This window comes from Streptomyces sp. NPDC002306 (assembly GCF_053593435.1).
The window spans coordinates 1-88,862 of the sequence record NZ_JBSFCK010000025.1 but is presented as its reverse complement, the minus strand read 5'-3'; the positions used below and the strand labels follow the sequence as shown (position 1 = coordinate 88,862).

At 70.6% G+C, this 88,862-nt stretch carries 79 protein-coding genes, 1 tRNA gene and 3 pseudogenes; 44 read left to right on the top strand and 39 right to left on the bottom strand.

Annotated features, from left to right (window positions below):
- Positions 1-309, top strand: a pseudogene (locus ACWCQK_RS32220) (ABC transporter); the annotation flags it as partial.
- Positions 306-1,091, top strand: coding sequence for an ABC transporter permease (locus ACWCQK_RS32215; protein WP_451161034.1), 786 nt, complete (start codon positions 306-308; stop codon positions 1,089-1,091). The pseudogene ACWCQK_RS32220 and the gene ACWCQK_RS32215, both read left to right, overlap by 4 nt.
- 90 nt (positions 1,092-1,181) lie before the next feature.
- On the opposite strand, the gene ACWCQK_RS32210 is transcribed toward ACWCQK_RS32215, so the two are convergent.
- Positions 1,182-2,315, bottom strand: a complete 1,134-nt coding sequence (locus ACWCQK_RS32210; RefSeq protein WP_451161032.1) for an FAD-dependent oxidoreductase — start codon at positions 2,313-2,315, stop codon at positions 1,182-1,184.
- 152 nt (positions 2,316-2,467) lie between these two features.
- Between ACWCQK_RS32210 and ACWCQK_RS32205 the strand changes: the two genes are divergently transcribed.
- Positions 2,468-3,175 carry a TetR/AcrR family transcriptional regulator gene (locus ACWCQK_RS32205; protein ID WP_451161030.1) on the top strand — a complete coding sequence of 236 codons (708 nt, stop codon included), beginning with the start codon at positions 2,468-2,470 and terminating at the stop codon, positions 3,173-3,175.
- A gap of 42 nt (positions 3,176-3,217) precedes the next feature.
- Here the strand turns inward: ACWCQK_RS32205 and ACWCQK_RS32200 are convergent, their stop codons facing one another.
- Positions 3,218-3,787, bottom strand: coding sequence for a TetR/AcrR family transcriptional regulator (locus tag ACWCQK_RS32200; protein ID WP_451161028.1), 570 nt, complete (start codon positions 3,785-3,787; stop codon positions 3,218-3,220).
- Between the two features lie 89 nt (positions 3,788-3,876).
- Between ACWCQK_RS32200 and ACWCQK_RS32195 the strand changes: the two genes are divergently transcribed.
- Complete coding sequence (locus ACWCQK_RS32195; RefSeq protein ID WP_451161026.1) at positions 3,877-5,394, top strand: MFS transporter; 1,518 nt, start codon at positions 3,877-3,879, stop codon at positions 5,392-5,394.
- A gap of 87 nt (positions 5,395-5,481) precedes the next feature.
- Here ACWCQK_RS32195 and ACWCQK_RS32190 read toward each other — a convergent pair whose 3' ends face one another.
- Positions 5,482-6,294 carry a TetR/AcrR family transcriptional regulator gene (locus tag ACWCQK_RS32190; protein ID WP_451161024.1) on the bottom strand — a complete coding sequence of 271 codons (813 nt, stop codon included), beginning with the start codon at positions 6,292-6,294 and terminating at the stop codon, positions 5,482-5,484.
- Between the two features lie 383 nt (positions 6,295-6,677).
- Here ACWCQK_RS32190 and ACWCQK_RS32185 point away from each other — a divergent pair, with 383 nt between their 5' ends.
- The 3 genes from ACWCQK_RS32185 (at position 6,678) to ACWCQK_RS32175 (ending at position 10,663) form a co-directional block, all read left to right on the top strand.
- On the top strand, positions 6,678-8,390 hold the full coding sequence (locus ACWCQK_RS32185) for an MFS transporter (protein WP_451161022.1): 1,713 nt from the start codon (positions 6,678-6,680) through the stop codon (positions 8,388-8,390).
- 288 nt (positions 8,391-8,678) lie between these two features.
- Positions 8,679-9,587, top strand: coding sequence for a helix-turn-helix domain-containing protein (locus tag ACWCQK_RS32180; RefSeq protein ID WP_451161020.1), 909 nt, complete (start codon positions 8,679-8,681; stop codon positions 9,585-9,587).
- A gap of 179 nt (positions 9,588-9,766) precedes the next feature.
- Positions 9,767-10,663, top strand: a complete 897-nt coding sequence (locus tag ACWCQK_RS32175) for an MBL fold metallo-hydrolase (protein WP_451161018.1) — start codon at positions 9,767-9,769, stop codon at positions 10,661-10,663.
- Positions 10,664-10,869: 206 nt separating this feature from the next.
- Here the strand turns inward: ACWCQK_RS32175 and ACWCQK_RS32170 are convergent, their stop codons facing one another.
- Both ACWCQK_RS32170 and ACWCQK_RS32165 read right to left on the bottom strand, forming a co-directional pair.
- Positions 10,870-11,205 (bottom strand): deoxyxylulose-5-phosphate synthase, encoded by a 336-nt coding sequence (locus ACWCQK_RS32170; RefSeq protein WP_451161016.1) that lies wholly within the window; start codon positions 11,203-11,205, stop codon positions 10,870-10,872.
- 98 nt (positions 11,206-11,303) lie between these two features.
- Entirely contained in the window at positions 11,304-11,921 is a 618-nt protein-coding gene (locus ACWCQK_RS32165) for a dihydrofolate reductase family protein (protein WP_451161014.1), read from the bottom strand.
- A gap of 112 nt (positions 11,922-12,033) precedes the next feature.
- Between ACWCQK_RS32165 and ACWCQK_RS32160 the strand changes: the two genes are divergently transcribed.
- On the top strand, positions 12,034-12,720 hold the full coding sequence (locus tag ACWCQK_RS32160) for a hypothetical protein (protein ID WP_451161012.1): 687 nt from the start codon (positions 12,034-12,036) through the stop codon (positions 12,718-12,720).
- A gap of 158 nt (positions 12,721-12,878) precedes the next feature.
- Here the strand turns inward: ACWCQK_RS32160 and ACWCQK_RS32155 are convergent, their stop codons facing one another.
- A complete protein-coding gene (locus ACWCQK_RS32155; RefSeq protein ID WP_451161010.1) occupies positions 12,879-14,276 on the bottom strand; it encodes a PP2C family protein-serine/threonine phosphatase in 1,398 nt (465 codons plus the stop codon).
- A 100-nt stretch (positions 14,277-14,376) separates the two neighbouring features.
- Here ACWCQK_RS32155 and ACWCQK_RS32150 point away from each other — a divergent pair, with 100 nt between their 5' ends.
- Positions 14,377-15,213: an SAM-dependent methyltransferase gene (locus ACWCQK_RS32150; RefSeq protein ID WP_451161008.1), complete on the top strand. Its 837-nt coding sequence runs from the start codon at positions 14,377-14,379 to the stop codon at positions 15,211-15,213.
- Between the two features lie 66 nt (positions 15,214-15,279).
- On the opposite strand, the gene ACWCQK_RS32145 is transcribed toward ACWCQK_RS32150, so the two are convergent.
- The 3 genes from ACWCQK_RS32145 to ACWCQK_RS32135 all read right to left on the bottom strand — a co-directional run bounded on the left by ACWCQK_RS32145 (position 15,280) and on the right by ACWCQK_RS32135 (position 18,709).
- Complete coding sequence (locus ACWCQK_RS32145; protein ID WP_451161007.1) at positions 15,280-15,954, bottom strand: RNA polymerase sigma factor; 675 nt, start codon at positions 15,952-15,954, stop codon at positions 15,280-15,282.
- Positions 15,954-16,103, bottom strand: a complete 150-nt coding sequence (locus tag ACWCQK_RS32140) for a hypothetical protein (RefSeq protein ID WP_451161005.1) — start codon at positions 16,101-16,103, stop codon at positions 15,954-15,956. Before ACWCQK_RS32140 ends, ACWCQK_RS32145 begins: the two co-directional genes overlap by 1 nt.
- 110 nt (positions 16,104-16,213) lie before the next feature.
- Positions 16,214-18,709 (bottom strand): M48 family metalloprotease, encoded by a 2,496-nt coding sequence (locus ACWCQK_RS32135; protein WP_451161003.1) that lies wholly within the window; start codon positions 18,707-18,709, stop codon positions 16,214-16,216.
- A 461-nt stretch (positions 18,710-19,170) separates the two neighbouring features.
- On the opposite strand from ACWCQK_RS32135, the gene ACWCQK_RS32130 reads away from it, so the two are divergent.
- From ACWCQK_RS32130 to ACWCQK_RS32100, 7 genes are all read left to right on the top strand, one after another.
- Positions 19,171-20,397, top strand: a complete 1,227-nt coding sequence (locus tag ACWCQK_RS32130) for an acyl-CoA dehydrogenase family protein (protein ID WP_451161001.1) — start codon at positions 19,171-19,173, stop codon at positions 20,395-20,397.
- A 5-nt stretch (positions 20,398-20,402) separates the two neighbouring features.
- Positions 20,403-21,632, top strand: a complete 1,230-nt coding sequence (locus tag ACWCQK_RS32125) for a CaiB/BaiF CoA transferase family protein (RefSeq protein WP_451161000.1) — start codon at positions 20,403-20,405, stop codon at positions 21,630-21,632.
- The gene (locus ACWCQK_RS32120) at positions 21,629-22,408 is read left to right on the top strand and encodes a crotonase/enoyl-CoA hydratase family protein (RefSeq protein ID WP_451160998.1); all 780 of its coding nucleotides are present in this window, start codon (positions 21,629-21,631) and stop codon (positions 22,406-22,408) included. Before ACWCQK_RS32125 ends, ACWCQK_RS32120 begins: the two co-directional genes overlap by 4 nt.
- The gene (locus tag ACWCQK_RS32115) at positions 22,383-22,544 is read left to right on the top strand and encodes a hypothetical protein (protein ID WP_451160996.1); all 162 of its coding nucleotides are present in this window, start codon (positions 22,383-22,385) and stop codon (positions 22,542-22,544) included. The genes ACWCQK_RS32120 and ACWCQK_RS32115 overlap by 26 nt, the downstream gene beginning before the upstream one ends.
- Positions 22,545-22,549: 5 nt before the next feature.
- Positions 22,550-23,533, top strand: a complete 984-nt coding sequence (locus ACWCQK_RS32110) for a 3-hydroxyacyl-CoA dehydrogenase NAD-binding domain-containing protein (RefSeq protein WP_451160994.1) — start codon at positions 22,550-22,552, stop codon at positions 23,531-23,533.
- The gene (locus tag ACWCQK_RS32105) at positions 23,530-24,423 is read left to right on the top strand and encodes a 3-hydroxyacyl-CoA dehydrogenase (RefSeq protein WP_451160992.1); all 894 of its coding nucleotides are present in this window, start codon (positions 23,530-23,532) and stop codon (positions 24,421-24,423) included. Before ACWCQK_RS32110 ends, ACWCQK_RS32105 begins: the two co-directional genes overlap by 4 nt.
- 143 nt (positions 24,424-24,566) lie before the next feature.
- The gene (locus ACWCQK_RS32100) at positions 24,567-25,046 is read left to right on the top strand and encodes a MarR family winged helix-turn-helix transcriptional regulator (protein ID WP_451160990.1); all 480 of its coding nucleotides are present in this window, start codon (positions 24,567-24,569) and stop codon (positions 25,044-25,046) included.
- A gap of 74 nt (positions 25,047-25,120) precedes the next feature.
- Here the strand turns inward: ACWCQK_RS32100 and ACWCQK_RS32095 are convergent, their stop codons facing one another.
- The 4 genes and pseudogenes from ACWCQK_RS32095 to ACWCQK_RS32080 form a co-directional block, all read right to left on the bottom strand.
- A complete protein-coding gene (locus ACWCQK_RS32095; protein ID WP_451160988.1) occupies positions 25,121-26,443 on the bottom strand; it encodes an epoxide hydrolase family protein in 1,323 nt (440 codons plus the stop codon).
- Between the two features lie 318 nt (positions 26,444-26,761).
- Positions 26,762-27,208, bottom strand: a pseudogene (locus tag ACWCQK_RS32090) (MmyB family transcriptional regulator); the annotation flags it as partial.
- A gap of 169 nt (positions 27,209-27,377) precedes the next feature.
- Positions 27,378-28,259, bottom strand: a complete 882-nt coding sequence (locus ACWCQK_RS32085) for a diacylglycerol/lipid kinase family protein (protein ID WP_451160986.1) — start codon at positions 28,257-28,259, stop codon at positions 27,378-27,380.
- Positions 28,260-28,388: 129 nt separating this feature from the next.
- Positions 28,389-29,981: an FAD-binding oxidoreductase gene (locus ACWCQK_RS32080; RefSeq protein WP_451160984.1), complete on the bottom strand. Its 1,593-nt coding sequence runs from the start codon at positions 29,979-29,981 to the stop codon at positions 28,389-28,391.
- Positions 29,982-30,057: 76 nt separating this feature from the next.
- On the opposite strand from ACWCQK_RS32080, the gene ACWCQK_RS32075 reads away from it, so the two are divergent.
- The 4 genes from ACWCQK_RS32075 to ACWCQK_RS32060 all read left to right on the top strand — a co-directional run bounded on the left by ACWCQK_RS32075 (position 30,058) and on the right by ACWCQK_RS32060 (position 35,839).
- The gene (locus tag ACWCQK_RS32075; RefSeq protein ID WP_451160982.1) at positions 30,058-30,657 is read left to right on the top strand and encodes a TetR/AcrR family transcriptional regulator; all 600 of its coding nucleotides are present in this window, start codon (positions 30,058-30,060) and stop codon (positions 30,655-30,657) included.
- Entirely contained in the window at positions 30,654-32,252 is a 1,599-nt protein-coding gene (locus ACWCQK_RS32070) for a glycerol-3-phosphate dehydrogenase/oxidase (protein ID WP_451160980.1), read from the top strand. The genes ACWCQK_RS32075 and ACWCQK_RS32070 overlap by 4 nt, the downstream gene beginning before the upstream one ends.
- Before the next feature lie 238 nt (positions 32,253-32,490).
- The gene (locus ACWCQK_RS32065) at positions 32,491-34,179 is read left to right on the top strand and encodes a hypothetical protein (protein WP_451160978.1); all 1,689 of its coding nucleotides are present in this window, start codon (positions 32,491-32,493) and stop codon (positions 34,177-34,179) included.
- The gene (locus tag ACWCQK_RS32060; RefSeq protein WP_451160977.1) at positions 34,169-35,839 is read left to right on the top strand and encodes a hypothetical protein; all 1,671 of its coding nucleotides are present in this window, start codon (positions 34,169-34,171) and stop codon (positions 35,837-35,839) included. Before ACWCQK_RS32065 ends, ACWCQK_RS32060 begins: the two co-directional genes overlap by 11 nt.
- An 80-nt stretch (positions 35,840-35,919) precedes the next feature.
- Here ACWCQK_RS32060 and ACWCQK_RS32055 read toward each other — a convergent pair whose 3' ends face one another.
- Together ACWCQK_RS32055 and ACWCQK_RS32050 are read right to left on the bottom strand one after the other, a co-directional pair.
- On the bottom strand, positions 35,920-36,468 hold the full coding sequence (locus ACWCQK_RS32055; protein WP_451160975.1) for a DUF1062 domain-containing protein: 549 nt from the start codon (positions 36,466-36,468) through the stop codon (positions 35,920-35,922).
- A gap of 219 nt (positions 36,469-36,687) precedes the next feature.
- Positions 36,688-36,870, bottom strand: a complete 183-nt coding sequence (locus tag ACWCQK_RS32050; RefSeq protein ID WP_451160974.1) for a hypothetical protein — start codon at positions 36,868-36,870, stop codon at positions 36,688-36,690.
- A gap of 101 nt (positions 36,871-36,971) precedes the next feature.
- Here ACWCQK_RS32050 and ACWCQK_RS32045 point away from each other — a divergent pair, with 101 nt between their 5' ends.
- Complete coding sequence (locus ACWCQK_RS32045) at positions 36,972-37,475, top strand: hypothetical protein (RefSeq protein WP_451160973.1); 504 nt, start codon at positions 36,972-36,974, stop codon at positions 37,473-37,475.
- 81 nt (positions 37,476-37,556) lie between these two features.
- Here the strand turns inward: ACWCQK_RS32045 and ACWCQK_RS32040 are convergent, their stop codons facing one another.
- Positions 37,557-37,742, bottom strand: a complete 186-nt coding sequence (locus ACWCQK_RS32040) for a hypothetical protein (RefSeq protein ID WP_451160972.1) — start codon at positions 37,740-37,742, stop codon at positions 37,557-37,559.
- 334 nt (positions 37,743-38,076) lie between these two features.
- Between ACWCQK_RS32040 and ACWCQK_RS32035 the strand changes: the two genes are divergently transcribed.
- A complete protein-coding gene (locus tag ACWCQK_RS32035; RefSeq protein ID WP_451160970.1) occupies positions 38,077-40,530 on the top strand; it encodes a SpoIIE family protein phosphatase in 2,454 nt (817 codons plus the stop codon).
- Positions 40,531-40,937: 407 nt separating this feature from the next.
- On the opposite strand, the gene ACWCQK_RS32030 is transcribed toward ACWCQK_RS32035, so the two are convergent.
- Positions 40,938-41,011 (bottom strand) — tRNA-Met (locus ACWCQK_RS32030).
- 425 nt (positions 41,012-41,436) lie between these two features.
- On the opposite strand from ACWCQK_RS32030, the gene ACWCQK_RS32025 reads away from it, so the two are divergent.
- A complete protein-coding gene (locus tag ACWCQK_RS32025) occupies positions 41,437-42,171 on the top strand; it encodes a hypothetical protein (protein WP_451160969.1) in 735 nt (244 codons plus the stop codon).
- Positions 42,172-42,306: 135 nt separating this feature from the next.
- Here ACWCQK_RS32025 and ACWCQK_RS32020 read toward each other — a convergent pair whose 3' ends face one another.
- The 3 genes from ACWCQK_RS32020 to ACWCQK_RS32010 form a co-directional block, all read right to left on the bottom strand.
- On the bottom strand, positions 42,307-43,812 hold the full coding sequence (locus ACWCQK_RS32020; RefSeq protein ID WP_451160967.1) for an FAD-binding oxidoreductase: 1,506 nt from the start codon (positions 43,810-43,812) through the stop codon (positions 42,307-42,309).
- Between the two features lie 238 nt (positions 43,813-44,050).
- Positions 44,051-44,461, bottom strand: coding sequence for an arsenate reductase ArsC (locus tag ACWCQK_RS32015; protein ID WP_451160966.1), 411 nt, complete (start codon positions 44,459-44,461; stop codon positions 44,051-44,053).
- Between the two features lie 14 nt (positions 44,462-44,475).
- Positions 44,476-44,604 carry a hypothetical protein gene (locus ACWCQK_RS32010; RefSeq protein WP_451160965.1) on the bottom strand — a complete coding sequence of 43 codons (129 nt, stop codon included), beginning with the start codon at positions 44,602-44,604 and terminating at the stop codon, positions 44,476-44,478.
- Between the two features lie 109 nt (positions 44,605-44,713).
- Here ACWCQK_RS32010 and ACWCQK_RS32005 point away from each other — a divergent pair, with 109 nt between their 5' ends.
- From ACWCQK_RS32005 to ACWCQK_RS31990, 4 genes and pseudogenes are all read left to right on the top strand, one after another.
- The gene (locus ACWCQK_RS32005; protein WP_451160963.1) at positions 44,714-45,028 is read left to right on the top strand and encodes an ArsR/SmtB family transcription factor; all 315 of its coding nucleotides are present in this window, start codon (positions 44,714-44,716) and stop codon (positions 45,026-45,028) included.
- Positions 45,029-45,075: 47 nt separating this feature from the next.
- Positions 45,076-45,873: an aquaporin gene (locus tag ACWCQK_RS32000; RefSeq protein ID WP_451161036.1), complete on the top strand. Its 798-nt coding sequence runs from the start codon at positions 45,076-45,078 to the stop codon at positions 45,871-45,873.
- Positions 45,870-46,671 (top strand): annotated as a pseudogene (locus ACWCQK_RS31995) (FAD-dependent oxidoreductase). Before ACWCQK_RS32000 ends, ACWCQK_RS31995 begins: the two are co-directional and overlap by 4 nt.
- 174 nt (positions 46,672-46,845) lie before the next feature.
- On the top strand, positions 46,846-47,151 hold the full coding sequence (locus ACWCQK_RS31990; protein WP_451160961.1) for a hypothetical protein: 306 nt from the start codon (positions 46,846-46,848) through the stop codon (positions 47,149-47,151).
- A gap of 64 nt (positions 47,152-47,215) precedes the next feature.
- On the opposite strand, the gene ACWCQK_RS31985 is transcribed toward ACWCQK_RS31990, so the two are convergent.
- Positions 47,216-47,587: an ArsR/SmtB family transcription factor gene (locus ACWCQK_RS31985; protein WP_451160959.1), complete on the bottom strand. Its 372-nt coding sequence runs from the start codon at positions 47,585-47,587 to the stop codon at positions 47,216-47,218.
- 183 nt (positions 47,588-47,770) lie between these two features.
- On the opposite strand from ACWCQK_RS31985, the gene ACWCQK_RS31980 reads away from it, so the two are divergent.
- Positions 47,771-49,162 carry an NAD(P)-binding domain-containing protein gene (locus ACWCQK_RS31980; protein WP_451160957.1) on the top strand — a complete coding sequence of 464 codons (1,392 nt, stop codon included), beginning with the start codon at positions 47,771-47,773 and terminating at the stop codon, positions 49,160-49,162.
- 69 nt (positions 49,163-49,231) lie between these two features.
- On the opposite strand, the gene ACWCQK_RS31975 is transcribed toward ACWCQK_RS31980, so the two are convergent.
- The 3 genes from ACWCQK_RS31975 to ACWCQK_RS31965 form a co-directional block, all read right to left on the bottom strand.
- Entirely contained in the window at positions 49,232-50,359 is a 1,128-nt protein-coding gene (locus ACWCQK_RS31975; protein ID WP_451160955.1) for a catalase family protein, read from the bottom strand.
- 52 nt (positions 50,360-50,411) lie between these two features.
- Positions 50,412-51,761, bottom strand: coding sequence for a Dyp-type peroxidase (locus tag ACWCQK_RS31970; protein WP_451160953.1), 1,350 nt, complete (start codon positions 51,759-51,761; stop codon positions 50,412-50,414).
- Between the two features lie 119 nt (positions 51,762-51,880).
- Positions 51,881-52,471 carry a hypothetical protein gene (locus ACWCQK_RS31965; protein WP_451160951.1) on the bottom strand — a complete coding sequence of 197 codons (591 nt, stop codon included), beginning with the start codon at positions 52,469-52,471 and terminating at the stop codon, positions 51,881-51,883.
- Positions 52,472-52,799: 328 nt separating this feature from the next.
- Between ACWCQK_RS31965 and ACWCQK_RS31960 the strand changes: the two genes are divergently transcribed.
- The gene (locus tag ACWCQK_RS31960; protein WP_451160949.1) at positions 52,800-53,477 is read left to right on the top strand and encodes a GAP family protein; all 678 of its coding nucleotides are present in this window, start codon (positions 52,800-52,802) and stop codon (positions 53,475-53,477) included.
- A gap of 86 nt (positions 53,478-53,563) precedes the next feature.
- On the opposite strand, the gene ACWCQK_RS31955 is transcribed toward ACWCQK_RS31960, so the two are convergent.
- From ACWCQK_RS31955 to ACWCQK_RS31930, 6 genes are all read right to left on the bottom strand, one after another.
- The gene (locus ACWCQK_RS31955) at positions 53,564-53,965 is read right to left on the bottom strand and encodes a tautomerase family protein (RefSeq protein WP_451160947.1); all 402 of its coding nucleotides are present in this window, start codon (positions 53,963-53,965) and stop codon (positions 53,564-53,566) included.
- 97 nt (positions 53,966-54,062) lie between these two features.
- Entirely contained in the window at positions 54,063-54,824 is a 762-nt protein-coding gene (locus tag ACWCQK_RS31950; protein ID WP_451160945.1) for an SDR family oxidoreductase, read from the bottom strand.
- A gap of 117 nt (positions 54,825-54,941) precedes the next feature.
- Positions 54,942-56,561 carry a benzoylformate decarboxylase gene (gene mdlC / locus ACWCQK_RS31945; RefSeq protein ID WP_451160943.1) on the bottom strand — a complete coding sequence of 540 codons (1,620 nt, stop codon included), beginning with the start codon at positions 56,559-56,561 and terminating at the stop codon, positions 54,942-54,944.
- A gap of 361 nt (positions 56,562-56,922) precedes the next feature.
- On the bottom strand, positions 56,923-57,831 hold the full coding sequence (locus tag ACWCQK_RS31940) for a hypothetical protein (RefSeq protein ID WP_451160941.1): 909 nt from the start codon (positions 57,829-57,831) through the stop codon (positions 56,923-56,925).
- Positions 57,828-58,745: an ABC transporter ATP-binding protein gene (locus ACWCQK_RS31935; RefSeq protein ID WP_451160939.1), complete on the bottom strand. Its 918-nt coding sequence runs from the start codon at positions 58,743-58,745 to the stop codon at positions 57,828-57,830. Before ACWCQK_RS31935 ends, ACWCQK_RS31940 begins: the two co-directional genes overlap by 4 nt.
- Complete coding sequence (locus ACWCQK_RS31930; protein WP_451160937.1) at positions 58,720-59,133, bottom strand: GntR family transcriptional regulator; 414 nt, start codon at positions 59,131-59,133, stop codon at positions 58,720-58,722. The genes ACWCQK_RS31935 and ACWCQK_RS31930 overlap by 26 nt, the downstream gene beginning before the upstream one ends.
- A 238-nt stretch (positions 59,134-59,371) precedes the next feature.
- Between ACWCQK_RS31930 and ACWCQK_RS31925 the strand changes: the two genes are divergently transcribed.
- The 3 genes from ACWCQK_RS31925 (at position 59,372) to ACWCQK_RS31915 (ending at position 64,616) form a co-directional block, all read left to right on the top strand.
- Entirely contained in the window at positions 59,372-61,273 is a 1,902-nt protein-coding gene (locus tag ACWCQK_RS31925; protein ID WP_451160935.1) for an alkyl/aryl-sulfatase, read from the top strand.
- 188 nt (positions 61,274-61,461) lie between these two features.
- Positions 61,462-63,777 (top strand): helix-turn-helix domain-containing protein, encoded by a 2,316-nt coding sequence (locus ACWCQK_RS31920; protein ID WP_451160933.1) that lies wholly within the window; start codon positions 61,462-61,464, stop codon positions 63,775-63,777.
- Between the two features lie 140 nt (positions 63,778-63,917).
- Positions 63,918-64,616, top strand: coding sequence for an alpha/beta fold hydrolase (locus ACWCQK_RS31915; protein ID WP_451160931.1), 699 nt, complete (start codon positions 63,918-63,920; stop codon positions 64,614-64,616).
- A gap of 143 nt (positions 64,617-64,759) precedes the next feature.
- Here the strand turns inward: ACWCQK_RS31915 and ACWCQK_RS31910 are convergent, their stop codons facing one another.
- Positions 64,760-65,293 carry an RICIN domain-containing protein gene (locus ACWCQK_RS31910; protein ID WP_451160929.1) on the bottom strand — a complete coding sequence of 178 codons (534 nt, stop codon included), beginning with the start codon at positions 65,291-65,293 and terminating at the stop codon, positions 64,760-64,762.
- A 505-nt stretch (positions 65,294-65,798) separates the two neighbouring features.
- On the opposite strand from ACWCQK_RS31910, the gene ACWCQK_RS31905 reads away from it, so the two are divergent.
- The gene (locus tag ACWCQK_RS31905) at positions 65,799-66,800 is read left to right on the top strand and encodes an acyl-CoA desaturase (RefSeq protein ID WP_451160927.1); all 1,002 of its coding nucleotides are present in this window, start codon (positions 65,799-65,801) and stop codon (positions 66,798-66,800) included.
- Positions 66,801-66,902: 102 nt separating this feature from the next.
- On the opposite strand, the gene ACWCQK_RS31900 is transcribed toward ACWCQK_RS31905, so the two are convergent.
- The 3 genes from ACWCQK_RS31900 to ACWCQK_RS31890 form a co-directional block, all read right to left on the bottom strand.
- The gene (locus ACWCQK_RS31900) at positions 66,903-67,760 is read right to left on the bottom strand and encodes an MBL fold metallo-hydrolase (RefSeq protein WP_451160925.1); all 858 of its coding nucleotides are present in this window, start codon (positions 67,758-67,760) and stop codon (positions 66,903-66,905) included.
- A gap of 423 nt (positions 67,761-68,183) precedes the next feature.
- Entirely contained in the window at positions 68,184-68,789 is a 606-nt protein-coding gene (locus ACWCQK_RS31895) for a CGNR zinc finger domain-containing protein (protein WP_451160923.1), read from the bottom strand.
- Between the two features lie 294 nt (positions 68,790-69,083).
- The gene (locus tag ACWCQK_RS31890) at positions 69,084-69,551 is read right to left on the bottom strand and encodes a winged helix-turn-helix transcriptional regulator (protein ID WP_451160921.1); all 468 of its coding nucleotides are present in this window, start codon (positions 69,549-69,551) and stop codon (positions 69,084-69,086) included.
- A 192-nt stretch (positions 69,552-69,743) separates the two neighbouring features.
- On the opposite strand from ACWCQK_RS31890, the gene ACWCQK_RS31885 reads away from it, so the two are divergent.
- From ACWCQK_RS31885 to ACWCQK_RS31875, 3 genes are all read left to right on the top strand, one after another.
- A complete protein-coding gene (locus ACWCQK_RS31885) occupies positions 69,744-70,169 on the top strand; it encodes a nuclear transport factor 2 family protein (protein WP_451160919.1) in 426 nt (141 codons plus the stop codon).
- A gap of 87 nt (positions 70,170-70,256) precedes the next feature.
- Positions 70,257-71,465 carry an alpha/beta fold hydrolase gene (locus ACWCQK_RS31880; RefSeq protein ID WP_451160917.1) on the top strand — a complete coding sequence of 403 codons (1,209 nt, stop codon included), beginning with the start codon at positions 70,257-70,259 and terminating at the stop codon, positions 71,463-71,465.
- A 307-nt stretch (positions 71,466-71,772) separates the two neighbouring features.
- On the top strand, positions 71,773-73,236 hold the full coding sequence (locus ACWCQK_RS31875; RefSeq protein ID WP_451160915.1) for an aldehyde dehydrogenase family protein: 1,464 nt from the start codon (positions 71,773-71,775) through the stop codon (positions 73,234-73,236).
- Positions 73,237-73,613: 377 nt separating this feature from the next.
- On the opposite strand, the gene ACWCQK_RS31870 is transcribed toward ACWCQK_RS31875, so the two are convergent.
- Positions 73,614-74,669 carry a DMT family transporter gene (locus ACWCQK_RS31870; RefSeq protein WP_451160914.1) on the bottom strand — a complete coding sequence of 352 codons (1,056 nt, stop codon included), beginning with the start codon at positions 74,667-74,669 and terminating at the stop codon, positions 73,614-73,616.
- 31 nt (positions 74,670-74,700) lie between these two features.
- Here ACWCQK_RS31870 and ACWCQK_RS31865 point away from each other — a divergent pair, with 31 nt between their 5' ends.
- Together ACWCQK_RS31865 and ACWCQK_RS31860 are read left to right on the top strand one after the other, a co-directional pair.
- The gene (locus ACWCQK_RS31865) at positions 74,701-75,234 is read left to right on the top strand and encodes a MarR family winged helix-turn-helix transcriptional regulator (protein ID WP_451160912.1); all 534 of its coding nucleotides are present in this window, start codon (positions 74,701-74,703) and stop codon (positions 75,232-75,234) included.
- A gap of 276 nt (positions 75,235-75,510) precedes the next feature.
- On the top strand, positions 75,511-76,353 hold the full coding sequence (locus ACWCQK_RS31860; protein ID WP_451160910.1) for a PhzF family phenazine biosynthesis protein: 843 nt from the start codon (positions 75,511-75,513) through the stop codon (positions 76,351-76,353).
- Positions 76,354-76,487: 134 nt separating this feature from the next.
- Here ACWCQK_RS31860 and ACWCQK_RS31855 read toward each other — a convergent pair whose 3' ends face one another.
- Entirely contained in the window at positions 76,488-76,931 is a 444-nt protein-coding gene (locus ACWCQK_RS31855) for an Lrp/AsnC family transcriptional regulator (protein ID WP_451160908.1), read from the bottom strand.
- Between the two features lie 155 nt (positions 76,932-77,086).
- Here ACWCQK_RS31855 and ACWCQK_RS31850 point away from each other — a divergent pair, with 155 nt between their 5' ends.
- Together ACWCQK_RS31850 and ACWCQK_RS31845 are read left to right on the top strand one after the other, a co-directional pair.
- Positions 77,087-78,271 (top strand): trans-sulfuration enzyme family protein, encoded by a 1,185-nt coding sequence (locus ACWCQK_RS31850; RefSeq protein WP_451160906.1) that lies wholly within the window; start codon positions 77,087-77,089, stop codon positions 78,269-78,271.
- A gap of 151 nt (positions 78,272-78,422) precedes the next feature.
- Positions 78,423-79,721, top strand: a complete 1,299-nt coding sequence (locus tag ACWCQK_RS31845) for an amidohydrolase family protein (RefSeq protein ID WP_451160904.1) — start codon at positions 78,423-78,425, stop codon at positions 79,719-79,721.
- A 193-nt stretch (positions 79,722-79,914) separates the two neighbouring features.
- Here ACWCQK_RS31845 and ACWCQK_RS31840 read toward each other — a convergent pair whose 3' ends face one another.
- Both ACWCQK_RS31840 and ACWCQK_RS31835 read right to left on the bottom strand, forming a co-directional pair.
- A complete protein-coding gene (locus tag ACWCQK_RS31840) occupies positions 79,915-80,691 on the bottom strand; it encodes a GNAT family N-acetyltransferase (RefSeq protein WP_451160903.1) in 777 nt (258 codons plus the stop codon).
- 188 nt (positions 80,692-80,879) lie between these two features.
- Positions 80,880-81,692: an SDR family NAD(P)-dependent oxidoreductase gene (locus ACWCQK_RS31835; RefSeq protein WP_451160901.1), complete on the bottom strand. Its 813-nt coding sequence runs from the start codon at positions 81,690-81,692 to the stop codon at positions 80,880-80,882.
- 669 nt (positions 81,693-82,361) lie between these two features.
- Between ACWCQK_RS31835 and ACWCQK_RS31830 the strand changes: the two genes are divergently transcribed.
- Positions 82,362-83,774 carry a hypothetical protein gene (locus tag ACWCQK_RS31830; RefSeq protein WP_451160899.1) on the top strand — a complete coding sequence of 471 codons (1,413 nt, stop codon included), beginning with the start codon at positions 82,362-82,364 and terminating at the stop codon, positions 83,772-83,774.
- 55 nt (positions 83,775-83,829) lie between these two features.
- Here ACWCQK_RS31830 and ACWCQK_RS31825 read toward each other — a convergent pair whose 3' ends face one another.
- Positions 83,830-85,422: a Na+/H+ antiporter gene (locus tag ACWCQK_RS31825; RefSeq protein WP_451160897.1), complete on the bottom strand. Its 1,593-nt coding sequence runs from the start codon at positions 85,420-85,422 to the stop codon at positions 83,830-83,832.
- Between the two features lie 258 nt (positions 85,423-85,680).
- Here ACWCQK_RS31825 and ACWCQK_RS31820 point away from each other — a divergent pair, with 258 nt between their 5' ends.
- From ACWCQK_RS31820 to ACWCQK_RS31810, 3 genes are all read left to right on the top strand, one after another.
- Positions 85,681-88,239, top strand: coding sequence for an ATP-binding protein (locus ACWCQK_RS31820; RefSeq protein ID WP_451160895.1), 2,559 nt, complete (start codon positions 85,681-85,683; stop codon positions 88,237-88,239).
- Positions 88,240-88,515: 276 nt separating this feature from the next.
- The gene (gene kdpF / locus ACWCQK_RS31815) at positions 88,516-88,605 is read left to right on the top strand and encodes a K(+)-transporting ATPase subunit F (RefSeq protein ID WP_451160893.1); all 90 of its coding nucleotides are present in this window, start codon (positions 88,516-88,518) and stop codon (positions 88,603-88,605) included.
- 8 nt (positions 88,606-88,613) lie between these two features.
- Positions 88,614-88,862, top strand: a 249-nt coding sequence (locus tag ACWCQK_RS31810; protein ID WP_451160891.1) for a potassium-transporting ATPase subunit KdpA, incomplete at its 3' end; no start/stop codon positions are given.

Sequence of the window (88,862 nt, the reverse complement as noted above, 5' to 3'; positions counted from 1 at the left end):
CTCATCCCCGGCGGACACGTCCGCCTGCGCTTCACCGACCCCACCGCCCACCACACCGCCGCCGACGCCCTGCCCGACGCCACCCGCGACGACGAGGCACTGACCCTGCAACTCCTCAGCGACGGCAGCCAGCGCGAACTACGTTCTCTCCTCGACCGGTTGGACTCGGCCGGCATCGAAGCGGACGAACTCACCGTCCACACCCCCGACCTCGACGACGTCTTCTTCGCCCTCACCGACACCACCGGCATCCCCACCCAGCCCGCCCCGTCGCAGCAGACCAACCCGTCCAAGGAGACCGTCCGATGAGTTCCCTCTCCCTCGCCGTGCGCGACTCCTCCACCATGCTGCGCCGCAACCTGCTGCACGCCCGCCGCTACCCGTCACTCACCCTGAACCTGCTGCTCACGCCGGTCATGCTGTTGCTGCTGTTCGTCTACATCTTCGGCGACACCATGAGCGCCGGCATCGGCGGCGCGAACCGTTCCGCCTACATCGCCTACATCGTCCCCGGCATCCTGCTCATGACCGTCGGCTCCACCGTCGTCGGCACCGCCGTCTCCGTCGCCACCGACATGAACGAGGGCATCATCGCCCGCTTCCGCACCATGGCGATCCATCGTGGGTCGGTGATCGTCGGACATGTCGTCGGCAGCGTGCTCCAGTCGCTTCTCAGCGTCGTCTTCGTGGGTGCCGTCGGCGTCGCCATGGGCTTCCGCTCCACCGATGCCACCGTCCTGGAATGGCTCGCCGCCTTCGGACTGCTGGCACTGTTCGCCTTGGCGCTCACCTGGATCGCGGTCGGCATGGGCCTGATCAGCCCGAACGCCGAGGCCGCCAGCAACAACGCGCTGCCGCTGATCCTGCTGCCGCTCCTGTCGAGTGCCTTCGTCCCCCTGCACACGATGCCCGGCTGGTTCCAGCCCATCGCCGAATACCAGCCCTTCACCCCCGCCATCGAAACCCTCCGGGGACTCCTCCTCGGCACCGAGATCGGCAACAACGCATGGATCGCCCTCGCCTGGTGCCTCGGCCTGGCGGTGCTCGGTTACCGCTGGTCGACCTCCAAGTTCAACGAGGACCCGAAGTAGGGGCAGCGGCCGGTGTCGCTTCGAGGCGGCGTACTCCGACACCACGTCGGCGTACGCCGCCCTCTCGGCGTTCGCTGTCCTCGCGCTCGTTCACCCGGTCTGTTCGTATCCGGTGAACATGCCGATCAGGCTGTGGGGTGTGTCGTCGCCGAACATGAGCTGGTGAAGGCGTACGGCTTCGATGGCTTCCGCGCTGCTGCGGGGGAACAGAGCCCGCTCGTACTCGGTGAGTGCGGCCTCGGTGTCGTCCGGGTGCGCGGCGAGGGCGTTGCCGAGTTCGGCACCGTCGTACATGGCCAGGTTGGCGCCTTCGCCGGACGGGATCATGAGGTGGGCGGCGTCACCGAGCAGGGTCACCCCCGGCACCCGGTCCCACCGGTGGCCCGTCGGCAGGGTGTTGAGGGTGCGCAGGACCGGTGCTGTCTCGCCGTCGGTGATCAGCGCGGTGAGTTCCGGTGCCCAGCCGTCGAACTCCCTCGCGACCCGGGCGGTTGCCGCTGCCGCGTCGGTGAAGTCGATGCCGGCGAGCCAGTCCTGCGGCTTGGAGAGCGCTACGTACGTGTGGAGGGTCCCGCCGCTCTCCCGGTGGGCCTGGATCCCCTTCCCCGGCGCGAGCGCCAACAGCGCCCCGCCGCCGACCGCCTTCGCGGTGGCCGGGTGGCGGGTGTCGGCGTCGAACAGGTAGGTCTCGACGAGTGACGTACCGACGTACTCGGGTACCGCGTCGGACAGCAGCGGCCGGACCCGCGACCACGCGCCGTCCGCGCCGACCAGCAGGCTCGTGGTGACGGTGGCGCCATCGGCGAAGATCACCTCGTGACGGCTGTCGCCGAGGGCGCGGACACCGCTGGCCTTGTGCCCCCACCGGACGGTGCCCGTCGGGAGTGAGTCGAGCAGCAGCTGCCGAAGTTCGCCGCGTTGCACCTCGGGGCGTCCGCCCGTGCCGTCGTCGGGATCGTCCAGCAGAACGGTCCCGTCCGGGGCGAGGACTCGTAGCGCCTCGCGGCCTTCCAGGATGAGGCCGCGGAACTCGTCCATCAGACCCGCCGCCCGCAGAGCCCGCTGGCCGTTGTGGTCGTGGATGTCGAGCATTCCGCCCTGTGCGCGGGCCGTCGGGGAGGACTCGGCCTCGTAGACCGTCGCCGGGATGCCATGGACGTGGAGGACGCGGGCGAGCGTCAGCCCTCCGAGCCCCGCGCCGATGATCGTGACCTCAGTGGTCATCGAGTTTCCCTCCTGATCGTGGAGCGCTGGGCGGACACCCGGCGGTTCTTGCGTGGAACGCCGTTCCAGTCGGCGAACCGCTGCCAGGGTGGAACGGTGTTCCATGCGTTGTCAAGCTGGAACGGTGTTCCACGGTCGTCTAGGGTGGGGTCATGGCAACCAGGACGCGTCGTCCGGAACGACGGCAGGAACCGCTCTCCCGCGAGCGCATCGTGGCCGCTGCCGTCGAACTCCTCGACACGGTGGGTGAGAGCGGCCTCACGTTCCGCGCGCTGGCCGAGCGCCTCGCGACCGGCCCCGGGGCCATCTACTGGCATATCGCGGGCAAGGCCGAACTCCTCGCTGCCGCCGCCGACGCTGTCGTCACCGCCGCCGTCACCGGCGACGACGACGGCTCGACTCCGCGGGAAGCGGTTCGCGCGCTGGCTCTCGGCGTGTTCGACGCGATCGAGGCCCACCCGTGGGTCGGCACGCATCTCGCCGGCACGCCCGAAGAGTCTCCGATGCTGCGGATCTTCGAAGGCATCGGGCGCCAGGTCCAGGCGCTCCGGGTGCCCGAGGCCGCCCAGTTCACCGCGGCGTCCGCGCTGCTGAACTACATTCTCGGAGTGGCGGGCCAGAACGCCGCCAACATCCGGACGATCCAAGCGGGCACAAACCGGACCGAGTACCTCGACGCCTTGGCGAGCGTGTGGGCGGAGCTCGACCCCGAGCGGTACGCGTTCACCCGTAACGTCGCCGGACAGCTGCGCGAGCACGACGACCGGGCCGAGTTCGTCGCCGGTATCGACCTCATCCTCGCCGGAATCGCCGGAACGACTGGAGCCGCGGGAACCGCGGGAATCACCGCTGGGCAGTGACCGATTGGCCGGCCGTCAGCGCGAGCGGTCAAGGTGGAGCGGTCAGTGCACCAGGGGGAGGAACACCGTGTCGACGATCTCCTCGAGGACGTGGTCGGGCACGGGGGCGAAGGTCGTGAGGATCTCGTGGCGCAGCAGGTCGAAGGGGAGTGACTTGATGCGTTCGGTGAGGACCTCCGGTTTGACCTCGCCGCGCTCGACGGCGCGACCGAAGAGCACGTCCAGAGCCTTCTTGCGCCCCGTGGCGAGAGGGTCGCGCAGGTCACCGGGGCTGGTGCCGGTCTCCTGGTGGTAGCCGGCCAGGTACACGTTCATGACGGTGATGAGTTGGACGCGAGTGGCGTTGATCTCCCGCATGAGGGTCAGGACGTCCTCCCTCAGGCTTCCCGTGTCGGGAGTGTCGAGGCGGCGCTCCGCCAGGATGTGCGTGATGACGGCACGGACGAGTTCGTCGCGGTCGGACCAGCGGCGATAGAGGACGGAGGGGCTGGTCCCCGCGCGCTGAACGACGGCGTCCATGGTGAACCTGGCGTAGCCGTTGTCGGTGAGTTCTCCCCAGGCCGCGTCGAGGAGCGCCTTCTCCAGTGCCGCTCCGCGGCGTCGCTCAGGCATCCGTGTCCCCTTAGATAGAGTTGCCTATCTTAGTTTAGCGCCCTACTCTGCCCTCCGTAAGATAGAACTCTGTATCTTAGGTGGTGTTCATGAGTACTCCCCATGAGACCGGAACCGCGACCGAGACCGGAATCGTGTCCGCGGCCGTCGTGCCCGACTCGCCCCGGTCGTTGCGTGAGGCGTGGGTGGCCTTGGCCGGACTGGCGTCAGTGTTTCTGTTCGAGATGCTGGACAACTCGATCCTGAATGTCGCGTTGCCCTCGATCGGCCGCGAGTTGCACGCCTCGACGATCGCGTTGCAGTGGGTGACGGGTGCGTACGCGGTCGTCTTCGGCGGGTTGATGCTGGCGTTCGGCGCGCTCGCCGACCGGTTCGGCAGGCGACGGGTCATGGTCGCCGGACTGGTCCTGCTCGGCGTGGCGAGCCTCGCGACCGCTTTCGTCACCACCGCGGAGCAACTGATCGCCGTCCGCGTGGCGATGGGGGTCGCGGCCGCCATGACGACTCCCGGATCGATGGCGCTGGCCTTCCGGCTGTTCGACGAGGACGCCCTGCGTGTTCGTGCCACAACCCTCATCACGACCGTGGGACTGGTCGGGCTCGCGATCGGCCCGACGGCGGGTGGTTTCATCCTCGCGATCGCGCCCTGGCAGGTACTGCTGCTGGTGAACGTGCCGATCGCCGTACTCGCGATCATCGGCGTGAGGGGAGGCATCCCCGGGGATGCCGCGGCCGACCTCCACCGTGATCCGGTGGACAGCGCGGGTGCGGTGCTGGCCACCGCGACGATCGTGCTCGCGCTCCTCGCGCCGACGCTGTTCGTGAACGACGGCGCCGGATCGTGGGCTCCGTGGGCCACCGTGACCGCCGCGGTCGTGACGGCGATTCTCTTCTTCCTCCGCGAACGTGCGGCGCGCCACCCGGTCCTCGATCTCCGACTCGTCGCTCACCCGCTCGTTTCGAGCGGTCTGGCGTTCAAGGCCGCGTCCGGGCTGGCGACCGCCGGCCTCGGTTACCTGGTGACCCTGCAACTGCAGCTCGACTGGGGGTGGTCGCCCGCACGCGCCGCCCTCGGCATGCTGCCGCAGGTCGTCGTCCTCATCGCGGGTGGCGCGGTCATCGGTCCGTTCGTACGACGGGTCGGTCTCGAGCGGGCCGCCTGGCTCAGTGCCTCGGCGGTCGTGCTCGGACTCGCCGTCTACGCTCTGCTGGGCAGGTTCGGATACGTGTGGGTCGCGGCCGCGCTGGTTCTCGTGGCGGCCGGGATGCGGGTGGTCGGCGTTGTCGCCGGGGTCAACGTGTTGCGTGGCCTGCCCGAGAATCGGACCACGATCGGCGCGGCCCTCGTCGACACCGCCACCGAGGTCACCTCCGGCGTCGGCGTCGCCGTCGGCGGCACCATCCTCGCGGCACTCTTCACCGGAAGCATCGCCACATCGAACTGGAGCACGCGACAGACCGCGCAGTTCCAGGAAGCGGTCACGCTCGCGGGCCTCGTACTCACGCTGGTGGCCGCCGCGCTCGTCGGCTGGGCGATCCTGCGCCTACGGAGCACCGTGGACGGCCGAGTGAGGAGCGCGCCCGGCGCCGAAGAGGTCGACGCGTAGGCCGGGATGCGCAGACCCGGTTCGGCGATGACTGCCCCGCGAGTGGCGGGGTCGGGAAAGGGGCAGGGGCGGACCGGGTGTCGTTCCTCAGGCGTCGCCCGCGCCGCGGTGGCCGTCCGGTGCGGGTCGGGTCTGTCCGTCGGGCAGGTAACTGGCCAGGCCTCGCAGGATGATCTCCAGGCCGATGTCGAACCTCTCGTCGGAGGAGTCCGTCACCATCAGCTCGGCCAGGGCCCTCAAGTGAGGGAAGTCCTCGGCGGGCAGGGAGGCGAAGTAGTTCTGCATCTCGCCGGCCATCTCGCGCCAGTCGGGGCGGGCCAGGGAGGAGCCCCCGCCGCTGTGCTCGACGGCCCGGTCCTGCCACATCCCCTCCTCCAGGACGAAGCCGTCGATGTAGGTGGAGATGAGGTCGCCGGCCTCCGCCGCGATACGGTCGGGCAGCCCGGCCGTCCGGAAGACGGCGAGCAACGCCTCCACGTGCGGCAGCAGTTCGGCGGTGAACGGCACGTGGGCCATGGAGATTCTGGCCATGTCCCGGTGGGTCAGCAGGCGTCGGCGTCCGGAGCGGGCGTAGTCGCGCACCTGTTCCTGCCACCGCTCCGGGTCGGGTTCGGGCATCGTGAAGCCGTCGAAGAGCCGGGTGTACATCAGCTCCAGCAGGTCGTCCTTGGAGCTGACGTGGGCGTAGAGGGCGGAGACCGTGACCCCCAGTTCGGCCGCCACCTGACGCATCGACAGCCCGTCGAGCCCCTGGCGGTCCAGTACGGCGAAGGCGGCCTCGACGACCCGTTCGCGTGACAGCGGTGTGCGTGCGGGGGAGACGCGGGTGCGGGCGGGGCGCTCGCGTTCCCAGGGGGACGGCGGAGGGGGTGCGGGGGTGCCGGCGGCCGCGTCGGTCATGAGGACAGTCTAGGCATCGGCCAGAACAGTGTTCACCTTGGCGAGCGCTGCCCCCACGCGACGGCAGACGCGATATATCTTGTCCGGGCGTCGAAGTTACGCTATATCTTAATGAACGCTGTTCTCTTGGTGAGCGGTGTTCTGCTAACGTGAACACTGTTCTCCTGGATGTCGGGGCGCCCGCCTCCCAGGTCCTTCGGGTCTTCCAGGGGCGGGTCGCCCGCGTCCTCCCGCGTCCTTCCGGCCGACAGGGCGGTCCCGTCCGTCCCTACCTCCGTCTGCCTGCCCGTTCGTCTGCCTCCCCGTTCATCTCTCTGCCTGTTCATCCGTTTTGCCGCGCCCGTGGGACACCTGCGCGCACGGCCGTTTCGCGAGGAGTTCTGATGTCCACCACCGGTGTCGCGTCCACCGAGACGCCCGCCGACTCGCCAGCGCCCTACCGGTGGCGCTGGGCTGCGCTCTTCGTGATCCTCGCGGCCGAGGTGATGGATCTCCTCGACGCCGTCGTCACGAACGTCGCCGGCCCCTCCATGCGGGCCGACCTCGGAGGCGGCGCCTCCACGCTCCAGTGGCTCGCCGCCGCCTACACCCTCTCGATGGCCGTCGGCCTCGTCACCGGAGGACGGCTCGGAGACATCCACGGACGCCGCCGGATGTTCCTCGTGGGGGCCGCCGGCTTCACGGTGGGCTCCCTGCTGTGCGCGGTGTCCGTGTCCCCCGAGATGCTGATCGCCTCGCGCGTCGTCCAGGGGCTGTTCGGCGCGGTGATGCTGCCTCAGGGCCTCGGCATGATCAAGGAGATGTTCCCGCCCAAGGAGTCGCAGAAGGCCTTCGGCATGTTCGGCCCCGTCATGGGACTGTCCGCCGTGTGCGGCCCGATCCTCGCGGGCTGGCTCGTGGACGCCGACTACTTCGGCACCGGCTGGCGGATGATCTTCCTGATCAACCTCCCGCTGGGCGCCGCCGCGCTCCTCGGCGCGGTGCGCTACCTGCCCAAGGGCCGGTCCGCGAGCAAGCCGCGCCTGGACATCCCCGGCATGCTCCTGGTCTCGCTGGCCGCGCTGCTCATCATCTTCCCGCTGGTCCAGGGCCGTGAGTACGACTGGCCCGTGTGGACCTTCGTGATGATGGCCGCCTCCGTCGCCGCCTTCGTCGCCTTCGCCGTCTACGAATCACGCCGAAGCAAGGCCGGCCGCGATCCACTGGTCGTCCCCAGCCTCTTCCGCAAGCGTGGCTTCAGCGGCGGTATGACCCTCGGACTGGTCTTCTTCTCGACCATGCAGGGCTTCATGCTGGTCTTCAACCTCTACACCCAGATCGGCCTCGGCTACTCGCCGCTCAAGGCCGGCCTGGTGATGGTTCCCTGGTCCGGAGGCATGATCGTCGGTTTCGGGATAGCCCAGGGCGTCGTCCGCTTCGGGCGGGCCGTCCTGCAGGCGGGCGCGCTGGTCATGGCGCTCGGTGTGTTCGGTGTGTGGCTGACCCTCGACATGGCCGGGGACGGCGTCGGCCCCTGGCAGCTCCTGCCGGCCCTGCTCGTCACCGGCATCGGAATGGGCCTGCTCATGGCGCCGTTCTTCGACATCGTGCTCGCCAGTGTCGAGGAGCACGAGACGGGCTCGGCCTCCGGCACCATGACCGCGGTCCAGCAACTGGGCGGCGCCTTCGGCGTGGCCATCCTCGGCACCGTGTTCTTCGGCCTGCTCGGTGGCGGCATCGCCACCGCCGTCGACCACCGTTCCGACGACCTGCGGAGCAGGCTGGCCGCCGCTGATGTCGCCCCTGCCGCCCAGCAGCGCATCGTGGCGGACCTGCGCACCTGCGCCGCCGACCGCGCCGTCGCCAAGGACCCGGCCGCCACTCCCGCATCCTGCGCCCGCCTGGAGAAGGACAGTCGCGCCGCGGTGACGTCGCCGCAGGCCGGCGCCCGCATACCCGCCATGCTGCGGGACACCGCGTCGTCGGCCTTCCGCGGCGGATTCGGCTCCGTCATGAAGACGCTGCTGTGGGTCGTCGACGGCATGCTCGCCCTGACCTTCCTGCTCGCCTTCCTCCTGCCGCGCCACGCCCGCCCCGGCGAGCCCGCCGGGCACTGATTCCCTTCCCTGCGCCGACGGCACCGGAGAACGGGCCGGCCCGGTCACCCGTGAACAGGGTGACCGGGCCGGCCCGTTCGTCCTCCACCCCCGTCGTCCTGGCCGCCCGACGACTCGGCGGCTGCACTGGGCGGCGTCATGCACCCACGACAGCAAGGAAGTTCGACGCCGTCGGCCACACGTCCCCGCTGACGGGACCTCATCAGCACGCGAGGAACCGGGCAGGTCACGGTGGCTGACACTGGCAGGGTGTGGTCGGGTGTCGAACGGCTGCCAATACTTGGGGCCATGGACAGAGGACGACAGCTGGGCGAGTTCCTGCAGACCCGCCGCGCGCAACTGCGACCGGAGGACGTCGGCCTGCGGGCGTTCGGCGAGCAGCGCCGGGTGCCGGGACTGCGGCGTGAGGAACTGGCACTGCTGGCCGGGGTCAGCGCCTCGTACTACTCCCGGCTGGAGCAGGGCCTGTCGTCCAACGCCTCCCCACAGGTACTGGACGCGCTCGCCCGGGCCCTGCGTCTGAACGATGCCGAGCGCCGGCACCTGCACGCCCTGGCCGACGGCGCGAAGGCGCGGCCGACCGGACGCCGACCCGCGCCGGAAAGGGCGAGCCAGGCGGTACGGCAGCTGATGGACACCTTGGCGGACGTGCCGGCCGTCGTCCTCGGCCTGCACAGCGATGTCCTGGCCTGGAACCGCGCCGGACACACGCTGTTCGCCGGACACCTGGACTTCGACGGCCCCGACCGCCGTGGGCGGCGGCCCAACATGGCTCGCCTGGTGTTCCTGGACGGACACACCCGCGAGTTGTACGAGGACTGGCCGGTCAAGGCGCGGGCCGTGGTCGGGACGCTGCGCCTGGCCTCAGGACGGTTCCCCGCCGACCCGGCGCTGGCCTCGCTGGTCGGCGAACTGTCGCTGAACAGCGCCGAGTTCGCGGCCCTGTGGGCCGACCACCGGGTCAAGGCCGACGACACGGCGGTCTACCGGATGCGCCACCCGCTGGTCGGTTCCATGACGGTCACCCAGCAGGCCCTGCGCACCGAACAGGACCAGCACGTCGTCATCGCGACCACCGAGGCCGGCTCGCCGTCGCGGGCGGCGGTGACACTCCTGGTCCACGCCATGGCCGACACCCGGGACCGCACCGAGCAGGCCGTCGAACAGGAATCCCGCGCCGTGCCGCTGTCCGAGTAGCGGCTCCGGCGACTCCCGCGACTCACGGCACCTGCGCCGCGCCCTTCTCCGACTTCCTGTTCCCCGTTCTTCCTGTTCCCGCCCCCCTTGTTCCCGCCCCCCGTTTCACCCGACCCCTGTTTTCCCAGCCCACGGCACGCGCGTCTTTCGCGTGCCCAAAAACAGATCAGGAATCGCTCATGAACGAGATCAAGCTCGGCGACGTCACCATCACCCGCGTCGAGGAGACACACGGCCCGATCATGCCTCCTGGGCAGTTCTTCCCGGACCTGCCCGAGCACGCCTGGGCCGATCACCAAGAGATGCTGGTGCCCGACCACTTGGGTGCCGACGACGGACTGGTCCGCACCGCCTTCCAGACCTGGCTGCTGCGCAGCGAAGGCAGGGTGATCCTGATCGACACCGGGATCGGCAACGACAAGACCCGCCCCGGTGCCACCTTCTGGGACCACCTGCGGCTGGGCTATCTCGACAACCTCGCGGCCGCCGGAGTACGGCCCGAGGACGTCGACCTCGTGGTCAACACCCACCTGCACGTCGACCACGTCGGCTGGAACACCCGCCTGACCGACGGCGTTTGGGTCCCGACCTTCCCGAACGCCACCTACCTCATGCCCAAGGCCGACTTCGAGCACTTCGACCCGGCGAACAACCCGGACATCGCCGGCAGCGTCAACGAGAACGTCTTCGAGGACAGCATCACCCCCGTGCACGCCGCGGGCCAGGTGAAACTGTGGGAGACGAGCCACGACATCGATACCCACCTGCGCCTGGAGGCCGCCCCCGGTCACACCCCCGGATCCAGCGTGATCAAGCTGACCTCCGGCAGCGACCGGGCCCTGTTCGCCGGTGACATCCTGCACACCCCGCTCCAGCTCGCCCACCCCGACCACAGCAGCTGCTTCTGCCAGGACCCCGACCAGGCCCGCGTCACGCGCCGCCGACTGCTCGGCTGGGCCGCCGACTCCCACGCCCTCGTCCTGCCCGCCCACTTCAGTGGCCACAGCGCCCTGGAGATCGAGGACACCGGCAGCACGTTCGCCATCAAGGGCTGGGCGCCGATCTCCCGGTACTGACGCCGCGACCTCAAGTCCCGCCGCCCCGGGCCACGGCCTTCGGGGCGGCGGCGTTCGCCCCCACGCCCCCGCCGGTCAGCTGACGCTTCACGGACGGTGGCACAGGCAGAGCCACATCCGGTTCACTGACGGTGGCCCAAGCAGAGCCACACCGCTTCACTGACGATGGCTCAAGCAGGGCACGCGTCCGCCTCACGGACGGCGGCTCATGCGGCGCTCACGTCACGTACGACGAGCGCCTCGGCGAACGGCTTGCCACTGCGCTGTGCGTGGGTCATCCGCTCACGCACCTCGCGCACCGTCCGGGGCCGGTACCCGGGTCCACCGCAGCAGCTCTTGTGGAAACCCACACCAGCGTTCAGCAGCACGGTGAGGGTCCGCCAGGCGGCCACGTCCCGTCGACGGGGTGTGGCGAACGCCGAACCCGCGTGCAGCATCGGCCGCGCACAGCGCGGACAGATCCGCTGCCTCGTCCGGTCGTACGGCTGCTTGTACGAGACTCGGCAGGGCAGACAGACGTAGGAGGTCTTGGCGTGGGCCATACGCCCAGCCTAGAGGTCACTTCGAAGCCGGCCAACGGTATTCCTGCTGCCAGAGGGCGGCAGGTCCGGGTGCGGGATGGCCTCTTCCGCCGGCGCGCTCAGTGGAGGACGTCGTAGGTCAGGTGCGTCGCTGTCGATGTCGGGATCACGTCCCGTCGTACCAGCGTGCGCGGCACTCCGCCGATGAACAGTGGGGTCCCGGCGCCCAGTACGACGGGCGCGAGGTGCAGTGTCAGCGTGTCGACCAGCCCGGCGTCGAGCGCCGAGCCGATCGTGGCACCGCCGCCCATGAGGACGACGTCGAGGTCCCTGCCGCTGTCCGACGACGCCGCCTCGGCGCGCCGGCGTGCGACGGTGACGGCGTCGGCGAGGCCGGTGGTGATGAACGTCCAGTCGAGGCCGGTCAGCCGCACCGACTTCGGCGGTGAGCTCGTCACGACGATGAACGCGGGCTTGCCGACCTCGCCCGCGCCGTAACCGGTGCTGTCGTCCCAGCCGTTGGGGCCGTCGACGATGTCGAAGAGACGGCGTCCGAGGACGACGGCGCCGGAGCGGACGGTCGCCTCGCGCAGGATCCGGCGGTCGTCGGGGTCGTCGGAGAACGCCCAGGTGTGCAGGGCCTTGCCGCCGGTGCCCAGACCGCTGTCCAGGCCGGGGCCGGGCCCGGTGACGAAGCCGTCGAGGGAGAGCGAGATGTCAGCGATGATTCGGGTCATGCCAGGGCAGACCCGATCCGCCGCCGAAACTCGTCGCTCGCGCGGGAAGGGCCCCCGGGCGTGAACCGACAGCACCGCGACGAGTGACGTGGGCATCCGCTTGAATGCGCACGTGACTGTCTACGACGTGGCCCTTCGGCTCCCCGCCATCGACGACCTGCGGAACCTGTGCCGTGCACTGGCGATGCTCGACGCGATCCTCAGCCCGGACTGGGAAGACCGGTACTACTCCATGAACGCCCGCTGGGCCGACGGCGAGGAGATGGCCTCGATGCGCGACGGGTCGGGAAACGCGTACTCCATCGTGTTCTCGGCAGCCGGAGCGTATGTGCGCGGCTTCGACCACGAATCGCCGATGAGTCCGTACGGCAACGAGCACGAGCCCTGGCCGGGAGTGGTCGACGAGGTCCCCGAGCTCTTCAGGTCCTTCGTCGAGGAGCCGGCGTTCACCGACGAGGACGGGGTACCGGTCGTGACGGCCTGCCTGTGGCGGGGAGCGACGGACGATCGGTGGCACCACGGGACGATCGAGTTCCCCGATCGCGCTGTCGATCCCGATGGGGCGGCGAGACTGTTCGAGCTGCTGGTCGACCGTTCGCCGGAAGCGTTCCAGCGCTTCGCCGAGGACTATTACGAGGTCCCCGTGAACCTGGAGGCGGTGAGACAGGTGTATGCCCTGCGGCCGTTGAGCCAGGAGCTCGTGTCATCGCTGAACCCCGAGGTCGGTCCGACCGAGCTGGCACGTGACATGTCCGAGATCGGCTATCCGCAACCGGAACTGGACGCCGAGTCGACCTGAACGCCGGTGGCGACCGGGGTGAAGCTGCCCCGGTGCCACCAGAACACCGAGCGGCTCAGCGGGCCCGGTGACTGCTCGAAGCCCGCGACGGCGAAGCGCGCCACGGCGTGCGGCGAGGGAGCCCTCCCGGTCGGCCGGACCGGTCGGCCTCGTACCGCTCAAGACGGTGTGGGGTGCGTCGTGGGCGTCAGTTCGGCGAGGAGGAGCGTCCGGTCGTCCGCGGTGCCGGCGCTCGGCAGTGTCTTGTGCAGCAGGCGCAGGCACAGTGATTCCAGGCTTTCCTGGCCCTCGGCGTCCGCGGGTGGGGCACCGTCCGTGCCGAGGAGGTCGGCGAGGCGGGCGATGCCCTGCTCGATGTCGGTGTCGCGGGATTCGACCAGACCATCGCTGTAGAGCAGCAGCAGTATCGGTTCGGGCACCTGGATCATGGTGGGTTCGTAGCTGCCCATGCCGAGTCCGAGGGGCAGGCCCGCGCTGGTGAGGGTGATCGGCCTGGCGTGTCCGTCCGCGGTGCGGATCAGCGGGGGAGGATGCCCGGCTCCGACGAAGGTGCAGAGCTGGTTGCGCGCGTCCCACTCGGCGTACATGCAGGTGGCGAAGGACGCGCCCGGTGTGTCACAGGCCAGCACGTCGAGCCGGCGCATCAGCTCGGCCGGCGTGATGTCCAATCCCGCGAGGGTGCGGACGGCGGTACGCAGCTGGATCATGGCGACGGCGGATTCCGGCCCGTGCCCCATGGCGTCCCCGACGATCAGGCTGACGCGGCCCTCGGATCGTGGCAGCACGTCGAACCAGTCACCGCCGATGATGTTGTCCTGCCCGGCCGGGAGATAGCCGTGGGCGATACGGCACCCGTCGAACCCCGGCGAGGTCGCGGGCAGCAGGCTCTGCCGGATGGCCAGCGCCATGCGGCGCTCGCGTTCGTAGCGCCGGGCGTTGTCCAGGGCTACGCAGGCCCGCGCCGCCAGCGACTCCACGGCCGCGGCGTCCTCGGGCAGGAAGGGCGCCCGGTCCGGACCTCGCGTGCAGGCGATGAAGCCGACGGCGGTGCCCCGCAGATGCAGCGGGACGACGAGGAAGGACGCCGTCCGCAGCAGGGCCTCCATCCGCGCGTCGTCGCCCCCCACGGTGCTGAGCCGTTCGGAGGTGTGGGCGTCGACCGAGTCGAGCAACTGCGTCGTCCGGGTGGCGACGCAGCGTGTGTACGGCGTTTCCCGGGGGAAGACGATCACTTCGCCGACGGGCAGCGTCCCCTCCCAGTCCTCGGGCGCGTCCGTCCCGATGCGCAGGGCCAGTCGTCGGGCCTCGATCTGGGCCGGATCCGCGGCGTGGTACGCGTTCTCCTCCAGCAGCCACCGCTCCAGCAGGTAGACCGATGCCGCGTCACAGAACCCCGGTGCCAGCGCCTGGACGACGTGGTTGCCGGTCAGACGCAGGTCGAGTTCCGAGCCGATGGCGTCGCCTGCGTCCGAGAAGACCGGCCGAAGGCTCGCGAGCGTGGCGGACGCGTCGTCCGCGTGGCTGTGTGCTTCGTTGCGCAGGGTGGTGCCTTCCACTGGCAGGAGCCTCATCGCGTGACATGGACATCACCTCACCACGCATGGTCGGCAACTATATGATGGGGCGTCAAGATCACTTCAGCGAGGGAGAGTTGTGGTGTCAGTCGGCGAAGGTCTGCCTCAGGGCGTCGACCCGGACAAAGCGAGCGTTGCCCGGATGTACGACGCGATGTTGGGAGGGCAGCACAATTTCGCCATAGACCGGGAGGCGGTGGCGGCCTTCACGGCCATCGACCCGCAGGTGCGTACCCTGGCGCGGGCCAATCGTGCCTTCCTCGGGCGGGCTGTGCGGTTCCTGGTCGATGCCGGGGTACGGCAGTTCATCGACCTCGGCTCGGGCATCCCGACCCAGGGCAACGTCCACGAGGTGGCCCAGGCCGTCTGCCCGGGAGCCCGGGTGGTCTACGTGGACAGTGACCCGGTCGCCGTGGCGCACAGCGCCGCCTTGCTGGCCGACAATCCGGACGCGGCCATCGTGGACGCCGACATCCGGCGCCCGGCGGATGTCCTGTCCTCTCCGGAGGTGCGCAAGCTGATCGACTTCGATCAGCCCGTGGCCGTACTGATGATCACGATCATGCACTTCATCGCGGCCGAGGAGAACCCCGCCGGCATCGTGGCCGCGTTCCGGGACGCCCTGCCCGAGGACAGCTGGCTGGCACTGACGCACGCGACGAACGAGGACCGCCCGGACACCGCCGCCGCGGTGGGGAAGCTGTACCGTTCCCGGGCCACCTCGCCGGTCACCGCGCGCTCCCACGGCGAGATCCTCGGCCTCTTCGACGGCTTCGACCTCGTGGATCCCGGCCTGGTCTACGTACCGCTGTGGCGCCCGGACCCGGACGACGACATCCCGCAGAACCCTTCGGAGTACTGGGTGTACGCGGGCGTCGGCCGCAAGCACCCGGCGGAGAGCGGCGCCGATCACTCATGAGGCCCGGTGGGCGCTTCCACGGGCCGCCTTGGAGCGCCGGACCGGCAGGTGCCGTCCCGGGGGCGATCACCACCACGCCACCAGGACGGCGAGCGCGCCGGCGACCAGAACGGCGAGCAGGATCAGGGACACGAGAGCGGCCCGTGGAAACGCGCTGAGTTCGGCGAAGACGCCGAGACCGGCCCCGTTCTGCCGCTCGGAGACGGTGCGGCGCCCCCGGAACACATGGACCCGTGCGGTGCTGGGGTCCAGGTCCATGGCGGTGGCGATGCTCGCGTAGTTCCAGTCGGCGACGATCCTGAGCAGCACCGCGTCACGCTGGGCGTCGGGCAGTCGGAGGATCTCACCCATCACCGCACCGGCCTCCGCGGCCCGTTGGGGATCCGGCACCGCCGAGGTGGACGTCCACCTCGGTACGCCCGACGCGGGCTCCAGTCCCGCGTGGTCGACGGGCGTGGAACGCCGGACATGAGCGGGCAGGTCCTGGCACTTCCGCGCCACGACCGTGTGGAGCCACCCCAGCGGATTGCCCAGGCGCTCGGTCATTGTGGGCCAGGTCACCAGGGCGGCGACGAAGGCCTGTTGGACGACGTCCTCCGCGTCGGCGGCCGACCGCGGGTGTCCTTGGCGCGCCAACTGCCGCCCGGCGAAGCGCAGGAGGTGCTCGCGATGCTCCCGGTAGAGGTCCTGGATCCGGTCGGCCCACTCGCCGGGGTCGTGGTCGGGCGTAGGTGTCGTCATCAGTTGTCCTGTTCCGTCTCGGTGGGGCGGGGCGAGCGGTCGCGGCGGACCTGTGCGCGCAGGACGTGCCACTGTGTGAACGTCTGTGCGAGGAGCAGCAGGATCTGTGCCATGGCGACGGCCAGATCGAGCCAGAGGTGTCCGGTCATTCGGCGTTCGGCCTTTCTGCGGGAGCCGTCCGCGCGGACGGCCGTACACCCCGTATGTGGGTCCGGCCGCCGTTTCGTTTACCGCCCGCGGCGATTTTCTCGGCGGCTGCTCAGGGCAGAAGGGCGAACCCCATGGCGAGCGCCGCGCACTGGAGGACGAGGACGACCACGCCGGCGGTCGGACGCTGCCCGTTGCGGCGGGCCGCGATGACGGCCCGGACGGCGAAGTAGACACCCAGTGGCGCGCAGCACGGGCCGGCGAGGATTCCCCGGACCGCCCAGCGCGAAGGACTGGGCCCGGCCGGATGGGCGGCCAGCCGCGCGGCCCGCTTCTCGGTCCGGCGTCCGTCCGGACGAGGAGGCGCCCCGAGGCGACGAGCCGCGGCCCGCCGCAGCAGTTCGGTCAGCACGAAGAAGCCCAGGAAGAACGGCAGGAACGGCATCATCTCGTCCACCTCCGCTCCGGCGGTGACCGCCGCGACCGGGATCACGGGCAGGAGATTCCACAGGACCAGGCCGGCGACGCTGCTGCGCCGTGCACCCCCGCGGTTGAGGTCGATGGCCGCCAGTTCGCGGTAGGTCGCGGTGACGCGGACCGCCCGGCGTCCGGTGGGCGGCCGGTCCGGCGGGCCCGGCCGGCACGCGGTCCGCTCGAAGAGGGCGTCGACCACCGCTCGCGCCTCGGACCCCCGGTGCAGCGCGTCCACCGCATCGGGCCCGTGCTGACGTCGGCGTAGGCGTCGGCGTTTGCGCCAGCCGAACTCCTCCATCCGCAGCCAGGTGCCGTCCTTGAGGAACAGGTCGGTGCCCGCTTCGGCGGGCCGCAGGGGCCGGGTGGCGGCGACTTGGCGGAACGGGATGAACAGGCCGGTCTCCGCGGGGCCGTGCACGGCGCTCTCCAGCCGGGCGGCGAGCCGGTGGCCGAACGTGTCCCAGGCCATGTCGTGCGGGTTCGCCGGCAGGAAGTGCAGGCCGGAGGTGCGCACCAGCAGGTCGTACGGCTGGTTGTTGAGGCGGACCGCGAGCGCGCCGACCAGTGCGGCCGCGTCGTCCGCCCCGGCGCCGGCACCCGGTGAGGGGCGTCCCTGTCGCTCGTCGACGCCCAGAGCCCGCAGCCGGTCCCGCGCCGACCGTACGAGGAGGGGATCCGCCCGGCCCTCCGCCACGACCGGGGAGACGTCCGGAAGGCCGATGTCCGGGCACGCACCGCGTACCGGGTCCGGTCGCCAGCGCGCGGCGCCGGAGGCGACCGCGGCCAGTGCGACAGCGTCCTGGAGCGCCTGGCGCAGCCGGTCCGTGCCGCCGTTCGCGGCGGCGGCCGGTCCGGGTCCGGCTCCGGGTCCGGGGAGGATGTGGTCGCGCAGCAGCAGTACGGCGAGCCGGTCCGCGTCACCGGCGGCCAACAGTTCCCAGACGTGGGGCAGTCCGGCCTCCGGACGGCCGTGGATCTCGGCGGCGGCCCGGTAGAGGGCGTCCGCGTTGTCCTGGCGGCGTCCGACGGCGACGGCGGTCGCGTGCGCGTCGAACGGCTCGCGCGCGACGTCCGGTGCGGGGAACACCGCCGCGTCCAGCAGGCCGGAGTCCTCAAGTCCCGGCACCAGGTCCCAGGACCGGTCGACGGCCGGCCGCGGGACGTCGGGTGCGGCGGTGTCGGCGGGCGGGGTGAAGGACAGGAGCGCCACGATCCTGTCGGCCAACGGCGGGTGCGTGTCCCATACGGCGCGTCGGTGCGCGGAGGGCACGGCGGCGGGTCCGCAACCGCCCGCCGCGAGGAACCGGCCGAAAGCCGGGAGGATGCCGGCCGGTGCGCGTCCTGTGCGCGCCGGGTCGATGTGGTCGCCGACGAAGCGTTCCCAGTCGGCCGCGGCCGTGTGCACGGCCTCGATGGCGGCGGCCGCGGTACCGGGGTCGGTGATCCACGCGGCGCAGCGGTCGGCGAGCAACTCCTGGCGTTGCAGCACCGTGGAGGAGACCAGCGCGTACAGGTGGAGACAGCCCTGGAGGACCAGCCGGTGGGGGGCTCCCGGCGGGACGGAGTCGACGACCCGGGCCAGCAGGTCCCGTCCACCGTAGGTGATCACCGCCAGCCGTGTGTCCAGGTGGGAGAAGTGGGCCAACTCGTGTGCCAGGACGGCCGTGAGGCTCGGTACCGGCAAGGCGGTGAGCAGCGGCGCCCCGACGCACAGGGAGCGTCTGCCGCGGATGAGCCCGAGCGCCCGCGGCTGTTCCACGACGTACGCGTTGGCTTCGGCCGTCACGCGGATCTCGTGCGGCCGGCGCGAGCCCACCGCGGCGGCCACGCGGGCCACGTGGTCCCACAAGAGGGGAGCCTCGGCAGGGGTGACGAGGACACCCCGCACCGGTCGTCTCCGGCCGACGACGCCACGCGTCACCGCCGCGAGCGTTCCCGCCGCCAGGGCGAGTGCCAGCGCGGCGAGCTTCACCGTGGCGATGTTGACGCCCTCGGTCGAGATCAGTACGGCACCGGCGGCCAGGACGAGCACCAGCACCCAGGGCACCACGTACACACAGCCGAGCAGGGCCAGCGCCGTCCCCGTGCGTACGGCCAGCCACAGACCTCCGCGACCTCGTGTGCCTCTGCGCATGGCGGGTCCCCCTCCCGTGACGGCAGTGACGAAGATTCTGGCAAGGCCACCGGGCGCGAGGTACGGAAAGGAACAATGTGGTCAGGTGCGAAAGCAACCCAGCGAAGTGCCGCCGATAGCGTGGCCGGAAGGATCGTCGGGTTGTCGACCGCCATCGATATGGCTCCGACCGTGCGCCCCGGCCGGGGTCGGTCGCCGACCGTGTGTGCGCGGTCGCTGTGCCCGGCCGCCGGGAGGCGAAGGCCACGGGCCGACCAGGCACGGGGCTGTCCGGGCGGTTCTCCCGAACTGCGACAGGCTTTACACGGATTTATGGTGATTAGGGCATCTTGTGAGGATGGGGATCCGAGGAGGCGGTTCCGGGTTCGTGTCCCCATCGCCGGGGAGCCGAGCCGCCGCCCGGGTGCGGACTCATGGGCGATGCCACCAAGCCATTTCCTCCGTGCTTGAGGGAGATCGCCATGAGCGACGCCAATGGTCTGCCGACGCCCTCCGGGCCGTACCTCGACGAAGGGCTGTTGCCCGCCGACTTCTACGCGTACGAAGAACTGCTCCCGGACCGGGAGCGGCAGCAGATCGAGACCATTCGCACGTTCCTGCGGACCAAGGTCGACCCGATCGTCGACGACTACTGGGCCCGGGCCGAGTTCCCCTTCGAACTCGTCGAGGGCTTCGGAACGCTCGGTCTCGTGGACTGGGCCGACCCGGAGTCCACGGAGCCCAAGCCGAGCAATCTCCTGTCGGGCTTCATCGCCCTCGAACTCGGCCACGCCGACGCCTCCATGGCGACCTTCTCCGGTGTGCACACCGGGCTGGCCATGGGCACGATCCTCGGCTGCGGTTCCGACGAGCAGAAGCGGCGCTGGCTGCCGGAGATGAGCCGCTTCGAGAAGATCGGTGCCTTCGCGCTGACCGAGCCGCACGGCGGATCCGACGTGGCCGGCGGCCTGCGCACGACCGCGCGCCGCGACGGCGACCACTGGATCCTGAACGGCGCCAAGCGGTGGATCGGCAACGCGACGTTCGCCGACCTGGTGGTGGTCTGGGCACGCGACGTCGACACCAAGCACGTCCTCGGCTTCGTCGTCGAGAAGGACACGCCAGGGTTCACCGCGACGAAGATCGAGCACAAGATGGCGCTGCGGATCGTGCAGAACGCCGACATCGTGCTGGAGGACTGCCGCGTCCCGGAGGCCAACAGGCTGCAGAACGCCAACTCGTTCAAGGACACCGCCAACATCCTGCGCCAGACGCGCAGTGGTGTGGCGTGGCAGGCGGTGGGCGTCATGTTCGGCGCCTACGAGATCGCGTTGCAGTACTCGAAGGACCGCGAGCAGTTCGGGCGTCCGATCGGCGGCTTCCAGCTCGTACAGGATCTCCTGGTGAAGATGCTGGGCAATGCCACGGCCTCGTGCGGGATGGTGACGCGCCTGGCCCAGTTGCAGGACGCCGGGATCTTCCGCGACGAGCAGTCCGCTTTGGCGAAGGCGTACTGCACCGTGCGGATGCGGGAGAACGTCGGATGGGCGCGTGAACTCCTCGCCGGCAACGGCATCGTCCTGGACTACAAGGTGGGCCGTTTCGTCGCCGACTCCGAAGCGCTGTACTCGTACGAGGGCACGCGGGAGATCCAGACGCTCATCGTCGGACGAGCCGTCACCGGCGGCCTCAGCGCCTTCGTGAAGTGATGACGATGACCACCGAATCCGTCTTCACCGGGCTGAAGGTGCTCGACGCGTCGACCTTCATCGCGGCGCCTGCCGCGGCGACGATCCTCTCCGACTTCGGAGCGGACGTCATCAAGATCGAGCCGCCGGGAGCGGGCGACCCGCAGCGGCGGCTGAGTTCCGTGCCGCCGAGCCCCCACGCGGAGGCCAACTACAGCTGGCACCTGGCCAATCGGAACAAGCGCGGCATGGTGATCGACCTCAAGTCCCCCGACGCCCCGAAGGTCCTCAAACGCCTCGTCGAGTGGGCCGACGTCGTGATCACCAACTTCCCGCACGGCACCCGAGAGAAGCTGCACCTCGGCTACGAGGAGGTCTCGGGCTGGAACCCGAAGGTCGTCTACGCGGACATCACCGGCTTCGGCGACGCCGGCCCCGACGCGCGGCAGCCGGGATTCGACCTGACCGCCGCCTGGTCGCGCAGCGGGCTGCTGGCCTCGACCCGTGACGCGGGAGCCCCGCCGACGGTCCCGGTGTGGGGGAGTGGTGACTACATGTCCGCGATCGCGATCTACGCCGCGATCGTGACCGCCCTCTATCACCGAGAACGGACGGGCCAGGGGGCCAGCGTCGGGACATCGCTGCTGGCCGCGGGTGTCTGGGCGACGGGGACGCTGGTGGCCGGTGCGCTCGCCGACGGCACGCCGTTCGAGCTGCACGACCGCAAGGCGCCGGCGAATCCGCTGATCAACCCCTATCAGACCGCCGACGACGAGTGGTTCATGCTGGTCGCCTCGCCGCCGCACTGGCAGGGACTGGTCCGGGCCATCGAGCGCCCCGAACTGCTGGAGGACCCGCGGTTCGCGGCGGTCGAGGGCTTCGTCACACACTCGGACGTGCTGACGGAACTGCTCGACACCACGTTCCGCTCGCAGCCCTTCGCCCACTGGAAGGACGCCCTGGAGCGCGAACGCATCACCTTCAGCCGGATCCAGACGCCCGAAGAGGCCGCCAGGGATCCGCAGTTGCGCGCGAACGACATCGTCGTGCCGATCGAAGGGGTCAGCGGGCTGGAGTACACCGTCAACAGCCCGGTCAACCTGCGGGGCATCGCGAAGGTCCCGGCCAAGCGGGCCCCTGACCTGGGCGAGCACAACGACGAGATCCTCGCCGAGCTGGGCATCGGCCCCGACGAGATCGCCGAACTGCGCGCACAGGGAGTGATCCCGAACCGGACCGACGGCGAGGCGTCATGAGTACGGCGCCCGGAGCCGACCTGGTGCTCCAGGAGCGGCGCGGGTCTGTGCTGACGATCACGATCAACCGGCCGGCGCAGAAGAACGCCGTCAACCACACGGTCGCGGTCCAGCTCGCGGCGGCCATGGATCTCCTCGACGCGGACCCGGAGCTGTCCGTCGGCGTACTGACGGGCGCGGGCGGGGTGTTCAGCGCCGGCATGGATCTGAAGGCGTTCGCCAAGGGTGAGCTGCCGGTGCTGCCCGGCCGGGGCTTCGGCGGTTTCACCCGCGCCGAGGTGCGCAAGCCGCTGATCGCCGCGGTCGAGGGCTGGGCACTCGGCGGCGGCTTCGAGATGGTCCTCGCCTGCGATCTGATCGTCGCCGCGGAGGACGCCCGGTTCGGTCTCCCCGAGGTCACCCGTGGTCTCGTGGCGGCCGAGGGCGGCCTGATCAGGCTGCCGCGCAGCCTTCCCCAGCACGTTGCCGCGCGCGTACTGCTCACCGGGGAGCCGCTGACCGCGGCGGAGGGAAAACAGTTCGGGCTGGTCAACGAACTGGCCCCGCCCGGCACGGCGCTGGACGCCGCGCGGGAGCTGGCGGGGCGGGTCGCACGCAACGCGCCGCTGGCACTGGGAGCCGTCAAGGATGTCCTGCGCGCGACGCAGACCCTGAGCCTGAGCGACGCGTTCGCCCGCCAGGACGAGCTCACCAGCGGACTCGCCACCAGTGAAGACGCGAGGGAAGGCGTTCTGGCGTTCGCCGAGAAGCGTGCGCCTGTCTGGCACGGCCGCTGAGCCGCCCCCGGCAGCCCCTCGCATCGGCCGTGACGACTCCCAGGACCAGGACCAGGACCGGGACGAGGACCAGGACGAGGGGCAGGACAAGGACGAGGAGCAGGGGCAGAAGCAGGACCAGGATCAGGAGCAGTGATCATGATGACGCGCAGGCCTGTCCACCGTGTGGCGATCGTCGGTACCGGGACCATCGGTGCGAGTTGGGCGACGCACTATCTTGTCCGGGGCTTCGACGTCACGGCCACCGACCCCGCTTCCACCGCGGAGGCGGCGCTGCGTTCGTACGTGGCCGCCGCCTGGGACACGGCCGCCTCGATCGGCCTCGTACCGGGCGCCTCGCCCGAGCGCCTGACCTTCACGTCCGATGTGGCTCAGGCCGTCGGCGACGCCGATTTCGTGCAGGAGAACGCGCCTGAGCGCCCGGAACTGAAGCTCAAGCTGTTCGCGGAGATCGACGACGCCTCGCCACCGGACACGATCCTCGCGTCCAGTTCCTCGGGCATCACGATGAGCCAGATCCAGGCCGAATGCCGCCGTCCGGAGCGGACCGTCATCGGTCATCCCTTCAACCCGCCGCATGTCATCCCTCTCGTCGAGGTGGTCGGCGGGACCAGGACGTCCGCGGAGACGATCAGGGACACCATGGCGTTCTACGAGGAGATCGGGAAGAAGCCCGTTCTGCTCAAGAAGGAGCTTCCCGGGCACGTCGCCAACCGGATCCAGGCCGCGCTGTACCGCGAGGTCGTCCACCTGATCCAGGAGGGAGTGCTCGACGTGGCCGACTCCGACGACGTCGTCTCGTGGGGGCCGGGGCTGCGCTGGGGTGTGATGGGTCCGAATCTGCTCTGGCACCTCGGCGGCGGGGCGGGGGGCATCGAGCACTTCATGGACACCCTCATGCCGAGGATGGCGGAGTCCTGGCAGGGCCTGGGCACGCCCGAGTTCACGCCCGAACTCAAGGAGACGATCGTGGCCGGCGTCCTGAGTGAGGCCGACGGCCGCTCCATCGACGAATTGGCCGCCTGGCGGGACACGATGCTCTCGGCGCTCCTGGCCGTGCGCGCCCAGGACGACGCGTCCGGACCGCCGCGCGCGGCGGGCGAGCGTGAGGGGGAGACGCCGTGACGGCTCACCAGGAGAGACTGTTCGCGCTGGAGGCCAGCGGCGGGGGCCGCCTGTTCTCCGTGAACCCCGACGGCTCGGACAAGACGGTCATCGTCACCGGGTGCCGGATCCCCGACGGGATCGCCGTGGATGTCGAGTCCGGACACATCTACTGGACGAACATGGGCGTTCCCTCGGAGAACGACGGATCCATCGAGCGCGTCGACCTGGACGGCGGCCACCGGACGACCGTCGTCCCGAGCGGCGTCACGTACACGCCGAAGCAACTCCACCTGGAAGCCACGCAGCGGAAGCTGTACTGGGGCGACCGTGAGGGGATGCGCGTGATGCGCTGCGACCTGGACGGTACGAACGTGGAGACCCTCGTGCGGACGGGTCAGGGTGAGCAGGACAGGCGGGACGAGACGACATGGTGCGTGGGGGTCGCCGTCGACGTGGCCGCCGGGCACCTCTACTGGACGCAGAAGGGCCCCAGTGACGCGGGACTCGGAAAGATCATGCGGGCCGGTCTCGACCTGCCTCCGGGGGAGGACGTCGGCGAACGCGGCGACGTCGAGGTGCTCTTCGACGACCTGCCGGAACCCATCGACCTGGAATTCGACCCCGGGCAGCGCATGCTGTACTGGACGGACCGAGGCGACCCGCCGCGGGGCAACACCGCGAACCGCGCGCCGGTGGACCCGCCGGGCGGCAGGCGCACGCCCGAGATCCTTTTGAACCATCTGATGGAAGGCATCGGTCTCGCGCTCGATCCGGAAGGCGAGCGCATCTACGTGACCGACCTCGGCGGCAGCGTCTACGCGGCCGGTCTCGACGGGGCCGACGCGAAGGAGATCCTCGTCGCGCAGGGAAACCTCACCGGCATCGTCCACACCGTGCTGCCGACCTGAAGGCGTGCCTCTCGCTTCCCCGGCCTCCATCCACGTGCCGGTCGTGCAATGCTGTCCAAGATTAATTGTGCACGATCTAATGGTGCCAGCGTAAGTTTGGTACAGTGTCCAGGGCGGGGGCCGGCACGCGGAGAGGAGTTGCGATGAAGAGGGACGAGACGGGCGAGGAGGAGCCGGCGGCGACCGACGGCGAGGCCAGCCTTCTCCTGGACGATCAGATGTGCTTCGCCCTCTACGCGGCGCAGCGGGCCCTCACCAGTCGCTACCGCCCCTTGCTGGAAGAGTTCAACCTCACCTATCCCCAATACCTGGTGATGCTGGTGCTGTGGGAACACGGCGCGCTTCCGATCAAGGAACTGGGCAAGCGCCTCCAGCTCGACTACGGCACCCTGACGCCGTTGCTGAAGCGCCTGCAGACCCATGGGCTGGTCCGGCGCGAACGCCAGGCGAGCGACGAGCGTTCGGTGCAGATCAGCCTCACCGAGCTGGGCGCGGAACTGCGCGAGCGCGCTCGTGTCGTGCCTGCCACCATCGCGAAGGTCGCGGGCCTCACCGCTCTGGAGGCCGCCCAGGTCAAGTCCATCCTCGAGCGACTGACGACAAACGTCTCCGAAGGCCAGTGAGTTCGTGATGGCGCAACCGAGTCGCGCCGGCGGACATCGTGGCCCGTCGACGCTCCTCGTGCGGGTGCCGAAAGCTACTTCCCCCCGCTCTTCGCCGAGTTACGCAGTGACATGAACGCGGCGCGAAGCTCGCGGGTGAAGATGTCCGGGACCTCCCAGGCCGCGAAGTGGCCTCCGTCGCGCACCTGGTGGTAGTAGAAGAGGTCGTGGTAGGCGCGGGACGCCCAGCTGCGCGGGGCCTGGTAGATCTCGCCGGGGAACACCGTGATGGCGGCCGGGATGGACACCGAAACGGCGTTGAAGTTGTTGGCGTTGTTCTCCCAGTAGAGCCGTGACGAGGAGACCGCGGTGTTCGTCACCCAGTAGAGCGTGATGTCGTTGAGCATCTCGTCCCTGGTGAGAACCCGCTCGGGGTGACCGCCGCTGTACGTCCACGCCGCGAATTTGTCGTACATCCAGGCGGCCAGTCCGGCCGGTGAGTCGGTCAGCCCGTATCCCTCGGTCTGGGGACGGGTGACCATCATGGCGGAGTAGCCGGATCCCGTCTTGTAGAAGGCGGCGAGCTTGGTGTACGCGGCCCTCTCCTCCGGACCGAGGCCGGACGGCACGGGATCGCCGCAGGCGAGCTTCTTCGCGATGTCGGGCGGGACGGTGGCCGGGAAGTTCACGTGGATGCCGAGCAGACCCGCGGGCTTCTGGATGGCCATCTTGTCGGAAATCACGGCTCCCCAGTCACCGCCCTGGGAAACGTAGTTCTTGTATCCGAGGCGCTCCATCAGCACGGCCCAGGCGCGGGCGATTCGGTCGGGACCCCACCCGGTCGTCGTCGGCCGCTCCGAGAAGCCGTAGCCGGGTATCGACGGAATGACCAGGTGAAAAGCGTCCTCGGCGCTGCCTCCGTGTGCCGTGGGGTTGCTGAGCGGCTCGATGACCTTCAAGAATTCCAGGATGGAGCCGGGCCAACCATGGGTCAGGATGATCGGCAAGGCGTTCTTGTGGCGGGAGCGGACATGAATGAAATGAATGTCCAGTCCGTCGATCTCTGTCATGTACTGCGGCAGGGAGTTGAGTTTCTCCTCGATGTTCCGCCAGTTGTAACTCGTTCCCCAGTAGTCGGCGAGTTCCTTCATGGTGGCCAACTGGACACCTTGTGACTGGTCGCGCACCGTTTCGCGGTCGGGCCAGCGTGTCGCCTTGATGCGTCGTCGTAGATCGTCCAGGTCCTGTTGCGGAATGTTCACGCGAAAGGGCCGTATTCCTTGTCTCTCCTCCGCTGAATCCGGCTTGCTGGATTCCCGTGCGCGCAGGCCGAAAGCCCCCGTCGCCGCTGCGGTCGCAGCCGTCGCCGAAGTGGCGATGAAATTCCGGCGGGAGTACGAACGGAGGAATTCGGGCATGACGGTCTCCCTAATCATTCCTGGATCCCCGAGTCGCGGGTAGAAGTAATGTCGCGCTTGGTTTCCTGCCCGAGCCGTGTGAAATGCGAATGCGGGCTCGGGGTTACGGGCCCGCGGGCGGGTGGAATTATGCTCGGGTTCGCCGAGTGCCTTCGCACTCATGCGACGCAACAGCGATATTACTGCCCGTAACGCTATCTTCCTCTCCGTGAGCGTGCAACTCGGTGCAGATTCCGCCTCGGCGCCGATAATGTGCCGGCCGGCCAAAAGGAGCGGCGGCGGCGTTCAACGAGACCGACCGCTTGTCGTCTCCCCGGTTCAGGGCCGCTCGTGTGGCTGCTCCTCGGCCCTGGCCACCGGTCGCGGCGTGGGACGGGTTGCGGTCAGGTCGAGCAGCAGCAGCGCGTCGTGATCAGGGGTCCCGGGTTCGGCGGTGTAGACGCCGATGCGCTGGCCGGGGGTGCCTTCGAGCTGCATGGACTGGGAGGTGAGGGTGACGTCGCCGACGCGGGGGTGGTGGAAGGTCTTCTGCGCGGGCTTTCGGCCGGTGACCTCGTATCGCTCCCACAGCCCGGCGAAGTCAGGGCTCTTGAGCAGGAGTTCGCCGACCAGATGGGTCAGGTCGGGGGCGTCGGGGGCGATACCGGCGACGGTGCGCAGCCGTGCCACGCAACCGGTGATCTGACGGTCCCAGTCCGGGAAGAGGGTGCGGGCCGTCGGGTGAAGGAAGATAGCGGGCGAGACGATGCGGCTGGGAGACCTCCAGCGCAGCGCCATCAGGATCCTCACCACGGCGTCCAGGACCGCTTCTGGCGGCCGGTCCGCACCGGCCGCCGCACGCGTCGGCCGGCCCGCGCCCGGCACGACGCCGGTCGCGACCGGACAGCGCGCTCGCGGGGGTGCGGCGGGCGGCGCTCAGAACAGTGAGCGGCGCTCAGAACAGCATGGCCAGGTCGCCCGGACGCACCCGGACGGTGACGGGCAGGACGGCGTCGACCTCCCCGTCGGCGCCGTAGGGCACCGGGCGGTCCGCCTCGATGTGGATCTCCCTGCCCCGCAGGACGACGACCTCGGGCCGTTCGACATGGGCGCCGGTCTTGAGCTCGTTCATCAGCGTGAAGAACAGACGGCGGGGGGCCTCCCGGATCATGACGATGTCCAGCAGGCCGTCGTCCACCCGGGCGCCCGGGGCGACGATGCGCCCGGAGCCGTAGTAGGCGGAGTTGGCGGCCACGACGGTGTAGCCGCGGTGCGGGTGCTCCTCCCCGTCGACGGTGACCCGGTAGGTCGCCGGGCGCCAGCCCGCGACGGCACGCAGCCCGCCGGCGTAGTACGAGGCGGCCCCACGCAGCAGGCGCGCGTGGTTGGCATGCCGGTTGGCGAGCGCGTCGACGCCCGCGTACACGCTGCCCAGCACGACGGTGCGCGGGTGCACCGCCGACTCGACCTCGATGGTGTCCACGCGCCGCGGCTCGCCGTCGAGCAGGACACGGGCCAGGCCGGCCGCGTCGGTGGGCAGTTGCAGCGCCCGGGCGAAGTCGTTGCCGCGGCCCGCGGGCACCAGGCCCACCACCGCGTCCGTACCGCTCAGGGCGCCGCCTATGCTCCCGGCCATCCCGTCGCCGCCGACGGCGAGGACGACCCGGCCCTGCTCCCCGGCCCGGCGTGCCAGCTCCTGGGCGTGGACGAGGCTGCGGCTGTACTCGGTGTCCAGTCCCGCTCCGGCCTCCCGCAGCAGTCGGGCGACCTGGAGCAGTGCCGCCGCTCCGGCTGAGTCGCCCGCAGTGGGATTGACGACGGCGGTGAACTGTCGCATCGGTGTGCCTCCGGGCGGTGACGGTGGGACGGAGCGGGGTGGGGGAGAGCCTGGGGCGGCGCCGGGGCGGGGCCGGCGCCGGACTGCGGACCGGCGGCCGGACGGCGACCGGGGGTCTGCGCTGGGGCGTCAGTCCACGGGCAGCAGCACCCCGGGATTGAGCAGGCCGTCGGGGTCCAGCCGCTGCTTGACGGCGCGCAGGGCCTCGACGCCCAGAGGTCCGGCCTCCCGCATGTACCAGTCGCGGTGGTCGGTGCCCACTCCGTGGTGGTGGCTGATCGTACCTCCCGCGTTCAGGACGGCCTCGTTGGCCGCCTGCTTGGCCGGTGCCCAGTGGGCCACGGGGTCCTCGCCCTGCGCGCTGACCACGGTGAAGTACAGCGAGGCGCCGTTCTCGTACACGTGCGAGATGTGGCACATCACCAGGGGCGGGGTGCCGGCCTCCGAGAGCGTGTCGGTCAGCGCGGTGCGCACGGCGGTGTAGAGCTCGGGGACACGTGACCAGAAGGTCGCCGTCTCCAGGGTCTCGGCGAAGGCGCCCGCGTCGAGCAGGGAGTCCCGCAGGTACGGTGCCGCGTAGCGGCCGTGTGCCCAGCGCTCGCCGGGCTCCGCTCCCAGGAAGGTGCCTCCGGCGGCGCGCAGCACCGCGGCGGCCCGCTCGCGGCGGCTCGCCGTCTCCTCCTCGGTCCCCTCGTACCCGGCGATCGCCGTGCATCCGGGGTCCGCCGGCGTCTCGGCCGAACCGATGGCGTCGGGCTGGGCGAGACCGACGAACGTCTCCGTCTCGTCGGACAGGCGCAGCACCGTGGGACGCGGGCCGTCCTGGGCGAGCAGGCGCAGGGCGGTGGCGCCCTCCTCGAAGGAGGCGAAGCGCCACCCCTCGTAGACACGGGTCTGAGGCAGTGGCCTGACGCGCACCGTGACGGCGGTGATGACACCGAAGGCTCCCTCGGAGCCGAGGATCAGCTGCCGCAGATCGGGGCCGGCCGCCGAGCGCGGCGCGCGTCCCGCCTCCAGGGTGCCGGCGGGGGTCGCGACGGTGAGGCCGAGGACCATCTCGTCGAAGCGGCCGTATCCGGCGGAGGCCTGTCCGCTGGAGCGGGCGGCCGCGAATCCGCCGATGGTCGCCCACTCGTAGGACTGGGGGAAGTGCCCGAGGGTGAACCCGTGCTCGGCCAGGAGCGCCTCCGCGTCGGGTGCGCGAAGACCCGGCTGGAAGGTGGCGGTCCGTGAGACGGGGTCGATGTCGAGCAGGGCGTCCATGCGGCGCAGGTCCAGGGCGACGAAGACGCGGCGCTCGGGCGCGAGGCCGCCGACCACGGACGTACCGCCGCCGAACGGGACGACCGCGAGGCCGTGTTCGGCGCACACCCGCAGCACGGCGAGGACCTCGTCGTGGGTGGCGGGCAGGACGACGGCCGCCGGGGCGTCCACGACGTCTCCGGTACGGATCTTCAACAGGTCGGGCGTGGACTTGCCGCGCGTGTGCCTGATCCGGCTCTCCGCGTCGGTGCGCACATGGGCCTCGTCGCCGACGGCCTCCGCCAGCCCACGCAGGGCGGCGGCGTCCAGCGGGGGCTCGGGGAGGGAGATCTCCTCAAGGGTGTGTGTGCCGGTGTCCCGCGGCTTGACGCCGAGCAGATCCCGCAGCAGCGCGGTCACCGAGTCGGGCAGCGGTGCCGCCTTGGCGGGGTCGCCCCAGCCACTCCACAGCATGTCCATGAACGCTTCGTCCTCATCGGTCGGTTGGCGACGCGCCGTCTCCCGCACGGCCGCACAGGGCGTTACACTGTTACACATGGCGCTTATTCGTCACAACCACTCGGACAACGATCCCGTGCTCGACGCGGCACGTGACTGCGTGCTGGCGTTCGGCGTGCGGCGCACCACCCTCACCGACGTCGCCCGCCGCGCCGGTGTCTCGCGGATGACGCTCTACCGCCGCTGGCCCGACGTGCGCTCACTGGTCGGCGATCTCATGACGCGCGAGTGGATCGACGTGGCGAGCCGCGCCATGCCGCAGCGGCGGCCCGGCCTGGACACGCGCGGCCTGATCGTGGACGGCCTCGTCGCCGGGGTCGAGGCGTTCCGGGCCCACCCGCTCTTCCTCAAGATCATCGATGTCGACCCCGAACTCCTGCTCACCTACGTCCTGGACCGCCGGGGAGCCAGCCAGGAAGCCCTGCTGGACCTGCTCGCCGAAGCGCTGGCGGAGGGACACGCCGACGGGTCGGTGCGGCGGACACACACCGGCCGGCAGGCGCGCGCGGTCCTGCTCGTGGTGCAGTCCTTCACCCTGTCGCTGCGGACCATGACCGACGAGGACGACCCCGAACTCACCGGCTCCGCCTTCCTCGACGAACTGCGCACCCTTCTGGAGAGGACCCTGACGCCATGAGCCCCACCAGCAGTCCGTCCGGTTCGACCGCCCCCGCCGGCGGATCGTCGCTCTCCGCCGCCCGCCGGAGCCGCGAACTGACCGAGACCGTCGACGCCGACGTGGTGGACGTCCTGGTCGTCGGGCTCGGCGCCACCGGCTCCGGGGTCGCGCTGGACGCCGCCGCGCGCGGCCTCAGCGTCGTCGCCGTCGACGCCCACGACCTCGCCTTCGGCACCTCGCGCTGGAGCTCCAAACTCATCCACGGCGGACTGCGCTACCTGGCCTCCGGGCAGCTCGACGTCGCCCACGAGAGCGCCGTCGAACGCGGTGTCCTCATGGAACGCACCGCCCCTCACCTGGTGCGCGCCCAGCCCTTCGTCCTGCCACTGACGCCCTCGGTGTCACGCGGCCAGGCGTCCTTGGCCTGGGCCGGCTTCCGGGCCGGGGACGCCCTGCGCCTGGCGGCCCGCACCTCCCGCGCCACCCTGCCCGCGCCGCGCCGCCTCTCCGCCGTCGAAGCCCACCACCTCACCCCGTGCGTACGCCCTGGCAGCCTGCGCGGCGGGCTGCTGTCCTGGGACGGCCGGGTCACCGACGACGCCCGCCTGGTCACCGCGCTCGCCCGCAGCGCCGCCGCCCACGGCGCGAAGATCCTCACCAGGGTCAGGGCACTGGAGCTCAGCGGGACCACCGCCCGCGTCCGCGACGAACTCACCGGAGAACACGGCGAGATCAGGGCCCGCGCGGTCATCAACGCATCCGGCGTATGGGCGGGCGACCTGGTGGACGGCATCCGCATCCGCCCCTCGCGCGGCACCCATCTCGTCCTGCGCGCCGACCTGCTCGGACCGCTGCCCGCGGGCCTGCACATCCCGATCCCCGGGGAGACCAACCGATTCGTCCTCGTGCTCCCGCAGGACGACGGCCGCGTGTACGTCGGCCTGACCGACGAGCCCGTCGACGGTGACATACCGGACGTACCCGAGGTGCCCGAGTCGGACATCGGCTTCCTGCTGGACGTCCTCGGGTCCGCCCTGCACGTACCGGTGCGGCGCCACGACGTCGTCGGCGCCTTCGCGGGCCTGCGCCCGCTGCTGGACACCGTGCCGACCCGGTCGGGGGACACCACCCGCACCTCCGACATCTCGCGCCGGCACGCCGTCCTCACCTCCGGCGAAGGGGTCGTCACCGTCGTCGGAGGCAAACTCACCACCTACCGGCGCATGGCGCAGGACGCCGTCGACGCGGCGGTCGCGGCCCGCGGCCTGCGCGCGGGCGCCTCGACCACCGCGTCCCTGCCCCTGGTCGGGGCCGCCGCCCCGCACCGCCTCGGCGCGCTCGCGGCACCCGCGCACCTCGTCCGCCGCTACGGCACCGAGGCACCCGCCGTGCACGCGCTGGGCACCCGCGATCCCCAGCTGAACGAGCCCGTGGTGCCGGGGAACCCCGTCACACGCGGAGCCCTGCTGTGGGCCGCCCTGCACGAAGGCGCCCTGGACGAGGCCGATCTCCTGGACCGCCGTACCCGCATCGGACTCGTGGCACAGGACCGGGCGGCGGCCCTGGCCGCGGCCCGCGAAGCCCTCGACGCGGCCGCCGCGCAGCCTGTCTGAAACGCCCGGCGGGTGGCGCGGAGCGACACGCGGGCGCCGCGTCACCGTCGTGGGCCGGAGCGCCACCGTCGCGGGCCGGAGCGGAGCCGTGCGGAGCGCCGCCGGCCCCATGGAGGCCGGAACCGGACGCGGTTGACGCACGAGGCCCCTGCGTCACAGGTGTCACACAGGTGGGTTAACCTTCGGCATTCGGTCTTGATGAGACCGACGCACTCTTCTGACCTGTGGGGGGTCCCGCATGCGCATCTCGCGCGCACATCGGGCTGCCGTTTTCCGTAGCGCAGCCATCCTTCTCACGACCGGCCTCACCGCTGTCTCCCTGGCCGCGGCGCCCGCCCTCGCCGTCCCGGTGACCGTGACCGGTCTGTCCACCGGAGACGACGGCACGCTGTCCGTGGCCCTGCCGGACGGCCAGGCACTGTGGGTGAAGGTGACCGTCCGCGACCCGGCCCAGCCGGACGCTCCCGTGCTCGCCTCGACGGACGAGCTGTCGTACAGCTGGGAGCACGGCTGGACGACGGACGAGCCGCTGCGCCTGCCCGAGGGCGCCGACTACGGCGACTACCCGGTCGACGTCGACTACCGGCTGCCCAGCGGCACCGTCCAGCACTGGAGCGGCGCCGAACACGGCGCGGCCGGACTGTTCGGCTACCGGCTGCACACCGGTGTGGCCAAGGCCGGCTTCGACCGCGCGTACACCGACTTCGACCACCGCGACGCGACGCTCAGCGGTTCCGTCACCACCTTCGACCCGGCGACGGGCGCGACCGGCCCGGCCCGGGCCGGCACCCAGGTGAGGATCGCCTGGGACTCCCTGCGGGACGGTACCTGGACCGACGCGTCGCAGACGGTCGTCACCGACGAGTCCGGCGCCTTCGCGCTGTCCGTCACCCCCGGCGGCACGTTCCAGAACGGCACCGCCACCGTCGTCGACCCCCAGGCCGACACCGACCCGGATGCCGCCGACGGCCTGCCGGATCTCGATGTCGCGAAGACGCGGTACCGGATCAGCGCCCAGGCCGACAAGGAGCGCGTCTACGCCGGCAAGACCTTCAAGGTCAGGGGCACCGTGCAGCGGTACACGTCCAACGGCTGGGTGCCCTTCGACGGGGCGCCGGTCGTGACCACCACGCGTGAGCCCGACTCCTGGAACCACACGGTCACCGGAGTCATCGGTAGCGGCACCGTCGACGCGAACGGAACGTTCTCGTACGACGCGAAGCCCAACTCCACCACCAGTCACTACACTTATGTGCGCCCCTCCGAATATCTGGCGGACTACGTCGACCCCTACCGGGACGACGTCACGGTGCCGAGGGCGGGTCAGATCACCAACCTCAGCGCCAGTCTGGACGCCTACCGCACCCTCACCGTCACGGGCCGGCTGAAGCCGGAGTGGATCTGCACGGATCAGACGGTGACGTTGCAGTACTCGAAGAACGGCCGGGACGGCTGGCAGAACCTCGCCTCGACCAAGGCACAGGGCGGCACCTCGGGCTACTGCCCGTTCACCATCACCACGCTCGGTCGGCCCACGGGCTACTACCGGCTGACGCACGGCGAGAGTTACACCCTGCTCCCCGTCAACTCCGCGACGTTCAACCGGAGTCGGATCGAGACCCGCATCGTGTCGTTCGACATGACGCCCAACCGGCCGAACCGCAACGCCCCGCTCACCGCCAAGGGCACGCTGCAGTACAAGTCCGGCAGCACCTGGAAGAGCTACAAGGGCGGACAGATCGTGCTCGTCATCAAGCTCAAGGGCGAGAGCACCTGGTACTGGGTCGTCAAGGGCAAGTCCGACTCCTCGGGCCGCTTCAGCCTCAAGACCAAGGCCTACGAGGACGCCACGTGGGCCGTCTACCTCGCGGCCGACTCCAAGCACTTCTACAGCGAGTCGAAGACGGAGTACGTCGATGCCCGCTAAGCGCAGCTCTCTCGCACTGGCCGCCGCCACGGCGGTGGTCGCGACCGTGCTCAGCACGGTGCCCGCCCTCGCCGACGACGCGGGGCCGGTCGGCATCGGCGCGGCCCGCACCGCGGACAACCGCGGGATGTTCACCGTCACCGCGTGGACGGACGCCCCGGGCGCCGCCGTGACCTCCGTCTCCGCCCGCGTGCGGACCGGTGACACGGTGGTCGCCGAGCTGCCGGCGCTGACCAGGAGCGGCTCGGCCTGGGCAGTGCCCGCCGACGCCGCGCTGAAGCTGGTCGAGGACGGCGGAACGATGCCGCACCTCGGGGCCTACGCCATCGACGTCAGTGCCACCGACGACCAGGGCCACACCACGACCCGCAGCGCGGCGGGAACGCTGGACTTCACCCTGAAGCCCGTCCTGATCGACACGGACGGCGACAACCGGCTGGCGTTCACGCGCCTGCCGACCTACGACCGCAAGAGCCTCGCCGCCACCGACCTCCTGGTCGGCATCGAGCCCGGCTCCGGCGACCGCGTCCCGATCGAGGGCCGTACGGTCGAGGTGACCCGCGCCTACGACGGCGGCAAGCCGCGCCCGGACGACACCTTCACGGCCGTCACCGACGCCGAGGGCCGCTTCACCACCGAAGACCTTGACATGGCCAACTGGGCCAGTTTCACGGCCCGGTTCACGGAGGCCGGCGACCAGGTGCACGGCAGCACCGCCGCGTTCGGCCGCCCGTCCATCTCCTCGACGCGCGTGGCGGTGACGGCCACGGCCGACCGCACCCGCGTGCTGCCCGGCCAGAAGGTCACCGTCACCGGCACCGTGAGCACCGGCGGCGGCGCCGACGCGGCCGGCCTCGCGGACATCCCGGTGCGGATCAACCTGCGCTACTTCGGCAACGATTCGCAGGCGCTGACCGTCACCACGGACGCCGCCGGACACTTCTCGGCGGTGCTCGACCCGCCCGCGGGCCTCGGGGTCGACGGGTGGTCCGTCAACCCCGCCGACCTGTATCTCTCCGCGACCCCGGCCACGGGCTCCCTTGTCGTGCCCGACGAGTCCGCGCTCCGCAAGGTGAAGTCGTCCCTCGCGGCCGATGGGCTGGTCAAGTTCACCGGCCGGCTGCAGCGCGCCTACCGCGACGACTCGATCGGCGCGGAGTCCGTGCGCCTGGAGTACTCGGCCGACGGCCGCACCGGCTGGAAGACCCTGGCCACCGCCAAGGTCGGCTACTACGGTGACTTCACGCTGTCCGCGTGGGGTTACGTCGACGGCTACTACCGGGTTCACCACCTCACCAGCGACGGGCTGGCGGAAAGCACCTCCGCCCCGGTCCGGCTGAGCCGCGTCGACACCCGGGTGTACGCGATCAAGGCGTCCTCCACGAAGGTCAAGAAGTCGACCAGCGTCACGTTCACCGGCACCCTTCAGGAGTACGTCAACCGCACGTGGCGGCCGTACAAGGGCCGGCACGTCGAGCTGTACTTCCAGAAGAAGGGCTCGACGAAGTGGACGTACATGGGCTCGGGCACCACGAGCTCGACGGGCAAGGCCACCCTCAAGGGCAAGCCCACCAGCGACGGCAAGTGGCTGATCCAGTACTTCGGTGACGCCACACACTTCGACAGCGGCGGCACCGCCGTCTACGTCGACGTGCGCTGACACGCACCCGCGCACAAGGGGGCGGGGGCCAGGGCCTGTTCGGCGGGATTCTGCCGGACAGGCCCTGGTCCCGCGACGGCTCAGCGCTTGAGCGTGAAGGTGAAGTCGCCGGAGACCTTGCCGCTCAGCCGGATCGTCGACACGAGATTCCCCTCCGTGATCAGTCTTTCGACCTCCGCCCGCGAAAGACCGCAGCCTTCGGCGATCAGCCGCACCGGCCGGACCGGGATCCGCGCCGCGAAGCGGACCGAGACCTCGATCACCTCTCGGTCCAGGTGATCCGACCCGCCGGTGTCGAGGCGCCAGGCGTCGTCCCAGTCGAGGGCGACGTGATTACGGCGCCGCAGGACCGGATCCTGGAGCAACTCGGCTGTCAGGCCGAGGTCGTTGTCATGCAGCAGGTCCAGCATCTCAGGCCGTACGGAACGCACATTCATCCGCTCCAGGACCGTGAGCTTCGCCGTTTCCCCGCACCCGGTGCAGAGCACGAGGAGCCAGGCGTCGATGAGCTTGTGGTGCGCGTTGACGCGGAACTTACCGCTTGCCCGGAAGCGCGCGGACGCGCACGTGTGGCAACGGCGGAGAACGAGCGGCAGGCAGGTGGGCATGACCACCCAGTTTTCGAGCACAGAAATACACCGATTCCAGTGAGAAGTCCGCAGCAAAAAGGAGCGCGGCGCGGATGCGCGACGCGCGACGATTCAGCGCTCGGGATGTCTCACACGGTGTACAACGGCACGTCCTTGCCCAGACGACTTGGCCGGGCAGCACGGTAACGGCGCACAGCGGCGCCGTTCCACTGAATTACGAGCGCCTCACCGCGCCACTGCCGCGTGCTGACCGGCGCATCACGGACGAAGCAGGTGCTGGATGGCCGCGGCCGCGACGGCGACGGCGACCGCGACGATGACACTGCCGTGGAGGACGTAGGCCCGCGCGGCACATCGTGTGGACGGCTCGTCGGCGCTCAGGTCGGTGCGGGAGGGGAGTGTCGTGGCCGGATCAGCCCTCTTGCCCAGCGCCGCACGCATACCCACAGGGCGCATCCGGGCAGAACCCCCTTTCACCATGACAGCCGCGAGGGGGCCGGATGTCTGTGGACTGGGCGACGACCGTGACCACGGTCGGAGGTGTGGCGGCCACCTTGATCGGAGTGCTTGCCGGCTCGCTGCTCACCAGCCGGGCCGATCGCACGCACTGGTCGCGCGACAAACAGATCGAGGCGTGCTCGGCCGTCGTGGCCGAGTCCACTCGCATCCAACTGGCCCTGCGCCGGGCCTGGCGTCACGGCGATCCTGTGGACTGGGTGCCTTGGAACGTCGCTCTCGGAACGGTGTGGCTGGTCGGCAGCCCGGCCGTCGTAGCCGCCGCGGCGAGCATGGACGAAGTCTTCTGGGCCCACAGCGACCAGTTCATCCAGCAGACGGCCACCAGCGAAACCGCCTGGAAAGAGGCCCGGGACCATATGGAGGGGGCCAGGCTGAACTTCATCAACGCGGCCCGGTTGCACGTCGACCCCCGGCAGGACCGGCTCGCGCAGGTGCCCGTCAGCCGGCCGCCCCTGCCCGACACCGCCGGATCCCGTACACCCCCACCATTGGCCGGAGGCGCAGCGCCTGACGCGTCGGGTGTGTGAGGCGGATCGCTCGCGCCGGCGGGGGTTCTGCTGCTCGACGGAGCCGGAGCCACAGTCGCAGTCGGAGCCGCGATGGGCCGCTCAGTGGCGCAACCTCCTGCGGGCCCACAGGAACCCGATCAGACCGCCCAAGACCACCAGGTATGCGGTCAGTGGACCATCGTTCAGGGCGAGCCCGGGCAGGGCGATGACGGTCACGATCAAGAGCCATCCGCATCCGGCCACCACGAGGTCCGCCGAATCAGGGCGGCGCCGCTCGTTCTCCACCCGTTCCCCCTTCATCAGCGCGAGTCGGGCTGGGTCAGTACCCCACTTCGTCGCCCGGCACGCCCGACCTCGCGGCCTCCGACCGAACGTCGATCGTACGGTCCGGCCGAGACGACCGCGGAGGGTCATCCGAGCGCTACGGCGCGAACCGGCCGTTCTCGTCTCCCGTCCCCGCGCGGTCCGACAGTGAGCTGTCCGCATGTCGGCGATCGCGGCCGTCACAGCTGCGGCTGTCACAGAACGGCGGTCTGTCCGGTCACTCATCCAAGAGGTGCAAATCGCCCTTCTTGCCACATATCGCCATCCGTCCGCAGCCAGCCGAGGACAGTGCCCGATGACCATGACCCTTCCCGCCGCAGTGACCCTCGGTAAGCAGTTGAACACATCCGACATGCCTGATGTGGCGATCGCGCTGCTCGACGAGCAGGGGACGGTAGTCGCATGGACACAGACCGCTGAACAGTTCGTCGGGCATGCCGCCGGGGACGTGGTGGGCCGGTCCGCCGCACTCGTGGTGCCGTGTTTCGAGGACGCGGAGTCGACGTCGGCGTTCGTAGAGCGGTGCCGTGCCCAATACGGCTGGTCGGGCGCCTCGGCCCTGCGCCACCGGGACGGACATGTGCTCAACGTCGGCCTGCGGTTCACGATGCTGCGCGGGCAGGACGGAACCATACGGTGGCTCGCGTCCGTCACCGATGCCGTCGCGGTGTCCGTGGACGCGACGGGCGGATCGGTACGGGGCTCGCAACTCGCCCGCGCACCGATCGCCGTCGCCATTCGCGACCGGCAGCTGCGGTGCACGTTCGCGAACGACGTGATGGAGAGCCACGACGGCGTTTCCCTGGGACGTCGGCTCGGAAGTCGACTGACCGACGCGCTGTCCGGCGCCAAGGCCGAAGTGCTCGAGGCGATGATGCGGCAGGTGCTGCGGAGCGGTACCACCAAGGTCCACGAGTACCGGACGTGGCTGCCGACCAGCCTGGGCCGGGAGCACCCGTTCGCCGCCTCGTGCCACTGCCTCCTGGGCGCCGACGGCGAGGCGCTGGGAGTGTGCGTCATCAGCGTCGACGTCACGGAGAGCCGGCGGATGCTCGAACGTCTCGCCGCCCTCGGCGAGGCCAGTACCCGACTTGGCAGCACCCTGGACGTGATGCAGGCGAGCCAGGAACTCGCCGACGTCGCCGTGCCCCTGCTCGCCGACTACGTCGCCGTGGACCTGGAGCAGTCGGTCTCGTTCGGCGAGGGGACCCCGGTCCGCTCGGGTCCGGTGGGCGAGCACCGCCCCGTGTTCCGGCGGGCCGGTCTGGCCTCGATCCACCAAGGGATCCCGGAATCCCCCTGGGTACGCGGTGAGCCGGTCGACGTGCCGGACAGTGCGCCCGTCGTCGATGTCCTGCGCACCGGCAGGTCCCACCTGGAACCGGTCCTGGACACGTCTCCGGGGACGTGGTTCGAGCAGGCCCCTGAGCTGGCGGAGAGGATCCGCAGGCAGGGCGCCCACTCGCTCATGATCGTACCCATCCGGACCCGGCGCGCCCTGCTGGGCATGGCGCTGTTCATCCGCACCGAGGATCCCATGCCGTTCCAGGAGAGCGATCTGCTCCTGGCCGAAGAGCTCGTCAGCCGCGCCGCGCAGTCATTGGACAACGCCCGCCAGTACGCCCGCGAGCACACCGCGGCGCTCGCGCTCCAGCGCAACCTGCTTCCGCCCCGCCTGACGGGCGGCACGGCGGTCGACGCTGCCGCACGCTACCTGCCCGCCGACATGGACCACGGTGTCGGCGGCGACTGGTTCGACGTGATCCCGCTGTCCGGCGCCCGGGTGGCCCTCGTCGTCGGCGACGTCGTCGGCCACGGCCTGCACGCCGCCGCGACCATGGGCCGACTCCGCACCGCCGTGCACACGCTCGCCGACATGGATCTTCCCCCCGACGAGCTGCTGGGCCGCCTCGACGACACGGTCCAGCGCCTGGGCGAGGAGCACGCCGACACCCCGGAGGGCCCCGCGGTGGTCGGCGCCACCTGCGTGTACGCCGTCTACGACCCAGCCACCCGCCGGTGCACGATGGCCCGGGCCGGGCACCCGCCGCCCGCCATCGTCGACCCCCAGGGCCGGGTCACCTTCCCCGACCTGCCCACCGGAACCCCGCTGGGCATCGGACTGGGTGAGACCTTCGAGTCCGTGGAATTCGAACTGCCCGAGGGAAGCCTCCTCGCCTTCTACACCGACGGCCTCATCGAGACCCGCGACCACGACATCGACGAGGGAATGCACCGCCTGGCGGCCTCCCTCGACGAACCCGGGCGTTCCCTGGAAGACCTCTGCGACCGTGCCATACAGCCGCTGTCAGGTCTTGGGACCTGCGACGACGTCACCCTGCTCCTGGTGCGTACCCGCTCTCTCGGCGCCGGTCAGATCGCCTCCTGGACACTGCCCAGCGATGAAACCACCGTCCGTCATGCCCGGAACCTGGCGGCCGTGCAGCTGAACGAATGGGGCCTTGACCGACTCGAGGACTCCACCAAACTGATCGTCAGCGAACTGGTCACCAACGCCGTCCGCCACGGCACCGGCCCCATCAGCCTGCGGCTGAAGCGACACCAGGTCCTGACCTGCGAGGTGTCCGACACCGACGCCTGCGCCCCGCGACCGCGCCGCGCACGCACCGTCGACGAGAACGGCCGCGGCCTCTCCCTGGTCGCCCAGATGTCCCGCCGATGGGGTACACGCGCGGGGTCGGTCGGCAAGGTCGTCTGGGCCGAACAAGACCTCCCCGCCGCCGCGTGAGACGGCCCACCCCGGCAGCACGCTTCTCGTGTCGCCCTTCCGGGGCCTCGAAGGCCGGCGGAGAGGCCCCCTCGGCGACTGGCTCCGGACAGCCGCATGCCTCCCGTGGGGAGCCGGGAGGCGCGGCGGGCCCTGCCCGTTCGCAGCGTGCGGGCAGGGCCCAGCAGCGAGATCTCCGTCCGGGGGGCGGGGAGATCCCGTACGCACACCATGCATCACAAACCAGCCACCGGGATAGATCGCGGCCGAAACTGATGGCATGGGTCTCTGTGCATGCCGGTAGCGCTGACGCGCCCATGAAGATCGGCATGCGGATTCCTCGGCCTCCCCCGGCCCGGAACCGCTGGCCGCGGCCGCGACACACGTAGGGCCCGGATCCAGATGGATCCGGGCCCTACGTCATCCAGTAGCGGGGACAGGATTTGAACCTGCGACCTCTGGGTTATGAGCCCAGCGAGCTACCGAGCTGCTCCACCCCGCGGCGATGAACACCACTGTACGCCATGGCGAAGGGCATCGATGACCACGCCGCGATGCGGAGTGATCCCTGGCCGAGAGAGCCCTGTCCGTCGCGCGCCGGGCCAGAGAAGGCGGGGGCCGGGGAAGCGGGGGCCGGGGGAGTGCATCTGCGACGAGGGTCCTCGGGCCACCTATGGGCCGACGACCCGGAGGCCGCCGAGGCCGCGGACCGGCGGATCGACACTCTCACCGAGTGGATCGAGATCGCCGCGGCCTGATCCCCAACCGCCGCGCTGTGACTGCCGGTTCGAGAGCGCGAGGTTAGGATGCGCTGCTGTGGATGAGGCGAACGTCATGCGGGCAGGGGTGGTCCTGACTCATGGCCGCACTCGTGTGTGGGTCGAGCAGGGTGTGCTGCGGTGGAGGCACGGGCGTACGACCGTCACCGTGCCGGGATCGCAGATCCGTCAGGTCACGGTCGAGGGGCGGTCGCTGACCGTGAGCCTCTTCGAAGAGGACCGGGTCGGCGAGGCCTTGACGATCGCGCATCGCCATACGGCGGTAGTTGCCGCACTAGGCGCCGAGATCGAGGCGATCGTGCGCGACGCGGGGACCGTCGGCGACCGTCAGCCGATCCGGCGTGAGTCGGTGCGCGTAGGGCCGCTACGGGTCCTGGCGGGTCTACGTGACCGGGTGCGAGGTGGGAGCCCCTGGTGGCGGCGTGCTCTGTGGTACGTCCTGCTGGGTCTCCCCCTGGTCGTGTTGCTGCCGGTGGAGCCCCGCCTGCTCGGTCCCGTCGCCTGGCTGCTGCTGCCGCCGGGCATCGCTTTGATGCGCCTGTGTGCGGGCATGGCCGAGCTGGACACGCGTTGGGTGTTGTGGCGGCGAGGCATCACGGTCCAGGCGCGGTTCGAGTCCGACCCGTACAGCGAGGCCACCAGCGCCTACATCGTCCACTTTCGGACGCTGGAAGGCCGGAAGATCACGGCTCGCGGACAAGTGCGGGGCCGCCGGGACGAGATCCGCTACGACCCGCAGGACCCTTCGCGCGTCCTGGCGCCAACCCGCGTCGCCTGGCTGGGGATCGCCGTCGCCGCATTCCTCGCGACCGGTGTGTGGGGTGTCGTACTCGGCATCCCGGCGCTCTTGTGGCTGATCAGCCTGCCGGCATCGCTGTTCTAGCGAGCTCGGCCCAGCCGCCCTGGCGTTGGCGCCAGAGGTCCCCGCGCGGATCGCTGCCGGGTGGACGGCGCCGGGCCCACGTGCGTCTCGTGTACGCGGGCCCAGGCCGAAGTCGGGTTCCGAGGTGGCGGCCGGTCAGCAGGAGGCGGGCGGGATGCTCTGTTCGTACTGGAAGACGTTACGGGGGTCGTATTTCTGCTTGATCTTGCGGAGTCGGTCGTAGTTGTTCTCCCAGTAGGCGGTTTCCCAGTCCTGCATACCGATGTTGGGGACGTTGACGTAGGCGCCGTTGACGTAGGGGCGCAGCGCCTGGCTGAACTCGGCGATCCAGGCCTGGGCCTGAGGGGTGAGCTCGTCGCCGCTGCCGGGCTCTCCGCGCTTTCCCCAGCCGGCGCCGGGTTCGGAGTAGAAGAGCGCGTCGCGGTGGGGGAAGGAGGTTCCGCCGCGGGGGCTCTTGCGTACGGCTCCGCCGAAGGCCTGGGTGAAGAAGTTGCTGTCGTCGGTCGGGGCGTCCCTCATGAAGGCGCCGATGACGTCGATCGCCTTCTTCGGGAACGGCTTGTCGGTGAACTGGGAGAAGAACTTCCAGTTCGCGGGCTCGTCCGCGGTCGGGATCTGGAATCCCGCGTAGACGTCGCCCCAGTTGCCGACCTGCACCGTGACCTCGGGCCGGCCGATCGACAGGAGCGGCTCCAGCAGCCTTTCCGCTTCTGTGGGTGTGCCTTCGGCGAGGACGGCGAAGAGCAGGATCTGGCCTCGGTGTACCTCGAGTTGGGTTCCGAGGCGGTTGTCGGCCTGCGGTGCGGTGTGCTGCCAGGTGTCGAAGACCCGCTGGAGGTCTTCCAGGCCCTCCCAGGTGGCCTGGAGGTAGGCGACGGACTTGAGGGGGGCCACCTTGTAGGTGAGGGAGGTGACGATCCCGAAGTTGCCGTTGCCCGCTCCACGCAAGGCCCACAGGAGGTCGGAGTTGTGGTTGAGGTCCGCTTTGAGGACCTTGGCGCAGTCGGCGCCGTCCGCGACGACCACCTCGGCGCCGATGAGGCTGTCGCAGGCCATGCCGAGGTAGCGGGTGAGGAAGCCGAAGCCGCCGCCGAGCGTCGCGCCGGCCAGGCCGACGGTGCCTTCTGTTCCGGTGGTCACCGCGAGGTTCTTCCTCGCCAGCGTGGTGACCGCTTCCAACTGGTTCAGTCCGGCGCCGACGGTGGCGATGCGGGCAGCGGTGTCGATGTGGACGGACTTCAGCTCGCTGACGTCGATCACGAGGCCGTTGTCGACGTTGGACCAGCCCTCGAGGCTGTGGCCGCCGCTGCGCACGCGCAGGGCGACGTTGTGCTGTCGCGCCCAGGTGAGGGCGTTCACGACGTCCTGGGTGTTCTGGACGTAGACGATGACCAACGGGTAGTGGACGAAGAGTTCGTCCCAACCGAGGCTGGCTTCGGCGTAGTCGGGGTCGTTGGGCCGGACGATGCGGCCGGTCAGTTTCGCCGGTTTGCACCGCGCGCTCTCGACTGCTTCGGCCGCGGCGGGATCGGCCGGGACCTCTGCGGCTACGGCTGCGGCTGCGGTGCCTGGGACGACAACCGCGCCGGCGCCGGCGGCCGCCGTCACCTTGAGGACATTGCGACGGGACGTTTCGTGCATGGTGGTCCGTATCCTCGTGTTCGATCCTCTGTCAACAATCTTTTGGCGCCCGCACATTAACAAGATTGATCACGGAAGAGGCTTTGGACGCGCCCATCGCGGACGATGTCGAAACGTGTGTAGATGCTACTTTCGATACGGGTCGGAATAAGGATCGTCAGTCATTCCTGTATTCCTCACGTGAATTACTCGACTTCATATGTGTCGGGTATTCATTGGTCGCGGTCGGGGGTCGGCTTCACGCTTTGGCGTCGATCTCGGCGATCAGGGCCTCGATACGGGTCTTGATCTCGTCGCGGATCGGGCGGACGGCTTCGACGCCCTTGCCCGCGGGGTCTTCGAGGTCCCAGTCGAGGTAGGTCTTGCCGGGGAAGACGGGGCAGGCGTCGCCGCAGCCCATGGTGATGACGTAGTCGGATGCCTGCACGGCTTCGGTGGTGAGGATCTTCGGCTTGGCGCCGGTGATGTCGACGCCGGCTTCCTTCATGGCCTCGACGGCGGCGGGGTTGACCTGCTCTCCCGGGATGGACCCGGCGGAGCGGACCTCGATCCGGTCGCCCGCGAGGTCGTTCAGGAATCCGGCGGCCATCTGCGAGCGTCCGGCGTTGTGGACGCAGACGAACAGCACGGAGGCGAGCGCAGCAGACATCGGATCTTCCTTCGTCAGGGGGTGAGTTCGGTGATGCGGGCGTCGATCTCGGCGCCGGGGTGGGTGGCGGCCGAGGAGACGGTGACCTGCCCGCCGGTGCGTTGTCGCAGGGGTGCGGCAACAGGGGGCGAAGTCGCGGTCATGGGAACCCCATTCGGGGCGTGGGTTCCCGCCGGTGCGGGGATGCGACTGCCGGATCCAAGGATCACTCCAGGCTGGTATCAGTCTGGAGTGATGTGAGAGTATCAGTCCATGATGACGTCAGTCGACACTGATCTGATGAGGGTTCTCGCGGATCCGCTCCGACTCCAGATCGTCACCCTGCTCGCGCGGGAGACGCTCTGCAGCACGCACCTGATCGAGGAGACGGGAGCCAGGCAGACCAACCTCTCCAACCATCTGAAGGTGCTGCGTGAGGCGGGAGTCGTGGACACGGAGCCATGCGGCCGGTTCACCTACTACCGGCTCCGACCCGAGGTCATCGGCTCGCTCGCAGGTCAGTTCGCCGACCTCGCGGAGACGGCTCGTGTCACGGCCGAGAACAACGTCAAGCGGTCCTGCCCCTGATCCCCGTCGCCTCGACGCGACCGCACCAAGGAGCCCTGTTGACCGCGATCCACGATGCCGGTGCGGGTCCCGCGACCCCTGCCGCAATATCCGCAATATCCGCGATACCCGCCACCGAGGCCGACCCCCGGGCCACCCCGCCCCGTTCCCCGCTCGCCGCCCGGGCCGCCGCCGAGTTCGTCGGGACCGCGGCGCTGGTCGCGATCGTGGTCGGCTCCGGCATCCAGGCCACCCAGCTGACGAAAGACGTCGGCCTGCAACTCCTGGCCAACTCCACCGCCACCGTCTTCGGTCTCGGTGTCCTGATCACGTTGCTCGGCCCGGTCTCCGGCGCGCACTTCAACCCGGTCGTCACCCTGGCCGAATGGTGGACGGCCCGCCGCGGCGGCGCCGGAGTCACCCTGCGCGAGACGGCCGTCTACGTTCCGGCCCAGACCATCGGCGCGATCGCGGGCGCGATCCTGGCCGACGCGATGTTCGGGAAGCCGCTGGTGACTTGGTCCACGCACGACCGCTCGGCGGGGCACCTGTTGCTCGGTGAGGTCGTCGCGACGGCCGGACTCGTCCTGCTCATCTTCGGGCTGGCCCGCACCGACCGGCTGCGCTTCGCGCCCGTCGCGGTCGCCTCCTACATCGGCGCCGCCTACTGGTTCACGTCGTCGACGTCCTTCGCCAACCCCGCGGTGACGATCGGCCGCGCCTTCACCGACTCCTTCGCGGGCATCGCGCCGGGCTCGGTGCCCGCGTTCGTCGGCGTGCAGCTCGTCGGCGCGGTGCTGGGGCTGGCACTGGTGGCGCTCGTCTTCATGCCGGGCCGCGGCGACGCGGGCCAGGCCGCCGGGTGACGCCGACCACCCGGGTCGTCGTGATCGGCGGCGGCCAGGCAGGGCTCGCCGCCGGCTACCACCTGCGGCGTCGGCAGCTGGACTTCACGATCCTGGACGCCGGCCCGGCGCCGGGTGGCGCCTGGCAGCACCTGTGGGACTTCCTGCACCTGTTCTCCCCGGCTGCCTTCTCCTCGCTCCCGGGCGGCTGATGCCGACCCGGCCCGGCGAGACGTACCCGGACGCCTCCCATGTGGTGGACCACCTCACCGACTACGAGAAGCGCTACGACCTGCCCGTGCAGCACGGCACCCGTGTTCGCGCCGTGACGTGGGCGACGCGGCGTCCGTCCCGCTTCCTCGCCGACGACAGCGACGGCCGCGTCCTGTTCGACGTCGCCACCGCCCGCCGCCGGGCTCTCGATGCCGGCCGCGGCGACAGTGGCGGTGTCGCGCCGCTCGGCGACATCGTCGCCGTCCCACCCGTCCGCGCCGCCCGCGACGCAGGACTCCTTACCGCGAAGCCGATGTTCACCCGGTTGACCGCCACCGGCGTCCAGTGGGCCGACGGCGGCTGCGCTCGCGCGGACGCGGTCGTCTGGTGCGCCGGCTCCCGGGCCGCCCTGGGCCACCTCGCCCCGCTGGCGATGCGCCGCGGCGCGGTCACATCACGACCATTGGCACGCGAGCCGTCGCGGAGTCGCGCCTGCACCTACGCGGCTACGGCGACTGGACCGGGCCCGCCTCCGCCACCCTCATCGGCGTGGGCCGCGCCGCACGTGACGCCGCCCAAGACATCGCGCGGCTGCTGAGCGGCTGACATCGCCCGCCGGGCGTCAGGGCCGGGTGAGGATCGTGCGGCTGCCGCCGGCCGAGCGGGCGTCCGGGTCGGGCACCACGGCGCGATGGGCCGGCGTACGCAGGACCGAGAGACGCATGTGTTCACCGTACGAGCCGGACCTTCCGGTGCGCTGGAAGGTCTACGGTCGGCCTTGTGAGGATCACTGTGCTGACCGTCCCCGACTGCCCCCACACGCCGCTCGTCCGCGAGCGCGTCGCCGCGGCGCTCGCGGGCCGGCCCGCGGAGGTCGAACTGGTCGAGGTGCACGCGGAAGCCGAGGCCCGCCAGTGGGGAATGACCGGCTCGCCGACCATCCTCGTGGACGGCGTCGACCACTTCGCCGTACCCGGAACTCCGGCGAGCCTGTCCTGCCGCCTGTACCGGGACGGGGACGGCCGGCCGGACGGCGCGCCGAGCGTCGAGGCCCTGCGGCAGGCGATCGCCGGCACCGACGCGTAGACGCTGATGCCCCTACGGCGAGACACCTACGGACACTCCTGGCCCGCCGGTGCCACGCGCACGGTCAGCCCGCGATCTTCAACAGCTGCCCCATCGCGGCCACCATCGACGGCTCCACCCGGTAGTACACCCAGGTGCCGCGCCGCTCGGAGGTGAGCAGGCCGGCCTCCTTGAGCTTCTTCAGGTGGTGGGAGACCGTCGGCTGGGAGACGCCGACATCGGAGATGTCGCACACGCACGCCTCGCCGCCCTCGTGCGAGGCGACCAGCGAGAACAGCCGCAGACGCACGGGATCGCCGAGCGCCTTGAACATCGCGGCGGTCCGCACGGCCTCGTCGGCCGTCAGCGCGCGCTCGGTGAGCGGCGGGCAGCACGGCGGCACGCCCTGGCTGTCGGCGAGCTCTAGGAGCGGCGGTAGCGCCTTCGTGTTCGGCATATGTCTATGTTGACACACGTCGAATCAGGCGGGAGGGCCCTTGTCGCGCCAACGGCGGGAGGGGGCTCGCTCCCACTGTTGGGCCTTCTGGATCGATGTATGTCTATGTTGACGCTCATCGATACAGCTGCCATGCTTGCCGTGCAAGTCATCGACAGATGTCGAAACAAGCGAGGAGCCGCCGTGAACGCGCCCACCCTCACCGACCTGCCCGTCGTCGTGATCGGGGCTGGTCCCACCGGTCTGGCGGCCGCCGCCCACCTCACCGATCGCGGCATCGCGGCGCTGGTCCTCGAAGCCGGGGCAGCCGCGGGTGCCGCGGTACGCGAGTGGTCGCACGTGCGCCTGTTCTCCACCTGGGGTGAGCTCGTCGACCCGATCGCGGAGAAGCTCCTGGCGCCGACCGGCTGGACGCGGCCTGACCTGGCCACCTGCCCCACCGGCGGCGAGTGGGCCGGCCTCTACCTGCAGCCGCTCGCCGACGTCCTCGGCGATCGCGTCCGTCTCGGTGCGACGGTCACCGGCGTCTCACGCAGCGGCCGGGACCGGATCGTGGATGCCGACCGGGCGCAGCAGCCGTTCGCCGTGCACGTCATCCACGCCGGCGGGCGTGACGAGCGGATCCACGCCCGCGCCGTCATCGACGCCTCCGGTACCTGGGCCACGCCCGGTCCGGCCGGCGCCGATGGTCTGCCCGCCCTCGGCGAGCGCGCCGCCGCGGACCGCGTCACCTACCGCGTCCCGGACTTCAAGAACCCGGCTGTCCGTGCCCGGTACGCGGGCAGGCGCACCGCCGTCATCGGCTCCGGTGCGTCCGCCTTCACCGCCCTCGCCCACCTCGCCGATCTCGCCAGGTCCGACGACGGCAACGGTACGAAGGCGGTGTGGATCCTGCGCCGTGGCATCTCCGGCTCCACCTTCGGCGGCGGTACCGCCGACGAACTGCCCGCCCGTGGTGCTCTCGGCCTCGCCGCGAAGGCCGCGGTCGTCGACGGCCACGCGGACGCGGTCACCGGTTTTCGCACCGAAGCGATCGAGCGCACGGTCGACGGCCGCCTGGTCCTCGTCGGGGAGGGCGGCCGCAGGCTTGACGCGGTCGACGAGGTGATCGTGCTGACCGGTTTCCGCCCCGACCTCACCTTCCTCGACGAGCTCCGCCTCCGCCTCGACGAACGCCTCCAGGCGCCGGTCGCCCTCGCGCCGCTCATCGACCCCAACCAGCACTCGTGCGGCACGGTGTACCCCCACGGCCACCGCGAGCTGTCCCACCCCGAACAGGACGTCTTCCTCGTCGGGATGAAGTCCTACGGCCGTGCCCCGACCTTCCTCGCCCTGACCGGCTACGAGCAGGTCCGCTCCGTCACCGCCGTGATCGCCGGGGACCTCGACGCGGCCGACCGGGTCGAACTCACCCTGCCCGAGACCGGTGTCTGTGGCGGCGCCGGCCTGTTCGACGATTCCGCTGCTGCCGACTCCGTCCGGAGCGGGGGCGGCGGTGACGGCGGTGGCTGCTGCGCGGAACCGGCTACCCTCCAGATCAGCACCGGTGTCCCGTCCTCATCCGGGGGCTGCTGACCCGTACGGCCCCTGTCGCCCGCCCTGCCCGTTCCGCACCCCACCCTGGCGGCACATCCGTCGGCGTCATCACGCCGGGCCAAGTACGTCGTCGGCACTACGCGGTTCGGTTCGCGGCTGCTGGTTGTACCGGTGGCGTGCGAGGGAGGATCGCCGGTAGACCTCCTTGCGGGCCCGCATGATGTTGCCCAGGGGAGCGTGCTCGGCCGTCACCCGCCAGGGGGTGAAGGACAGCGCGTCCATCTTCTCCAGATTCTCCGGGCCGGAGATGTCCTGCCTCGGCAGCCGCAGCCTGGCAACGGTGAGCGACGGCGAGAGCCGCTCCGGCCACTCCACGGTGGTGTCCTCCACCGGCATCCGCTCCAGGTCGGCGCAGAGCTGGACCTGGATGTCGAAGGCGTACGGCCGTTCCAGCAGTTCGGCTTGCAGGGCCGGCCGGAAGACCTCGGCGCCCGAGGCCGGGTCGATGGCGCGCCGGACCACCGCCGCGGCACAGCGCGGGTCGGGGGTGAAACGCACCTTGGCGATGTAGTCCCCGTGCCGGACGGCGCCCATGGTCCAGTAGGTCGACAGCAGCAGGTTCGCCGGAGGGGTCTTCGCCAGGCGCAGGAAGGCCAGGAACTCGTCCCACGCCCAGTCGTCCTGGTCGAGCGTCCCCTTTCCGGTCACGAAATCGGTGAAGAAGCGATGCGCGCCCGGACGGCCCTGGGAGAAGTAGGCCGACGCGTTGAGGAACAGGTCCTGGATGAAGAGGTAGTGCTCGACCGTGTTGCAGAAGAAGACCGGTCCGTTGATGTTGGCGTAGTCGAAGGTGCCTGTGTCGGGTTCGTCTTCGAGCAGGGTCTGGCCCGGGATGCCGAAGATCTTCAGTGCCAGTCCGGTGGCGGCGCCCAGTCGCGCGTCGGCTCCGGCATGCGGTGAGCCGTTGGAGAAGCGGATGAGCGCGTCATGGACTCCCGGGGTCGCGTAGATCCCCTGGGCGTATGCGGGAGGAAGTCCGTCGAGGATCTCCACTTCCCCTCGGACCAGCCCGTAGCCCTTGGCGTGAGCGTCGCGAAGGGCCCGGCCGGTGCCGCCGGCCTCGACCGACTCCGCGATGTAGTTCTCGGTCTTCTCGATCACCGTACGCAGGCTGCGGTCGAAGTCCGGGTCGGCGTCCTCGACGTCCGGCGTGTAGCGGACGAACTGTGCTGCCATGACGTCGACCTCTCCTCGGAGAGCGTGCTCGGACCTCGGGGTGGGACCGTCGTCAGTCCTCCAGCGCGGCGAGCCAGTGCAGGGCGCGCAGACCTGGCAGGAAGCAGTACTCGCCGCCGCGGGTGACCACGAAGCTGGGCAGGTTCCGCAGGCGACGCCGCACCGGCTTCTCCGGGATGGTGACGCTGCCGGTTCCGCCGTGATGCCCGGCCACCGGGTCCTTCTCGCCGGGGTATCCGATGAAGTTGCCGTCGTTGACCCACTCGGCCTTGATGAACTCGAACTGCCGCTCCAGGTGCGCGCCGATGAAGACACCGACCAGGCCCCGGTCGGCGCCGTCGTCCTCCAGCACGCCCTCGGGCAGCGGCGGCCCGTAGGTGGTGCCGCGGCGGATGAGGCGGTGCATCCGCGCGTCGCCGATGATGGTGGCGTCGCGGGGGTTTGCGCGCCGGATGTGCGCGCCGGCGGGGCAGCGGAATCCGCGGTCGTCGTTCTCCCGGTACAGGAAGTCGTTGACGCGGTGCGGGTCGGCCGCCAGGTCAGGATCGTCGTGCTCCGGCGCCAGCGCCAGGGGTGCGCCGCTGGGCCAGCGCCCGACCATCTTGGCCGCCAGCAGTGCCTCCTCCTGGGCGCTGGAGCTGTTCGCGCGCAGGTACCGGCGCCAGGCCGCGACATCGGTGTGGATCTTGCGTACGGCCACGTAGGTCCCGTTGCGTCCCAGCGCGTCGGGGCGGGGCATGGGCGGCAGGACGCCGGTCTCGTCGGGGTAGCCGAGGATGAACTCGCCCGCCTTGATGGGGGCTTCGTGCGGGTTGGAGCCAGGCAGTCCGACGCCCTCGATGTTCGGATGGCTGATGCCGTCGCGGAAGCCGAAGGTGGTGCGCCCGGTCGGGAGCTGGTGGACCTCCTGCTGCCAGATCACCTGGACACCGGGTGTCCCCTCGTAGGCGGCCCGGGCGCGTTCCAGTTTCTCGTCCAGTTGTGCGGCATCGGAGGAGAGGGCGCTCAGCGCGATGTGCACGCTGTCTGTTCCGAACGGTGCCTCCCAGTGGGCCGGGGCGCTCGCGCCCACGTCGCCGATCCGCTCCGCCCGCGCGGCCATGCCCTCACGAAACGCCTGCGGAAAGCTGTCCAGCGACTCCTGGGGCACGCCCAGGGCCCGCAGCCCCGGATAGGTGAACGCGACAGCGACCCAGGCGTCCTGGCTCCGGTCGGCGCTCGGCAGACCACCCGAGGTCACCGGCAGCAGCCGCCGCAGCAGGGCGCGCCCGGCGTGACGGTCGTCGACGCGCAGGAAGACGAACTGTCCCTCGTACGGCACCGGCCTCGGGCGCAGGGCGCCGCTCTGGACGTCGTCGATCTCGACGCTGGCGCCGACCGCGCCGCTGTCCACTGTGTTCATGGTCGCTCGTGCCTCCACATCGGTCTCCGCCCGGACGGCTACGCGCTGGCCGACGCGCATCGGCCGACGCGGTCCGCGGCGGATGGTGGTGGGCCCCGGGGTCGGTCCGGCTCCGGGTGTCAGGCGGAGGCTTCCTCCAGCAGTCTCTGGAAGGCGGGCGTGGCCACCAACTCCGCGTTGGCCGGATCCTCCAGCGCCGTCCGGAACTCGTCGGTGTCCAGCACCTCCTGGAACGCGTCATCCACGCGGTGGTCCTTGTAGATCTGCTGGACGGTCAGGTCGGGGTAGGCGCTGACGAAGACTCCGGCGGGCGCCTGGTGGGCGACGAACCAGTCCTTCACGCCGGGATCGGTGACGCCGGGGAACCCCTCGCTGTGCGAGAAGACCTTGTCGAAGCGGGCACCGACCACCGTCTTGGCGAAGTCGTCGATGTAGGTGTCCCAGGAGCCGTCGAAGACGCTGGCGAACATGAACCGGGTGTCATTGTCGAAGATCACGTGTCGCGCGTCATGCAGGGTGCCGATCTGCCGCACCGCGGCATGCACCTTCTCGTCACCCGACGCGTCGGCGAGCGTGGCGAGATCCTCACGCAGCGCGTCCGCGTGGCCCGGCTTGATCTTGGTGAAGACGGTGAACTCACTGCATACCCCGTCCGACCTGCCCGGGCGCTCGGGCTGAGCTGACGGGGTCGCACCTGTCGTCGCGGTCATCGTGAGATTCTCCTGCCACGGATCGGAGCGAGGGTCGCCAAGCGTCCGGGCATGGGGCGCCATCGCCCTCACACATCAATCCTCACCGCGGACGCACCGCCTCGCATCCCGGGTCCGGCCATGGGTCCGGGCCATGGGTCCGGGGCATGGGTCCGGTCAGTGGTCACCTGAGGCGCAGAGCCCAGGCAAAAGCCGGCACTGAGGGGTCCGGCCTCGTCCCTCGCGACCGGGGAAGTTCCCGAGGACAGATCCGGCCGGGCGCAGGAAAATGGAAACGGTGGGACGTGCCGATGGTGGATCGCCACCCTGACCCCACACGGAGGCAGCCATGGGCGCAGTCCTCGGTGATGTGCTGGGCTTCGCGGCCGGTGTCGCGGTCAGCCCGCTGCCGATCATCGCCATCATCCTGATCCTCGCCACGCCTCGGGGACGTCTCAACGGAGTCCTGTTCACGGTCGGTTGGATCCTGGGACTCTCCGCGCTGGGCGCGGTGATGCTGGCGATCGCCTCCCCCGCGGGGGCCTCCGCGGACAAACACCCTGCCACCTGGGTGGGCGCCCTCAAGCTCGCGCTCGGTGTGCTTCTGGTCGTCTTCGGCATCCGGCAATGGCACCGGCGCCCGAGAGATCCCTCGCAGGCCCAGCTGCCGAAGTGGATGAGCGCGCTGGACCGCCTGACACCGGTCAAGGTCTTCGGGCTGGGACTGGCCCTGGCCGCGCTCAACGCCAAGAACGCCCCGCTGACCATCGCGGCGGGCGCCGCCATCGGTTCGGCGGGGCTGCCGCTCGGGCAGCAGATCGGATCACTGGCGGTTTTCGTCGTGATCGCCACCCTCGGCCTGCTGGCCCCCCTGGGCGTCTTCCTGCTCGGGGGACGGCGAGCGAAGTCCACGCTCGGCAACTGGAAGGACTGGGCCGCGCGGCACAACGTGGCCGTGATGGCGGTCCTGTTCTTCGTCCTCGGGCTGAAACTGCTCGGCGACGGCATCTCCATCCTGAGCTCCTGAGCTCCTGAGCTCCTGAGCTCCTGACGTCCTGAGCTCCTGAGACGCGAGAAGCCGTCACGTTTCCGAGGGCGCCACAGCCTGACCGCTCAGCCCCCGGTCCGACGCAACCACGCCTCTTCCTCGCCCGGTTCGGGCAGCACATGACCACCCTCCACAGCTGAGGCGGCGGGGCCGTCCTGGAGCACCACCATGGTCCGGCCCTCGTCGACGCCCGCGACCCGGGCGATCGCCGAGGACAGCTCCGTGGCCAGCCGCGTCGCCTCCTCCTGGGGATGGCCCCGTCGCACCCAGCCGGTGAGGATCAGCGGTGTCGCCGGCTGCCCGCCCGCGAAGACACTGTCCGCGGGCAGCTCGGCGAAGACCACGTTGACGTAGGCCGGTGGCACGTGGTTCACGGCCACGTGGATCCGGGTGATCTCGGCCGCCAGCAGGGCCTTCGACTCGCTGGTCAGGGTTCCCCGGGCCGCGGTGCAGGTGTAGACAGGCATCGGCTCCTCGATTCTCCGGAACATCGCGGCTCACGGACGTCCCGGGCCGCCCCGTTCGGTCGTGGCGTTCGGTCGTGGCGTTCGCCGGAACCCCTTGCTAGAAGCCTCTGCGAACGCCGCCGTCGACCGGCAGCATCACTCCCGTCACATACGACGCGGCGGGGGACAGCAGGAGGGCGGCGCTCCGCCCGAACTCGTCCGGGGTTCCGTAGCGGCGCAGGGGTACGTCGGCGGTCGCACGCGCGCGGGCGGCGTCGGTGTCTCCACTGCCGCCGTAGAGTTCGCGCACCCGGTCGGTCTCGATGTGGGCGGGCACGAGGCCGACGACGCGGATGCCCTTGGGGCCCAGTTCGTTCGCGAGACTCTTGGCGTAGCCGGCGAGGCCCGGCCGGAGGGCGTTGGAAATCGCGAGGTCGGGGATCGGCTCGTACACGGAGGTGGAAAGGACGAAGCCGATGACACCGCCTTCGCCCAGCTCCGCCGCGACGGCCCGGGACAGCCGCACCGCACCGAGGAAGACCGACTCGAAGGCGGCGCGCCACTGGTCGTCGTCGATGGTGTCCGACGTTCCCTTCGGCGGCCCGCCGACGCTGATGAGCACCCCGTCCAGCCGCTGGAAGGCCTGACGGGCCACCGCGATCAGCAGATCCGGCGTCCCGGGATCGGCGTTGTCGGCCACGACACCGACGGCCGCCTCCGGACCGCCGAGCTCCTCCTGAGCCTCGGCCACCGCCTTCTCGCGGCGGCCGCTGACCACCACTCTCGCGCCGTCCGCCACCAGCTCGCGTGCGGTGGCTCTGCCCAGCCCACGGGTGCCACCGGTGACGATGTACACCCGGTCCTTCAGACCGAGGTCCATGGCTGCTCTCCCCTCTCCGGTCCTGAGGGCCGGATGGCTGGACCGCCGGATGGCTGGACGGCGGATGGCTGCAACGCCGGATGTCTGCACCGTCGTTGGGGCTGCACCGCCGTATGGCTACAGCATCGCCTTCTGCGGTTGCGTGGGCACCACGATGACCGTGGTGGTGCCGGCTGCCAGGGCCGCCTTGAACTCCCGCTCCAGGTCCTGCGTGCTCTCCACGTCGACCGCGCGGCAGCCGAAGCCACGGGCCAGGGAAGCGATGTCCAGTCCGGGCAGGTCGAGCCCGGGAACACCGGGGGTCTCCTCCAGTACCGCGAACGACTTCAGGATGGAGTACTCGTGGTTGCGCATGACCACGTACACGATCGGGAGGTCGTGCTGCGCCGCCGTCCAGATGGCCTGCACGGAGTACTGGAACGAGCCGTCGCCGATCAGGCCGATCACCGGACGTCGAACACCTCGGTCCCGGTCGCCGAGCGCGACGCCCACCGCGGCGGGGGTGCCCCAGCCGATCCCGCCGCTGGCCGTGGCGAAGAACGAGCCGGTCCGGGTGGTGGGCAGCCACTCGAACTGCTGGGCCATCGTGGAGGTCGATTCGTTGACGATCACCGCGTCGGGTGGCCGGATCTCGCTGAGGGTGGCGTAGACCTCGGGCGGGGTGAGCGGGGTGTTCGGCTCCCGCGGCAGCTCGTGGGGCCGCGCCATGGGCTCCGGAGCGGTTCGCGTCGATCCCTCCGTGACCAGGTCCAGGAGCAGCTCGATCGCCGTCGCGGGGTCGCCCAGGAGGCTGTCGCCGACACGTGCGGCCGAGGCGACCGCCGGATTGCCGGTGATGTGCAGGAGCTCGGTGCCGTCGGGGAGGTAGTCGCCCGGCACGTAGGGGTAGTAGCGGAACACCTCGGCGCCGATCACGACCACCAGGTCGTGCCCGGTCAGTCGGTCGCTGATGGTCTTCACCGACATTCCCAGCGGGCCGCGGAACAGGGGATGGTCCTCGGGGAAGGAGGCCCGGTCCAGCAGCGGGGCGCCGTAGACGGCGGCGCGCAGCTTCTCCGCCAGGGAGACGGCCGCGTCCCACCCGCCGCCGCGGTCGACCTCGGGCCCGAAGACCAGTGCGGGCCGGCTGCTGGCGGAGATGCGGTCGGCGAAGGCGCGCAGCCGTTCGGTGCCGGGTGCGACGCGGTCGCTCACTGTCCGCAGCCGGGTGAAGCCGGACAGGGGCTGCTTCCAGTCACCCATGGGAATCGACAGGTAGACCGGGCCTGTCGGCGGTTGCAGGGCCTCCGCGTAGGCGCGCATGAAGGCTTCGGGGACGTCTTCGGCGCGGGCCGGCTCATAGGACCACTTCACCCACGGTTTCGGCAGTGTGATGGCCTCGCGGTTGCCGAGATACGGCTCCCCGATCAGCAGGTCCCGGTGCTGCTGTCCGGAGGTGATGATCAGTGGTGTGTTTCCGTGGTAGGCCGCGACCAGGTTGCCCACGGCGTTCCCCAGCCCGGCCGAGGAGTGCACGTTGACCAGTGCGGGGCGGCCGGTCACCTGGGCGAACGTGTCGGCCATCGCGACGACCGAGGCCTCCTGCAAGGCCAGGACGTAGGTGAAGTCCTCGGGAAAGTCCTGGAGGAAGGGCTGTTCGGTGGAGCCGGGATTGCCGAAGACCGTGGTGAGTCTCAGCTCCCGCAGCAGGTCGTAGGTCACGCTACGGACCGTGGAGTGCTCAGTCATGGTGCCCATCTACTTTCCTGCCGCGGGCTGAGTCTCGGGCTCAACGGGGACTGCCGTAGGGGTGCGCGCTGCTCGGGCAGGCTTCGAAAGCCGTCCCGGGCGTTCGCGAGAACACCGGAATCGGCGCGCCCGTTTGATTCTGCTCGTACAGAAGGTGCCCGTCGCGATGTGTGGTCCGTTCGGTGGCAGGCCCGGTACGGGGGGAAGGGCCCGCGGGCTGCCGCCCCGGCCGGGGTTCACGCCTCACGCTGCTTCAGCCATCACTGTTCCTGGTTCCTGGCAGCCGGCGGTCCCGCTTCGCCAGGCTCGTGCGCCCGGTCGTGCCGATGGGCCCGGCCGCCGTCAGGCGTGCCGGGCCCATCGGTCAGGGTCAGGCCGTACGGCGGCGCAGGACGCGGAGAGCGCCGAGGAGCAGCAGCGTCGCCAGCGCGAGCACCAGTGCGCAGGAGGCGATCTGGTAGGGCCAGTAGTCGCCGTGGTCCAGGGAGTTGAGCAGGAAGGAGTCCTGCGGCAGCAGGTCGTAGAACTGCAGGCCGAGTACGCCGCCGGAGTGGTAGCCCGAGACCTTGGAGATGAGCGGGATGTCGATCAGCAGTACCGCGCGGGAGCGGACCAGCAGGGCGACGAGCAGCCAGGTGAGGGCGGGCGCGGCGATCAGGGTCGGCCAGGTGCGGCGGAACACGGTGGCGGTGGCGGCGCCGGCCGCGACGCCGAGCAGGACGTAGGCGACGGTGACCGGGCCGATGGTGAAGTAGGCGTTCTGGCGCTCGGCGCCGTAGGTGAGCAGGTCGAGACGGTAGGCGTGGTCGGCGCTGATCCGGTACAGGGCCACCGGCACGACGACCGGCACGGAGACGAGCACGGCCAGCGTCGCCCAGCGGACGGTGAACCACCGTCGAGGCGAGACCGATTGGGACAGGGCGAGAGTGACGCGCCCGGTTTCCCACTCGCGGGCGGTCAGCACGCCGGTGATCAGGGCCGCGAGAAGGGCCGGCTGGAAGACGAGGCGGGCTCCGTCGGAGACGAGTCTCGCCGTCATGTTGTGGGCGTCGTCGGCGTAGCGCCCGAAGTGGTAGTCCTTGCTGCCGACGCGGTCGCGCAGGGCGATGGCGTCGGCCCAGCCGTCGTAGTGGTGCAGGATCTGGGCGCCGACGCCCAGTGCCAGCAGCAGGACAGCGAGCGCCACGAGGCGGTACTGCCGTAGGGCGAGCCGCAGCAGCGGTCCGCGGGGGCCGGGCCGTGAGGTCTTGGGTCCGGATATGACGGCGGTGGCGCTCATGCGGCGGATTCCTTGAGGTGGGACGGAGCGGAGAGGGTGAGACCGGGGGGCGCCGGCGCGGTGAGGTGGGCGAGGACCAGCTCCTCCAGCGCGGGGGGCCGTACCTCCCAGTCGGTGGGCAGCGGTCCGGCGGGGCGGATCAGGGCGCTGGTGCCCCGGCCGGCCGGGCGGGATTCGACGACGAGGTGACCGGTGAGCCGGTCGGCGTCACCGGGCAGGGCGACCACGGCGTGGGAGGCGGTGAGCTCCTCGATGCCGCCGCACAGCCGCATGCCGCCCTTGTCGAGCAGCAGCAGGTGGTCGCAGACGTCGGTCAGCTCGGAGATGACGTGCGAGGACATGACGACGGTGGCGCCGGTGTCGGCGACATGCGCCATGAGCAGGCCCATCAGCTCCTGACGGGCGAGGACGTCGAGGTCGGCCATCGGTTCGTCGAGCAGGAGCAGGTCGGCGCGCTTGCCGAGGGCGAGGGCCAGGGCGATCCTGGTGCGTTGGCCGCCGGAGAGGTCCCCGACGCGTTCGTCCTCGCGAAAGCGTGACGGGTCGGCGACCCGCTCCGCCATGTCCGCGTCCCAGTTGCCGTCGTTGAGCCGGGCGCCGATGCGCAGGGTCTCGGCGACGGTGAACCGGCTGAACAACGGGCGGTCCTGGGAGAGGTAGGCGACGCGGGGATGCCCGGCGTGTGGCGGCCCGCCGAGGACCTCGACCGTCCCCGAGGTGGGCCGACGCAGGCCGGCCGCCAGGTCGAGCAGGGTGGACTTGCCCGCGCCGTTCGGCCCGACGAGGGCGCAGACGGCTCCTGCCGGGACCGAGAAGGTGCAGCCGTCGAGTACGTTCGGACCCCTGCGCCGGTGCCTCTTGCTCACGCCTTCGGCGGCGAGCGCCGCGTCAGGACTGCTGGTGGGGTACGGCATGGGATTCCTTCGAGGGGTAGAGGTCTTCGAGTACGTCGGTGAAGAGCGCGGCGAGGTCGTCCCGCTCCAGGCCCGCCGCGCGGGCCCGCGCGGCCACCTCGGCGAGTTCGGCCCGCCAGGGCGAGTCGGCGGAGGCGGTGCCGAGCGTGCCGGTCACGAACGTTCCGTGACGGCGCCGGGTCTCGACCAGGCCCTGGGCTTCGAGCTCGCGGTACGCCTTGAGCACGGTGTTGGGGTTGAGGGCGGTGGCCTCCACCACGGCGCGGGCGGTGGGCAGCCGGTCGCCCGGCTCCAGCAGGCCGAGCCGCAGGGACTGCTGTACCTGCTGGATGATCTGCACGTAGGCGGGGACGCCGCTGTGCCGGTCGATCCGGAAGGCGAACGCCACGGCCGCACCTCCATGCCTTCAATGAATCAATGAACTAGCTGAATGATGCATTGCTTGGCAGGCGCGGGTCAACCCCGTCAGGACGCTCCGTGCGGCACGCGGATACAGCCATCCAGCCCCGTGGCCACACCCGGAAGGCACGCACCCGCTCGCGGCCGTGTCCTGCCCGGGTGAGGCTGGCCTTGGCCGAGGTCGACCACGGCGCCGGTCTTCGTACGGCCCGCGTGAGGAGCTCGAGATGCCCGAGACGACCGATACCAAGCCCGCCGAGGCTCGGATCGTGGAGGCGAACCGGGCTGTGCGGGAGCGATTCCCGTTCGATGACGAACGCGATCTCGAGGACGCGCGGCGCGGCTTCCTCGGCACGGCCCGGGAGAATGCCATCGCCGATGCCGAGGGCCGGACCGTGTGGGGCCTGGACGACTACGGTTTCCTGCGGCAGGAGTGCCCGGACACGGCCAATCCGAGCCTGTGGCGGCAGAGCCGGCTGTGCAGCGACCACGGCCTCTTCGAGGTGACCGAGGGCATCTACCAGGTCCGCGGGTTCGACCTGTCCAACATGACGATCGTCGAGGGCGAACGGGGGATCCTCGTCATCGACCCCCTGTTGTGCGCGGAGACGGCGGCGGCGGGTCTCGCCCTGTACCGCGCCCACCGCGGAGACCGTCCCGTGACGGGCGTCCTCTACACGCACAGCCACGTCGACCACTTCGGCGGGGTGCGCGGGGTCATCACGGACGAGGACGTCGCGGGCGGCGTTCCCGTCCTCGCCCCGCGGGGCTTCATGGAACACGCAGCCAGCGAGAACGTCTACGCGGGTACGGCCATGGGCCGCCGCGCCGCCTACATGTACGGCGCCGCACTGCCCAAGGGGGAGCGCGGGCAGATCGGCGCGGGCCTCGGACAGACCACCTCCACGGGCGCGGTCACCCTGATCCCGCCGACGGTGGACATCACACGGACCGGGCAGGAGGAGACCGTCGACGGCATCCGGATGGTCTTCCAGCTCACGCCCGGCACCGAGGCCCCGGCGGAGCTCAACATCCACTTCCCCGGCCACGCGGCCCTGTGCATGGCGGAGAACGCGACGCACAATCTGCACAACCTGCTGACGCTCAGGGGCGCCGAGGTCCGCGACCCCCGCGTCTGGGCCCGATACCTCTCCGAAGCCGTCGACCTCTTCGCGGGCTCCAGCGACGTGGCCTTCGCCTCGCACCACTGGCCGGTCTGGGGGCGTGAACGGGTGGTGGAGTTCCTGTCCGAGCAGCGCGACCTGTACGCCTACCTCCACGACCAGACGCTGCGCCTGCTCAACCAGGGGCTGACCGCGCTGGAGATCGCCGAACGCATCGAGGTGCCGCCCGCCCTGGAACGGGCCTGGCACACCCACGGCTACTACGGCTCGGTCAGCCACAACACCAAAGCCGTCTACCAGCGCTACCTCGGCTGGTTCGACGGCAACCCGGCCCACCTGTGGGAACACCCGCCGGCCGAGTCCGCCAAGCGGTACGTGGAGTTCATGGGCGGCGCCGACGACGTGCTGGAGCGTGCCCGCCGCTCGTTCGCCGACGGGGACTACCGCTGGGTGGCGCAGGTCGTCGGCCATGTGGTGTTCGCCGACCCCGACAACGCCGAAGCCCGCGGACTCCAGGCCGACGCCCTGGAGCAGCTCGGCTACGGCAGCGAGAACGGCACCTGGCGCAACTTCTACCTCATGGGCGCCTACGAACTGCGCCACGGCAGCGTCGGGACCCCCACCGTCACGGCGTCGCCCGACGTACTGGCCGCGCTGACCCTGGACCAGCTCTTCGACGCACTCGCCATCCGGGTGGACGGTCCGCGCGGCTGGGACGCGGACATCACCGTGCGCTGGAACATCACCGGCGCCGCGCCGGTCACCATGCGGCTGCGTCACGGCGTCCTCGTCCACGGCACGGGTGCCACCCTCTCCGCGGCCAAGCCGGACGTCGAGATCAGCCTCGCCGAGGCCGACCTGCGCGCGGTCCTGCTCGGCACCCTCGCCCCGGCCGCCCTCGTGGACCGCGCCGGCGTCGAGATCGGCGGCGAACCCGGGAAACTCACCGAACTCCTCGGTCATCTCGACTCCCCGGACCCGGACTTCGCGATCGTCACGCCGTGACCCGACTGTCCGAAGGCGCGCAGGCGCCGGCGCCGAGCCGGCCGAAGCCCGCGGATGCCGGCGCTGACACCGAGCCCGATGCCCGTCGGCTCCCTGCCGGCCTCCCCCTCGTGCGGGTGGCCGACGTGGTTCCTCGGTACGGGGCAGCGGTGGTAGAACGTGCGCGGTAAAGGACGTTCTGGGCATCCGTGCTGCTTGTTCGCGGCGGTGGGGAGCCCCCGCCGCTGAGGGGGTGTGGCGCCATCACTGGACGTCACGGTTTCGGGGACCTGTTACGCGCTCATCGGCGTGCGGCACGTCTGACGTTGGAGCAGTTGGCCGAAGCGTCCGGGGTGAGCGCTCGGTCCCTGTCGGACATGGAGCGCGGGCAGAGCAGGGGCCCGCAGCAGCGGACGGTGACCGCTCTGGCGGACGCGCTCGCGCTGGACGGCGATGTGCGCAAGCAGTTGATCGAGTTGGCGCGTGACGGCCGGCTGCGGGATCACTGGACCCGCCCGAGCGGCCTGTGTGAACTGCCCCGCTCCGTCGACGACTTCACCGGCCATGCCCCGGAACTGGTCTGGGTGAGCGAGCTGGTGTACGCGGAGAGTTCGCCGGGGGTCGGTGTGGTGGGGCTCATCACCGGCTCCGCGGGCATGGGAAAGACCACGTTCGCCGTCCGTGCCGCTCACTCGGTACGCCCGAGCTTTCCCGACGGGGTCTTCTTCCTCGATCTGTTCGGCATGTCCCAGCGGCCTCTGTCCGCCGCCGAAGCTCTGCACCTGCTGCTGCGCGCGTTCGGTGTCACGGACCGGAACATCCCGGGCGACACCCAGGAGCGCGCCTCCCTGTACCGGTCACTGCTGCGGGACAAGCGTGCGCTGGTCGTCCTCGACAACGCCGCGTCGGAGGAACAGGTGCGCCCACTGCTGCCGGGAGGCGGCGCGGGCCGGGCGCTGATCACCACCCGTCGGTTGCTGTCCGGTCTGGAGGGCGTCCGCAGGCTCGTCCTCGGGCCCCTGCCGCCAAGGGAGTCCACCCAGCTTCTGACCGGGATCCTGGGCGATCGCGCCGCCTCCGACGGGGAACCGGCCCTCACCCGGCTCGCCGAGTTGTGCGGTGGGCTGCCGCTGGCCCTGCGGATCATCGGGAACCGTCTGGTCAGCCGACCTGGATGGGGCGCCGCCGAACTTGCCGCCCGGCTGGCGAACGAGGAGCGGAGGCTCGACCAGTTCAAGGCCGGCGACCTCAAGATCGCCAACGCCTTCGGGATGTCGTACGAGCAACTCGCCGACTCCGCGCGGCGGATGTTCCGGCGGCTGGCCGTCGTGCCGGGACAGGACTTCGACGCCGCCCTGGCGGCCGTGGCCGGAGGGGTGTCCGTCGAGGACGCCTGGGAGGCTCTGGACGACCTCGTCGATCTCGGCCTGCTCTACGACAGCGACACGGGCCGCTACCGCTTCCACGAACTGGTCCGCCTGTTCGCCCGCGACCGGCTCCACGAAGAGGAGACCGCGGCCGAGTACGAAGCGCTGACGGAGAGGGTCACGTCGTGGCTGCTGCGGATGGCCACGCTGTCCGGGCGGTGGTTCGAACCCGGCTACGGCCGCTCGGGCCGGCCCGATCCCGATCTCGCCGTCCTGACCTCCCTGGAGGAGGCCGAAGGGTGGCTGCGGGTGAACGTGGACAGCTGGCTGGGCGCACTGCGGGCCGCGGCAGGCGACGGCCGGCACTCCCTCGTCCTCGACTGCGCGGAGTCGATGCACTGGTTCTCCGATCTGTGGGCGCACGGCCCGCACTGGCACGAGGTGTTCACGCTCGGAGCGGAGGCGGCCGACGCCCTCGGCGACCTCGCGCAGCGGGCGACCCAGCTGAACTATCTCGCCTGGGTCCATTCGGTGCCGCCCAGCGACCCGGAGGCCGTACTGCGGTACACGGCCCAGGCGTTGGAGTTGGCCACTCGGGCCGGTGCCGTGGCACAGGTCGCCTGGTCGCACGAGTACATGTCTTCGGCGCTGCGCCTGCGCGGCCGGTTCGATGAGGCCGTCGCCGCGTCGTCGCGGGCGGCGAGGATGTTCAAGAGCATCGGCGACATCGACTCCCACGTCCAGTGCCGCGCTCACATAGCCAACTGCCTTCTTGACGAGGGGCGTTACGCCGAGGCGCTGGAGCAGTACCTCGGACTGCTCACTCTGCTGGAGGACCCGGAGTCGGGCATGACACCCAGCGTCGTCACGGTCAGCCGGCCCCTCGCGCTGATCCGCGTCGGCCATTGTCTCGAACGTCTCGGCCGCCGTACGGAGGCGATCACCACGCTCACCGAGGGCATCGACGTCATCGACGCGCTCCAGATGTCCGACTACCGGCAGGCCGGCGCGCTGGAGACGGTGGCCGCCCTGCTGGCCGACGAAGGCCGTACCGACGAGAGCCGCCATGCCTACGAGCGGGCGGCGCGGGTCTTCGAAGCGATCGGCGACACCGGGGCGAGCGACCGCTGCCACGCCCTGGCGGGCGCCACCCGCTGATCCCGGCCGAGGGGCTGCCCGCCGAGACCTGGCCGGTACTTCTGCGTGCTGTTCTGCATGGTCCTGCCGCGTTCTCCTGGCTTGACTTGGGGGCACCGGGACAGACGTCAAGGCGCTGTCCCTCCAGGTCGGGAGTGGCCATGGCAACGATCAGGAACATCGTTCTCGTACACGGTGGCTTCGTGGACGGATCGGGCTGGCAGGGGGTGTACGACCACCTGAGCGCCGACGGATACAAGGTGGCGGTCGTGCAGAACCCGACGCTGTCGCTGGCCGGCGACGTCGCCGCCACCCACCAGGTCCTCGACGGACTCGACGGACCGGCCGTACTGGTGGGCCACTCCTACGGCGGTGTCGTCATCACCGAGGCCGGCAACCACCCCAACGTCGCGGCGCTCGCCTACATCGCCGCGTTCGCCCCGGACAAGGGCGAGTCCGTCAGCTCTCTGATCGCCGACCCGCCGCCCGGGGCGCCGGTCCCGCCGATCCTGCCGCCCCAGGGCGGGTTCCTGTTCCTCGACCGGGACAGGTTCGCGGCCTCCTTCGCCGCCGACGTGCCCGAGAAGGTGGCCGCGTTCATGGCCGACTCACAGGTTCCCTGGGGCGTCGAGGCCCTCGAAGGGGCGGTGTCCGAACCGGCCTGGCAGACCAAGCCGTCCTGGTACCTGGTCGCCACGGACGACCGCATGATCCCGCCGCCCGCCCAGCGCGTCATGTCGGAGCGGACCGGGGCCACCGTCTCCGAGACCCCCGGAAGTCACGCCGTCTACGTGTCCCGCCCGGCCGTCGTGGCCGCCGTCATCGCCCAGGCCGCCGAAGGACTCGACGGCCAGGAGTAGCAGCGAGGCACCCGGGACGAGAAGTTGGCGTCACGGGGTCACGCGACGACGTCGTCCCGGCAGGACGTGCGTGAGGGACAGCTTCGTCCGTGCCAGGTCCGCCCGGCGGTCACCCGCCGGGCGGACCACTATGAGCAGGTGACTCAGTACCAGAGTTGGTTGTTCGCGTACGAGCAGGACCAGATCTGGACTTGGGTGCCGTCCTGCCACCCGGCGTCCCTGGCGTCCAGGCACTTGTTGGCGTAGACGTTGACGAACGCGTATTGCGGCGCGCAGATCGAATGATCCGCGTTGCAGTAGTCCTTCACGTAGACCTGCCGCCACTGCTGGCTGGTCGTGGCATAGCAGTGCCATTGGTGCACGATGGTGCCATCGGTCGTCCAGGGCCCCTGGACGTCCATGCAGCTGTTGCTCTCCTGATTGCGGAATTTGTAGACGTGGTCCGCCACCTTGTCGAAGTACCAGCGCTGGTTCGTGGTCGGGCCGTTGTCGTGCCAGAGATGGATGGTCGTGCCGTCCGGGTAGTACGGCGAAGCGACGTCGAGGAGTTGATGGTCGGCGATCTCACTCGCGTGCAGGTTGGCCCATACGTACGGACCGTATGTCGCCGCCTGCGCCGAAGGTGCCGCGGCGAAGACGCTGAAAACCATGAGAAGGCCGGCCAGCAGTACGGTCACTCTGCGTCTCGGACGTAGCAGACGATTCCTCACATGAACCCCCGGTTGCCGATTACGTCCTGTTCGGCGCACACTCTCGCACGCCTGTGACGGGGGCCACAACGGCACTGACGGTCAAGGGTGTTGCAAGGCGGGCGAGCGGAACATGGAGCCGTCGCGCACCTGATGCCGTGGGCGAGGGGCCCGCCACCGCAGCCGCATCCGGGGTTCCCCGCGCACGGAGGGGATCGCAGACCTGGAGAGTGAGCGGCAGGCGAGGAGATCGCTGACAGCGCGCGTACGTTGCTGCGCAAGGTGAGGTGGGTGGAAGGTCGAGAGGCGTGCCGAAGGAAATTCGGTCCCACGACGTTCACACCCTGGACATCGGCGACGGCCTGCGCGGATGCCGTCCGGTGGGATCGTATGCCGTGGGCTGGCGCGTGGGCTCCACAGCGCGCGGAAGCGCGCGTGATCCCGGCCGCCCCGGCACCACATCCGAAATGGCTCGAGCAACGGCGAGGAATCGATGAACCCGAGCGACACCGACCGTGCTGAAGGGGCTGTGGCCGAACGCGACGTCGCAGCCGCGGGCGAGGTCAAGCCGCTGCTCGACACCCCGCAGACAGCCGCGGCGGGGGTGGCCATGTGGATCTTCGTCGTGGGCCCGCCGATCTGCCTGATCGCCGTGGCGCCGTTCGTATGGGGATGGGGCCTGTCCGCGCTGGACATCGGCATGGCGGTGGTCGCCTACCTCGTGTCCGGCTTCGGACTCACGGTCGGATACCACCGTCTCTTCACGCATCGTTCCTTCAAGGCGCGGCGGGGCCTGCGGATCGCCCTGGCCGTCGCGGGTTCGCTGGGCGTCGAGGGTTCACCGGTCCAGTGGGTGGCGAACCACCGCCGTCATCACGCCTTCGCCGACCGAGAGGGCGACCCGCACTCGCCCTGGCGCTACGGAAGCGACACCCGCGCGCTGCTCAAGGGGCTCCTCCACGCGCACATCGGCTGGATGCTGAAGCGCGAGCTGAGCAACCGCGCCCGGTTCGCGCCCGACATCGCCGCCGATCCCGACCTGCGGCTCATCGGTCGGCTCTTCGGGCTGCTGACCGCCGTCTCGCTGCTGCTCCCGGCACTGGTCGGCGGGCTCGTCACCGGCACCTGGACCGGCGCCCTGACCGGGTTCATCTGGGCCGGCGTGATCCGGATGGCGCTGCTGCACCACGTCACGTGGTCGGTGAACTCGGTATGCCACGTCGCGGGCACCCGCCCGTTCATGAGCCGGGACAAGGCCACCAACTTCTGGCCGCTCGCCCTGCTGTCCTTCGGCGAGAGCTGGCACAACTCACATCACGCCGACCCCACGGGCGCGCGCCACGGCGTGCTGCCGGGCCAGCTCGATCCGTCGGCACGCCTCATCCGGGTGTTCGAGCAGCTGCGCTGGGCCCACGACGTGCGCTGGCCGAGCCCGGACCGTCTCAGCGCCCGGCTGCTCCCCGATGCGGCCGACCCGAGCCGGCCCGCCGTCTGACATCCCGCGGGGTACGGCGAGAACGGCACCCCACGACCCGTACGGACGGACACGTCGGCGGCCGGAAGCCCGGCCGCCGACGGGATGGGCCCCTCGTCTCCGTCAGGCACCGAGCAGGCCGACCGCTCCGTACCAGACCGGTCCGGGGTTGAGCCGGTCCGGGTAGAGGGTCGTCATCCGGTCGAAGTACTCGCGTGCGGTGGGCTTCTGGCCGAGCAGGCGGATGGCGTCCAGGAGGTACTGGCGGGTCTCCTCGATCGTGGCCGGGTCGTCGGGCAGATCCTTGTTCTTGTGGCCGGCCACGACGTGGCGCGGCTGGAGCGCGGCGACACGGTCGAGGGCCTGGAGCCATTCCTGGAGGCCGCCGTCGCCGCCTTCGAGGATGTACTGGTGGACGCCGTTGTAGACGACGTCGCCGGCCACCACGAGTCCGATCGACGGCACGTGCAGGACCGTGGTCTTGTCGGTGTCGGTGTGACCGACCTCGACGGCCTCGATGAGGTTGCCCTCCAGCAGGAAGCCCTCGGCGGGGACGGGCTGGGCCAGGACCGGGGTGTCGGGGATCAGGCCGGGGAAACGCTTGTCCCACAGTTGCTCGCGTCCCTCGGTGGCCTGCTCGTGCATGACCTCGATGGTCCCGGGGGTCGCGTAGACGGTGACACCGGGGAAGCGCTTCACGAGATCGGCGGTACCGAACCAGTGGTCGCCGTGGCCGTGAGTGGCGTAGATGTAGGCCAGGCGCTTGCCGGAGCGGTCGATCCAGTCGCCCACCCGCTTGGTCTGCTCGATGGTGAGAGGCGGGTCGACCAGTACGGCGTCCTCGTCCCCGAAGATCAGCGTCGACGTCAGCGGCGAGGAGACGATCCCTTCACCGTTGGGCAGCCGCTCGTCACCGGCCCGGCGGTTCCCTTCCTGGACGAGAACCTCGTACGCCAGGGGACTGGGTGCGGATGCGGTCATTGTGGTGCCTCCTTCTGGGGCGGAATCCGGTTTCTCGCTGCCGCCCGCTCCGTGGCCGGGTCGTGAGCCGGGCGCTTCGCAGGGTGGGGGCGGAGGGGATCCGATCCGACGGGTGCGATCGGCCCGGCGCGGGCGTGAACCGGCGCGGCAGGCGCGTCGCATGCGTCCCGCCGACCCTGGTCGTACGTGCCCGAGTGTGGGGGACAGGTGCGCTTTCGCGTGATCCTTGGGAAATAAGCGTAACACGTTTACGTATGTCGCATCGGAGTTGCGGCGGCCGCGCCCTCGTCACCTCGGGGGAGTGGAGGACCTGTGGAGCGGCGGAAGCGGCGGGCGGCCGCGCGTGGCCCGCGCGTGTTGTTCGCCTTGTTTGCCGCGGGCGACGGATGGCGTGAGGTGGATCGGCTTCCGGTGTGCGGCCGGTCAGGCCGTCTCGGCGGTCGCCCGCTTGCGGGCGCGGTGGTTGCGCAGGTTGACCGCGTTGCCGCAGAGGCGCACGTCGTGCCAGACGCCGCTGTTGTTCCGGGAGCGGTCGAAGAAGGCGACCGCGCAGTGGGTGTTGCGGCAACTCTTGAGACGGCGCAGGGAGTCGGTGCACTGGGCCTCGTAAGCCTCGATCATGGCGAGGGAGGCCACCTGGCGCCATCCCGTGCCCCTCGCCTCGGCGTGGATGCGGCCGTCGGCGCCGATCCGGAGAGCGGTCGGCGTGGCCGTCAGCGAGGCCGCCGGGAGCGACTGCGGTGAACTGTCCGTTCCCGCCGCCTGCAGATGCCGGCGCAGGTCGTGCCGGAAGTCGCGCAGTTTCTGCAGCTCCTCGGCCGTGATCTCGACCGCGGGTGCGGGGCGGCGGGTCTCGCCGCTCCACTTCGCGAGTGCCTGGGCGAGCCACGTCCGCGCGTCCTCGACGTCCTCCAGGAGGTCGGCCTCGCGCGGCTTGCCCGCGGAGATCGTGTTGAGCAGATCCTGGACGAATGCCAGTCCGCCCGGGGCGGGCTCCAGGTCGTATCGGTCGGTCGCAGTCCAGGGCATCCTCGAAACCGCCTTTCTTGCGAGATGACGAACGACATGTGCACAGCCACTTTACCTCTTCCGGTGAGAGGTCTGAGCGGTTCGAGCGGCGGGGGTGATCTCCGACGCCCCCTGTCGAAGTCGTGTGCGCTGAGGAGACTTACCGCTCTCGCGGGCCGCGCTTTGCGAAGAGGTCTCCGGTCGGCCTCCGGTGGGGCCGCACGTGAGTCAAAAGAGGCGTCGTCCGGTGACGTGCGCCCGCGCGAGCTGTACGACGTGACGTCACTCGGCGGCTCGTGGAGGGCGCGGCTGTCGTCAGAGCGACGTACTGACGGCGCCGGGGCCGGTGATCGGCTGCACGTCGGAGCCGGAGACCTCGTGCCCGCAGGAGCAGCGGAGCTCGACGTGCACCTCGCCGCCGCAGCCGGTGTGGTTCAGCAGTGCCGGTGCGCCCTCGGGGCCGCCGAGATGGTTGTCTCCGTACTGGAGGAGGGCGGCCAGAACCCACTGCAGGTCGTGGGCGGGCGACGTGAGGTGGTACTCCTGGCGGGCGCGCTGTCCGGCCTCCTTGTAGCTGCGGCGCTCCAGCAGGCCCGCGTCGACGAGCTGTCCCAGGCGTTCGGTGAGGACGCGACGCGAGATCCCGAGGTGGTCGGCGATCTCGTCGAAGCGGTGCAGCCCGGCGAAGACCTCGCGCAGGATGAGAAGGGTCCACCGCTCGCCGACCAGACCCAAGGTCGCGGCGACGCTGCAATTGCCGAGATCAAGTTCACGCCACTCCATGCCGTACAGGATACTCCAGGGTTGCGATCTGGAACCCAGCCCTTGACCGTCCTGAGTTCCGGATGGAAACTTAGGTGGTGGTGGAACGCGTGTGGTCGGCCTCCGGTCCCGCCGCCCGCCATTGGACGGGAGCCGGAGCGGGTGGCGACGCGTTCACTGATCCCCGCACTCAGCCCTGAGCATGGAGGAAGCATGTCGAGCAACCAGGCGATCGTTGATGCCTGCCACCGCGCCTACACCGGATTCGAGAAGAACGACTCGTCCGACCTGGTGGCTCTGATGTCTGCGGACGTGGTCTTCCACTTCCCCGCCTCCCTGCCCTACGGCGGGACCTTCCACGGCCGGGACGGCTTCGTGGCCTTCTACCAGGACCTCTTCGACCACTACTACGAGTACTTCAACTACGACCTGCACACGGTGCTCGACGCCGGGTCGCACGTGGTGGTACCCGTCCGGGCCCGCGCGAAGGCGAAGAACGGCCGCATCATGGAGAACGAGCACCTGCTGCTGTTCGCCGTGACCGACGGACTGATCACGGAGGCGCGGCTGTACGCGGACACCGCCAAGGGGCGCGATGTGATCGAAGGCCTCGAGTTCTTCCCCTCCGCCGCCGACTGAGGCGGAAGGTATCGGCGGCCCTCCGGCGAAAGCCAGGACCGGCCCCCTTCCCGGGGCGGTGTCCGTCCCTGGACAGGGAGGAGCCACATGACGACGGAACGCGTCGCCGACACCGACGTACGGTACCGGCGCGATCGCGACGGGGATCTGGCCGTGGTGTTCGTCCACGGTTTCCTCGACGACCAGTACGCGTGGGACCGCCTCATCGCGCGGCTCACCACGCCAGGCATCGAGTGCGTCACCCTGGACCTGGCCGGCTGCGGTGACCGCGACACGGCGGACGGCCCCTACGACTACGACCGGTTCGCCGACGAGGTGGGCGCGGTGGTCGACGCTCTGGGCAAGCCCTTCGTGATCGTCGGCCAGAGCATGGGTGCGGCCGTGGCCGAACTGGTCGCGGTCCAGCGCCCCGACCGGGTCCGCGGACTCGTGCTGGTGACTCCGGTTCCCCTCGGGGGTGTGCGCCTGCCCGACGAGATGATCGAGCGTTTCCGCTCGTTGGGCGGTGACGCGGACGGGCAGCGGGGTGTGCGCGACCGGTTGTCCGTGGCGTTCCCGGAGGCGGAACTCGACCGGCTGGTGGCGACCGGACGGCGTCTGCGCCCGGAGGTCATCCGTGCCCTCGCCGACTGCTGGAACACCGGACACCCTCTCGGCGAACGGCCGAGTGCGTACGCCGGCCCGGTGCTCCTCGTCCGGGGCGAGGGGGACGGATTCGTCACCCAGGACATGGTCGACAACACGATCGCGCCACGCTTCTCCGCCCTGGCAGTGCTGTCGGTGGCCCGGGCCGGCCACTGGGTCCACATCGAGCGGGCGGCCGACGTCGCCGTGCGCCTCGACCGCTTCCTCGCCGAGGTTCTCGGTCCCGAGGGTGGCCCCGCCGCGCACACCCCGCGTCCGCAGGGGTGGACGAACGCCTTCGCGCAGAAGTCCGCCGACGCGTTCGGTGAGGCGTTCGCCGAGGACGTGGTCCTGGAGGCGAGCATCCTGACCCGCCCGGTGGAAGGCCGCGACCAGGTGCAGAAGGTGATGGGCGCGGCGAGCGTGATCTACGAGTCGCTCCGCTTCACCCGGGAGGCCGTCGACGGCCCGCGCACGTACCTGGAGTGGGAGGCCACCGCGTTCGGGGGCATGCCGATCGAGGGCGTCACCATCCTGACCAAGAACGCGGACGGCCGGGCCTTCCGAGTCGCCATCCAGCACCGTCCGCTGGGCGCCGTCCTCCGCTTCTCCACGGAACTGCGCGACCGACTGACCGGTGAGATCGACGCCGACCACTTCCACCGGGGCTGAGGTCCCTGCCGGTTCCGAAGGTGTCGCTTGCTGTCGCGGTCCGCGCGCACCCGCGGCGGTGGTGCCGCAGGAGAGCGGTGCGTCCGTGGTGCACCGCGCGCTGTCCCTGGCCGGCCGGAGCCCGCGATGGAGCCGTCCCGCCCCCTGGCGGCAGCCGCCCGGACGCGCATGCCCACGCTTCCGGATCTGTCCCGGGCCCGGTACGGCCCCGGGCACGCCGCCGTCGAGGTCGCCGGGGCGCCGGCGTCGGATCGCCGTTACCTCCCGACCGGATTTCAATGAAAATACTTAGGTAACGGAGAAAACCATGACAACCGTAGTCACCAACACAGAACCCTCGGTGGACGAGCTCAAAGCTCTGCTCGCACTCCAGCGGAAGGCGTTCCTCGCGGAGGGGCCGCCCTCCGCGGAGGTCCGGCGCAACCGGCTCGACCGGCTTCTCGCGGCCGTCCTCGGCTCCGCGGACGAGCTGGCCGAGGCCCTGAGCGCGGACTTCGGCAACCGGCCCGTGGGCCTCACCCTCGGCACCGAGATCGCCACGACCATCGACGTGGTCCAGCACCTGCGGGCGAACCTCGAGGAGTGGATGCGGCCCGTCGAGTACCCGGACGACTTCCTCCCGACCACGGTCGATGTCGACCCGCTCGGTGTCGTGGGTGTGGTCGGCCCGTGGAACTTCCCCATCACCCTGGTGGTGCACCCCGCCGCGGAGGCCCTCGCGGCCGGCAATCGCGTCATGATCAAGTTCTCGGACGGTGACGTCCGCACGGGCGAGGTGTTCGCCAAGGCGATCGCGAAGCACTTCGACCCCTCCGAGGTGGCGGTGGTCCTCGGCGGTGTCGAGCTGAGCGCGGCGTTCTCGGCCCTTCCTTTCAACCACCTGATGTTCACCGGGTCTCCCGGTGTGGGCAAGCTCGTCCAGAAGGCGGCGGCGGAGAACCTCACCCCCGTCACCCTCGAACTCGGCGGCAAGAACCCCGTCGTGGTGGGCCATGACGCCGTCCTGTCCGACGCCGCGGTCCGCGTCGCGGGCTCACGGCTGGCCAACGGCGGACAGTTCTGCCTCGGCCCGGACTACGTCTTCGTGCCGCGCGTGGATGTCGAGGAGTTCGTGGAGAGGACACGGCAGGCTTTCGTCGACCTCTTCCCGGACTACGCCACCCACCCCGGCGTCACCTCCGTGATCAACGACAGGAACTTCGACCGGATCACCGGACTGATCGACGACGCCGTCACCAAGGGCGCCACCGCGGTGCTGGGAGTCCCCGAAGGCGACCCGGCGGCCCTCCCGGACCGGTCCACGCGCCGCATCCCGCCGACGATCCTGCTGAACGTGACCGACGACATGCTCGTCGCCGACGAGGAGATCTTCGGGCCGGTCGTCGTGGTGCTCCCCTACGACGACATCACGGAAGCCATCGCCTACGTCAACGACCGTCCGTCGCCGCTGGCCGCGTACTGGTACGGCGACGACAGCGCCGACTTCCGCGCGTTCCGGCACCGTACGGCCAGCGGCGGAATGGCCCGCAACGACTTCGCGGTACAGATCTTCCTGCCCGACGTTCCCTTCGGCGGTGTCGGCCAGAGCGGCATGGGCGCCTACCACGGCAGGACCGGATTCGACACCTTCAGCCACAAACGGGCCATCACCACCTCCCAGTTGCCCGTCCCCTTCGCCGTCCAGGCCGTCACCTTCGACGACGAGGGACCCGCCCAGATCCACGACCGGATCGCCTCCGCGCTCGACGAGGTCAACGCGCGACTGAAGTAGCGCCGGCCGACGACTGTCCGCAGTCCGCAGTCCGCAGTCCGCAGTCCGCAGTCGGGCAGGTGCCGGGACGGCGGGCTGATGGGCGCCCGGCTCGCCCCCGCACCTTCGCCGTACGGAGGCGGTGTGACCCGCGCGAGCAGAGGCCGCCGCACCCTCTTCCTCACCGGACTCGGTGTCTTCGTCGCGGGCAACCTCCGCACCGCCCTCGTCCCCGACTTCGAAGTGGCCCTGGCCTCGCGAGGGTTGGCCGGCCCGGGCGGTGCCGTGGTCACGCCCACCGCCACCGCCATCGCCGTCACCCCTCGTCGACACGCCCGAGCGGGCGGCCAGTGCTTCCTGACCCGCCGTCGGCGCTGTGTGCCGGCGCGCGCTGTCCGTCACCGAGGCTGCCTGGCCCGCTCCGACCTCGTCGGTATCTCACGCGCGCGCCTCGCCTCGGGCGACAACGGCCCGCGTGGGATCTCCGTGACGAGACCGTGGCTCGCCCCCGTCCGGGACGACTCCTCGGTGCTGGTCATAGCGGCTTGACCATGTGCTCCTTCGTTGGAAGCGGATGGAGCGGATGTCTGGTCACCGGCACGTCGACCCGTGCGGGTGGGCCGGCCGAGGGCGACGCCCGCCAGGACCAGGGCCAGCCCGCCCAGTTGCTGAATCGTCAGCACCTCTCCGGCGAGGGCGGTGCCGAGGAACACGCCCGTGACGGGGTTGAGGAGTCCGATCAGTCCCACGGTGCCCGCGGGCAGGTGCCTCAGTCCGGTGAACCAGGCGGTGAAGCCCAGTGCGGTGGCCACCAGGGTGACGTAGCAGAAGGCGAGAACCGTGGGGGTGGACATCGTGGGCGGAGTGCCCTCCACCGCCACGGCTACCGGAAGCAGGAACAGCCCTCCGGCGGTGAGCTGCCAGGAGGTCGTGGCGATCAGGTCCGCGTCGTGGCTCCATCGCTTGGCCAGGACATGGCCGAAGGACGACACGAGTACGGCCGCCGCCGAGGCGAGGATCCCCGCCGCGCTGATCGCCTCCGCACCGGTGAGCAGCATGAGACATACGCCGACGAGCCCGACCATGGCACCGGCCAGGTGCGGGACCCGGGGACGCTCGGCCACCAGGGGCCATGCGAGGAACATCATCGTCAGCGGGGAGACCGCCATGACCGTCGAGGCGACGCTCGTCGGCAGCAGTTGGGAGGAGGCGTAGACGAGGACGAAGAACACGCTCACGTTGACCAGGCCCAGTACGGCGGATCGCCACCACCACGCGCCGCGGGGCCGTCGTCCGCGGACGGCCAGCAGGACGAGGCCGGCCGGCAGTGCCCGCAGGGCAGCCCCGTACAGGGGGCGATCCACCGGGAGGAACTCACGGGTGACGAAGTAGTTGGCTCCCCAGGCCACCGGCGCGACCGCCGTCAGCGCGAGCCATCGAGCATTAGCTTCCATGGAAGCTAATCTAGCTTCCTGGGAAGGTAATATGGAAGCCATGGAAGACTCGCAATCGATGGACCGCGTGGCGCGCATCCAGGACGAGTGGCGCCGTGAGCGCCCCGAGGTCGACGTGACCCCGCAAGGAGTGATCGGCCGACTGCATCGTCTGGCGGACCGGCTCAGCGAGGAGCTCCGTCTCGTCTACGGCCGATACGGCCTGAGCGAGGGGGAGTTCGACGTCCTGTGCGCGCTGAGGCGTTCGGGCGAGCCGTATGAACGGGCACCCGGCGAGCTCGCCGCGCACACCATGGTCACCACCGGCGCGATGACGAAGAGAATCGACAGCCTGGAGCGCGCCGGTCTCGTCACCCGCCGCCGGTCCGACGACGACCAACGGGGCAGGATCGTCGCCCTCACCACACCCGGCCTGGAACTCGTCGACCGGGCGTTCACCGACCACATGCGCAACGAGCGCCGCCTGCTGGACCACTTGACGCCCGTGGAGGCTTCGGCCATGGAGACACTGCTGACGGCGTGGCTCGCCCGCATGGACCGCCCCCGCCCGTCCGACAGCGACTGATCTCCCACCCGTCCGGCAGCGACTGACTCCCCATCCGTCCGACGGCGGCTGACTCCCCATCCGTCCGACGGTGACTGACCTCCCCATCCGTCCGGCAGCGACGCGGCCAAAGGGGCTACGGGCGACGCGGGTGGTTGCCTCAAGTCCCCGCCGATCAATCCACTTTGTCGCGGCTGGCCCTGTCCTGGCCGTGCGGGCGCGCGGTGGGATGGATCGCTTCCGCCGACGGGTGGGACGCGCAGGATCCGCCGCCGCCACTGAAAGGCCCTGATGAGCATGCCGCGTATACGCTCGTTCGTGCAGGTCGACGTGTTTTCCACGCGTCCCTATGCCGGCAACCCGGTCGCGGTCGTCCTGGACGGGTCGGACCTCACCGACGAGGAGATGCAGCGCCTGGCGCGTTGGACGAATCTGTCCGAGACCACGTTCGTGATGCCCCCCACCGTCCCGGAGGCGGACTACCGGTTGCGGATCTTCACTCCCCGGAGCGAGTTGCCGTTCGCCGGGCACCCCACCCTCGGCTCCGCACGCGCCTGGCTGGACGGCTGCGGCATACCGCGGCACGCCGACCACCTCGTGCAGGAGTGCGCCGCCGGTCTGGTCACCGTGCGCCGTGGCGAGCACGCGCTGTCCTTCGCCGCCCCGCCGCGGGTGCGCGAGGGCGCGCTCGACGACGATCATCTGCACCAGGTCCTGGCCGCGTTCGGCATCACGCGTGACCGCGTTGTCGCCCATCAGTGGGTCGACAACGGTCCGGGCTGGGCCGTGGTCCAACTGTCCACAGCCGAGGAGGTCCTCGCCCTCGAACCCGACCTCTCCCTCATCCCGGACGCGATGATCGGCGCGATCGGGGCCCACCCCCGCGGGCATCGGCACCACTTCGAGATGCGTACCTTCGCCCCAGGCGCCGGGGTGCCCGAGGACCCCGCGTGCGGCAGCATGAACGCCGCCGTCGGTCAGTGGCTCACCTCGACCGGCGCCGCACCCTCCACCTACCGGGTCTCCCAGGGCACCAGACTGGGACGCGCCGCGAGCATCGAGATCACCGCGGACACGGACGGCACCGTCTGGGTCAGCGGCGCCGCCACCGTGTGCGTCCGCGGCACCATCACACTCTGACCGTCCCACCGTCTCGCCGTGCCAGTGAGCCATCCCCTCACGGCCTCACCGCCCGAGCCTCCGCGGGCAGTTGCCGGGGCGCGGACAGCCGCGCGGCGATCCATGCGCCGGACCACCGGGCCGGGGCGGGTCCGTCACGTGGTGTCGGCGGAGAGCGTCTTCATGCTGACGTAGCTGGTCACCGTGGCCACGCCGGGCAGGGCGGCCAGCTGGTTGGCGTGGAAGTCCTCGTAGGCCGGCAGGTCGGCCACCTCCACCTGGAGCAGATAGTCGAAGTTGCCGGTGATGTGGTGGCAGGCGACCACCTCGGGCAGCCGGGTGACCTCACGTTCGAACGCGACGACGTCCGCGCGGGTGTGCCGCATCAGCCGGACACCCGCGAACACACGCAGACTCCGGCCGACCGCGGCGGGATCGATCAGCGCGCGGTAGCCGCGAATCACTCCGGCTTCCTCCAGCTGACGTACGCGCCGCAGACAGGGCGACGGCGACAGCCCCACCCGGGCGGCGAGCTCGCTGTTGCTCATGCGGCCGTGCTGTTCGAGTACCGACAGAATCAACCGGTCCACTTCGTCCATGGTGGCAGATTATTGCTCTCGCTCGCCCTCTACCACAATCCTGCGCCTCCAGCGGGCGCAATATGCTGCCAAAGTTGCCGAAATTCGGCTGCATCGGAGCGTCGGTCGGTCACGCTGGTGGGGGAGTCACATCGACGGTCCACGGAAGGGCAGCCATGCCGGGCAAGAGCACCATCACCGTTCACGCCGATCGCGATGTCCATCCCAGCCGTGCCGTGGCACCCCCCATCTACCAGACGGCGACGTTCTGGGCCGAGGACGGCGAGACGTTCGCGCGGGCCGCCGTCGACCCGCGGGGCAAGGACTTCTACACCCGCTTCGGCAACCCGAACCACGCACAGGTCGCCACCGTTGTCGCCGAACTGGAGAACACCGAGGCGGCCATGGTCACCGCGTCCGGGATGGCCGCGCTCACCACGGCCGTGCTGGCCTTGGTGTCCGCCGGTGACCACGTCATCGGGCAGAAGTCCACCTACGGGGGTACGGCGTCGGTGCTGCTGAAGCTGCTGCCACGCCTCGGTGTGTCGACCACCCTGGTGGACCAGACCGACCCGGAGGCGTTCGCGAAGGCACTGACCTCGCGGACCCGCCTGATCCTGCTGGAATCCCCGAGCAACCCGCTGTTGCGGATCACCGACCTGCGCGCCGTCGCGGACCTGGCCCGCGCGCACGATGTGCTGACCATGGCGGACAACACTTTCGCCACTCCACTGAACCAGCGACCGGCGGAGTTCGGCATCGATCTGGTCTGGCACAGCGCGACCAAATACCTCAACGGCCATTCGGACGTCTCCGCGGGAGTGCTGGCCGGGCCGGCGAACATCCTGGACCGGATCTGGGACGTCGGCCTGCTCACCGGTGCCACGCTCGGCCCGATCGACGCGTGGCTGCTGCTGCGCGGTATGCGCACCCTGCCGCTGCGGGTGCCGCGGCACAACGCCAACGGTCTGGCGCTCGCGGAGGCGCTGAACGCGCATCCGGCGGTGGCGAAGGTGCACTATCCGGGTCTGGCGGCCCACCCGCAGCACCAGTTGGCCGTCAGTCAGATGAGCGGTTTCGGCGGGGTGCTCGGGATCGAGTTCGCCGGTGGGTTCGAGAGGGCCGACGCCTTCCTCGGCCGGCTGCGCTACCCCCGCCGGTCGGCCAGCCTCGGCGGCGTGGAATCGCTGGCCGTGCACCCGGCGTCCATGTGGCGCGGGATGCTCAGCGACGAACAGATCGCCGAGTCGGTCCCTACGGGCCTCGTCCGGTTGGCCGCGGGCACGGAGGACACGGCCGACCTGGTCGCCGACGCGCTCGCCGCGGCCGACGCGGTGCTCGCCGACGCCGCGACCACCTGAGCGGCCGCTCGCGCTGAGGCGGAGACGCCGACGCACGCTCGCCGAGCCTCGGTCGCCCCGCCCTCACTACGGCTACGTCTGCATCTACGGCTACGGCAGGGCGGCGTGCGCACGACAACGATCCGTAAGCGTCCGTGAAGGAGTTCATCCCATGAAAACCCTGCTCACCGGCGGCACCGTGGTCAGCATGGACCCGGCTGTCGGCGATCTCGACCGCGGTGACGTGCTGATCGAGGACGGTGTGATCGTCGAGGTGGCCGAGCGCGTCGACGCGCCGGACGCCGAGGTGATCGACGCGACCGACCGGATCGTCATGCCCGGCTTCGTCGACAACCACCGCCACACCTGGCAGACCGCGTTCCGAGGCGTCGGCGCGGACTGGACGTTCCCCGAGTGGGCGTTGGCCATGCACGGCACGGTCAAACCCCACTACCAGCCCGAGGACGTCTACGCGGGCACCCTGCTCGGCCGCCTCGAAGCCCTGCACTCCGGTGTGACCACGATGCTGGACTGGTACCACGTCGCGCAGGGCCACGAGCACGAGGACGCCGCCGTCGCGGCGCTGCGGGACGCGCCGGGGCGCTCGATCTTCTGCCTCGGCGCCGGATGGGGTACCCCCGACCCCGTCGACGCCGGGGTCCGCCGGGTCCGCTCCGAGCTGACCGGGGACGGCCTGGTCACCATGGCGCTGGGGCTGCGCGGGCCCGAGGACACGAGCATGGACACCGTCGCCCGGGAACTGAAACTCGCGGCCGAACTCGGCCTGCGCACCAGCCTGCACATCGGCGCCGTCGGAACACAGCGCCCGGTCGCCGCGTTGCGCGAGCACGGGCTGCTGCGCGACACCACCACGTTCGTGCACGGCAACGGGATCAGTGACGAAGAGCTGCGGATGCTCGCGGACGCGGGCAGTTCGCTGTCGATCAGCCCGGACGTCGAGCTGAAGATGGGGTTCGGATCGCCGATGACCGGCCGGGCGCTGGCCGCCGGTCTGCGCCCGACGCTGTCCATCGACGACGTCCCCTCGGTCGGCGGCGACATGTTCTCCACCATGCGTACCGCCTTCGCCGTGCAGCGTGGCCTGGACGGCGGTCTGCGCTCCCGGGACCTGCTGGAGTTCGCCACCGTCGACGCCGCCCGGTCGTGCGGGCTCGACGCCCGAACGGGCAGCATCACGCCCGGCAAGGACGCCGACGTCATCCTGCTGCGCACCGACGACCTGACCGTGTTCCCGGTCACCGACCCGGTCGCCACCATCGTCAGCGCCGGCCATCCCGGCCTGGTGGACACCGTCCTCGTCGCCGGACGCGTGGTCAAACGCGACGGTGTCCTGGTGGGCGTGGACTTGCCGGCCTCGAGGTCCCGGCTGGTCGCGTCACGCGACCGGATCGCGGCGGCCGCCGGTATCCCACTCGACGGCACATGGCGCCCGCGGCCCGAATCGGAGTAGGGGCACTCGGCCGCGTACGTCGGAACGGGGAGGGGATCCGGAGGAGTGGGACGGCCTGCGGCCCTCGTGCCGTGCCGACCGGCCCGCGGCCCTCGTGCCGTGCCGACCGGCCCGCGGCCCTCGTGCCGTGCCGACCGGCCTGCCGCGCGGGGGCGGGTAGCGGCGAACGCGCTGGTCCGGGTCGCACGCGGGACTACGCGGTGAGGTGATCGTGTCGGGTGGGACGTCCGGCCACGTAGTGCACGTACTCGCGCTCCAGGCGAAAGCCGGCGGTCCAGGCGAGCAGCCGGCTGGGGCGGTTGTCGCGGGAGCAGGACCAACTGGCGCTGTGGCCGCGGGTCGCGATGTCCCCGCACAGGGCGGTGACACAGGCGATGGCGAGGTGTTCGCGCCGGTGCTCGGGGACCGTGACGCAGGCGACGTCCTCGTATCTGCTGCTCAGGAGGTGGGCGCAGGCCACGGTGAGGATGCGGTCCTTGTGGAAGGCGGCCCAGCCGAGGCCGGAGGCCGCCAGCGCGGTCGGTCCGCCCCATGTGCCGTGGATCCACGCCACGTCGGTGTCGAGTTCGGCGAGAGCCGGGGCGTGCTCCGGTGTCAGCCGTCGTACCGTCACGCCCCACGGGAGACGGGGTGTCGAGGAGGGCGGCATGCGCTGTACGTACACCATGCGCTCCCACGGGGTGACCTGGTCGAAGGCCTTGGCGAGGGCGGGGAGGAAACGGTCAGGCGCGTCGATGTGGCAGTCGGACAGCGGCATGAGGTCGTCGGCCGTGAGCACGTCCGGGTCACCGCGCAGCAGGGCGTGGTCGGCGCAGCGTACGGCGACGGCGCGTGGGTGGACCACGCGGTCGGCCCACCAGCGCCCGGTCCCGGTCGTCAGGGCGTGTTCGGCGAGGGCGGCGGGGCCGGGCGCCGCCGCGGGGAACCACCGGGAGAGCGCGGGGATCTGGTGGGGGAGGAGCTGGATCACAGTGGTCGCCTTTCACCAGATGTGGGGCGACCTCTGTGTGTGGTGGGGTCGCCCCGGGGGCTCAGCGCCGACCGGCCTCGCGGCCGTGGCCGGCTCTCCTCTCGTGGTGGGCCCAGTTCTTGTGATGGGCCCACCTCTTGCGGTCGCTCGTCGACATGGGGGTCAACTGCGCCATGTGAAAGCGGAGTTCAAGCGGCGCGGCCGACCAGGTGGTCGGCGAGTTTGTTCAGGCGCCTGACCGTGCGGTCATCGGTGGCGGCCAAGGCCGGTGCGACGCAGTCGGCACGGTCGTAGTACGCGCCGTTCACGATCTCTACGGCCGGGTCGCAGAGGCGGACCACGTACCGGGCACCCTCCGCCGGCGCGGAGCCCTCGTGCGCGTACAGCGGCAGCAGGGCCGTGTCGCAGACCCCGGGGTGGACGGAGACCGCGGTGACGCGCGGGTCGGCCGCGAAGACGGTGAGCGCCAGTCGCGACTGGGCGTAGACGGCGAGCCGGGAGTAGTGGCGGACGCGGTTGGGGTCGCTCCACTGGATGTTCGCGGTGCGGTGCAGGGACGACGAGACATTGACGACTCGGCCGCCGGGGTCGCTGGTGAGCGCGGATTCCAGCAGGCAGGTCAGGAGGTAGTGGGCGAGGAAGTTGACCTGGAAGGCGATCTCGTTGCCGTCCGTGGTGACGGTGTGCTGCTCCGGTGCCGCGATGCCCGCGTTGTTGACGAGCACGTCGAGGTGCGGGTGTTCGGCGACGACTCGGTCCGCCAGGGCCTCAACCTCGTCGAGACGGGTGAAGTCGGCCGCCACAGGGAGAAGTCGGGCGTCATCGATGCCCGCCATGGCGATCAGGCGGTCGGCGGCGGCGCGCGCCTCCTCGGCGGTGCGGCCGTGCAGCAGCACGGTGGCACCGCGTTCGGCGAGCTGCCGGGCGGTCTCCAGGCCGATGCCGGAGGTGGCCCCCGTGACGAGAACGGTGCGGCCGGGAAGAAGAGAGCGATCAGACATGGTCCATCCGAGGTCGCGGGCACGTCGGCGGCCCCAGTGCGGGGACGCCGAACATGGACGGATACGAGGAACGGGGCGCCGGAACGAATCACGGCGCCCCGAGGGCTACGGACGACGCGTCGGTCTCAACGGAGAGCGGACGCGGGCGTTTCCGAGCGGTGAGGCGCGCAAGGGGTGGCGCCGGGATTCGGCGGCCGGTCGCAATGAAGCCGTGCGCTGTTCACAGGTGACATGGAAGCCGCCCCGAACGCCGCGTACAAGAGCGACTCCTGATCCGATACGCGCCCCTGACGTGTATGAACGCTTCCTTTGCGGGCTCGGTTCGGCTGTCGGAGGCCCTTGGACGACGACGTGCGGCGCACTGCCCGCAGCGCGCGGAGCGACGTCAACACGTCGTCAAGGTCACCTGAGGAAGCGTCAGAAGCGTGTCAACGGACGGCGTCGGCAGCCGCAACCGATTCCAGACTGAGCGTCACGGGGGACACGGGCGCCCGTCCGTGGCGTGACGTTGGAGGGCTCGTGACCATCACGGCCGGCACCACGCGCAGTTCCGAGGCGGAGACCGGGACTGACGCACAGACACGGACATATCCCGGTACGGTCGCCCCGCCCGCAGGCCGGCCAGGTTCGCGGCCGGGTCCCCGAGAGCGTCGGCTCCGCCGCGAGAGCGTGACCGTGTGGGCCGCGCTGCGGCGCCGCTACTGGGCCTCCCCGCCCGCTCGGCTGCGTCTCCTGCGCGGGGCCGTCCTCTCGATCGCCGCGGTCCTGGCCCTGTTGCTCGCGTCGGCCGGGCTCGCCGCGACCAGCACCTGGGACGCTGTCGCGGGCCGTGACGCGCCGCGCACCACCAGCGCCGCCGACCTCGACCTCGCCCTGAACGACATGGACGCGCAAGCCGCCAACATGCTGCTGGCCGGCGGGAACGCGGGCAAGGGGCGTCAGGTGACGCCGTACGAGAAGGCGGCCGGCTTCTACCGTGACGCGCGCCGTGCCATCGGCCATGACCTGCGCGCGCTCGCCGTGGCCGCCCAGGGCGACCCCGCCGACGAGCACACCGTGGAATCCCTGACCGACGACTTCGCCGAGTACCAGGAGCTGATAGGCCGCGCCCTGGAGAACGACGGCCGCGCCGGTGGCAAGCCGGCCGCACTCGCGGACTACCGCAGAGCCACCGACCTGCTGCGCGGTCACCTCCTGCCCAGCGCAAGGGAGTTGGTGGACTCCAACAACCGTGCGTTCGACACGCGCTACGCACAGGCCCGTTCGGCCCTGGCGACCCGGACCGCCGTCGCTGTCGCCCTCGGCGTACTTCTCCTCGTCTCGCTCGGTGTCCTCCAGTGGTACGTGGCCCGCCGGTTCCGCCGGATCCTCAACCCCGGCGTCCTGGCCGCCACCGTCTGCGCGCTGCTCGCCGTCCTCCTCGGGGTGCAGGCGCTGTCGGCCACCGCCGAGGACCTGCGCGGGGCACGGCGAGACGCCTTCGACTCCGTCGTGGCGCTCTCCCGGGCCCGCGCGATCGCCTACGACGCCAACGCCGACGAGAGCCGCTATCTCCTCGACGCCGAGCGACGGGACCAGTACGCACAGGCCTTCCTCACCAAGTCACAGGAGCTGTACGGGCTCAAGGGCGCGACCCTCCACACGTACGACGACGAACTGGCCACCACGTGGCAGGCATACCGTTCCGACCACGAGGCACTCCGCTTCACCGGCGAGTTCCGGCGGGAACTCGACAACATCACCTTCACCGGCGAACGGGCCGCGGCGGAGCGGACGGTCGAGACGTACGCCGTGTATCAGCGCGACGACCGCGAGATCCGCGCTCTGCTCACGCAGGGCAGGGAACGCGAGGCCATCGCGTTCTGCATGGGCTGGGCGGCGGGCACGTCGAACGCGCACTTCGGGGCGTGGATGGCGGCACTGGACGAGGTCACCGACATCAACCGCCGGCACTTCAGCGCCTCGACGCACGCCGGCCGCTCAGCAGTGCGGGATCTGCTGCCCGGGGCTCTGGGAGCCCTCGTCGCGGTGGCCGCGCTCACCGCCCTCGGACTGCGGCCGAGGTTCGCGGAGTTCCGCTGAGGCGCGGAGCGCTCGGCGCCGGCGGACTCCGCGTGCCGCGGCCAGGACCCCCGCGTCAACCGTGGGACAGGCCGTGAGCGTCCGCGAGCCGCGCCTCCTCCAGGTCCAGCGAGCGTTGCAGGCGGCGCCGGGTCGTGTCGCTGATGCGGTGTTCGTCGTACAGGCGCTGGAGCTCGGCCTCCTCGACCGTGATCAGATCGCGTCGTAGCTGGCGGTAGGTGAGGTCGGCGGACTCGGTCGGAGCGCCGTCGCCGTCGGCCTGCCCGAGGCGATCCCTCGCGGCGTCGAGGCGGGCCGTCAGGCTGCGGCGAAGCCGGTCGAGGACGACGTCGGGGACGGCCTCCAGTTCGGAGATCTCGTCCAGGCGCTCCAGGCCCGCGCTCGCCAGACCACAGCGGGCCTCGGCCTCCTCGCGTTCGGTGTGGTCGGGCTCCAGCGCGATGCCCGAGCGGCGTACGACGGGCGCCAGCGTGAAGCCCTGCACGACGAGCGTGACGACCACGACGGACGTCGTCAGGACGAGGACCAGCGGGCGCTCCGTGAGTATGGTCCCGGCCCTCGTCGTCACCGGGATGGACAGGGCCGCCGCCAGCGGGACGACTCCCCGGGTTCCCGCCCAGGTCAGTACGAGCGGCACCCGCCAGTTCACGCGCTGGATGCCGCTCTCGCGCTGGACCACCGCCGACAGCGGCGCCAGCCACAGCATGCGCATGGCGATCAGCGTGGCGGCGACGGCGAGCGCGTACAGCGGCCAGGCCCGGCTGCTGTCGGAAAGCGCCCGCACCTGGGCGGGCAGTGCCAGTCCGATGAGCGAGAACACCACGCTCTCCAGCAGGAAGACCACTGTGCCGTAGACGGCGTGCAGTTGGAGGCGGATGCGGGCGTTGGTCAGGCGGTCGCTCCGGCCGCCGACGACGACCCCGGCCACCACGACGGACGTGACACCCGAGGCGTGCGCCGCCTCGGCCAGGACGTAGGCCGCGTAGGGCGTGACGAGCGCGATCACGGTCTCCAGGACCGGGTCCTCGGTGCGCCGCCGGATCAGCGTCACCACGCCCGCGACGACCCCGCCGATGACCATGCCGCCACCCGCCAGCAGCGCGAACTCACTCGCCGCCGTACCCCAGCCGACCGCCGCCGAGGCGACAGCGACGCTCACCGCGACCCGAAAGAGGACGAGCGACGTCGCGTCGTTGAACAGGCTCTCGGCCTGCACCAGCACCTGCACCTTGGGCGGCAGCGCCAGCCGCCGGCCGAGCGCGGTCACCGCCACCGGGTCGGTGCTCGCGAGCACCGACCCCAGCACGAGCGCCATCTGCCACGACAGCGGAGTGACCAACGAGGCGACCGCCCCGACCGCGGCGGCCGAGGCCAGGACCAGGCCCGTCGACAGCACCCCGACAGGCCGCCACACGGTGCGCAGTTCGCGCCACGGCAGTTCCTCGGCGCTCGCGTACAGGAGAGGTGGCAGCACGACGAGGCCGATGATCTCCGGGCTGATCTGGATCGTCGGAGAACCCGGCAGCAGTGCTACGGCGAGGCCCGCGACCGCGAGCAGGGAGGGCGCGGGTATCCGCCAGCGGCGCGCGAAGGTGGCCACCACGGTGGCCAGTACCACGAGAGCCAGGACCGTTCCTACGCTGCGCATGCCATTCCTTCGGCCACGAGAAGGAGACCTTGTGGCTCCCCGCCGACCAGACTTCCCGGCACACCGCTTTCACTCTATCGGGCCGGCGCCCATCAAAGCGGTGTCAACGTCCACGTGACCGGTGCCAAGGACGCGTCAAGGACCGCGCGGAACGACACGCACAAGCGCTTCGGTAAGGGGAAGTAAACCTTTTCCCCCCGGTATTGGACCTCCAGCGAGCGGAGCACATCGGCTGCGATGAATGACGTACGGACCGATATGAGTGACGTACGGCCCGGTGGGAATGAGGCACGGCCCGGTGGAGGTGCGGTACGGCCCGGTCGGCTCAAGGTCTACCTGGGAGCGGCTCCCGGCGTCGGCAAGACCTACCACATGCTCGACGAGGGGCGTCGCCGGGCGGCACGCGGCGCCGATGTGGTGGTGGGGTTCGTGGAGTGCCACGGGCGCCGGGGCACGGAGGCGATGGTCGACGGCCTGGAGGTCATCCGGCGTGCGCCCTGCTCCTACCGCGGCCGGGAGTTCGAGGAGATGGACCTCGCCGCGGTCCTCGCGCGACGCCCGCAGGTCGCGCTGGTGGACGAGATCGCCCACAGCAACGTGCCCGGAGAAGGCCGCAACGCCAAGCGTTGGCAGGACATCGAGGAACTGCTCGCCGCCGGCATCGACGTCATCACGGCGCTGAACATCCAGCACCTGGAATCCCTCAACGACGTCGTCGAGAAGATCACCCGGGTCCCCCAGCGAGAGACGGTGCCCGACGAGGTCGTACGGCGTGCCGAGCAGATCGAGCTGGTGGACATTCCGCCGGAGGGGCTGCGCCGTCGTATGGCGCACGGAAACATCTACGCACCCGAGAAGGTCGACGCCGCCCTCGCCAACTACTTCCGCCCCGGCAACCTGACCGCCCTGCGCCAGCTCGCCCTGCTGTGGGTCGCCGACCGGGTGGACGAGGCGCTCCAGTCGTACCGCTCCGAGCACGGCATCGGCCGGGTGTGGGAGACGAGGGAGCGGGTCGTCGTCGCGCTCACCGGCGGACCGGAGGGAGACACCCTCATCCGGCGGGCCGCCCGCATCGCCGACCGGTCGGCCAGCGGCGACCTGCTCGCCGTGCATGTGACCCGCAGCGACGGATTCGCCGCGGGCACCTCACACGCCTCACTCGCCCGGCAGCGGCGGCTCATCGAGGACCTCGGCGGTACCTACCACTCGGTCGTCGGCGACGACGTCGCCACCGCCCTGGTGGAGTTCGCCCGCGCCGAGAACGCCACCCAGCTCGTCCTGGGCACCAGCCGCCGCGGCCGCGTCGAGCGCTTCGTCACCGGACGCGGCACCGGCGAGACGGTCGTCGAACTCTCCGGCGACATCGACATCCACACGGTCACGCACGAACGCGCCGGACGGGGCACGCTGTTGCCCTTCCGCCGCCGTACCCTCTCGACCGCGCGCAGGGTCGCGGGCCCGGTCACAGGGCTGCTGCTGCCCGTGGTCCTCACCTTCCTGCTGAATCCGGACACGGCCCGCGCCAGACTCAACCTCACCAGCGAGGCGCTGCTCTTCCTGCTCACCGTGGTGGGCGTGGCCTGCATCGGCGGAGTGGTGTCGGCGGTGATCGCGGCGGTGACGGCGTCGCTGCTGCTCAACTACTGGTTCATCCCGCCCATCGGCAGGTTCACGCTGGACGACCCGAACGCGTTGCTGGCGCTGGGGGTCTTCGTGGTGGTCGCGGCCATAGTGGCCGCCGTCGTGGACCGCTCGCTGCGCCTGTCCCGGCGCTCGGCGCGGGCCACCGCGGAGGCGGAGACCATGTCCTCGCTCGCAGGCACCATCGTGCGCGGTGGTGCGACGATCCCGGCGTTGGTGGAGCGGACCCGCGAGACGTTCGGCATGGACTCCGCGGAGCTGGTGGACGAGCCGCCCGGGGAGGACGGCGTGACGGCCGTGCCCGCGGGGCCCGGCGCCTTCCTGGTGCTGCGCGGCCGTACCCTTCCGTCGTCCGAGCTCCGCGTCCTCGCCGCCTTCGCCGCACACGTGGGGTCGGCGGTCGAGCGGGCCCGGCTGGCCGAGGCGGCGGCCGAGGCGGAGCCGGTGAGGGCCGCCGACCGGATGCGTACGGCGTTGCTGCGGGCGGTCGGCCACGACCTGCGGACCCCGCTCGCCGCCGGCTGGGCGGCGGTCGCCTCGCTGCGCAGCCGGGACGTCGACTTCTCGGACGAGGACCGGGACGAACTCCTCGCCACCGCGGACGAGTCCATGGCCAGGCTCAACCGCCTGGTCGAGAACCTGCTCGACCTCAGCCGCCTCCAGGCGGGCGTGCTCACGCTGAACATGCGGGCCACGGCGTTGGAAGAGGTCCTCCCGGCCGCACTGGCCGACACCTCCGAAGTCGAGGTGGGCGATCTGGAGGAGGTTCCGGCCGTGTTGGCGGACCCGCCCCTGCTGGAGCGGGTGATCGCCAACCTCGTCGCCAACGCGGCCCGGCACACGTCGGCCGGCAGCAAGGTGCTGCTGACCGCCAGCGCGCACGCGGGCCGCGTCGAGGTGCGGGTCGTGGACCGGGGTCCCGGCGTTCCGCCCCATGACCGTGACCGCCTCTTCGAGCCCTTCCAGCGTCTGGGTGACACCGACAACACCACCGGCCTCGGCCTGGGGCTGGCACTCTCGCGGGGCCTGACCGAGGCGATGGACGGCACCCTCACGCCGGAGGACACGCCCGGCGGGGGCCTGACCATGGTGCTGTCGCTGCCCTTCGCCGAGCGGACGGAGCACCTCGGTGGTATGCGGAGCCCAGGAGGCGGCGGGCCCGGGTCCCGTCACTGACACGCGGTAGGGGCTGTTTCACGAGAACCCCGGGATCCCACTCGTTCGGCTTGCCTCGGGGCGCCGGGCAGTCGGCCGCGTGGCAGCGTCGTACGTGTGTCGTACGACGGTCCGCGAACCCGGCACCCGGGTCACCGTGCCGACCCCGGGGCCGAGCCGGACAGGCCCGATCCCGAACCTCTGCTAGGAGTTCACGATGGCCGACGTGATCTTCGTCGTCACCACGATCGCGGTGTTCGCGCTGGTGGCCTTCGTCGCCAAGGGGGTGACGAAGCTGTGAGTGCCGAGAATATCGTCGGCCTCGTCGTGGCCGTCGTCCTGCTGGGCTACCTCGTCCTCGCTCTCGTCTTCCCGGAGAGGTTCTGAGGCACGACATGGGTCCCGTTCTCGCCGGCGTACTCCAGTTCCTCGCACTGATAGCGGCGCTGGCACTCGCCTACGTCCCCCTCGGCAACTACATGGCCAAGGTCTACTCCTCCGACAAGCACTGGCGTGTCGAGAAGTGGATCTACAAGGGCATCGGTGCCCATCCGAACACGGAGATGCGCTGGCCCGCTTACCTGCGCGGTGTCCTGGCCTTCTCCGCCGTCGGCGTCCTCTTCCTCTACCTGCTGCAGCGGCTC

Excerpts from the sequence above, each read along its gene's own strand:
- ACWCQK_RS32215 (WP_451161034.1), top strand. The coding sequence starts at position 306 with ATGAGTTCCCTCTCCCTCGCCGTGCGCGACTCCTCCACCATGCTGCGC.
- ACWCQK_RS32210 (WP_451161032.1), bottom strand. The coding sequence starts at position 2,315 with ATGACCACTGAGGTCACGATCATCGGCGCGGGGCTCGGAGGGCTGACG.
- ACWCQK_RS32205 (WP_451161030.1), top strand. The coding sequence starts at position 2,468 with ATGGCAACCAGGACGCGTCGTCCGGAACGACGGCAGGAACCGCTCTCC.
- ACWCQK_RS32200 (WP_451161028.1), bottom strand. The coding sequence starts at position 3,787 with ATGCCTGAGCGACGCCGCGGAGCGGCACTGGAGAAGGCGCTCCTCGAC.
- ACWCQK_RS32195 (WP_451161026.1), top strand. The coding sequence starts at position 3,877 with ATGAGTACTCCCCATGAGACCGGAACCGCGACCGAGACCGGAATCGTG.
- ACWCQK_RS32190 (WP_451161024.1), bottom strand. The coding sequence starts at position 6,294 with ATGACCGACGCGGCCGCCGGCACCCCCGCACCCCCTCCGCCGTCCCCC.
- ACWCQK_RS32185 (WP_451161022.1), top strand. The coding sequence starts at position 6,678 with ATGTCCACCACCGGTGTCGCGTCCACCGAGACGCCCGCCGACTCGCCA.
- ACWCQK_RS32180 (WP_451161020.1), top strand. The coding sequence starts at position 8,679 with ATGGACAGAGGACGACAGCTGGGCGAGTTCCTGCAGACCCGCCGCGCG.
- ACWCQK_RS32175 (WP_451161018.1), top strand. The coding sequence starts at position 9,767 with ATGAACGAGATCAAGCTCGGCGACGTCACCATCACCCGCGTCGAGGAG.
- ACWCQK_RS32170 (WP_451161016.1), bottom strand. The coding sequence starts at position 11,205 with ATGGCCCACGCCAAGACCTCCTACGTCTGTCTGCCCTGCCGAGTCTCG.
- ACWCQK_RS32165 (WP_451161014.1), bottom strand. The coding sequence starts at position 11,921 with ATGACCCGAATCATCGCTGACATCTCGCTCTCCCTCGACGGCTTCGTC.
- ACWCQK_RS32145 (WP_451161007.1), bottom strand. The coding sequence starts at position 15,954 with ATGACGACACCTACGCCCGACCACGACCCCGGCGAGTGGGCCGACCGG.
- ACWCQK_RS32140 (WP_451161005.1), bottom strand. The coding sequence starts at position 16,103 with ATGACCGGACACCTCTGGCTCGATCTGGCCGTCGCCATGGCACAGATC.
- ACWCQK_RS32135 (WP_451161003.1), bottom strand. The coding sequence starts at position 18,709 with ATGCGCAGAGGCACACGAGGTCGCGGAGGTCTGTGGCTGGCCGTACGC.
- ACWCQK_RS32130 (WP_451161001.1), top strand. The coding sequence starts at position 19,171 with ATGAGCGACGCCAATGGTCTGCCGACGCCCTCCGGGCCGTACCTCGAC.
- ACWCQK_RS32125 (WP_451161000.1), top strand. The coding sequence starts at position 20,403 with ATGACCACCGAATCCGTCTTCACCGGGCTGAAGGTGCTCGACGCGTCG.
- ACWCQK_RS32120 (WP_451160998.1), top strand. The coding sequence starts at position 21,629 with ATGAGTACGGCGCCCGGAGCCGACCTGGTGCTCCAGGAGCGGCGCGGG.
- ACWCQK_RS32110 (WP_451160994.1), top strand. The coding sequence starts at position 22,550 with ATGACGCGCAGGCCTGTCCACCGTGTGGCGATCGTCGGTACCGGGACC.
- ACWCQK_RS32100 (WP_451160990.1), top strand. The coding sequence starts at position 24,567 with ATGAAGAGGGACGAGACGGGCGAGGAGGAGCCGGCGGCGACCGACGGC.
- ACWCQK_RS32095 (WP_451160988.1), bottom strand. The coding sequence starts at position 26,443 with ATGCCCGAATTCCTCCGTTCGTACTCCCGCCGGAATTTCATCGCCACT.
- ACWCQK_RS32085 (WP_451160986.1), bottom strand. The coding sequence starts at position 28,259 with ATGCGACAGTTCACCGCCGTCGTCAATCCCACTGCGGGCGACTCAGCC.
- ACWCQK_RS32080 (WP_451160984.1), bottom strand. The coding sequence starts at position 29,981 with ATGGACATGCTGTGGAGTGGCTGGGGCGACCCCGCCAAGGCGGCACCG.
- ACWCQK_RS32075 (WP_451160982.1), top strand. The coding sequence starts at position 30,058 with ATGGCGCTTATTCGTCACAACCACTCGGACAACGATCCCGTGCTCGAC.
- ACWCQK_RS32070 (WP_451160980.1), top strand. The coding sequence starts at position 30,654 with ATGAGCCCCACCAGCAGTCCGTCCGGTTCGACCGCCCCCGCCGGCGGA.
- ACWCQK_RS32065 (WP_451160978.1), top strand. The coding sequence starts at position 32,491 with ATGCGCATCTCGCGCGCACATCGGGCTGCCGTTTTCCGTAGCGCAGCC.
- ACWCQK_RS32060 (WP_451160977.1), top strand. The coding sequence starts at position 34,169 with ATGCCCGCTAAGCGCAGCTCTCTCGCACTGGCCGCCGCCACGGCGGTG.
- ACWCQK_RS32050 (WP_451160974.1), bottom strand. The coding sequence starts at position 36,870 with ATGCGTGCGGCGCTGGGCAAGAGGGCTGATCCGGCCACGACACTCCCC.
- ACWCQK_RS32035 (WP_451160970.1), top strand. The coding sequence starts at position 38,077 with ATGACCATGACCCTTCCCGCCGCAGTGACCCTCGGTAAGCAGTTGAAC.
- ACWCQK_RS32020 (WP_451160967.1), bottom strand. The coding sequence starts at position 43,812 with ATGCACGAAACGTCCCGTCGCAATGTCCTCAAGGTGACGGCGGCCGCC.
- ACWCQK_RS32015 (WP_451160966.1), bottom strand. The coding sequence starts at position 44,461 with ATGTCTGCTGCGCTCGCCTCCGTGCTGTTCGTCTGCGTCCACAACGCC.
- ACWCQK_RS32010 (WP_451160965.1), bottom strand. The coding sequence starts at position 44,604 with ATGACCGCGACTTCGCCCCCTGTTGCCGCACCCCTGCGACAACGCACC.
- ACWCQK_RS32005 (WP_451160963.1), top strand. The coding sequence starts at position 44,714 with ATGATGACGTCAGTCGACACTGATCTGATGAGGGTTCTCGCGGATCCG.
- ACWCQK_RS31985 (WP_451160959.1), bottom strand. The coding sequence starts at position 47,587 with ATGCCGAACACGAAGGCGCTACCGCCGCTCCTAGAGCTCGCCGACAGC.
- ACWCQK_RS31975 (WP_451160955.1), bottom strand. The coding sequence starts at position 50,359 with ATGGCAGCACAGTTCGTCCGCTACACGCCGGACGTCGAGGACGCCGAC.
- ACWCQK_RS31970 (WP_451160953.1), bottom strand. The coding sequence starts at position 51,761 with ATGAACACAGTGGACAGCGGCGCGGTCGGCGCCAGCGTCGAGATCGAC.
- ACWCQK_RS31965 (WP_451160951.1), bottom strand. The coding sequence starts at position 52,471 with ATGACCGCGACGACAGGTGCGACCCCGTCAGCTCAGCCCGAGCGCCCG.
- ACWCQK_RS31960 (WP_451160949.1), top strand. The coding sequence starts at position 52,800 with ATGGGCGCAGTCCTCGGTGATGTGCTGGGCTTCGCGGCCGGTGTCGCG.
- ACWCQK_RS31955 (WP_451160947.1), bottom strand. The coding sequence starts at position 53,965 with ATGCCTGTCTACACCTGCACCGCGGCCCGGGGAACCCTGACCAGCGAG.
- ACWCQK_RS31950 (WP_451160945.1), bottom strand. The coding sequence starts at position 54,824 with ATGGACCTCGGTCTGAAGGACCGGGTGTACATCGTCACCGGTGGCACC.
- mdlC (WP_451160943.1), bottom strand. The coding sequence starts at position 56,561 with ATGGGCACCATGACTGAGCACTCCACGGTCCGTAGCGTGACCTACGAC.
- ACWCQK_RS31940 (WP_451160941.1), bottom strand. The coding sequence starts at position 57,831 with ATGAGCGCCACCGCCGTCATATCCGGACCCAAGACCTCACGGCCCGGC.
- ACWCQK_RS31935 (WP_451160939.1), bottom strand. The coding sequence starts at position 58,745 with ATGCCGTACCCCACCAGCAGTCCTGACGCGGCGCTCGCCGCCGAAGGC.
- ACWCQK_RS31925 (WP_451160935.1), top strand. The coding sequence starts at position 59,372 with ATGCCCGAGACGACCGATACCAAGCCCGCCGAGGCTCGGATCGTGGAG.
- ACWCQK_RS31915 (WP_451160931.1), top strand. The coding sequence starts at position 63,918 with ATGGCAACGATCAGGAACATCGTTCTCGTACACGGTGGCTTCGTGGAC.
- ACWCQK_RS31905 (WP_451160927.1), top strand. The coding sequence starts at position 65,799 with ATGAACCCGAGCGACACCGACCGTGCTGAAGGGGCTGTGGCCGAACGC.
- ACWCQK_RS31900 (WP_451160925.1), bottom strand. The coding sequence starts at position 67,760 with ATGACCGCATCCGCACCCAGTCCCCTGGCGTACGAGGTTCTCGTCCAG.
- ACWCQK_RS31895 (WP_451160923.1), bottom strand. The coding sequence starts at position 68,789 with ATGCCCTGGACTGCGACCGACCGATACGACCTGGAGCCCGCCCCGGGC.
- ACWCQK_RS31890 (WP_451160921.1), bottom strand. The coding sequence starts at position 69,551 with ATGGAGTGGCGTGAACTTGATCTCGGCAATTGCAGCGTCGCCGCGACC.
- ACWCQK_RS31885 (WP_451160919.1), top strand. The coding sequence starts at position 69,744 with ATGTCGAGCAACCAGGCGATCGTTGATGCCTGCCACCGCGCCTACACC.
- ACWCQK_RS31880 (WP_451160917.1), top strand. The coding sequence starts at position 70,257 with ATGACGACGGAACGCGTCGCCGACACCGACGTACGGTACCGGCGCGAT.
- ACWCQK_RS31875 (WP_451160915.1), top strand. The coding sequence starts at position 71,773 with ATGACAACCGTAGTCACCAACACAGAACCCTCGGTGGACGAGCTCAAA.
- ACWCQK_RS31870 (WP_451160914.1), bottom strand. The coding sequence starts at position 74,669 with ATGGAAGCTAATGCTCGATGGCTCGCGCTGACGGCGGTCGCGCCGGTG.
- ACWCQK_RS31865 (WP_451160912.1), top strand. The coding sequence starts at position 74,701 with ATGGAAGCCATGGAAGACTCGCAATCGATGGACCGCGTGGCGCGCATC.
- ACWCQK_RS31860 (WP_451160910.1), top strand. The coding sequence starts at position 75,511 with ATGCCGCGTATACGCTCGTTCGTGCAGGTCGACGTGTTTTCCACGCGT.
- ACWCQK_RS31855 (WP_451160908.1), bottom strand. The coding sequence starts at position 76,931 with ATGGACGAAGTGGACCGGTTGATTCTGTCGGTACTCGAACAGCACGGC.
- ACWCQK_RS31850 (WP_451160906.1), top strand. The coding sequence starts at position 77,087 with ATGCCGGGCAAGAGCACCATCACCGTTCACGCCGATCGCGATGTCCAT.
- ACWCQK_RS31845 (WP_451160904.1), top strand. The coding sequence starts at position 78,423 with ATGAAAACCCTGCTCACCGGCGGCACCGTGGTCAGCATGGACCCGGCT.
- ACWCQK_RS31835 (WP_451160901.1), bottom strand. The coding sequence starts at position 81,692 with ATGTCTGATCGCTCTCTTCTTCCCGGCCGCACCGTTCTCGTCACGGGG.
- ACWCQK_RS31825 (WP_451160897.1), bottom strand. The coding sequence starts at position 85,422 with ATGCGCAGCGTAGGAACGGTCCTGGCTCTCGTGGTACTGGCCACCGTG.
- ACWCQK_RS31820 (WP_451160895.1), top strand. The coding sequence starts at position 85,681 with ATGAGTGACGTACGGCCCGGTGGGAATGAGGCACGGCCCGGTGGAGGT.